Raw genomic sequence first — 115,343 nt, 5'->3', positions numbered from 1 at the left:
TGGTTGGAAAAGGAATAACCTTTGATACCGGAGGACTAAATATAAAAACGGCAGGAATGGTTCATATGAAGTGCGATATGGCAGGAGGTGGCGCCGTTCTTGGAGCGATGCAACTCATAGCCGATTTGCAATTACCTGTAAAAGTTACCGCTATAGTTCCTTGTGCAGAAAATTCGGTCGATGCCAAATCATTTTTACCAAGTGATGTCATACACAGTTACAGTGGGAATTCGATAGAAATCATTGATACAGATGCGGAAGGCCGACTCGTTTTAGCCGATGGATTATCGTATTTAATTAAAAATTTCAAACCAGAATATATCGTAGATATTGCCACTCTAACAGGAAGCAGTGTTGGTACTTTTGGGTATGAATGTGCCGCCTTGTTTACTAATAATGAAGAAATGGCTAAGAAATTGCAAGATTCCGGAGATTCAGTAGGAGAGCGACTTTGGCCTTTACCGCTTTGGGATGTTTACAAACAAGATATTGAAAGTGATATTGCCGATGTAAAAAACTACAGCGGAAAACTAGTAGCCGGAGCAATTAGTGCTGCTAAATTTTTAGAATATTTTACGCAGGAACATACCGCTTGGGCACATCTTGACGTTGCTGGTGTAGCATTTGGAGACGACGAATTTGCAAAAAGCAAACACGCAACCGCTTATGGAGTTCATTTATTAACTAAATTCATTGAAAATTTATAACGTATGGAAAATTCTAAAACCTTCATCTGCATTTCTAATTATTTCAAGGGTTCTGATTTTTTAATTCAATTAAAAAAAATGGGCAACAAAGTCTATCTTGTAACCAGCGAAAAATTAAGAAAAAGTCCATGGCCACATGAATACATTGATGAGATATTTTACATGGAGGGCCAAGATATTGACTGGAATTTAGAACATCTCCTATTAGGTGTTGGCAATTTAATGAAGACAACTAAAATAGATGCTATAGTAGCTCTTGATGATTATGATGTCGAAAAAGCCACTTATCTGAGAGAAAATTTACGAATTGATGGAATGGGCCAAACTACGGGACGTTATTTTAGAGATAAATTAGCGATGCGAATGAGAGCCAAAAGTTGTGGTATTTCTATACCTGCTTTTTGTTCGTTATTTAATGACCCTGATATCAACACTTTTGCAGATACTATTCCCGCGCCATGGGTTTTGAAACCACGTTCTGAGGCTTCGGCAACAGGGATTATAAAAGTGTTTGACAAAGAAAGTTTGTGGATTCATATCAACGAAATGGGGAATAACAGATTCAAATATTTATTGGAACAATTCAAACCAGGCGATGTATATCATTGTGACAGTTTGATTGTAGACAGTAAAGTGATATTCAGTTTAACTTCTAAATATTTGGCTACGCCAATGGAAATTTCGCAAGGTGGCGGTGTTTTTCGTTCGGCAAATATTCCATATGGTTCAGAGGATGACAAAGTAATAAAAAAAGTTAATGAACAAGTGATGAAAGGTTTTGGATTGAAACACGGTGCCTCTCATACTGAATTTATAAAATCTAAAGAGGATGGAAAAATTTATTTTCTGGAAACATCGTCTCGCGTTGGTGGAGCTCATCTCGCCGAAATGGTTGCAGAAGCTTCCAACATTAACTTATGGAAAGAATGGGCGACTATAGAAGATGCATTAGTTAAAGGAACGAAATATGTTTTGCCAAAAGCAAAAAAAGGATATGCCGGTATTGTATTGACTTTGTCTAAATTTCAGCATCCTAATTTATCCTCTTTTACAGATCCTGAAGTTTGTTTCAAAGTTCCATTAGATTATCATGCGGGACTAATTGTAAAATCAGATAAACACGAAAGAATTCTTGAATTATTAGATGATTATGCTGATCAATTAGTAGCTAATTTTACGGCAGTTGTAGAACAAAATAAAGTGGCGAAATTGCATTAGACTGTTAATTTTTTTTCTAAACCAAATCTAAAATTCACAAAAATTTCTAATTTCATGAAAATATATTTTCGCTTTATTTTTATTTCCCTTTTTATTTCTAACGCTGCAAACGCTCAAGGACTTCTTGGAAAATCACAACAAGTTTTTACCAGACAGGATTCATTGCGAGGAAGTATAACCAAAGAAAGAGCTTGGTGGGATGTAAAACAATATCATCTTGACATTAAAGTAAATCCAACGGAGCAAACCATTACTGGTTCCAATACTATAAAATATCAAGTACTGCAGGAATACAATCGCATGCAAATAGATTTACAAAATCCAATGGAAATCTTTAAGGTGATTCAAGACGGAAAAGAATTAAAATATACAAGGGATGGAAATGTATTTATTATAGAATTAGTTGCTCCTCAAAGAACCGGAACAGTAAAAGAACTCACTGTGTTTTATGGAGGTAAACCAAAGATAGCCGTAAATCCGCCATGGGACGGAGGAATTACTTGGAAAAAAGATTCTAATGGTAATCCGTTTATAGCGTCATCTTGTCAAGGATTGGGAGCCAGTGTTTGGTGGCCCAATAAAGATCATATGTATGACGAAGTGGAAAGTATGCTAATCAGCGTAAATGTTCCAAAAAATTTGATGGATGTCTCCAATGGTCGTTTGCAAAGTGTAACCGAGTTGAAAGACGGAACTACAACATATAATTGGCTGGTATCAAATCCCATCAACAATTACGGTGTGAACATCAACATTGGCGATTATGTTTCTTTTTCGGAGAAATACAAAGGGGAAAAAGGAGATTTAGATTGTAATTATTATGTTTTAAGAGATGATTTAGCCAAAGCAAAAATCCAATTCAAAGATGCGCCTCGAATGCTGAAGGCTTTCGAGCATTGGTTTGGACCGTATCCTTTTTATGAAGACAGTTACAAACTCGTTGAAGCACCATATTTAGGGATGGAACATCAAAGTAGTGTAACCTATGGGAATGGTTTCAAAAATGGATATTTAGGAAGAGATTTAAGTGGTACCGGCTGGGGTTTAAAGTTTGACTATATAATTATTCATGAATCTGGACATGAATGGTTTGCCAATAATATCACTTACAAAGATATTGCTGATATGTGGATTCATGAAAGTTTCACAGATTATTCTGAAAGTCTTTTCCTGGAATATTATTACGGAAAAGAGGCCGCTTATACTTACGTTAGGGGTTTGCGAAAAAATATTCAAAACGATAAACCTATAATTGGCTACTATGATGTAAATAATGAAGGTTCAAGCGATATGTATTACAAAGGGGCCAATATGTTGCATACGTTGCGTCAAATTGTAAATGATGATGAAAAATGGAGAACTATTTTAAGAGGATTAAACAGTACTTTTTATCATCAAACGGTTACAACAAAACAAATTGAAGATTATTTGAGTAAATCCACAGAAATGGATCTATCTGCTTTTTTCAATCAATATCTGAGAGATATTAGAATTCCAACTTTAGAATATTTTTTCAAAAACGATAAATTAGGATACCGATGGACAAATTGTGTTCCGGGATTTAATATGCCAATAAAAATAACGGTAAATGGAACTGGAAAATTACTGAAACCAACAACAGGTTGGGATTCGATTTCTGTTAAGAGCGAAAATGCCAAGCTGGAAATAGATGAGAATTTTTATGTAGCGGGTTTTAATATCTCGGAATAATTTTTATAAAATAGAAAAACAAAAAAGACCAATATGTAAATTGGTCTTTTTTATGCGAATAGTTTTTATCTCTCAAACAATCCCAAAGTACCGCCAACCCAATCTTTATCCTTATTGAACTTCACACCAATCATCTCGCCGCGACTCAATCGAACTAGGTTGCAAAGTAGAGTAGGAGATTCATCCTCTTTTTTCCAAACACAAAGCACACGAACTTCGGCTTTTACTTTTCCATCTGGAGATTGTACTATAGGGATGTAGTTTACTTTTTTCTGAAGGATATAAAGTTCTTTTTCAACTATTGCTTCAATATCTTCTTTTTTTACATGGAAAATTACGCCAGTACCTGAGAAAGAAAATAAGGGTTTCAGCACATAATTTTCTAAATCTTCCGGAATTACTTCCAGCTCACTTAATAAAGTAGTTTCAATAAAATATTTTCCTTTTAACAACGGCAAAATAAATTTACTGATTCTGAAAAACCAATTGGGATGTCCTGCCCATTCTACATCAAGATTGTCAGAAAAATTGAAATTTAGTTTTAAATCAGTTCGTAAATCCAATTCATCAAAAATAACTCGATTATAAATTCGTTTTACAAGAATTTCATCTCCTGCTGCATTTTTATAAAAAAGTTGTTTCCCTTTTTTTATCAGTTCAGTAACACAAACTATTGGAATACCAATATCGCTGCTGCAATAATAAAAATCAATTTTTGTGTTTTGCTTCTCCGGTTCAATTTCAAGCAGAATAACATTTTCTTTTGGATGCTTGTTACAAATTACTTCTTCCAGAATATCAAGATATGCTTGTGGTTCAATATCATTTATAAAAGGAGTTAATTCAGCAAGAAAAGGATAATGATTCTTAAATTTCTCATACAAATTAAACTGATAATTGTATAAAGATGGAAAACCTTGTACTTCAATTAGTTTAGGAATAACCGCACCATCTTCTACGCAAATCCCGAAATCGATGGCTAAAAAAGAAGTGTGTTCGTCCTCGTTTGGAACTTTATTATTTAATTCTAATGCTGTGTCAGTAAGTGCTTTAAAGTTTTCTTGTTTAATTAAAGCTATAACCTCATTACATCCTTCAATCAATTGTGCTTTTAACTCATTTGAAATAAAAAATGGAGTTTCGGCTAATCTAAAAGTCGGCAAATAATTAAAATCGGAAGCAATATCGTCTTTAAATTCTTGATATTTTTTGTTTGTAAATTGAGTATTAAATAACTCCCGATATTTTGAAATCATACACTGTAGAATTTACTAATTAGATAACATTTTTTTAGTTTTCATCAAGTCATTTATGGCAATTCGCAGGAAATTTGGAATTAAAGTTTCATTGGTTCTGTATATTTTATCATCGTCCAACAAGTCTTCCAGCATGTTTCTAAACTTCTTTTTGCCTTTCATAGTCTTGATTTTTTCTTTCGCTTCTTTATTTCTCAAATGCGAGACAAAGCTTATTGGATCAGCTTCTGGATGAAACTGCGTGCCTACAAAATAATCCGTGAAACGAACGGCCATAATAGCACGTTCATATTGCACGTGATCTCTAATTTTTTCCAAAGAAATAATTTTGGCTCCTTTTTTAGTAAAAATACTCAGTTTAGGCTGTACAACCTGATAATCGCGAGAATCAATGGCGTAAAAAGGGTCTGACAATCCTTCAAAAAGGGGATCCGTTAATCCTTCTTTTGTTTTGTGAATCGTCATCACGCCAAAAGAGGTGTCATTTCGTTTGGTTACAGTTGCCAATCCAAAATGCAGACAAGCCATCTGAAACGAATGACAAATAAACAAAACATGTTTTTTAATCGCATTTTCGTTATTCCACTTTGTCAAGGAGTCAATAAATTCGTAATACTTTTTATCCCATTCTCCGTCTCCTACCATTGGATTTCCTGGACCGCCAGTGGAAATATAAATATCAAACTTGTTAATTTCAGGTAATTCACACTTTACGCGCACATCAAATATTTCGAAACTTACAACAGGACTAAACCGGTTAATGACATCAATAATACAACGCATTCCCTGATTTGGCATACCATTGTACATATCTAATAAGGCAATCTTTATAATTCTATTGGACATACGTTTATTTTAAAAAATCAATCGGCAAAGGTAATTTTTAATTTACAATCCTTTTGTAAATTCACCAGTAATAAAATCAACCACTCGAGAAAGATTACCTGTTTCTTCAAAAATAGCCAACTGTTTGTCCGCTCCAGTTCCGTTTTTCAAAATCTCATGAACATAATTAATATCGTCTCGACTTCCCAATTCATCGACTACATCATCAATGAAATCAAGGAGTTCCAGAATTAGTATCTTTGTTTCCACCTCTTTTTGCAAACCAAAATCAATCATGTTATTTTCAATTCCGTAACGGGCTGCACGAAATTTATTTTCTTTTATCAGGGCTAGTCTATAAATATTAAAACTAGTATTATTCATGTTAAGTTTATAAAGTTTGGCCACAATTGCTTGAATAATAGCCACAATACATATGGTTTCATCCACTGTTAAACACATATCGCAAATCCTAAATTCAATCGTATTGTAAAAAGGATGCAAACGTAAATCCCACCAAATCTTTTTAGGATTATCTATACAGTTGGTTTTAACTAACGTATCCAAATAATTTTGATACGCAGCAACCGAATCGAAATATTCCGGTAATCCTGTTCTTGGAAATTTATCAAAAACCTTTGTTCTAAAGGATTTATAACCCGTTTTGCGCCCTTCCCAAAAAGGAGAATTCGTAGAAAGCGCAAAAATATGAGGCAAAAAGTAGGTCGCTTGATTCATCAATTGCAATCCAATTTCCCGATTTTCAATTCCTACATGGCAATGCATCCCAAAAATTAAATTGGATCGCGCTGCGTCTTGCAATTCATTCACAATATCGTGGTATCTGGGATCATCAGTGATGGGCTGGTCTTGCCATTTAGAAAACGGATGCGTTCCGGCACCACCAACGATTAAATCTTGTTTATCGGCTAATTCTACAATTTTAGACCTCAAAAATTTAATTTCACACTTAGCTTCAGCAACACTTTTACAAATATTGGTTCCCACTTCGACCACAGATTGGTGCATTTCTGACTTCACCTGCTCGTTTAATATTATTTTAGCACCATCCACAATTTTAGACAAATGCGACCGCAAATCTCTTGTTTCAGGATCAATAATTTGATATTCTTCTTCGACACCTAGCGTAAAAACTGGTAATTTCTTTGACATAATTATTTTTTTAGTGTTCAGTCGCAGTCGCAGTTTTCAGTCTATTAACTGAATACTGTGACTGAAAACTATTTTGCAGCGTCTTTAATAAACGTACCCCAAGTAAGATTCATTTTTCCAGGTTTTTGTTTTTTCGCGGCAGCGATTGCCATCTTTGAAGCTTCTTCAACAACCCATTCAAAATTTTCAGCACCAACTGATGTTAATTCAGCATCTGGAGCCGGATTTCCAAAATCAATAGCATAAGGGATTCCATCTCTTACAGCAAATTCAACTGTATTAAAATCATAACCCAATCCTTTACAAAGTCTTAAAGTATAGTCTTTTATCGTTGCCAATAATTTTTTATCCGTTGGCGGTCCATCAATTACATAACGCAAATGATGTGGGTTTCTTGGTTCATATTGCATGATTCGGACTGCTTTACATCCCAAACAATACACTCTGAAATATTCCGTGAAAACAATTTCTTCCTGAAGCATCATCACTAATTGTCCTGTTTCCTGATGTTTCTCCCAAAACTCTTCTTTATTTTCTAAACGATAAACATTTTTCCAACCGCCACCTGCATACGGTTTCATGTACGCTGGAAAACCAATATAATCGAAAATTCCCTGCCAATACATCGGGTACTTTAAATTCCTGAAAGATTTTCCGGTTGTATCCGTAGGATGTTCCGCTGAAGGTAGGATTACGGTATTGGGTAATGGAACTCCAAGAGTATCTGCTAACGCATTATTGAAAAATTTATCGTCGGCACTCCACCAGAAAGGATTATTAATAACATTTGTTCCTGTTAAAGCTGCATTTTTTAAATAAGCACGATAAAAAGGAACATCTTGTGAAATTCTATCGATAATTACAGCATATTCACCACCTTGATTTTGAACGACTTTATCAATGGAAACCGCTTCTGCAATAATTCCTTTTTCGTTTTTCGAATTCACTCTGTCTATAAACGCTTGTGGAAATGTATCTTCCATTCCAAATAAAATTCCAATTTTTTTCATCTCTTTCTATTTTAATTACTTGATACCTGATTGTGTTGATTATATTATTTTAAAAAAATTTAATTCTTGATAAATAGTGCGGAAACATTTCTTTCCACATTGGCCAGTCATGATTTTTATCCTGACGAATATCCAGCCAGTGATGGATGTTTCTTTCGCTTAAAACCTTGCTTAATTTTAGATTGGCATCGAAACAAATATCCCAATTAGAAGTTCCTAAAACGATATCCATATTCCACAATTCAGAATCATTAAGACCGTGTAAATAATCTTCCGGACTGTTATAAAATACATCGTCGTTATGAAAACCATCCATGAAACTCTTAATGTTAAAAGCGCCGCTCATAGAAAACAGATGACTCACATATCCAGGATGACGAAAAGCAAAATTAGCCGCATGATATCCACCAAAGCTGCAACCCGCCATAATCACTTTGCCGGAAGCAGTACTGTTTTTTACTTTTTCGACAATTTCATGACAAATCATTTTGTCATATTTAACGTGATTTTCTATACGATGGACAGGATGGATATTTTTATTGTAAAAACTGTCTTTATCAATGCTGTCAGGACAAAAAACCTGAATTAAACCTTGCTCAATATACCATTTGGCCGATTCAATCAATCCCATGTCCTTATTTTCATGATAACTTCCCATAGAGGTAGGAAAAAGAATTACAGGAAATCCCGCATGTCCAAAAACCAACATTTCGATATCTCTATTTAGATTGGGGGAATACCATTTGAAATATTCTTCCTTCATAGCTTTATTTTTAACAATTATAATGAAAAAAAACGAGCAAAAAAAGATATTTGATTAAGCTTAACTAATAATTATCACAAAAAGCAATAAAGATTATTAACTAGGAATGAAATTGTGATTTTTATATTAATTAGCCCATATTTTTTAAATTATAATCAAAAACAAATGGTTTTTAATACATCAACTTTTTTTAATTTAACGATGGAAGCGGCTAGAAACCGAGTATTTACTCGAAAAATTCATCAATCAATTACCAATATATGGTACAAAGTTTTTAAATAGTTGGTTGTTTTAAAGAATTATGAATCAGCATTTACCTCAAATAACTGTACTTGACTTTTTAATCTTTCTACAAGCATAGTCATCATTCTTTTGTTTAGGCTGGAAGAATTTTTAATGTATTGAGCGTATTCATTCGAAGTAAATAAACCGATAATCATTCCCTTCAAGGCATTTCTGAATTTGATGTCTTTTTGGATTGCGTTTTCGATCATCGACAATTTTTTTTCAGTAGTTTGCGAATAAAAATCAGTTTTATTCTTGTCGATATAATTGATGAACGACGCTACAAACAAATCGTTTTGTAATTTTAAAATAGGTCGAAGAACTTCATTTTGAAAGGATTCATCAGATGAAGATTGAGAGGTAACAGTACCGATAGTTTGTCCTCTGAATTGTTTTAAAAAAGTATCGCGTTGGTCCATTTTTTTCTTTAAAATTATGAAAAAAAGAAATAGAAACCACTTGATTTTATGTTATGAAAAGAATATTTTTCGTTTTGATTTCATAAAATGGAAAAAAAGCCATTTTATATTTTATTTTTTTCGAAAATAGGTAAATATCCCATAAGCGGAAACTAATGTCCAAGAGCCTTCCAAAATAATGAAAGGTAAATAACTTAGCAAAACGGATGCAAAACAAGCTATTCCGGCGCCTATAAAATTCAAAAAAAGATATGTAAGACTTTCTTTTTTTATGGTGTCATTTAAGTTTAAAAAGTAGGCAACCAAAAGAATGGTCACCCCTACAAATCCAATCCAATCTGTTACTGACATTATATTATTTTTTTTGTTTTTAATTTTGGCAATTCATTATCAGCAACGAAACTACCTTCTGAAGGCAATTCAAAAATTTCTAAATCAAAATATGGAACTGATGCGATAATGTGGTCAAAAACATCGGCCATTATATATTCGTAATTTTCAAATCCTTTGTCCTTAGAAAAAGCATAAACTTCGAGTGGAACTCCATGTGAAGTCGATTGCAACTGGCGGCAAAGCATCAGCATATCTTGATTCAGTTCTGGATAATTAAAAAGATATTCCGTAATATATTTTCGAAACAAACCCAAATTTGTCAAATTTCTACCATTAATCGCCAACGATTTATCTATTTGATTAGTTGAATTATAGTCATCAATTTCAGCTTTTCGAGTGTCTATATAATCACTGATTAGATTGATTCTTTTCAAATCATTTAATTCGGTTTCTTCTAGAAATCGGATGCTGCTCGTTTTTATAAGAATGTGTCTTTTGATCCTTCGCCCATCGGAATTGAGCATACCGCGCCAGTTTTGGAAAGAATCAGAACTTAAACTGTAGGTTGGAATAGTGGTCGTGGTATTGTCAAAATTTCGAACCTTTACCGTGGCTAGATTTATCTCGATTACATCACCATCGGCGCCAAATTTATCCATTGTAATCCAATCCCCAATACGAACCATATCGTTAATGGATACTTGAACGCTGGAAACAAACCCTAAAATAGTATCTCTGAAAATTAAAATAATTACCGCCGAAACAGCTCCTAAAATAGTTAAAAGTTCTTTTTGATCAATATCAAATAATTTCGAAATAATCACGGTAATCCCAACCACCCATAGGATAATCATTATCACCTGAATAAAACTGTCAATAGGTTTGTCGCTATATCTTGGTTTTAGTTTTAAATAATCTCGTAAAGCATTAAAAATGGTGCGAATAATCCAAAGCACCAATATGACGATATAGATTCCCACCAATTTCCCAAAAACACCTTCCCAATATTCATAGCGATCTAAAATTATGGGTACTGATTTGTAAATAAATAGCAATGGAATCAAGTGGGCAATGTATTTGGCTGTTTTATTGGTAACCAATAAATCATCAAATTTGGTTTTAGTTTTTTGGGCTATAAAAACCATAACCGTTACCAAAATAAGTCTGAATACTACATAAATAGTAAATGCCAGTAAGCATAATACAGCAATATTTATAATCAAACTCAGATAAGAAGCTATACTGCTCCCTAATCCCCATTTCCTAAATATTGGATATAAAAAAGTGAATAGTTTCTCTATAAATTTATACATTTTTCAGGTATTTTTTGTCCACATAGAAAGTACCCAAAGGAATTAAAGAGGCAATTAAAATTATTCCAAAGTTTTTAAGATCCCATTTTTGAGATTTTTTCAGTAAAATGGCCAATACAATATAGCCAATAAATAGGATTCCATGACTCATCCCAATAGGGTAAAGCAATGTTTTATAGAGTACTGGATTTGTAGGCTTGATGAAAAGCATATTCGAAAATAAAACCAGGTATGATATTCCTTCCAGAATTGCTGTAATCTTGAAAATCTTGAGCATTTACTATATTTTGATTGATAATTGACAAAAATAAGTATTATCATTGATTTTTAATCTATTGATTCCTAAAGTAATTTACTTTTGTATTCTTAAACTTTGATAATGAGCAAGCGCGATTTAAAAAAATATCTGGCAGAACTGAATAAAGAACAACTCGAAGAACAAATTATCGAATTGTACGAAAAATTTAGCGCTGTAAAAGTGTATTATAATTTTGTTTTCAATCCAAAGGAAGAAACACTATTGCAGGAATGCAAACTGAAAATCTCACATGAATATTATCCTGCAAAAAAACCAGGAAGACGCAGCAAACCAAAAATGAGACGTTCCGTTGCTCAAAAATATATTAAGCATTTTATCCTTTTGGGAGTCGATCCGTTTATAATTGCCGATGTAATGCTCTACAATATTGAAATTGCCCAAACCTTCTCCTCTGAGAATGTTATAAAACAAGAATTGTTTTTCAAAAGTATGTTCAATTCCTTTGAACAGGCGGTGATTTTTTTGATTGCCAATGGAATTTTAAACGATTTTAAAACAAGAATAATAGCCATTCACAATCAAACAATTAAACAAAAATGGCATATCGAACCAGAATTTAATGCAGTAGTGGAGCGATTTGAGTATTAAAGTCTGTACTGTTAAAATTTTAACACGAATTACAAATTTTCACAAATTAATTCGTGCTAATTTGTGCTAGAAAATAGTTGCAGAACATAAAGCTAAATGTTGTAAAGCACATATTTTTAGCTGTTTTGCTGGTCAATAAATTTTAAAATTTTACCACATACAACTATAGACTTTTAATTTTTCAATAAAACTCCTTTTTTGCCACTTTTCTATGTCTCTAGGTGGTAAAATAGCATAGAATTTCTTTTTTTGATTATTAAGCTGCTGCATAATTCTATTTTATTTAATCACTCCTCTTTATTTTTAATTAAAATTGACAATAAAACTGTTTTTTAGGCGTATTTTTGCAAAAATCCAACAATAAGCAATGTCGCAAAACACTTTAGAAATCGAAATCGAAGACAAAAAAGAACTCTATGCCTACCAAAAAGGAGACATAGATGCCATCTTTGAACGTATCGATAATGGACCTCGTCAACATCATTTGTTATATCAACTACCCACTGGTGGCGGAAAGACAGTAGTTTTTTCGGAAATCGTGCGTCGCTATTTGTCTAAACACGACAAAAAAGTAGTGGTTTTAACACACCGAATTGAACTTTGCAAACAAACTTCAAAAATGTTGAAGGGTTTTGATGTAAAAAACAAAATCATCAACAGCAAAGTAAAAGAACTTCCAGACCAAAACGATTATTCTTGTTTTGTGGCCATGGTAGAGACTTTGAAAAACCGTATCAATGATGAAAAACTACATTTGGATAATATTGGTTTAGTAATTATTGATGAGGCGCATTACAATTCCTTCCGTAAATTATTAAGCTCTTTTAAAAATGCTTTTATATTAGGAGTTACAGCAACACCTTTGAGTTCGAATATTAAGTTGCCAATGCATGAAAGTTATGATGAATTAATTGTAGGAGATACCATTAGTTCATTGATTGATAAAGGCTTTTTGGCAAAAGCAATCACCTATAGTTATGACGTGGGATTGACCTCGTTGAAAGTAGGTATAAATGGAGATTACACCGTAAAATCATCGGATGATTTATACACAAATATGGCCATGCAAGAAAAATTATTGCATGCCTACACCGAGAAATCTTTGGGAAAGAAAACCTTGATTTTCAACAATGGTATCAATACCTCTTTGTATGTTTATGAAACTTTTAGAGAAGCAGGTTACGAAATCCGCCATTTGGACAACACCAGCAATAACGAGGAACGAAAAGATATTTTACATTGGTTCAAGCACACACCGGATGCCATTTTAACCTCCGTTGGAATCCTTACCACAGGTTTTGATGAACCTACAGTAGAGACCATTATTTTGAATCGCGCGACAAAATCTTTGACACTTTACTATCAAATGATTGGTCGGGGTTCTAGAAAACTGCCTAATAAAGATGTATTTAATGTGATCGATTTAGGGAATAATGCAGCCCGATTTGGGTTGTGGAGTGAACCGGTAAACTGGCAACATATTTTTAAATCACCGGAGTTTTATCTGGAAAATTTACGTGATGATACGGAAATCGAATTGTATTTCAAATATTCCATGCCGCCGGAATTACGCGCTAAATTCAGCAAAACCGAAGTGGTAACTTTTGATGTTGATGAGGAACACAAGCAAATCATTGCATTAAATTTACGTTCAAAAGAAGTACTCGATAAATCGTTGGAGCAACACGCTGCCATGTGTGTTGACAATTCAGAGACTTTACAGGAAGCTAAAGCATTAGGAAAACTGTTAGAAGACGATATCGATTGTCGTATCAAACGCTATTCAAAATGTTTGAGTCAATGCAGTAAAAATTACCGCGAGTGGCTTGTTGACGATTACAAATTGAAACTAATATTGTTAACCGGGAAAAAATATCGTGAAAAGATAATGAATGAACCGGACGAAGATTAATACTGCCGCTCAGGTTTAATTATCAATAACGTCAGTTCGAGTGTTTTTTGTGTGGCGAAGCAAAACAAAAAATGTATCGAGAACCGTTTTCAGGAGCTAATCCCGCTTTACACTGCAATCTTTTTCTTCTCGCAAGGGCGAGAAAAAAAAGGATTTCCCTTTCAATCGGGGCTAAAAATTACCGTTACACAACAACTATTTTTTATAAAAATATAAAATTCAAAAAAATGCCAAAACAATTCTCTGATTTAGGAATTTCAGCACCCATATTAAAAGCGATTACCGAATTGAAAATTGTTGTACCAACAGAAATTCAACAAAAAACAATTCCGTTACTTTTATCCAATACTACAGATTTGGTTGGACTTGCTAAAACAGGTACAGGAAAAACGGCTGCTTTTGGATTGCCTATTTTACAATTAATTGACACTGATTTACCGGTAGTACAAGCTGTTATTTTGGTTCCAACGCGTGAATTAGGACATCAGATTTTTAGAAACTTAGAAGATTTTTCAAAATATTTACCTCAAGTTTCTATTGCAGCAACTTGTGGAGGAATTCCAATAAAGCCACAAATAGAACGCTTGGCAACGCCTACGCACATCGTTGTGGCAACACCGGGACGTTTAATAGATTTGATTCAGCGCAAAGCCATAAACCTGAAAGAAACCAAATTCCTCGTGCTTGATGAAGCCGATGAAATGGTGACTATCTTGAAAGAGAGTTTAGATGAAATTGTTGCCGAATTGCCTAAGGAACACAAAACATTATTGTTTTCGGCAACCATGCCGGGAACTATAAAACAGCTAATCCAGAATTATTTAAATAAAAATGTAGTAGAAGTTAGTGCCAACATGGAAACGGTAGGAAATCAAGGAATTGACCATGAATATATTGTGGTGGATCCCATTGAAAAACTGGATGTTTTGATGCATTTCTTAAATTCGAAAGAAGGCGAACGCGGAATCATTTTTTGTAAAACCAAAGCTGCGGTCAATAAATTAGCTAAAAACCTAGCCATCAACCGCTTTTCATCAGGAGCCTTGCACGGAAGTTTATCTCAGGGAATCCGCGACCGAATCATGGAACAATTCCGTGAAGGACATATTAATATTTTAGTGGCAACTGACCTTGCTGCAAGAGGAATTGACGTAAAGGAAATCTCGTATGTGGTCAATTACCATTTACCTGATGTTTATGAAGCTTACGTACACCGTAGCGGAAGAACCGCAAGGGCAGGAGCAAAGGGCCTTTCTCTAACGGTACTGCAAGAAGAAGAAGTAAAGGAAATCGCCGATTTTGAAAAAGAACTTGGAATTAAATTCATCGAATTTAAAAAACCAAGTGCGCTAAGCATTGAAGAAAACAACGCCCTTTTATGGGCCAAACAAATATTCAAAACCAAACCCAACCACGAGGTTGATGCGGAATTGAAAACCAAAATAAAAACCGTTTTTCATCATTTGACCAAAGATGAATTGATAGAAAAACTGTTGGCTAATTATTTGCTACAAAACAAAAACGAACCAGCAGAAAAACCGGTGAAAAGACAAAAAATGAAATAGTAATTTTTCTATTTTATAATTGAAAAACCATTGCAATGCTTGATAAAGCGATGCAATGGTTTTTTTGTTTTCATGTGGTAAAAGGAATTCTTACATTTAGAAAACTGAATAAAATGAAAGAAAAAGATTAAATTTTTATTAAAGAAACACCAAAAAGATGTATATATTTGATGGTTTATACAAGTTGGGCGTCACTTTAACGAAAAATACCGATTATAGTAAATGAAAAAAATAATAGATGGGAAAATAAATCCTACTGAATACGATAATGCATCGTGTAAAATTTTATGGATTTTAAAAGAAGCAAACGTTTCTGCAGAAGACAAAGAAAAGGAATTAAATATATGTGAAGGATTTGATAATGATTGGCATAAAAAAAATGCTTTATCTGTCCCAACATTTCGAAAAATGATTTATGCTACATTTGGTATTTTAAATCCAAATATCGAATGGGCAAATATACCATATGCAAATCAAGAAGCTTATAAAGTAGTAAAACAAATTGCATATATCAACATAAACAAGTTTCCTGCGGATTCTTCCTCAAATGATAAGGAAATTAAAGAAGCATATAATGAAGGAAAAGTTGAACTTTTAAAACAAATAGAGTATTTAAATCCCAATATTATTATATTCGGAAACACACTCAAATATTTTGAATATGAAGATTTATCCAAAATAAATTGGGATATTTCAAAAACCGAAAAAAAATATGCCGATAAAAACACTAATAATACAGCATTTTATATAATTTCTCCTGATAAATTATGTATTAACGCATATCATCCTTCATATCCCAAAATAGCTGACAAAACTTATTGGAATGAAATCAAAAACACATTTATCTTTTGGAAATCAAATAAATAACATAAAAAATGAAAGTATTAAAAATTACAATTGTTAGTTTACTAATTACATTATGCTCTTGTTCCAAAATGGACACTAATACTGGAAGTGGTAAAGTTAAAATGATTAAGGAATTTAACAATTGGATTGTTGACAAAACAACATCAGAACCTAATTTGGATGAAAAAATTGAATTAAAATTAGATTCAATCACTTCTCAGGTGAAAAAAGTTTCATTATATCCAGATGAATTAGAAATGGAAGTTATTAAAACAACAAATATTGACGTAAATAAAGTTGTTAATGAATGTTGGATACTACGACCATCAGGTCATTCACTGGAGCGTTTAAGTGAAAAAGAAAAAACTACAGTATTCACTAAATTTAAAACTGACAACATAAGTTTTAGAGTATTATCTTTAAGATTTAGAAATAGAATAAATGATAATCAAATTCAATTTGAATACTTGAATGTATTATTTGACCAAGATGGAGATTACTCACTCCTTGCGGACCATACAAATGTCAATGATGTTTCAGTCAATGCTGAATCAAGTGCAACTTATGTAATTGAAGGTATTGTTAAAGATATTTTAAAGGAAATGGATAGCGAACCTGTTATTGAAAAATCTAAAACTGATAACAATAAAACTCTTTATATGACAAAAGAAGAGTTTGCTAATATTATGCCATCGGGAAGAAAAGATTTTATGGAGCATAATCTTGAATGGATAGAAAAAACACACAAAGAAGATTTCGAGAATATTAAAAATGATCAGTCTTTAAGTTCAACAGATAAAGCAGAATCTCTTAAAGAAATTGAAACCGAATATGCTAAAAGAATTGAAGATGTAAAAAGAGACGGAGAATGCAGATTTAAGTAAAAAAGAAAAAAAAAGCGAACGCCCAATCGCCGTTTTGATAAAGTGTGTGATTTAGTGGGATTAGCATTTCGCATCATATTCTCGTTCATCCGTAAAATTAGTGGTTACGAAGCACAAACCATCTCAAAGCGATCTAACGTTGTGTGCAATAGTAGAACCAAAAATCAGAATATCAAATTATTAATGAAAAAGTTCCCGTTAAAGAAAGAAGTTTTAGAGTCTTTAAATAGATTTAAATCAATGGATACGAAAACAGCAACAATTGATGAACTTGAAAAAGAATTTATGAAACTTGTTACTAATTTTTCATTTGTACTCATTTCGTTCCCAAAAGGTATAAAGTCACACAGAATTAGAATCAACGAGGGACAAAAAGATTTTTCACAATTAAGTGAGCTATGGTATCCACCAAAAAAAGCAATAAGAAAAATTGGTAGATGTAATGATGTAGAAGAACAAATATTATATTTAGCAGGTGGCGGACATACAGCTTTAAAAGAAACTAACCCACCTGTTGGCTCATTAATAACTTGCATAGAATGTGAAACTATTAAAAAAATAGAATTGATAGATATAGGTGCTATAAAATATATTGATAGAGAACAATACTTGAAGCAATATTCAACTATACATAAAAATATATTAGAAAATCATTATCAAGACAACGAACTATTTGATTTAGACAATATGTTAAAAGAATTTATTATTGAAGAGTTTACGCGCAAAGTTGTTGAAAATAATGAACATTTGTACAAAAAGTCAATTGCAATTTCAAAATTCTTTTTTAAGGCACCAGGTGTTAATGGTATCCTTTATCCCAGTATCAAATCAGATTTGAAAGAACTTAACTATGCCATTCCTGCCGTCGATGCAGATAAATATTTTAAACCTATTAGAGTTGATGTCTTTAAAATGGTGTATGTTGAAGAACTAGAAAAAATTGGACTCACTTTAACTAAAGGAAGTTATGATGAATTGAATTTTGAAAAACCAATTAAATATAGCGCCGCTAAACCAATAGAAAATTGGGCGAAACTTAACTAGAGAAACAAAGAACTACTGCACACAATTGCAGTTTCACAATATACAAGACTTGAGACTTATCGTTTTGCAATGATGTTCACGTTGAGCCGAAATTACTCGGATCGTAGAATAGCTCGTATATATCAACGCGAAAATTGCGGAATTGCATTCCCGATAGCTCGGCTACAGACCCCACTGGCGCTCGTTTGTCCACGTTCTCTGGTGCTCGTCTGCGACGAGTGCCTACTTAAATTGAAAGACAAATCGTAGCGTTTGCAACGCGGATAGCTAAAACCGGAGTGCTTTTAAACAAGTATTCTAGAATTCCTTAAATTCAATATTTGATAAAAAATGTCTGAGAAATACAAGGTTATCGATAGTAACGTACCAACTTTTATTACTATAACAGTTGTAGACTGGGTGGATTTATTTGTACGACCTAATTATTGTGCTATTTTGGATGAATCCCTAAATTATTGCATCAAGGAAAAAGGATTGAGTGTGCATGCTTATGTATATATGACAAGTCATATTCATTTAATTGTAACAGCATTTGATGGAGAGTTACAAAATGTTATCCGGGATTTTAAAAAATTCACATCAAAAAAACTGATAGAAGCCATCAAAGAACATCCTGAGAGCAGGCGAGAATGGCTTTTACGGAAATTTAGTTATGAAGCTCAAAAATCAGGAAGAGCTAAAAATTATAAAGTATGGCAAGATGGTTTTCATCCGGTTATATTGGATACTTTAGAAAAAATAGAGCAACGTGTAAATTACATACATTATAATCCCGTTGAAGCAGAAATCGTTTTTCATGAAAGAGATTATGTAAACAGTAGTTATAGGAATTATGAAGAAGACAATACTGTTTTTTATACTGTAAATGCTGCACCTTTGTGGTAATCTGTTTGTAATAGCCGCGTTGCAAACGCTTTATTTAGTTCACACGAGTAAGTCGGTACTCGTCGCAGACGAGCACCAGAGGAGAGATTAATGATCGTGCTATTAATTTTTTATTTGTATTTTAGTTCTGCTGCGACATCCCAACTGGCGCTCGTTTGTCCACGTTCTCTGGTGCTCGTCTGCGACGAGTGCATACTTAAATTGAAAGACAAATCGTAGCGTTTGCAACGCGGATAGCTAAAACCGGAGTGCTTTTAAACAAGTATTCTAGGATTTCCTAAAAAAACCAGATCGCGTGGATATATCAACGCGAAAATAGCATAGAAAACCAAAGGTGATTTCAATGCAAAAAACAAAATATATTTAAAATTCAAGTTTAAAAGTTTCACTTTGGTACAACTTTTGTATCTTTGTGTAATGAGTAAGAAACGAACAATAATTTTTTATAAAGATTACTTTGAAGAATTCTTTATAAAGCAACGTGAAAAAGTCAAGGCAAAAATTATTTGGACGTTAGAATTAATAGAAGAATTAGAGCGAATTCCAGAAACGTATCTTAAACATATTGAAAATACTGACGGACTTTTTGAGATAAGAATTCAGCAACGAAGCGATATTTTCAGAATCTTTTGTTTTTTTGATGAGGGTCAATTAATAATCCTAACAAATGGATTTCAAAAAAAGACGCAAAAGACACCGAAGAATGAAATTGAAAAAGCAATTAAAATAAAAAAGGAGTATGAAAACGAAAAATAATAATATCAAAACACTCGACCAATTTAAAGCTAAACATTACGGAGAAATAGGAACGGAAAAACGTGATGAACTTGATGCAGGCTTTAAAAACTTTAAAATTGGTGCAATGATTCATGATGCAAGACTTCAAAAAGGTTTAACTCAGGAAGAGCTTGCGGATAAAGTTGGAACTACAAAGTCTTATATTTCGAAAATTGAGAATAATGTAAAAGAAGCTAGATTTTCAACTTTACAAAAAATCGTTGAATTAGGTTTAGGTGGGCATTTGGAATTATCCATTAAACTATAGCAAATAAAGAGCGCCACTTGCTCCCAAAATGCTACATTTCCCGAAAAATATAAATAAATATTACAATCATTATGATGACTAAAGCTAAATCGATTCGTGCTTTTATTGGTGCCAAAGACTATGAAGTGTCTAGAAAGTTTTATAGTGAATTGGGTTTTGAAGAAACTATTTTGAGTCCAAATTTATCAGTATTCAAAATGGATGGATTGGCCTTTTATTTACAAGATGCATTTGTAAAAGATTGGATAGATAACACGATGCTTTTCTTAGAAGTGGAAGATGTCGATCAATTTTGGAAAAGCCTTCTGGAACTAAATTTGACCACCAAATACAAAGCAGTAAAACTGGTTCCAATCACGGAAAATGACTGGGGAAAAGAATGTTTTATACACGACCCATCTGGAATTCTATGGCATATTGGTGAATTTTATAGTTAAAGAAAAGAGACGATTCTATTTAAATATCAATAGTAAAGTAATACTACCATAGTTTTTTACTATTTGGAAATTAAATAGTCTCCCAATATATGAAGTATCTTTATCGTATATTTTTTTATTAAAACTATAAATAATAGCTTATGAATATTGTAATCATTGGAGGCGGTTTTGCAGGAATCAATCTAGCCAAAGAACTTTTAAATCAAAAAGGGATTCAGGTAACACTCGTTGATAAAAACAATTATAATTTCTTTCCGCCGCTTATTTATCAGGTTGCGACCGCTTTTCTGGAACCCTCCAGCATCAGTTATCCTTTTCGTAAATTCTTTGCAGGCAAAAAAAATCTACAATTTCGCCTTGGAGAACTGCTAAAAGTGGTGCCATTGGAAAACAAAATTATACTGAATAACGGAGAGTTAAGTTACGATCAATTGGTTTTTGCCACTGGAGCTGAAACGAGTTATTTTGGAATGGAAAACGTACAGAAAAATGCCATTCCAATGAAAACCTTGAATGATGCCATTGAAATGCGCAATATCATATTAAAAAATCTGGAGAAAGCTGCTATTTGCAAAGACATTCGAAAACGCCGCAAACTTTTAACGATTGTCGTTGCCGGCGGTGGGCCTACAGGAGTGGAACTTTCAGGTATGTTTGCCGAAATGAGAAAAAGCATATTCCATAAAGAATACCCGGAACTTGGGACTTCGGCTAGTAATATCTATTTGGTTGATGGCGCAGACGCTATTTTGGCTCCAATGAGTAAAGCCTCACAAGACGACACATTCAAAGCCCTGACCGAATTAGGAGTTGTTATAAAATTAAATACTCGCGTGGTTGACTATGTTGATGATACCGTGTATTTTTCAAATGGAGAAACCATTCAAACTAAAAATTTGATTTGGGCTGCAGGTGTTTCTGCCAAAGCATTTGAAGGAATTCCTATGGAAAGTTATGGTCGTGGAAAAAGAATGGCAACCGATGCTTTTAATAAAGTAAACGCTACCCAAAACATTTACGCCATTGGTGACACTTGCCTTCAACTTACCGATAAACATTTTCCGGAAGGACATCCACAAGTCGCCCAAGTAGCCATTCAACAAGGGATTAATTTGGCTGACAATTTTAAATTAATGGTTAAAAATAAACCGCTACTTCCTTTTAAATATAATGACAAAGGTTCTATGGCAATTATTGGAAAAAACAAGGCTGTAGTTGATCTGCCAAAACCTAAATTGCATTTCAATGGGTTTTTTGCTTGGTTGATTTGGCTGTTTATCCACCTAATTTCATTGATTTCTTATCGCAATAGAGTAAAAACATTTTACAACTGGATGATTGCCTATTTTTCAAGCAACCAATCGCTAAGAATGATTATCCGACCGGGAAAAAACTAAAAAACTAATTAATGAACTAGTGCAATTCCCTCATCGTGAGAAGTGGGAATTGCTTTTTTTATGGTTCGTCTTCCAATAAGCAAAATCACTAATGCCAAAAGTGTGGTAACAGTCATGATGACAACCATTGGAACTGCAGAATTTTTGACAAAAACACCAACTGCAAACGATGCCAAAGCGCCTAATCCCAACTGAATAGCGCCCATCAAAGCAGAGGCGCTTCCTGCATTTCTTGAAAAAGGAGCAAGCGTAAGTCCCGCCGTATTTGGATTAGATATTCCTAAACAGGCCAAGAATAAAAACAACATAGTAATCGTTCCGTACAAGCCTAATAAACCATTCATTGAAAGTATAAGAAACAAAATTACAATAACGGATTGTGTAATTAAAGCGCCAAAAATCATTTGCTCACTTTTAAATCTATTCAACAATACCGAATTTAGCTGACTGGCACTGATAAAACTCAAAGACATAAAAGCAAATATCCAACCGTAAACTTTTGCCTCTACTTTGAAAATATCCATAAATAAAATAGGGGAGGCCGCCACATAAGTAAATAATCCGGAGAAAGCTACAGCTCCTGTAAAAGCATAGGTATAAAACTGAGGTTCTTTTACAATATTTATAAAATTTGTAATAATAGGTTTTGGTTTTAATGAAATCGAAGTGTCCGGTTTATAAGTATTTGGCAAACCAATTTGTGCTGCCAAAAGAATCAAAATTCCCAAACACATTAATATAAAAAAGACGGTATGCCAACCATAATCAGCCGTAACATAACCACCAATTGTTGGCGCTAACATTGGCGAAAGCCCAACCACCAGCATCAATAGGGAGAATACTTTTGGAATATCTTTCACAGGAAATAAATCTCGAACCATTGACACAGAAGCCACAGTCGCAGCACAACTTCCCACAGCCTGAATGAAACGTAAACCAATAAAAGTATCGATATCTTTAACAAAAACACAACCTAAAGAAGCTAAAATATAAACCAACAAGCCTATAAATAAAGGTTTTTTTCTTCCAAAACGATCCAATAACGGTCCATAAAGCAATTGACCCGCAGAAATTCCTATAAAATAACTCGACAAAGTCATAGAAACATTGGCAACCGAAGTATTCAAATCTTTAGCAATTCCAGCAAAACCTGGCAAATACATATCGATCGAAAACGGACCAAGTGCGGTTAAAGAGCCCAGAATTACAATTAATTGGATATATTTTGTTCTTGTTATAGTAGTATTTGTAATCAAAACAGCTTTTTTAAATTTTTTGCAAAGGTAAATTAATTAAGGATGCCAATTAAACTTAAAAGCGGTACCCTTAAATAAATTATAAATACCAAATTTCTATTAATTTTTGAACAATAAAACTGCGCCAGACACAAAAAGCAGTGCTAAAATAAATTTTTTCAGAAACTCCTCATTTAATTTTGAGTACACTATTTTTCCCAATACTAATGCTACTATAAAAAAAGGCAAAACATACATTGAATTATACAATTCAGTAGTTGTTAAAACTCCTTCAAATACTAAAACGGATATTCGCATCACGGAAACTAATCCCAAAATTCCAAACATTGTAGCGCGAAAAGTTTTTATATCAGCCGTTTCATTTTTGATAACCATTACATATAAAGGACCGCCGGTCGAGAAAACACCCGAAAAGAATCCTCCCAAAATCCCAAAAAGTGATTTCATTTTGAATCCGAGTTGCTTTTCATTTTTATTAATTAAACTGTTTAAAACAAATAAAACAATAAATAAACCAAGTGCTTTTTTTAGGATTTGAGGTTGCCCATATAATAAAACTACGGAACCAATAAGTATTCCAATGAATGACGTTATAGCTAATTTTTTCAGTAAGTCTTTGTCCATATTTTTCCATTCCTTGTAAAAATATATGGGTGTTGATAAAAAATAGAAAATTGAGATATAAGTAACCGCTTCAGCAATAGGCATCACAAAAAGCAAAAAAGGCAGTGCAACCAAAGCACCTGCAAAACCGCTAATAGTTTGAATAAAAAATCCTGAGAAAATCCCAATTATAAGCAATACTAACATCATATCCATATGACAAAATTAGTGCAACGGGTAATTATACTAAAATTTTATCAACGGATTTTTTGGCATTTTTCCATTATAAAAAGTAATTTTACGGTAATAAAAACTTTATTTATGGTAGATGTAATAGATTTAAAAATAATTGATAAACTTAAAATCAATTCAAGGGCTTCTTTTGTTGAAATTGGTAAACAAATAGGACTTAGTCCATCGTCCGTGAGGGAACGTGTTCAAAAATTAGAGGAGACCGAAGTTATCAAAGGTTATGGAGTTCAACTAAATAACAAAAAGCTTGGTTTTGGTTTAGAAGTCTTTATTATGTTTAAGTTATTTAGCGGAAAATTAATTCTATTCTGTGATCAATTAGACCAATTTCCTGAAATCTATGAAGTGTATCGAATTACTGGAACGCATAATATTTTTATGAAAGTAGTATTAATAGACCAATTGCATTTACAGCAGTTTATAGATAGGCTATTGCTGTATGGAGAACCTACAACACATTTAATCTTATCTGATTTAAGAAGTTCTAAGTAAAAGCAGCTTTTATTCGAGTGTTTTTTTAGTAATTTGATTTGGCATTAAATATTCACCTACTCTTTAAAAGTTAGTGTGTTATAAGCAATCACCTTAATAGAGATTTGCGAATATTATTTTTTCCAACTTTGGTAAGAAAATCAGCTTAACACTTTGCCAAATTAAACCAAAAGTGTCTAAATTTCCGTCTCCTTTTTAGTACTTTTATACTTTACGGTGATAAAACACCAGTAGAGACTTAAAAATACAACTAATGGCAAAGACTATAGGCATCAATCCTGCAACGGGAGAAAAAATAAGTGAATACGATCGAATTACTGGTAGTCAAGCACTCGAAATAATAGCGGCATCAAAAAAGGAATTTCATCATTGGAAAGAAAAAACATTTGCCGAACGAGCCACGTTAATGTATGCACTAGCCGATGTTCTTGACGAAAACAAGGAAGAATACGCGCAACTGGCGACCAGGGAAATGGGTAAAGTAATTGGTCAAGCTCGCAAAGAGGTTGAAAAATGTGCTTGGATCTGCCGCTATTACGCAGAACATGCAAATACATTGTTAGCCAATGAAACTGTTAAAACGGAGGCTACAAAAAGTTATGTTACTTTTCAGCCCATTGGGGTAATTCTAGCGGTAATGCCGTGGAACTTTCCTTTCTATCAGGCGATTCGGTTTGCTATTCCGGCATTAATGGCAGGTAATACCGGAGTTTTAAAACACGCTACAAATGTTCAAGGATGTGCTTTTGCTATTGAAGAGGCGTTCATCAAGGCAGGATTTCCTAAAGGCGTATTTATGAATTTGAATGTGGATGCCAAAGAGGTAAAAATACTGATTGAAGACAAAAATATTGCCGCCATTACGCTTACAGGAAGCGATGCTGCTGGTCGTTCGATTGCATCAATCGCAGGACAAAACTTAAAGAAAACAGTGATGGAATTGGGTGGTAGTGATGCCTATATTATTTTGGATGATGTGGATTTGGAAGAAGCAACTGATTTGGCTACTTTGGGAAGATTGCAAAACAATGGACAAACTTGTATTGCAGCCAAAAGATTTATTGTTCATGATGCAATCTATGATGCGTTTTTGGCTTTATTCACAAAAAAAATGAAAGCAGCCAAAATGGGCGATCCAACCAGCGAAGATTCCTATTATGGGCCAATGGCAAGGTTAGATTTAAGAGATGAATTGCACGCACAAGTAGAGAAAACTATAAAACAAGGGGGACGTTTAGTTCTTGGAGGAGTCATTCCCGAGGGAAAGGGCGCCTATTATCCTGCAAGCATACTTGTTGATTTGAAACCAGGAATGGAAGCATTTGATAACGAACTTTTTGGTCCTGTAGCCTCAGTGATACGTGCAAAAGATGACAATCACGCAATTGAATTGGCAAATAATTCGCAATTTGGTTTAGGTTCTGGAGTATTCACAAAAAATAGAGAACGCGGAGAAAAATTAGCTTTACGGCTGGAAGCAGGAAGCAGTTTTGTAAATAAATTGGTGGTTTCTGATCCAAGATTACCTTTTGGAGGAATTAAAAACAGTGGATACGGACGAGAACTCGCTGCTTACGGAATTCGGGAATTTGTCAATACAAAAACAATTTGGATTGATTAATATACAGAAGTTTCAGAAATACAATATTCTGTGATCGAAGCTTATAAATAACATCGTAAGAAAACAATTGAATTAAAAATAATTTTAAAAAAACCATAATTATGGCAACTACAACAGTAAAAGCATATGGTGCAACGGCATCAACAGCAGATTTAAAACCTTTGGATATAGAAAGAAGAGCTGTAGGAAAGGACGATGTAAAAATTGATATTACCTTTTGCGGTGTGTGTCATAGTGACATTCATACAGTAAGAAACGAATGGAATGGCTCAACTTATCCAGTAGTGCCGGGACATGAGATTATTGGTCGAGTAGTGGAGGTTGGAAATGGTGTCAAGACTCATAAAGTAGGGGACTTAGTAGGAGTAGGTTGTATGGTAGACTCTTGCCAAACATGTTCCTCTTGCAAGCAAGATTTAGAACAATTTTGCGAAAATGGAGCAACCTTTACTTATAACAGTCCAGACAAACATATTGCCGACAAACAGACTTATGGAGGTTATTCAACTTCAGTAATTGTTGATGAAAAATTCGTATTACGTATCCCAGAAAATTTAGACGAAGCAGCAGCTGCACCTTTATTATGTGCTGGAATTACAACCTGGTCGCCTTTAAGTCATTGGAAAGTGAAAAAAGGAGATAAAGTGGGCGTGATAGGTTTAGGAGGATTAGGTCATATGGGCGTTAAATTTGCCAATGCATTAGGTGCTCATGTAGTTATGATTACAACATCACCAAGTAAAGGGAAAGATGCTAAACGTCTAGGTGCTCATGAAGTTTTAGTATCTAAAGATGAAGAAGAGATGAAAAAACACCAAAACAGTTTCGATTTCATTTTAAATACCATTCCTGTAGGTCATGAAATGGATCCATATTTGGGATTACTTAAAATTGATGCAACAATGGTATTAGTTGGTGCTGTAGAACCTTTAAAACCATTTCACGGAGGAAATATAATTATGGGACGCAAGCGTATTGCAGGTTCTCTAATTGGCGGTATTAAAGAAACACAAGAAATGTTAGATTTTTGTGGAAAACATAATATTACTAGTGACATCGAGCTTATCAATATACAAGATATAAATGCAGCTTATGATCGTGTTATAAGTAACGATGTTAAATATAGATTTGTAATTGATATGAAATCACTTAAATAAAAATAGTTTTTTTATATAGTTTTAAAAAAAAGCAGCATCTAAAGTAATTTTAGATGCTGCTTTTTTGTTGAAGTAGACCAATAAGTTAATTAGTAGTTTAAATTATGTGTCAATACTCTTAAATTAGCTCATCTAGAACTAAATACAATTGTGAACTATAATTTATATTATGTAAAATAGACTTTTCTTATATCTATGAAGAACTTACAGTTTTACGTCTTTTACGACCGTTCTTTTTATAATTAGAAGACAAACTTATATTATTATAGAAATCATTAATATTCCTTTCCTTATCGTTTCGTTGTAAATATTTAATTTGTTATTTTTACAAACAATACTTTATCTATTTTTAGAACTATGAATTCAATTGCTGAGCACATCGCTGATTTCTTAAAGGAATATCCACCATTTAATCATTTGACTTTTCAAGAATTATCTGAAATTGCTACAAGTATTCGTGTTGTAAATTTAGAAAAACATAAAACATTATTCCAAATTAATGATGTTTTACATGACAGCTTTTATGTTGTAGCTTCTGGAGTTATCAATTTATCCGTGATAGCTGATGCCGAAGAAACATTACTAAACAAATGTCATGAAGGAGATATTTTTGGCTTACGTCCATTTTTTGCCAAAAACAATTACATGATGACAGCCAAAGCTAGAGAAGAAAGTATCGTTTATGCTATTCCTATTGCCACTTTCCGCCCTTTTGTTGCCAATAATTCAGAAGTTTTGAATTTTTTGCTCGAGAGTTTTGCAACAAATACGCCTAATCCCAAAGATAAAGAAAATTTAAGAGGAAAGCTTATTTCAGATAATGTTTACTATTCTGATCAACAATCTGAAATGCAATATTTTCAATCTCTGAACTATAATAATTCTCCAATAAAAACAACAGTAAGTACTACGGTCAAAGAAATTGCTCAACTCATGACCGAGACGCTAATGAATAATGCCATTGTTTGCGAGAATACTTTCCCTATTGGTATCGTTACCGACAGCGATATGCGTTCAAAAATTGCAACCGGTCGATTCCCTGTAACTGCATCAGTAGACCAAATAATGTCTTCACCAGTGATAACGGTTCAAGAGAATGTGTCCCTAGCGGAAGCTCAATTGCTTATGCTAAAACATAACATGACTCATTTGTGTGTGACTCAGGATGGTACAAACAAATCTGCTGTAAAAGGAATTATTTCCGAAAGAGATTTGGTTATTGCGCAAGCAAGTAATCCAGGTGTTTTAATAAAAGAAATTAAACGTTCCCAAACTTCAAAAGATTTAAAGCAAATACGAGAACGTTTGTCTGATATTATTCAAAATTCGATTCATAAAAATATCCCGCTTTCTCATATTAGTAATATTGCCAGCGAAATTAACATGGCTATTATTAAACGTTCAGTAGAACTCTCGATTTTAGATTTAGGTTCCCCTCCTGCTCGTTTTGCTTGGTTAAGTATAGGAAGTCAAGGAAGAAAAGAACAATTACTATTGACGGATCAAGATAGTATTTTAATTTTTGAGGATGTTTCACCGGATAAATATAGAGACGTAAAAGACTATTTCTTAAAATTGGGAAGAAAAACTACAGCAACACTAGAAAAAGTAGGATACGAACTTTGTCCAAACGGTCATATGGGAAGCAATATGCTTTGGTGTAAATCATTGACAGACTGGACTAAACAATACAACAGCTGGATGAATACTCCAGGTGAAAACAGCAATGATTTAAGTAGTATTTTCTTTGATTATGAAATTGCCTTTGGAGAACAAAAAATTGAAGAATCAATAACTACGACTGTTTTTAAAAACGCTAAAAATAACACTTTATTCTTTGATTTTTTAGGAAATGACGCCTTAAGAAAAAACTCTCCTTTGAGTTTTTTCAAAAATTTCAATGTCGAAGAAGAAGGACCAAACAAAAATAAATTTGATATAAAAACGCGTGCTTTGATGCCATTAATTGATGGAGCTCGTTTATTTGTATTGAATTATGACATAAAAGGAATTAACAACACTTACCTTAGATTCAAACAATTAGCGATAACTGATGCAAAACATGCAGAGATTTATCTTAATTGTGCCGAAGCTTTTTTAATTTTGTCGAAAATTAGAACATTAGAAGGTTTGAAAAATGATGATTCAGGACAATTTATAAATTTGAATGAATTATCAAAAATTGATAAGGATAAATTAAAAGCTGCGTTGGCACCAATGAAAGAATTGGAAGAATTGATTAAAAGTAAATTTCAACTCACCCAATTTTCTTAATATGTTAGACTGGCTTAAAAATATAAATAAAGAACATCCTGAATTCTGGAAAGAATACCTTTCTAAATTTGATAAGAAATCAAAACGATTTGTCATTTTGTCAACTGAAACTTCTGGTTTAAATTCTGTAAAAGATGTCATATTATCAATTGGTTCTTTTGCCGTAATTGATAATAGTGTAATTATTGGAGATAATTTTGAGGCGGTTCTGTTACAATACAAATTTCTTCATGAACATGGACTTTCAAACGAGTTTATCGTAGAAAGTAAAATGAAAAAATTGGGGGAACTTGAGGCTATAAAATTGTTTGTCGATTATATTGGCAATGCAGTACTGGTAGGACATCACATTGATTTTGACGTAGAAATGATTAATGCGGCACTGGAAAGGTTAGATTGCGGCCGTCTAAAAAACGAAGCTTTGGATATTGATGTAATGTACCGTAAACTCGAAGACATTAATAATAAACAATTCTCATTAGACGAATTAAGCGGCATATATAATCTACCAAAAAGTGATCGAAATTCTTCCTCAGAAGATGCTTATAGAATTGCTTTATTATTCTTAAAATTAAAATCTAGATTGGGTATTAAATAAAATAATTATTTGAAAATCAAATTGTAATTCCCATCCAAAAACGCCCGTGATGAGAAATCGAAACGGGCCTTGAAAGTTTAGTCAATTCGTCCCTTATAAATGGAATTCCATTCCTTTTAATGATTTTAGTTTCCGAATCTAAATTTATAATTTGATTCAAATAGTCTTTTTCGGTTACTGCAATGGTATAAATACAATCAACTGAAATTTTAGTTTGCGTGTAATAGGTGTTTCCATTACAAGAAACGATACCCAGATTTTCACTTTCGTAAAAACAATCTAATTGAATAGGAAAATATCCACGAATACCGGTCTGGCGATTGTAGATTTTATACGCGGCTTCTTTCCTTGTCCATAAATTCCAAACCATAATTTCTGGATTTTTGGAATTAGAAATAAGCAATTGTTCTTTTTTGGTAAAAATTTTATCCAAAAATCCTTTCCGTTGCCAATTGCTTTCTTTTCGGGCTAAAGCCAAATCTACAATGTCATTTCCTATCACTTAATTACTATTTTTAATCTGAAATATATTCATTAGAATTAAATTCTATTTAGAATCGACTTGTAATTACCGCTAGTTAGAGAAGATGCCACTAAGAATCACTTTCTTTTTCTAACAATTTATTCTCAATAATTTCCATTGCGGCTTTTACATTAATCATTCGTTCCATTGACTCATTGTCAATTATTATATTATATTTTTCTTCTATATCTAAAATTACATCAACAAGGTTAGCAGAATTTATTTTTAAATCATTAATGAAATCCGTACTTTCCGTAAGAGATTTAAAGGCTTCTTCATCTTGTATATAAGGCTTAACAATTACTTTTAATTGCTCAATTATTTCTTCTTTTTCCATAGTTATTTTAATATTTCTGCTACTAAAGTATATTATAATTTTTAATTATTTCAACCTTGTTTTCTTTCTCCTCTTCTTTCTTACTTAGTTCTTCGACTCCATCTTTAAATTTCTTAAAAATTACGCACCCATTGACATCGCCAAAACCAAAACTAGCTTTTGCGATTACATTTAATTCTTTTTCAACTAGTTGTTTCGGAATTCTGGACTCATCAATAATAGCTGTAATTTCAGGATTTGTATCTTCACAATTAATATTTGGAAAAACAAATCCATGATGCAATTGCAGCACCGAAGCCACACTTTCAATACTTCCAGCGCCACTCAAGCAATGTCCTACCATTGATTTCAAAGAGTTGATATAAGGAAAGTCCAATCCTTTTCTTCCTAAAGCTTCACTCCAATTTTGAATTTCTAAACTATCTTTGGATGTTGCGGTCAAATGTCCGTTAATAGCATCAATTTCTGTTGGATCAATTCCTGCATTTTCAACAGCATCTTTAATGCATTTCTGAACCGCAACTGGGTTTGGTGCTGTCATTGTTCCTAATCCGCGTTGTCCACCAGAATTTACATTTCCTCCCAAAACTTCTGCATAAATTTTTGCACCTCGAGCTAAAGCCGTTTCTAAATCTTCTAAAACCAAAGCTCCTGCTCCACTTCCCGGAACAAACCCCGAAGCGCTTGCACTCATAGGTCTTGAACCTTCTTCTGGTGAATCATTATGTTTAAAAGTGCAAACACGCATCGCATCAAATCCACCCCAAATATAAGGTCCGGAATCGCTAGTGCTTCCTGCTAAAATACGTTTGGCCTGACCTAATATAATACGTTCATAAGCCATCAATATACTTTCGGTTCCTGTCGTACAAGCGGAAGAATTGGTAGTTACTTGGTTTCCCAAACCTAATTTTCCACCTAAATACGCACTCACGCCACTATTCATGGTTTGAGCCACGGCAGTACTTCCCAAACGTCTAGTTTGAAAATCATCAATTTTATAAATGCTTTCCCGAAATTTATCGATTCCAGATGTTCCTGTTCCAAAAATAGTTCCGCTTTCCCAATCAGGGTTTTCATTGATTTCCAATGTTAATCCTGCGTCTTTCCAGGCATCAATTCCCGCAATTACGCCATATAAAATACCACTTGAGTTAAAATTTCGAAGTTCTAATTCGGAGAAATATTGCAATGCTAATTCAGAAGAAACGGCAGGCTTTCCAGAAATCTGACACGAAAATTGCAATCTTTCTAATTCCGCATCGTGCTTAATTCCTGAAATTCCATTTTTTATAGCATTTGTAAACGCATCGAGTCCTACTCCATTTGGAGCAACCACGCCTAATCCTGTTATTACAACTCTTTTTTGCATACAAAGAATATTTTTTAAACCATTAAGGCATTAAGAATTTTAAGTTACTTCACTCTTTGAAACTATCATTCCTGCAATTGTTCCTACTGAAACTATTTCCTCTTTTTCATTAATCATTTTTACTTTACATTTTAATTTTCCAAATCTAAAATATATTTTTTCCGAAATTACGGTTACTTTTTCTTTAGGAAAAACAGGCTTTAAAAATTCCATTTCACTTGACGTTAAAGCAATTGAAGTACTTGAACTAAATATATCATCCAATAAAAATATCCCCAGACAAACCAATCCAATTTGGGCCATCACTTCCGTGAGAATTACTCCGGGAGTAACTGGCATATACTTGAAATGTCCTTTATAAAAATCTAGATTTTCATCAAAAGTGTAATTACCTTCTACTCCATTTTCATTGATACGGATTATTTCATCCACGAACAGAAAGGGCTCGGAATAAGGTAATTTGGATATGATTTCTTTATTTTTCATTTAAAACTGCAATAAAACTCTTTGTGCTGAAAACCCAGGTCCAAAACTCAGCATCAATCCCTTTGATCCTTTCTCTGGATTATCATCCATAATTCGTTCCAAAACATACAAAACAGTAGCACTCGACATATTTCCATAGGAACGCAAAACCTCTTTAGTATCGTTTATATTTTTACCTAAATCTGAAAATAAAGCTTCTACCGTTTGAACAATTTTTTTACCACCGGGATGAAAAATCAAATGATCTATATCTTTCATTTCTAGATTATTTTTTTCTAAAAAAGGATGAATAATATCCGGAAAATGGGAAGCTATTTTTTGTGGAACTTCAATGTCTAAAACCATTTGCAATCCTGAATTGGTAAGCTTAAACCCCATCATGTGAATGTTATCGTAAAAATGATACATTTCCTCCGCTAGAATTTCGGGTCCTTCATCGTCTTCATGGGAAGAAAGTAAAACACAAGCCGCTCCATCACCAAAAATTGCCGCACTTACTATATTTGCCATCGAAAAATCGTCTAATTGAAATGTTGCCGTCGGACTTTCTACCGCTATTACAGCAGCTCGTTTCCCAGGATTGGCCTGCAGGAAATTTTTAGCATAAATAATTCCCGAAATTCCCGCTGCACAACCCATTTCAGTTACTGGAAGTCGCACAATATCCTGACGTAATTTCAATTTATTTATTAAGTAAGCGTCCAGTGATGGAATCATAATACCGGTGCAACTTACAGTTATAATGTAATCTAAATCTTCTGGATTCCAATTGGCTTTTTCAAGTGCTTTTTCGAGGACCTTTTCGCCTAAATCAATTACTTCACGAATATAAATATCATTTCTTTCCTCAAAAGAAGTTTTTGTAAAAACCTCGATAGGATCCATGATAGAATACCGTTTGTCTACAGCTGCCCCTTCAAAAATCTTTTTTACTTTTCTTATGAAACGTTCATCTTGACCTTCGAGCCAAGCATCAAGAAATGGAATTATTTCGTCAGTATTCCGTGAATATTTGGGTAATTGTTTGCTTACCGCTTTGATTTTTACACTCATATTTTTGAAATTATCCATTGGTAACGAAAAGCCCATTTCCATTGGATTTTATAGTTTATAAAATTTAATTTTTCTGAAAAACGAACCAATTCCTCCTTTTTAAACCCTCTTAAAATAGAAACTAATCCATCTTCTCTTGACATATCATTCAATCGAAATACGAAACATAATGCCTGAAACAATCGATACGCTATGATATTTCGATGCAAGTCATTAATAACAATCCCCACTTTTGAATTGGTCTTAAAAATAGTTAAAAGCTCAATAATTTCATCTTTTTTAAAATGATGTAACGTCAATGTGCATAGCACTATATCATATTTTAATTCAGCAAAAGGTTTATCAAATATATCCTCGCATTGGTAACTTATATTTGGATAATTTTTGGATAAGTGTCGTGCATGATTGACCGTAAAATTGTTTGCATCAATACCAATTAATTGAAAGTTCAAATTATTTTTTAATCCATAATCGGCCAAGGTTCGCAACATATCACCATTCCCGCAACCCACATCTACTATTGTAATTGGCGTTGATTTAGCAACTGTCCCAATCAATTCCTGAACACCTCGTAAAGTTAGCTGGTTTCCTCCTAAGAGCTGATTGATTTGAGCGATTTTATCCAATGCATCACGTAAGACTTCTCCTTCCATGGCAAAATCGTCCATAGTTTCAGGTCTATCGGTTCTGTTTTTAGTATTTATAACCATTTATGAATTTATATTTATGGGTTTTCCATGAGTTTTTTTAATAATAATTGGTAATACAAATGGAAAATAAACTAATATTCGCAACAGTACCTTCGACATTTTTTGCTTTTGCAAAAGAAGGGCTAGTGATTGTCCCATTTTCAACCTGTTTTTGAAATTAAAATCCCATTCTTGCTTATATTTATTTTCTAACTCCGTTCTGGATTTTATCTCTTTATTACAGAACTTCTCAATTAATTCTGAAACAATTTTAGCACTATGAATAGCCATTGCCATTCCGTTTCCACATAAAGGATGAATTAATCCCGCTGTGTCTCCAATCATTAAAATATGGTTTTCGACTGTATTTTTTTTCTCAAAACAAATTTGGCTAATCGTTAATGGCTTTTCAAAAAGCAGCTTGCACTTTGATAAAATTGCTTTTAAATGTGGATTCTCAGAAACTACTTTTTCTTGATATTCATCAATGTTTTTGTAGTGCTTGAAGGTTTCATAATCAGCTAGATAGCAAATGTTGATTGTGTTATTTTCTACTTTAGACACCCCACAATAACCTCCTTTAAAATTATGCAAACCAACTAAATCATTTGGAAAATTCCCAGCATAATGGGCTTTCACGGCCAGCCAAGGAGATTTTTTCTGAATGAAATTACGATTTAATTTTTGATCGATATTTGACCTTTTACCGAAAGCACCAATTACAATCTCCGATTTTAAAATGGTCTTATCGGAAGTGGTTACGGTAAATTCTTCGGCATCAAAAACTATTGCGTCTACGGTGTCTCGAATTATTTTACAACCATTAGCAATTGCTTTCTTGTATAAATATTCATCGAGTGTATATCGACTAATTCCAAAACCTCCAAGAGGTAAAATACTTTTAATTATTTTTCCGGAAACCGTTGAAAATTCTAGATGAGTAATATGTGTTGGATGTAAACTTGAAATGTCCAAATCAAGCCAATTCAGATAGGGCAATACTTCATTTGAAATATATTCACCGCAAACTTTATGTTTTGGATATTCATTTTTTTCAATCAAAATTACTTGCAATCCATTTTTTGACAAATGTATAGCTGCAGTTAAGCCTGCTAAACCTCCACCGATAATTAGGACTTCTTTGTTTTTCATGAAAAGTAAAAATAATAAATTGTTTGATATAGTTGAGGACTAATTTAATATAAAACTTACATAATTGCTACTTTATTTGTAGCATATAATCAATCGTTTTTGTTATCATTAAATTGATTTTTTTTTAGAATCTGTAAAAGCTAAAATACTGACTTTATATTTTTATCCAAAAAAAAACTGCTTGATTACAAGCAGTTTTAATTCATTTACAATTTTCCTTCTTTTATTTCATCAATAATTTCAGGATTTAATAAAGTTGATGTGTCGCCAAGATTTGAATAATCACCTTCCACAATTTTACGCAGAATTCTACGCATAATTTTTCCAGAACGTGTTTTTGGCAACCCCGAAACAAACTGAATTTTATCCAGTTTTGCAATTGGTCCAATGTGATCGGCTATGTGCTGATTAATTTCTTTGCTAAGATTTTCTTTATTTCGATATTCTCCTGTTTCTTTTAGAATAACAAAACCATACAATGCATTTCCTTTTATATCATGAGGAAAACCGACAATCGCTGATTCTGCAACAGCTGGATGCTCATTGATTGCATCCTCAATAGGCGCTGTTCCCAGATTATGTCCTGAAACAATAACTACATCATCTACTCGGCCTGTAATTCTGTAATAGCCCACTTCATCTCTCAAAGCACCGTCTCCAGTGAAATATTTACCTGGAAATGTAGAGAAATAAGTGTCTTTATATCGTTGATGATCGCCCCAAATGGTGCGGGCAATTCCTGGCCAAGGAAATTTAATGCACAAACTTCCCACCACTTGGTTTCCTTCAATTTCATTGCGCTTTTCGTCCATTAAAACAGGTTGGATTCCCGGTAATGGTAAGGTCGCATATGTTGGTTTTGTTGGCGTTACAAAGGCAATTGGTGAAATCATAATACCACCTGTTTCAGTTTGCCACCAAGTATCAACTACTGGACATCTTTTATTTCCAACATGATCATTATACCAGTGCCAAGCTTCTTCATTAATTGGTTCGCCAACAGATCCAATCACTTTTAAAGACTTGAGCGGATATTTTTGGACATACTCCACACTTTCTTTTGCCAAAGCACGAATAGCGGTTGGTGCAGTATAAAATTGTGTAACCTTATGTTTTTCGATTACCTCCCAAAAACGACTAAAATCAGGATAAGATGGAACGCCTTCAAATATTACAGTTGTTGCTCCGTTCAATAACGGTCCATATAAAATATAAGAATGACCGGTTATCCAACCAATATCAGCGGTACACCAAAAAACATCATTTTCTTCGTAATTGAATACATTTTTGAAAGTATAAGCCGTATAAACCATGTATCCCGCAGTAGTATGTACCATTCCTTTTGGTTTTCCTGTTGAACCAGAAGTATATAGAATGAATAATGGATCTTCTGCATCCATAATTTCGGCAACATTATTATCAGAAGCTTCGTCTAAAAGTGGCTGTAGCCATTGGTCGCGTCCCGCTTTCATGGTAATTTCTGAATGTATTCTTTTGGCGACAAGCACTTTTTCTACTCTAGGGCAGTTGGTCAATGCATCGTCAATTATTCCTTTTAAATCAATAGTTTTATTTCCTCTGTATCCACCATCTGAAGTGATGACCATCTTGCAATCGCTATCATTTATTCTGGTTGCTACCGCCGATGCAGAAAAACCAGCAAAAACAACAGAATGTATGGCACCAATTCTGGCACAAGCCAAAGTAGTAATGGCTAATTCAGGGATCATTGGTAAATAAATACAAACTCGATCGCCTTTCTTTATACCTTGTTCCCGTAGTACGTTTGCCATTTTACAAACGCGTTGATGTAACTCATTATAGGTAATATGTAATGCTTTTTCATTAGGATCATTAGGCTCAAATATAATAGCTGTCTTATCCCCTCTTTTATTAAGATGTCTGTCAATACAATTTTTAGTAATATTCAATTTTGCTTCAGTAAACCATTTTATTTCGGCGTCGGCCATATTGAAATCGACAACTTTATCCCATTGCTGGTACCACGTAAAATTTTCTTCTGCTATTTTTCCCCAAAATTTTCTAGGTTCTCGAACTGATTTGTTATAGTGTTTAAAATACTGTTCTAAATTTTCAATTTTGTAATAGCTCATGTTTTAAATTTTTCATAAAAGTATCAAATCTCCCGCTATTCCTAAAATTATTTAAAATATTAATTTCTATAAAAAAACTACTATCACATAAAAAAAATAGCTTTTTAATGAATATTTGTTGTTTTTTTATTGTTTTAGAGAAAAATGTTTGAAACCAAAAAAGCGAGATAGATTTTTTCTACCCCGCCTTTTGTCTCAACAAAATTTAACAACAAATAATTTAGTAATAATGAGCCGAATTTTCTAAATATACTAACCAAAATAATTTAGACTTTATAACAAAATACTTATTACTAAAACCGCCAATTGCAATATCATTTCAAATTATTTAAAAATCAAAATGGGTAATACAATGATATTTTTCAAAAGCTTTTAGGGATTACTCCACTTAACTTTCAGGCGAACCCGAAGTTAAGTGAATGTAATATGCTTTATATCTTTTGCGTTTTTTAATAAAAGTAACTAATTCAAAATATTTTAAAAACAAGATGATATAATGCAGATCCCAACACACCCTCCTGTGTGGTAATACTTATTTTTTTACTATCCAATTTTTTTCATAGCGGTCATTGATTCTCTCAACCACGCTCCTACTTCTTCAATAGGATGTTGACGAATACTACTATTTACTGCAATAAGCACCGCGTTTTCTGCTCCATTCGATGTAGAAAAAGGTTTTCCAATTACATTAGTTTCGATTGTTTTCATGAAATCAGCCAATAACGGTTTACAGGCATGATCAAATAAATAACATCCGTATTCCGCTGTATCCGAAATAATTCTGTTCATTTCGTATAATTTTTTTCTTGCTACTGTATTAGCAATCAAAGGCAATTCATGCAATGATTCGTAATAAGCTGATTCTTCAATGATGCCCGTTTGTGTCATAGTTTCGAATGCTAACTCTACTCCTGCTTTTACCATGGCAATCATCAATACGCCATTGTCAAAATATTCCTGTTCTGATATATGAGCTGCTGTTGGTGCTGTTTTTTCAAAATTGGTTTCTGCTGTAGCCGCTCTCCAAGTCAATAAATTGATGTCATCATTGGCCCAGTCAATCATCATGTTTTTTGAAAACTCCCCAGAAATAATGTCATCCATATGTTTTTGGAATAACGGACGCATGATGTCTTTTAATTCATCAGCTAATTCGTAAGCCTCAATTTTTGCAGGATTTGAAAGACGGTCCATCATATTTGTAATTCCGCCATGTTTCAAAGCTTCCGTTACTGTTTCCCAACCGTATTGAATTAATTTTGAAGCATAAGCAGGTTCGATTCCTTTTTCAACCATTTTGTCAAAACATAAAATAGAACCGGTTTGTAACATTCCGCAAAGAATAGTTTGCTCTCCCATTAAATCCGATTTTACTTCCGCAACAAATGAAGAGTTTAAAACTCCTGCTTTGTGACCTCCAGTAGCAACCGCATACGCTTTTGCTTGCTCAAAACCTTCTCCATTTGGATTATTTTCGGGGTGAACTGCAATTAAGGTTGGTACTCCAAAACCTCTTTTATATTCTTCACGAACTTCAGAACCAGGGCATTTTGGAGCACACATAATTACAGTAATGTCTTTACGAATTTGCATTCCTTCTTCGACGATATTGAAACCGTGAGAATATGCCAATGTGGAGCCATTTTTCATTAATGGCATAATCGCTGTAACTACAGCTGTATGTTGTTTATCCGGTGTAAGGTTACAAACCAAATCAGCCGTTGGAATTAATTCTTCATAAGTTCCCACCTTGAAACCATTATCAGTAGCGTTCTTGAAAGATGCTCTTTTTTCAGCAATTGCATCAGCACGTAAAGTATAAGAAATATCTAAACCTGAATCTCTCATATTTAATCCTTGGTTCAAACCTTGAGCTCCGCAACCTACAATGACTACTTTTTTTCCTTTTAAAGCTTCGATTCCATTTTTAAATTCAGATTGATCCATGAATTCGCAAACGCCTAATTGTTCTAGTTGTAGTCTAAGTGGTAATGAATTGAAATAATTTGCCATTGTTTATTTTTTAATGATTGTAAAATTTTATACTTAATGCTAATCAAATTGCCATTCCTCCTTCGTCGGAATGACAAACTAAAGTGACTGAACACTGATTACTGTTTTAGTTCTTCTAATAAAGTTGATATTTCCATTTTTTCTTTAGAAACTGATATTCTTCCGGAACGTACAAACTGCATGATTCCGAAAGGTTTTAATTTTTCATATAATTCTTCGATTTCGGTACGTTTTCCGGACTTTGAAATCACGAAAAAGTCTCTTGAAACCGTAACTATTTCAGAGTGACTTTCTTTTATAATATTTTGAATTTGTCTTTCATCGAATAATAAGCTGGAATGTATTTTGAAAAGCGCATTTTCTAAAAAAATGGTTTCTTCATCAACGTGATAAAACGCTTTAATGACTTCGATTTGTTTTTCGATTTGGCCTACAATATTTTGCACCCATTTTTCGGTGGTATCAACCACTATTATAAATCTGGAGACATTTTCAATCTCTGATTCGGATACATTTAGACTCAAAATATTGATATGACGTTTCAGGAATATGCCAGATATTCTGTTTAATAAGCCAACGTTGTTTTCTGAATAAACAGAAATGGTGAATGTTTTATTTTCCATTTTTTTTGTTTAAAGTTTTTTTGTTTAAAGTTTAAAGTTGAGCAACTTTCTTGTTTTACTGCCAGTGTTTTCATACCAACAACTTTTAAACCTTAAACTTTAAACTATTTAAGACAAACGAATGTCTGAAACCGATGCTCCTGTTGGAATCATCGGGAATACGTTGTTCTCTTTTTCTACCATAACTTCAAGGAAATAGGATTCTTTTGAAGCCATCATTTCGGCAACAGCTGCATCTAAATCTTCTCGTTTAGTAACTTTTTTTGCTTTAATGTAATACCCCTCGGCAATAGCGGTAAAGTTTGGATTTATCATTTCAGTAGAAGCATATCTTTTGTCAAAAAACAATTGTTGCCATTGACGCACCATTCCTAAAAACTCGTTGTTGAGTACTACAATTTTCAAAGGAATTTTGGTTTGAAAAATAGTTCCCAATTCCTGAATTGTCATTTGAAAACCACCGTCACCAATAATAGCAACCACTTCACGTTCTGGCATTCCCATTTTGGCACCAATTGCAGCAGGCAAAGCAAATCCCATGGTTCCTAAACCTCCTGAAGTCACATTACTTTTTGTCGAATTGAATTTAGCATACCTACAAGCAAACATTTGATGTTGTCCCACATCCGAAACCATTATCGCGTCACCTTTAGAATGTTTGTTAATCATTTCAATAGTTTCTCCCATCGAAATTCCTTTGTTATTGGTAGGTTTTAATTCCTCATTGATAACAGATTCCAATTCAATTTTATATAATTCTTTGAATTCGTTGTGCCAAGATTCATGAGTTTTACTTTCGATAAGAGGAAGTAAAGCAGTCAGTGATTCTTTTACATCGGCCAAAACTGCAACGGTAGTCTTTACATTTTTGTCTATTTCAGATGGATCAATTTCAAAGTGAATCACTTTGGCTTGTTTGGCATAAGTAGCCAAATTTCCTGTAACACGATCATCGAAACGCATTCCGAGTGCAATCAAAACATCGCATTCATTGGTCAATACATTTGGACCATAATTGCCATGCATACCTAACATTCCTACGTTTAATGGATGATCTGTAGGTAGCGCAGAAAGTCCTAAAATTGTCCAGGCCGCTGGAATTCCTGACTTTTCAACCAACGATTTTAATTGTTCTTCGGCTTCGCCAAGGATAATTCCCTGACCAAAAATAATATATGGTTTTTTGGCATTATTGATTAATTCCGCTGCTTCCTTAACTTTTTCAAGATTTAAAGTCGGTTTTGGATTGTAACTTCTAATGCTGGTACATTTTTTATAGCTGAATTCGATTTCGTCAAACTGAGCATTTTTTGTAATATCAATTAATACCGGACCCGGACGCCCCGATCTCGCAATATAAAAAGCTTTAGCCATGATCTCAGGGATTTCATGCGCTTCGGTAATTTGATAATTCCATTTGGTTACCGGAGTCGAAATTCCAATAATATCTGTTTCCTGAAAAGCATCTGAACCCAATAAATGCTTACCAACCTGACCTGTAATACAAACCATTGGAGTAGAATCAATTTGAGCATCGGCAATTCCAGTAACTAAATTTGTTGCTCCAGGACCTGAAGTAGCTATCGCGACACCCACTTTTCCTGTTGCTCTTGCAAACCCTTGAGCCGCATGCGTTGCCCCTTGCTCGTGACGGACTAAAACGTGATGCAATTGATCTTTAAATTTATATAATTCGTCATAGACCGGCATGATTGCTCCGCCTGGATAACCATAAACCAGGTCTACTCCTTCTTCTAATAAGCATCGAATAACGGCCTCTGCGCCTGATATTTTATTTGTTCCCATGGGTACGTTTATTATTTTTTAATTTGAAATAGCAATTATAAATCTCATTTTAAAAATGCTATGAATTTTTCAAATTTTTTTTTTGATAAATTATTTATCAGTTACGCAACCTGTTGAGGCGCTTGAAACTGATCTTATATACTTTAACAATACTCCTTTATTCACTTTTAATGCTGGTTGAATCCATTCTGACTTTCTGGTTGCGAATTCTTCATCCGATATTTTCAGGTTAATGGTATTGTTTACAGCATCAATTGTAATAATATCTCCATTCTTGACCAGTGCAATTCCACCACCGTCAAAGGCTTCAGGAGTAATATGTCCCACTACAAAACCGTGCGAACCACCAGAAAATCTTCCATCTGTAATAAGAGCCACTGATTTTCCTAGTCCAGCACCCATAATTGCAGAAGTTGGTTTAAGCATTTCTGGCATTCCTGGTCCTCCTTTAGGGCCACAATACCTTATGACGACGACATTTCCGGGTTTTACGTTTCCGTTTCTGACCCCTGTGATGACATCAAATTCATTTTCGAAAACTATCGCTTCACCTTCAAAAAAATCTCCTTCGTTACCGCTCATTTTTGCAACGCAACCTTCTTCAGCAAGATTTCCGTACAATATTTGTATGTTTCCAGTGGCTTTCAAGGCTTTTTGGATTTCATGAATTACGTCTTGTCCATCATTTAAATCAGGAAACGCGGATAAGTTTTCTGCTATTGTTTTTCCTGTAACAGTCAAACAATCTCCATGAAGCAATCCCACTTTTAATAAATATTTCATGACAGCTGGAACACCACCAACTTCATGTAAGTCTTCCATTAAATATTTACCACTTGGTTTCAAATCCGCAAGCAAAGGTGTTTTATCACTAATAGCTTGAAAATCATCTAAAGTAATTTCGATATCAACTGAATGCGCCATCGCAATTAAATGCATTACTGCATTTGTAGAACCTCCAAGAACAGCAACTATAGTAATCGCATTTTCAAATGCTTTACGAGTCATAATATCTTTTGGTTTTATATCTTTTTCCAATAATATTCTGATGGCTTTTCCGGCATCAATACATTCTTGTTTTTTTTCGTCACTCAAAGCAGGATTAGAAGAACTGTAAGGCAAGCTCATTCCTAAAGCTTCAATTGCTGATGACATCGTATTTGCAGTGTACATTCCACCACAAGCACCTGCACCGGGACAAGCATTTTTTATAACACCTTTAAAATCTTCAGGAGTAATCGTATTACTGAATTTTTTTCCTAAAGCTTCAAAAGCCGAAACAATATTCAATTTTTCATTTTTCCAACGCCCTGAGTGAATTGAACCTCCGTAAACCATTATTGAAGGGCGATTTAATCTTCCCATTGCAATTACAGATCCAGGCATATTTTTATCACAACCAGGAATTGCAATTAATCCATCATACCATTGCGCTCCCATTACCGTTTCGATTGAATCGGCAATTACGTCACGCGAAACCAAAGAATAACGCATTCCATCCGTTCCATTCGAAATACCGTCACTAACCCCTATTGTATTAAAAATCAGCCCGACTAAATCGGCATCCCAAACTCCTTTTTTGACCTCTTTGGCTAAATCATTTAAATGCATATTACAAGTATTTCCATCATAACCCATACTTACAATTCCAACTTGTGCTTTCTTCAAATCGTCTTCAGTTAAACCAATTCCGTATAGCATCGCTTGTGCTGCAGGCTGCGTTTCGTCTTGAGTTATGGTCTTGCTATATTTATTTAATTCCATTATTTGTTAATTTGTGTATGTATTTTTGTTAGAACTGAGAAATTACGTTTCTCTTAAACAATTGTTGATTGTCCTATTTTGATATTATCAATTTTAAAGTATAAGTCATCTTTATTTAAAATAAAATTTGAAATAAAATCTCCAACTTCATTGGTTCCAAATTTTGAATCCGAGTTTAAATCAACTGTTACTGCACTATATTCGATAGCGATTTCTACCGCTTCATGTACTTTTTTAGCTTCTTTATGAAGTCCAAAATGTTCTAATAATAGTGCCGCTGATAATATGGAAGCAATAGGATTAGCTGTATTTTTTCCAGCAGCTTGCGGGTAAGAACCATGAATAGGTTCGAAAAGTGCGTTTGTTTTCCCGAAAGATGCAGAAGCTAATAATCCTATAGATCCTGTAATTACACTCGCTTCATCAGATAAGATATCCCCAAATAAATTCTCGGTTAAAATCACATCAAATTGTCTTGGATTAAGAATAATTTGCATCGCGGCATTATCAACAAAAAGAAAATCTAAAGCTACATCTGGATACCCTTCACTTACTTTTTTGACTACTTTTCGCCATAATCTAGAAGTTTCAAGCACATTGGCTTTATCGACCATAGTTACTTTTTTTCGTCTGTTTTGAGCGCTTTTAAATGCTAAATGAGTAATTCTGGTAATTTCTTCCTCTGAATATTCGCATAAATCAGAGGCTACAGTTTCGGTCTCGTTCAATTTTTTTTCACCAAAATATACACCACCAGTTAGCTCTCTAAAAATAATAAAATCAACACCTTCGATTATTTCTTTTTTCAATGGAGAAGAATTCAATAATGCTGAATATGGTTTTATAGGTCTAATATTGGCATAAAGACCCAACTCTTTTCTTAATTTTAATAAACCCTGCTCTGGACGTAACTTTGACTCCGGATTAGTATCGTATTTTAAAGCACCAATGGCACCAAATAAAACGGCATCGGTGTTGCGACAAAGATTCAGGGTTTGTTCTGGAAGTGGATTCCCAGTTTTTTCAAATGCAATAGCTCCAACAAAGGCATCTTCAAAAACAAACTCATGGTCATAAACTAAACCAATTGCATATAATGCTTTCTTTGCCTGTAAGATTACTTCTGGTCCTATTCCATCGCCTGCTAGTACTGCTATTTTTAAGTTCATGGGCTATATTTTTTTAATTGGATGCTACATTTTTTTTAAATTCTGAAACCAGTATTAACTTCTAATTAATTCACTTTGTATTTTACAGACTTCAATAATTTGATGAATATCATCATCCAATACTTCTTTTTTGATATCTGCGAATCTTAAAAACTCTCCATAGACAATATCCAATTGCACTTTTGTAAGTTCATAACCCACCTTTTTTGCTCTGTAAGCCAATGCCGCTCTACCGCTTCTGGCTGTAAGGACTATTGACGACTCATTGACACCAACGTCCAAAGGGTCCATAATTTCATAAGTGGATCTGTTTTTTATAACACCATCCTGATGAATTCCTGAGCTGTGTGCAAAAGCATTAGCCCCTACAATCGCTTTATTAGGTTGCACTATCATTCCCATACTTTCGGAAACCAATCGACTCATTTCGTTCAATTGTTTCGAATCAATATCAGTATATAAATTTAAGTAAGGATGTTGTTTGAAAATCATCACTACCTCCTCAAGTGCTGTATTTCCAGCTCTTTCCCCTATACCATTAATCGTACATTCTATTTGTCTGGCTCCGTTTACTGCACCTGAAATGGAATTGGCAGTAGCCATCCCTAAATCATTATGACAATGACAAGAAAGAATTACATTTTCTATTCCCTTTACGTTTTCTCTTAGATATTTTATTTTTGCTCCGTATTCTTCAGGCAAGCAATAGCCAGTCGTATCAGGAATATTTAGTACCGTAGCACCTGATTTTATTGCTTCTTCGCATACTTTTGCCAAGAAATCATTATCGGTTCTACCTGCATCTTCTGCATAAAATTCTACATCTTCTACATAAGATTTAGCATGTGATACAGCAAATTTTGCTCTGGCAATAACGTCTTCTCTAGTTGTGTTTAATTTGTGTATAATATGAGAATTTGAAGTCCCAATACCAGTATGAATACGGGGTCTTTTGGCATATTTTAAAGCGGCTGCAGCAACATCAATATCATTTTTCACTGCTCTAGTCAAACCACAAACTGTGGCATTTTTTACAATCTTGCTTATTTCTGTAACAGACAAAAAGTCTCCAGGACTAGAAACAGGAAATCCAGCTTCGATAATGTCAACGCCCATCTCGTCTAATCTATTTGCTATAACAAGCTTTTGATTGGTATCCAATTTACATCCTGGGACTTGTTCCCCGTCACGTAAAGTGGTATCAAAAATTTGGACTTTCTCTCTATTCATTTTCATTTATTTAATGTAATTTCACATCTTCATAACAAAAATAGATTTCAACACTTTAAATATAAAATTCATTTTAACCAAATATACTGCTTATAAAGCAATCAATAAGAGCATAATCTCTTTATTTGCAGTGTGTTACACTTCTTTATTTTACAATGGCTAACCATCAAAAAGATTTTTTATTTGTATTAATAAAATCCCTTTCAAAGTCTGAAAAGAGACAATTTAAGATTTTTGCAAGTAGACTGGAGACCAGTTCAAATACAAAATTCATCGAATTATTCAACATTTTAGACAAGTCGGAAGTGTATGATGAGAAACTTATTTTGAAAAGTGGTATTATAAAAAAAGTGCAATTATCCAACCTTAAGTCGTATTTATATAAACAAATATTAGTCAGTATCCGGTTGAATATTCCCAGTCAAAATATTCGGTATCAATTGCGGGAACAAATTGATTTTGCCGCTATTTTATACAACAAAGGTTTATACAAGCAAAGTTTAAAAATCTTGGATAAAACAAAAATTTCAGCTTTAGAAAATGACGAAAAACTGATGGCTTACGAAATTGTAGAATTTGAAAAGCTTATTGAATCACAATACATCACCCGAAGTATTCAAGGTCGTGCCGATGAATTAGTTGTTCAAGCCAAAGAGTTAAACTATCGCAATACAATTTCCAGTAAATTATCCAATTTATCCTTGCAATTGTATGGGATAATGCTGAAAACAGGTTATGTAAAAAGTGACGAAGAGTACAAATACATTGATGATTATTTCCACAAACACATTGCCAAATTAGATGAGAAAAAATTTGGTTTTCGAGAGAAATATTGGTTTTACAATGCTAATCTTTGGCGTAGTTTTTTAGTTCAGGACTTTTTAGGAAGTTACAAATATGCGTATAAATGGGTCACTCTTTTTTATGATAATCCAAGTATGATTTATCTAAATCCAGTATTCTTTTTAAAAGGGAATCATTATTTACTGGAGTCTTTATTCATGCTTAAATACAAATCAAAATTCAAAAAATATTTGTTGTTATTAGAAGAAACAATTCACGATCCGAGGTTTCCAATAAATGACAATATTGCTTCGTTATCGTTCTTATATTTGTATAATAATAAACTGAATTATCATATTCTGGAAGGTACTTTTGCTGAAAGTGAATATCTAATTCCAGAAATTTTAAATAAATTAAAATTACATAGTGAGCATCTTGATGAACATCACGAAATGTTGTTTTACTACAAAATAGCTTCTATCTATTTTGGTAACGAAAAATACGTTGAATCGATATTCTATTTAGAGAAAATCATAAACAACAAAAATCTTTCCATGCGGGAAGATTTAATGTGTTTTGCACGATTACTAAGTTTAATTGCTCATTATGAATTGGGCAACGATTATTATTTAGAAAATCAACTGAAAAACACGTATAAATTCTTGCTGAAAATGAACGATTTGCATGAAGTGCAAAAAGAGATCATCAAGTTTTTGAAAAACTTAAACTCTATTTATCCCGGAGATATCAAAAAGGAGTTTATAAAAATGAGGGCACGTTTTGTCGAATTAGAAAAAAACACTTACGAAAAAAGGGCGTTCCTTTATCTCGATATTATTTCATGGTTAGAAAGCAAAATCCAAAACCGAAAAATAAGTGATATTATCAAAGAAAAAGCAAAATTGAGTAATCGATAAACAAAAAAATTATAAACTCTAGCTATCTTTTTTATAGTAACATTCCAAGACTGTTATTAAAATAAGCATCTATTTTTTGTCATTGATTTTATTTTTGGAATTAAAATAAAAACTATCAGAATACTATTTTATTATTACCTTTATAAAAACATTTAAAATCAATAAATATGAATGGATTTTTCAAAACATTAATTGCAGGTTACGGGGCAAAAAAGCTAGGTGGTGGTTGCTTTGGAACAATTATACTATTCATAATTATCTACTGGATATTAGGTCGTTTTTAGGTTGTAAAATTCTAAAAACGACCTAAATAAATTGATATCGATAGTTAGTGTTATAACATTTCTTGCAAAGCCTTTTCAAATCTGCCTTTTGGCAAATATTGATCTTCCAAGGCTTTTGCAAAAGGAATTGGACTATCTAAACTCGCTACATGCTTAAACGGCGCGTCAAGATATTCGAAACAATTTTCCATAATCACCGCCTAAATATTACTCCTTAAACCAAATATACTATGAGTCAACTTTTTTATTAAAAAATATACTATTAGTATATCAAGTTGTTAAATTTTGTAATTTTGAATTAAATAGGTACTTATGCCAAAATTGTATGAATATTTAGGAATTCTTTTTTATTTTTATTCAAATGAACATGAACCAATTCATGTGCATGCAAAAAAAGCGGAATTTGAAAGTAAAGCAGAATTTTACATCGTTAACGGGATTATTTCTGAAATTAAAATTGTTGGTGTAAAAGGAAAAAAACCTCTTATTGGGAATGAACTTAAAAATTTTCAATCTTTCTTAGGACAATATGCTTCTGAAATTGTGGTAAAATGGATTGATTATTTTGTATATCACAAAGAAATTCCATTTGAAAAAATTACAAAAAAAATAAAATGAAAATAGCAGTTAATTATAGCAATCAAAGTGAAACAGAAGCAATAAATGTTGTTGCTGCGACTTATGTTAATGGTTACGTTATTAAAGTAACCTTTACCGATGCGTCAGAAAAAAACGTTGATTTTGAACTCTTTTTATCAAAATCACAACATCCTTCCATTTCAAAATATTTAGATTTAAATAATTTCAAAAACTTCACTATTGTATATGGAAATTTAAATTGGAATGATTATGATATGATTTTCCCCATTTGGGATTTATATGAAGGTAAAATAAGTTAAAAAATTTTCTACTAATAGTACGATGAATAAAAAACACGAATTTCAAAAATTACACTAATTAGTTTGTGTTAATTCATGAAATTCGTAATTAATTTAGGAAACCGATTCCTTACTTAGTAAGCCATAATTTCCAATAATTCCTTTTCAAATCTTCCTTTCGGCAAATATTGATCTTCCAACGCCTTTGTAAAAGGAATTGGACTGTCTAAACTTGCAACACGCTTAACAGGCGCATCAAGATATTCGAAACAGTTTTCCATAATCATCGCCGAAATATCACTGGCCAAACCACCAAACATACTGTCTTCCTGATAAATAATCACTCTTCCTGTTTTCTTTACCGATGCAAAAATAGCTTCGGTATCCAAAGGCTGCAAGGTTCTTAAATCCAATAAATCAGCTGAAATCGCTGGGTTTTTAGCCAAAGTATCTAATGCCCAATGTACTGCTGATCCAAACGAAATAATAGTGATATCGGTTCCTTCTTTCAATAAAGCGGCTTTTCCTAATGGAATAGTATAATACTCTTTTGGCACATCTTGGTAAACACTTCTGTACAATTGCTTGTGCTCAAAGAACATCACAGGATTTGGATCGTTGATGGATGTATTTAATAAACCTTTGGCATCATATGGAAATGCAGGGTAAACCACCTTCAAACCTGGTGTTTTGGTAAACCAAGCTTCATTAGTTTGGGAGTGAAAAGGTCCTGCTTGAGTTCCGCCACCGCAAGGCATACGAACCACAACATCGGCATTTTCCAGCCAACGGTAATGTGATTTGGCCAACAAATTCACAATTGGATTGAATCCGGTCGAAACGAAATCGGCAAACTGCATTTCTACAATGGCTTTGTATCCGTTGATAGACAATCCCATTCCTGCCGAAACTACTGCGCTCTCGCAAATCGGCGTATTGATCACACGTTCTTTACCAAACTGTGCTACAAAACCATCAGTGATTTTGAAAGCACCACCGTATTCAGCGATGTCCTGACCCATAATTACTGAATTTGGGTGTCGTTCCATCGATTCACGCAAACTGTTTGAAATGGCATCAATAAAACGAATATTCTCTTTTTCGGAAGATGGATTAACCGCCTCAAATTGATAGGGTTTATACACATCATTTAATTCTTCGCTGTAAGAAGCTTCGATTTCTGGTTCTGCATTGGCAAGAGCCAAACTATCGTCTATTTCCTTTTTGATTTCACTTCTTAAAGCCGAATCGAATTCTTCGGAAAGGATTCCATTTTCAGATAAAAATTTTCTATAATTATCAACAGGATCTTTAATCGCCCATAGGTCCATTAATTCCTGTGGAACATATTTTGTCCCACTCGCTTCTTCGTGTCCACGCATTCTAAAGGTTTTGAATTCCAATAAAACGGGACGCGGTTTTTCAATCATCGAAGCTTTCAATTCTGATAAAAGATTAAATACTTCAAGAATATTATTTCCGTCTATAATGTGACTTTCTATTCCGTAACCTATCCCTTTATCGGCGAGATTTTCACAACGATATTGCTCATTGGTGGGAGTTGATAAACCGTAACCATTATTTTCGATTACAAACATCACAGGTAATTCCCAAACCGAGGCAATATTCAATGCTTCATGAAAATCCCCTTCACTGGTAGCTCCTTCACCGGTAAATACTGCTGTTATTTTACCATTCTTTTTGAGTTTATTGGCTAAAGCAATTCCGTCAGCCACACCTAATTGCGGACCAAGATGCGAAATCATTCCAATAATCTTGTATTGTTGGGTTCCAAAGTGAAAACTTCGATCACGACCTTTGGTAAAACCATTGGCTTTTCCTTGCCATTGTGAAAAAAGACGGTACAAAGGAATATTTCTCCCTGTAAAAACGCCAAGATTTCTGTGCATTGGCAGTATGTATTCATCAGTATCTAAAACTGCCGTAACTCCAACAGATATAGCCTCTTGACCAATTCCTGAAAACCATTTTGATACTTTTCCTTGGCGAATAAGTATCAACATTTTTTCTTCTATTAATCTTGGTTTTAATATTCTTTTATATAAATCTAATAATTGGTCGTTGCTAAGATTTTTTCTGTCAAAGGTCATTTTCTTTCTTTTTAATGTGGTTCAAAGATAAAAAAATATAACAGTTTTGATTTAATTTGTTATATTTTTTTATTTTAATGATGAATTTTAAAATTTGGAATTAAAATTATTCTTTATCTTTGTATCTGCAAGATTTATACCTTGTAATTTTAAAAAATATTTAAAGTATGCAAAACATTCCTAGTGTTGACTTGCGTGATTTCCTTTCGGACGACCCGAAACGTAAACAAAAATTTGTAAATGAAATCGGAAGTGCATTTGAAGATATTGGCTTCGTAGCACTCAAAGGGCATTTTTTAGACGACCAACTGGTTGATGAATTGTACGGCGAAATTAGAAAATTTTTCGCTTTACCATTAGAAACAAAACACAACTATGAGATTCCTGGAATTGGCGGACAAAGAGGTTATGTTTCTTTTGGAACTGAACATGCCAAAGGCCGAAAAGAGGGAGATTTAAAAGAATTTTGGCATTTTGGACAATATGTATCCAAAGATTCAAAATACGCTTCAGAATACCCTGAAAATGTTGAAGTAAAAGAATTACCTCGTTTTAATGTTGTGGGTAAAGAAGCTTATCAAATGCTAGAAAAAACAGGCGTTTATGTTCTGAGAGCTTTAGCAATTCACCTTGGTTTAGATGAATTTTATTTTGATAATTATGCGAAAGACGGAAATTCAATTCTAAGACCTATTCATTATCCACCTATTACCTCAGAACCTGCTAATGCAATTCGTGCCGCAGCGCATGGCGATATCAATTTGATTACCTTATTGATGGGAGCTCAAGGAAAAGGTTTACAAGTGCAAAACCACGATGGAGAATGGATTGATGCAATCGCTGAGCCGGATGAATTAGTAATTAATGTGGGTGACATGTTATCTCGCCACACGAATAACAAATTGAAATCTACCATTCATCAAGTGGTGAATCCACCAAGAGAATTGTGGGGAACTTCACGTTATTCTATTCCGTTTTTTATGCACCCGGTAAGTGATATGCCATTAAATTGTTTAGAAAACTGCATTGATGCAGAAAACCCTAAACAGTTCGAAGACATTACCGCTGGAGAATATTTATACGAACGTTTAGTAGATTTAGGGCTTATTAAAAAATAATAGCCCCCTAGTCCCCGAAGGGGGAAAATAAAATACAATAGATAAAAATTCCAAATTCCAAAAAGTTGTTTTTTAAAACCGCAATTTTGGGATTTGGGATTTGTTTTTTGGAATTTAAATTAATAAAATATGGACTTGCAAGACCAATTAAAAAACCTTTTTCCAGATCACGAACCATCGCCTGAGGAGACAATTGAAGAAGTGGCACACGAATTATACGTTCAAAAAGAACCGATGATTTGCAAATTCGAAAAACGAAAAGGAAAAGCGACCACTATAATTGAAGGGTATGAAGGTACTGACGAGGATTTTAAAATTTTAGCCAAAGAAATAAAAACAAAATTGAGCGTTGGCGGAACTTTCAAAGACGATTCCATTATCATTCAAGGCGATTATCGCGACAAAATCATGACTATTTTAAAAGCTAAAGGTTTTAAAGTAAAACGTGTTGGTGGCTAGAAAAAGTATTCAGTGCTCAGTAATTAGTATTCAGTTGAGCAACTTGAAACCTTAAACATTAAACAAAAAAACAATGATACAATCATCAGAATTAATACTCAATCCAGACGGAAGCGTTTATCATTTGAATTTAAAACCAGAACACATTGCTCACGACATCATTTTTGTGGGGGATCAAAATCGGGTAGAAAAAATAACTCAATTCTTTGACAGCATTGAATTTTCGACACAAAAAAGAGAATTCAAAACCCAAACCGGAATGTTCAAAGGCAAACGAATTACCGTTATGTCAACAGGAATTGGTCCTGATAATATTGACATCGTTATCAACGAATTAGATGCGTTGGTCAATATCGATTTAAAAACCAGAGAGCCAAAAGATAAATTAACTTCATTAAATATTATCCGTGTCGGAACATCGGGTTCTTTACAAGCCGATATTCCTGTGGATAGTTTTGTAATGTCAAAATTTGGTTTGGGATTAGACAACATGCTTCGCTCCTATTTGATTGATGAAGTATCTAATATCGACATGGAAGATGCTTTTGTAAAACATACCAATTGGGATTTGCGAAAAGGAAAACCATACGTGATTGCTTGTTCCGAAAAATTGGAAAAATTGATAGAAAGCGATAAAATGCACAAAGGAATCACGGCAACAGCCGGCGGTTTTTATGGACCTCAAGGGCGTGTGTTGCGTTTGAATATCCAAGATGAAAATCTAAATTCAAAAATGGATAATTTCACATTTGAAGAGAATCGCATCACTAATCTCGAAATGGAAACTGCAGCTATCTATGGTCTTTCGGCTCTTTTGGGGCACAACGCACTTTCTTTGAATGCCATTATTGCCAATCGCGCTTCGGGAACTTTTAGCGAAGATCCATACAAAGCAGTTGATGAATTGATTGCATATACGTTGAAGAAATTGGCTAATCAATAATAGAACATTCATTTTTATTTGGAGCTATTTCCTGCTCTACACTGTATCCCTGCCAAAAAGCGGGGGATGCCGTTTCGATCAGGGCTAATTCTTCACCATCAACTTTTTTTGTAAATATCATGAATCTTATTTTAGAAACCGAACGCCTTATTCTCAGAGAAATGCTGCCTTCAGATGCTGAAGCTTTATTTGAAATGGACAGTAATCCCAATGTACACAAATATCTTTGGAACAAACCATTGACTTCGATCGATGGAGTATACCAATATATAGAAATGGTTAGGAAACAATATTTGGAAAACAATATTGGAAGATTTGTTGTTATTTTGAAAGAAACCAATGAATTAATTGGTTGGTCCGGATTAAAATACAATACCGAAAGGGTAAATAATAAGATTGATTTTTATGATATTGGTTATCGTCTAAGCGAAAATTTTTGGGGAAAGGGATACGCCAGTGAAGCTAGTTTTGCTTGGTTGGACTATGGTTTCAAAATCTTGAAAATAGAAACGATGATGGCGGCAGCACATACTGAAAATATTGCTTCTAATAGAATTTTGCAAAAAATAGGCATGCAAATGACCGAACAATATCTCGAAGATGGCGTTTCTTGGAATTGGTACGAAATGAAAATATAATGACAAGTTGCGACTTTTTACAAAATGAAAACAAAATGAAAACAATAAAAATAGCCGGAGTTCCAGAACATTTCAATTTACCTTGGCATTTATCCATAGAAAACGGAGATTTCGAAAAAGAAAACATCGATCTACAGTGGACTGATGTTCCCGAAGGAACAGGAAAAATGTGTCAAATGCTTCGTGATGGAGAAACTGATATAGCCGTAATCCTAACTGAAGGAATTGTCAAAGATATCGTTGGTGGAAATCCTAGTAAAATTGTTCAAATTTATGTCGAAAGTCCCTTAATTTGGGGAATTCATGTTTCAGCCAATTCTAATTTCAAAACATTATCCGATTTAGAAAATAAGAAAGTAGCTATTTCCAGATTGGGTTCAGGTTCCCAATTAATGGCGTATGTAAATGCCAATAATGAAGGTTGGAAAACCGATGATCTACAATTTGAAATTGTGAATACTATTGACGGCGCTGTCGAAGCATTGACTAAAGGGAATGCTGATTATTTTATGTGGGAACGTTTTATGACTAAACCTTTAGTTGATAAAGGCATTTTTAGAAGATTAGGAGATTGTCCTACGCCATGGCCTTGCTTTGTAATTGCAGTACGAAACGAAATATTGGAAAATGAACCAGAAATAATTGGTAAAATTTTAGAAATCATCAATATAAAAACCAAAAAATTCAAGAAAATTCCAAACATCGATAAAATTCTGTCGGAGAACTTTCATCAAAAAATTGAAGATATTCAACAATGGCTGACTTTAACGGACTGGTCTCAAAATAAACTATCTGAAAAAATGTTAAACAATGTTCAAAATCAACTTTTTCAACTAAAAATCATAGATAAAAAAGGTACTTTTGATGCAATTGTAAAAGCAGACTAGATTCCTGCTTTTATTGTTACTTATGATAAAAATAAAAAATATTACTTTTCAAGGTATTAAACAAACATTTCAGGTCAAGAAACCCTGGGACGACGTTATTATTTTTGTTTTAAATATTTTAATTGCTATTCCAGTATTTTTAATTGTCCATCAAAATTTTTTCAATCCAAACTGGTTTTTTAATCTTGACAGAATCCTACTGTTTATCGTAATTGTTGTAATTATTCAGTTAATTTTACGATTCTTGAGAACTATAATTCTTATTTGTATTGCTCTTTATTTATTAGTTTTAATTTACGGTCAAGTTTTAGGTAATTATGGTTTTAACAGCGTTTTTGAAGATTACAATTCAATGATGTATTCTATGTCGGAAACCCCTTTTCCCCAAGATATAATTATTGCCAAATTACTGCCTTTTCCTAATAAATCAAAAATTGTTAATGCGATCGAATATCAAAATCCTAAAATAAGGAATTTTGCAGTTATGGCAACTTCTAAGTATTTCAAAAATGTAAAAGGCTATTCGGATTATCGAACACTGATTCAATGTTTTGCCGTTTTTAAAGAAATAAATCGTCGTTGGAACTATGTAAGCGACCCTAAAGATGGCGATTATATTGCGTCGGCTAGTGAATCATTACTCTATTTTTCTGGGGATTGTGATGACCATTCTATTTTGATGGCGGCAAGTGTTAAAGCAATTGGAGGAACACCCAGATTGATTCATACCAAAGGACACATTTATCCAGAAATATTAATTGGTTCCCCAAACGATTTAGAACAAGTAAATTTTCTTATTAAAAATGTTTTATTTGAAAAGGAAAGTTTTGAAAAACAGCTTTATTATCATATTGATGAGCACGGACAAATTTGGCTTAACCTTGATTATACCGCTAATTATCCTGGAGGTCCTTTCCTATCTGAGGAAATTCTTGGTGCTTTAACATTGGAATAAAAAAAAATTGCCAGAATTAACTATTTTTTAAATTTCCAATGATTTCATAGGAATGAAGTCTCGCTGTATGTTCGTAAACAGCCGTTGCAATCATAAGTTCATCTACTTGAGTTTTATCTAGAAAATAGTCCAATTCTTTTTTTACTTTTTCCGGTCCACCAATAAAGGAATAGGCAATCATTTGTTGCAATGCAGCCTCTTCCATGGGATCCATAAAATTATCTGGGCTTACAGGCGGCTTTAATTGTTGTCGGTTTCCCGTAATAATTCCAAGAAATAATCTCTTAAAGGAAGTTGCTAATCGGGCTGCTTCATCATCGGAATCCGCTGCAATAACATTAACACAAGCTATGACATAAGATTCTTTGAGGTCCTCTGAAGGTTGAAAATTATTACGGTAGATTGCTATTGCGGTAAGTAGTTGCGCAGGAGCAAAATGACTCGCAAAAGCATAAGGTAATCCTAAAGAAGCAGCTAAATAAGCACTATCGGTGCTGGAACCTAAAATCCATATTGGAATATCTAATCCTTCTCCCGGTATAGCACGAACACGTCCGTTTTTATTCCCTTCTGACAAATACATTTGTAATTCCTGAACATTAGCAGGAAATTCCATGGCTGCATGGTCATCGCGGCGCAAGGCTGCTGCAGTAAACTGATCTGTTCCTGGGGCGCGACCTAAACCCAAATCAATTCGATGAGGGAAAAGTGTGGCTAGTGTCCCAAATTGTTCGGCAATCATTAAGGGTGCATGATTGGGCAGCATTACTCCCCCCGACCCTACTCTTAAAGTTGAAGTGCCTGATGCAATGTGTCCAATTAAAATAGAAGGTGAGCTACTGGCTATTCCTTGCATATTGTGATGCTCCGCTAACCAAAACCGATTATAACCCCATTTTTCAACATGCTGGGCAAGATCTAAACTATTTTTAAACGTGTCTGATGCGGTCCCGCCTTCTCTAACTATTGCAAGATCAAGAACTGATATTTTTGTTTGGGATATATTTTTTTTGGTCATGAATTACTTTTCTTATTGATTTAGCAAAAGTAAGGATTGTATTATCGGTTTTAGCACAAAGAGATATTAAGACAAAGTTAAAAAGGAACCTTCTACTGAACAAGAAATAAATTCTTGAACTTTAACTTTTTGAAGGGACTTATTTTCTATTTGGTTTTCTTTTTCAATAGTTAAATTTCGTTATCTTAACCAAGTTTAAAAAACTTATTTCAATTTTGTTATGGAAAATTCAAAACTCAAAGCCTTTATACCCCTTTTCTATCTTGTATGGTCCGATGATCTTTTAAGCCAAAAAGAATTCTTGACTTTACAAGAGTTTATACTTTCCCAGAGCTGGCTTTCCGAAAAGGAACAGAATTTACTTCTTGCAAAAGTTGTTACTTCATCGCCGCCATCTAGAGAAGTGGTGGCTAATTGGAAATCTGAAATCGAGACTATTCTTCAGGAAAATCAGTCGGTAAGGTCCATTTTTGGCATTTCAATTTTACTTTCTGAAAATGATAAAATCATCAACAATCTCAGACCTGCTTTTGTAAAACTCGAAAATGATTTAGGGATTTCAGGCGAGGAAGCTATGGGGGAATTCAAAACACTTGGAAAGACCTTTACTGCAGATTATCAAACTAACACTCGGTTTGAAATAGAAAAACTGACTCAAATTCTGGACGGAAAACAAGCCGAAATTATAAAAAAAGTAAAATCTGTCATTAGTCGACCTGAATTTGCCTATGAAACTTCGACAGACACTGTTGTATATCGTGAAAAAGTCTATGAGTGGTGTAAAATCCTCGCAGAAGAAAATTTGGGAAATATGGCCTATCCAAAACAATATGGCGGTGGAGGAAACATAGCAGATTATTTTGCAATAATGGAAACATTGAGTTACCACGATTTAAGCTTAGTGATCAAATTTGGTGTACAATTTGGACTTTGGGGAATGAGCGTTCAATCCCTTGGCACAGAAAAACATTATAATAAGTACTTAAAAGATATTGGCTCGCTTAAACTCCCAGGCTGTTTTGCAATGACCGAAACTAATCACGGTTCGAATGTGAAAGGAATGGAAACAACGGCAACCTATAATCATATAAACAAAACTTTTACGATTCATACACCGCATGAAAAGGCACAAAAAGAATATATTGGTAACGCTGCTGCACACGGACAAATGGCTACAGTTTTTGCTAAATTAATTATTGGCGAAACAGATTATGGGGTTAATGCATTTATCGTTCCGCTTCGTGATACCAACAGTACAATTCTTAAAGGAATTACTATTGGTGATTGCGGACTTAAAATGGGACTGAATGGCGTTGACAATGGAACTATTCGTTTTGACAATGTAGATATTCCAAAAGAAAACATGCTAGACCGCTTTGCCTCGATAAATGAAAAAGGGGAATTTGAAAGTCCAATCCCAAGTGATAATAGACGCTTTTTTACGATGCTAGGAACTTTGGTTGGAGGCAGAATTGGGATTCCAAGATCAGCATTGTCCGCAGCCAAATCTGGCTTAACAATTGCAATTAAATATAGCGACAAGCGCAGACAATTTGGACCTGAAGGTGGCTCAGAAGTTCCCATATTAAATTACCGCATCCATCAACGTAGACTCCTTCCGTTGCTCGCAAAAACATATGCAATCCATTTTGCTTTACAATACGTTACGAAGCGTTTCATTGATAAGAGTGAATCTGAAATGCAGGAAATTGAATCCCTCGCTGCCGGCATGAAAGCCTACTCTACTTGGAATACCACTGCTGTTTTGCAAGAATGTCGTGAGGCTTGTGGCGGCAAAGGTTATTTATCCGAAAATCGTATTGATGCATTAAAAAATGATACCGAAATCTATACCACCTTTGAAGGTGACAATACTGTCTTGATGCAATTAGTTGCCAAAAACCGTTTATCAGAATTCCGAAAATCTTTTGGCAAAATGGATGCTATGGGAATGATCAATTATGTTTATGAAAATGCCAAAACCGCAATTTCTGAAAAGAATCCAATTGCAACGAGGAAAACGGATGATTCGCATTTAATTGATGAAGAATTCCATTTGGAGGCTTTTCAATACAGAGAAAAAACGACTTTGGCGTCTGCAGCAAAGCGAATAAAAAAACTAATTGACAGCGGACTAGATCCTTATGATGCATTTAATATTGTACAGCATCAAATGATTGATGTTGCTCAGGCTTATCTAGAGCGAATTGTATTGCAGCAATTTCAAGATGCCATAAAAACTATTGAAGATAAAAATAGCAAGGAAGTTATGTTGAAATTATATCAACTCTATGCCCTTTCGCAAATTGAAAAAAACAAAGGATGGTATCTCGAGGATGGTTATATGGAAGCGGTAAAAACAAAAGCCATTCGCAAAATGGTCAATCAGCTTTGCTGGGAAATTAGGCCGGATGCTGTTTCTTTGGTACAAGCATTTAACATTCCTGACAGTTGTCTTGCTGCGCCAATTGCATTCTAAGAGCCAAGAAATTAAATTAATCCATCATATTTTTTCATGCTATAAAATCTAAGTGATATAGTAATATTTGGATTTTTTAATCGGTTCAATATATTGATTATCGATCTCCGAAAGAGTACTTTCAATCATTGCAGACATCGCATCTAAGGCTAAATCATTGGGTTGAATACCAAATGGATCTTCTAACTCATCAGCAATTGCTTCAAGAGCCACAAAAGTATAGGCAATAAAAACAACTACAAAAGGCAAAGTCCACAACATACTTTCCCCAAAACCAAAAGGAAGTAAAAAGCAATAAATATATACCGTACGATGTAATAAAATACTGTAAGTATATGGTATGGGAGTGCTGGCAATCCGTTCGCAACCTCCTATAATATCTGATAATTTATTTAAATTTTCGTCAAAAGCAACCTGTGTAATACTGTCTAATTTCCCATCACTTTTTGCTTTACTCACCCATATTGCCAACTCTTTTAAAATAATAATAGGTTTAAAAATAGCTGATTGTAGTTTTTGATTATAAGAATTTGCTAATAATCGTTCCATATCAGCATCAGGATTCGTTTCTCTTAATTGGTGCTTTAAAGCATGAACCAAAGCCGTGAGCATCATTATGAAATGAGTTTGCTGTTTTTGATAATCCGCCCCGTCTACTAGTGTGTGCGACTGACGAGCAAGTGATCGGGTATCATTTAACAGAGCTCCCCAAAGCTTTCTACCTTCCCAAAATCGATCGTAACTGACAGTATTTCTAAATCCCAGAAAAATAGCTAAGGCAATTCCAAAAAGAGTGAAAATTGCCGGGTTGATATAAAGGTGGTATTGGAGTAAATAATCTCTAAAAAAGACAATAGCAGTTGTATATAGGAAAAGTATAAATAAGCGCGGTAATAATTGAGGAAGGACTGAACCGTTCCATTCAAACAGCATTCTAAACCAGTTTGTTTTTTTCTTTATAATCATATCACAAACTTAGTATTTTGTCCCCACTTCCTTGCTAAGTTTAACTTTGATTTATTTAATCTAAAAAGAACTTCTCAATTTCTTGCGAAGCTTTGTGGTACTTAATAAACTATTTAACAAGGCACTTTTTGATGAATTTGAAGAAACTTTCTATAGAGGATTACTAATTTTAAAGAATGATAATAGCGCTGCATATTATAGACATTTCTAATATTCCTACGATAAAATTACCACCACATCGCTGATTACTTCAACAAATTAGTTAACAGTTTTGTTCTCCGGTATTTCCTTAAATTATGATTTTATTGCAAAAGTAAAAATGAAATGCGATTATGCTGCAAAATATTCGGGCAGGTTGATTTTCGGGTTTTCTTCGGAAATTCTAAAGTAGTTTTGCACTCGTAGTCTTTTGTCTTAAATTTGCGCAATTGCCACAAGCGAAAAAACGCTGAAAAATATAAATTTCTACCGTTAAATTATTTAAAAGTAGTGAAAATCATATTCACTATTTTCTATTTATTTCAGCATTAATTGTCTAGGTAAATTTTTTTACTTTATCGGGAATTCAAGAGTTAGTTAAATAAAGGGAAGTGAAAAAAGTGGGAAATAAAGAAACAAGTTGGACTATTTGTCAAGAATGTCAGGGACGCGGCAAAAAAAGTCGAGGGCTTAGCGATAAAGCGCGACGCAACTACCAGATAGCATTCGATCAATTTGAAAAAAAGAAAGGCGAAGGAACGGCTCCAGTTCCTCCTAAGGGCCACCTATATACATGTTTAAACTGCAGCGGATCCGGGCTGCTTCATACTGAAAGTCCCCCTATAGCGGATAAAGAAAATTATCCACACCTTGCTATTATTGGTGGTGGTATCGGCGGAGTGGCTCTGGCTGTAGCTTGTTTGCATCGAGGAATTCCTTTTACACTTTATGAGCGCGATAACAACTTCGATGCTCGATCTCAGGGCTACGGACTCACTTTACAGCAAGCTAGTAAAGCGATCGAGGGATTGGGTATTTTCTCGTTAGAAGATGGAGTAATTTCAACAAGACATGTGGTTCAAACTACGGAAGGAAAAGTGATTGGTGAATGGGGAATCAGAAAGCGGATACAGTCTGATGCGCAACCGTTTCAGAAACGTACCAATGTGCATATCGCACGCCAGTCTTTGCGCTTAGCGCTACTTGAACAACTCGGAGGAGATGATATGGTACAGTGGGGACACCAATTAATAGATTTTAAAGAATTTGAGGGTGAAGGCGTTGAATTAAGATTTCAAGTGAACGGCGAGATGAAAAGCCTCAAAGCGGACCTTGTAGTGGGCGCTGATGGTATTCGTAGTGCCGTGCGAAAGATACTGATTGGTGACGAAGTTACCCCTTTGCGTTACCTCGATTGTATTGTGATATTAGGTATTTGTCCTTTGGCGGCTCTCAAAGGTTTTGAAAGTTCATTGTTAGACTCGGCCACGGTATTTCAAACTGCCAATGGTAATGAGCGAATTTACATCATGCCTTACGATTCAGAGTCGGTGATGTGGCAACTTAGCTTCCCAATGCCTGAAGATGAGGCTAAGGCGTTAAGTGCTCAAGGACCTCAAGCACTCAAGGAGGAAGCGTGTCGCAGAACACAGTGGCACGATCCTATTCCACAGATTGTAGTCGCAACCCTCGAAGCTCAAATTTCGGGATATCCCGTGTATGACCGAGAATTACTCCAGTCAGAATTATTGGACAAAGGCGGACAAGTAACTCTGATTGGAGATGCGGCTCACCCAATGAGTCCATTCAAAGGACAAGGGGCGAATCAGGCGCTGCTGGATGCGCTTACTCTGGCTCGGGCAATCTCAAAGGGATGTAGACCTTTATCGCAATGGAGAAAAGTTGGCATCCGAGAAAGTGTATTAAAGGTCTTTGAATCGGAAATGTTAGAACGAAGTGCTACCAAAGTGAAAGATTCAGCCGCTGCCGCACAGTTTCTGCATTCTGAAATTGTGCTTCATGAAGGTGATGAGCCTAGAGGCCGTTCTCTAAAGAAAAAAGACGCGTAACAAGTTTTAAATAGTACCCTTTACAGCCGTTAGAAATACCTTAACTTGCTAGAAGCAATAATTCCGGCTAATTTAGTTTCCAATTTAGAGGAGTAAGGAATATTGAGTTTTTCCTTTTTAGACTAACTAATATTTATGCCTAATTTTTACTAATCCACAGGTTTTAGACTTGATCCTTAAATACTTCATATAAATAAAGTTCTGAAGAAACCAAAAGGCATAAAAAAACTCCATTATGTCTAATGGAGTTTATCTTGTGGGCGATGAGGGGTTCGAACCCCCGACCCCCTCGGTGTAAACGAGGTGCTCTGAACCAGCTGAGCTAATCGCCCTTCTACAATTTAGTAACTTTCGTTTCCGTTATTGCGTGTGCAAATATACACTTAGAATCCGTATCTACAAGCACTTTTTTAAAATAAATTATTAAAATTTCCTTTAAATCTGCTTTAGCGCTCTTTAACAGCATTTTAAATAAAGGATGAAACTAGATGATTTTTTTGTATTGACTTCTTATAGTCTTACATTTGCTCTATAAATAATAAACAATGGCAAGATTCAAAGAAAATGATTTACCAAAATCAAAAATTACGGCTACTTCACTCAATAAAGCAATAATTATATTTAAATATGCTGGAAATCATAAATGGAAATTTTATGTTGGTTTAATTTTTCTACTCTTTACTGGCGCAACAGCTTTAGCTTTCCCCAAATTAATGGGAATGCTTATTGACTGTGTAAAAAACAAGGAAAATTCTCAGGCAAATACAATCGCTTTAGGTTTGATTGCTATACTTTTTTTACAATCTATTTTTTCCTTTTTCAGATTGTATTTATTCGTCAATTTTACGGAACATACATTGGCAAATCTTAGGTTATCGTTGTACAGTAATTTAGTGAAGTTGCCAATGTCGTTCTTTTCGCAAAAAAGGGTTGGGGAATTAAACAGCCGAATCAGTTCAGATATAACGCAAATTCAAGACACCTTAACCTCTACAATTGCGGAGTTTTTGAGACAATTCATTTTAATTATTGGTGGTGTTTTATTATTGGCAAATGAAAGTATCAAATTAACGTTGTTGATGCTATCCGTTGTTCCGCTGGTTGCTGTTGCAGCAGTTATTTTTGGGCGATTTATTAGAAAATATTCAAAAAATGTTCAAGATAAAGTTGCCGAAAGTCAGGTGATTGTTGAAGAAACGATGCAAGGAATTACTATTGTTAAGGCTTTCGCCAATGAATGGTACGAAATTGCGCGCTACAATGGAAAAATTAAAGAGGTGGTTAAAATAGCCATCAAAGGTGGAAAATACAGAGGATACTTCGCTTCATTCATTATTTTTTGCCTTTTTGGAGCTATTGTTGCCGTAGTTTGGTTTGGAGTTCGTTTAAGTATTAGTGGAGAGATGAGTGTGGGACAATTAATCTCATTTGTATTGTATTCTACTTTTGTAGGAGCTTCTTTTGGCGGAATTGCTGAACTTTATGCCCAAATTCAAAAAGCAATTGGTGCAACCGAACGTGTTTTTGAATTATTAGATGAAACTCCTGAAAAAATTAATTCAACTCAAAATGCTACAACCCAAAAGATAAAAGGGAACGTAACTTTCAATAATGTAGCTTTCAGTTATCATTCTAGGAAAGAAATTAAAGTTTTAAAAGATGTTAGTTTTACCGCTAATTATGGTCAAAAAATAGCTATCGTTGGTCCAAGTGGAACAGGGAAATCAACTATTGCTTCGCTGTTATTACGTTTTTACAATATTGATAGCGGAGAAATATTGGTTGACGGAAAAAATATTTACGATTATGACCTGGAAAATCTGAGAGGAAATATGAGTATTGTTCCACAAGATGTAATATTATTTGGAGGAACCATTAAAGAAAATATTGCTTACGGAAAACCAAACGCTACCGAAGAAGAAATTATTGTAGCTGCACAACAAGCAAACGCTTTGAACTTTATTGAAAGTTTTCCAGAAAAATTTGAGACTATTGTAGGTGAAAGAGGAATTAAATTGTCTGGAGGACAAAGACAACGCATTGCAATAGCTCGTGCCCTTCTTAAAAATCCAAGTATCTTGATTCTTGATGAAGCCACATCATCATTAGACAGTGAAAGCGAAAAACTTGTTCAAGAAGCGTTGGAAATTTTGATGGAAGGAAGAACCAGTATCATTATTGCACACCGTTTATCCACCATTCGAAGTGCGGATCAAATTTTAGTGCTCGATAATGGAAAAATCACAGAGCAGGGAACACATCAGGAATTAATTGCTTTAGAAAATGGAATGTATAAAAACTTAAGCAATCTGCAGTTTAGCAATTCTTAATCCTCTCCCCAACCCTCTCCAAAGGAGAGGGAGCTATAAAGATATTTATACAAAAAGCTCCAATTTTGACAATTGGAGCTTTTTTTATGACTGAAATTGGAGAACTATTTCCCTTTTCTTCTTTTTCTTTCTGCTTTAATCATCGATAGTTCACGGCTTGTTTGTCCCGCTACTGAAGTATTTTCTTCGGCACGACGAATCAAGTATGGCATCACATCTTTCACAGGACCAAAAGGCAAATATTTAGCCACATTATAACCATTAGCTGCCAAATTATAACTGATATTATCACTCATCCCATACAATTGACCAAACCAAATTCTATCATCATTGGTTTTAACGCCTTTTTCCTGCATCAATTCCATCAATTTGTACGTACTTAATTCATTATGCGTTCCCGCAAAAACGGACATGGTGTCAATATGGTCAACCATATAGCGCACGGTTTCGTCATAATTTTCATCTGTAGCTTCTTTTGTAGCACATATTGGAGATGGATATCCTTTCTCTCCCGCACGTGCAATTTCTTTTTCCATGTAAGCACCACGAACCAATTTCATCCCAATAAAGAAACCTTCTTTTTTGGCTTGTTCGTGTAGTTTTTTCAAGTAATCCAAACGATCCCAGCGATACATTTGTAACGTATTGAAAACAATTGGCTTTTCTTTATTGTATTTACGCATCATATCAGTAACTAAATCATCAGCTGCATCTTGCATCCAACTTTCTTCACCATCTATAAGTAATGCCACATTTTTTTTATGAGCTTCACTACAAACTAAATCAAAACGTGCCACTACTCTATTCCATTCTGCTTGCTCGTCAACCGTTAACATATGTTTATCCCCTAATTTTTCATACAAAGCAAAACGTCCAAAACCGGTTGGTTTAAAAACAGCAAAAGGAATTGCTTGACGTTCTCTGGCAAATTCAATCGTTTTTAATGTCATTTCAAGAGCAGCATCAAACTGTTCCTCTTCTTCTTTTCCTTCCACAGAATAATCCAGAACAGAGGAAACGCCTTTGGTATACATTTTATCAACCACAGAAAGACAATCATTTTCATTTACTCCTCCGCAAAAATGATCAAAAACGGTAGCGCGAATCAATCCTTCAACCGGAAGATTAGCTTTTAAAGCAAAATTAGTAACCGCAGTTCCTATTCGAACAAGAGGTTGATTGTCAATCATTTTAAAAAGAAAATAAGCTCTATCGAGTTCTGTATCACTTTTTAACGCAAATGCAACTTGAGTATTATCAAATATTTTTTCCATTCCTGTGGTTTTTTGTGCAAATATAGACAGATTTTGAAAAATATTTAAAAAAACGATAGTTAAATAGTGAAATACGCAATCAAAATTATTTTCAACAGCTTAATAAAATATTCATTGAAATTGATTAAATTTCCTATTAATATTTTTAAAATACTATTTTAATATAAATAAGATATGAAAGCTAAATTAGTAACCGACAAATTAAACACTCAAGAGCCTACATCAGACACTAATTATTTTGATTTAATAACATTATTTTTCATCATTGGTTTTCTAATTATTGATTTTTTACCACAATTTAGGAGTATTGAAATTATTGCTCCCCAATATTTATACTTATCAATACTAAATATAAGTATAGGAGTTTTTATATATTATAATCCTGCCATTCTTACTCAAAATTTAATTTCCATCTATAAAAAAAGCCATATAGTTAAAGCCTGCTTGCTGTTTATTGTATTTTCTGGTGTTTCTTTATTCGCAGCTAGAAATCTATCTTTAGGCATAGTCAATCTAATAAGAATCGTCATTGTTTTTTGTACATTAATTAACTTATCAATTTTATTAAATAACCGACTACACCTAATTTACAAAATTACGTTTCTTATTGGTATCAGCATTTTTATTCAATCATTTCAAGCGTTTTACGATTTTGTTCAATTTTCAAAAACAGATTCGATTTTACATGCTTTAGCTAATTTAAAAGGAAACACTGGAAATATCAATATATTTTCGGCCAGTTTAAGTATCAAAATCCCTTTCTTACTCATAGGAATAGTTCATTTTACAAAATGGAAAAAATGGTTTTTGGTTTTTGTATTATTATTGGCGACAGTTCTTATTTTTTTAACAGGATCAAGAGCAGCATTTTTAAGTTTATTCTTTGAAACACTTATATTTATTCTATTGTATCTAAAGATAAATCCACTGAATAAAATAAATATTTTAACTGTTTCCTACATTATTGTTCCCCTTATCATTTCATTTTTTACAGCCAATCTAATTTTCGAAAAAGGAAAAGGAACAGGTCGATATGAATCTGTTTCAAGTAGAGTAACACAAGTTGGTAATGTAAAAGATGCTTCCATACATGAAAGATTATTGTATTGGAACAACGCATTAAAAATGATTAAAAATAAACCCTTACTGGGCATAGGATTAGGGAACTGGCAAATAGAATCCATTCCTTATGAGAGAAAAACAAATAATGATCATACTATTTCAGCCAATACACACAATGATTTTCTTGAAATCACCGCTGAAACAGGTATTTTAAATGGTTTACTTTATTTGTATATATTTATTATTGCTTTCTGTTTAAATTTAAAAATATTTTTTAAATCGGAAAATCGTGAGCTAACAATAATTGCAATACTTTCTACTTTGCTTTTATTATCTTACGGTATCGATGCTACCTTCAATTTTCCCATGTATAGACCAACAATGCAATTATGGTTTTCATTTTTTCTCGCTTTATCAATTATTAATACTTCATCATCCGAAGAGTTCTTAAAAAGTTATTCTGCTACTAGAACTTCTACTTTTATAATAATCATTTCCCTTTTTACTCTTTATTTTTCTTTTAAAACTTTTAAAGCATATCAGTTGGAAAATGATATTAAAGCTAATTTTCAAACCAACAAATTTACTTTAAGGGCTGATGAAATTGCCCATAATTTACCGCAATATCCTAATGTATTTAGTACTAGTGAACCTTTCGCGACCTATGCTGGAAAATATTATATTGAAGAAAAAAATTATAAACAGGCTTCAAAATATTTGAATATTGGCAATAAAATAAATCCATATCTTGGACGAACAGAGCTTTACAAACATCTCATTGCAACAGGAGAGGGTAGAAATGATAGTGCCTATTTTTACGCCAAAAAAGCTTTAGATATTAGACCTCGAAATAGAGATTATTACATTGCTGCAATTAACTCGGGAATGAATTTAAAAGATACTACAGGAATAATTAAAATTCACAATATCTATACACAGTATAACAATTATCCGGAAGTATGGATAAATACTTCCAGTGCGCTAAATCAATCAGGATATAATAATAAAAAACTGATTTCTTTTATTGACAAAGGATTAAAAACATTTCCTGGCGACAGTCTTTTAAGTGAAAGAAAAAAAATATTTGAAAAGAACATTTTTGAAAATCAAGCGATGCTATTTTTTAATAATTTAAAGTACGACAAAGCTTTAGACTCCTATAAAAAAGCGTTAAATAAAGATCCCAATAATGTTTTCCTCATGCAAAATATTGGAATATGCTTTTATAACTTAAAACAATATTTGAATGCCATTTCTTACTTGAAAAAATCATTAATTTCTGCAGATTTAAAAGATGGAAAAGCAGAATATCTTATAGGTATGAGTTACTTTTTGATAAAAAATAAAGAAAATTGCTGTAAATATTTAAATTTAGCGAAAAATAAAAATTATGGCAATGCCCAAGAAATTATGGCACAAGAATGCAAATAATCCAATTATCATTTCTTAAAACCGTTCTCTCGATTATTTATAAAAATGGATTTAAAAGCTAATTAAAACTCCATAAAGCATTATTCAAAAAAATGACATCTTGTGTTTTTTCAAATATTTTTTTTATTAATTGTGATATTTTTGTCTAATTATTGAGCAATTTTTAAATACTATTTAGCAAAAATTGCCTTATTTTGCGCTTTCAATTAATCAACAAAGATGCAAACGATTCAAGCCAATAATTACCCAATCTATTTCAATGAAAAAGGATATGAAGCACTTAACCTTTATCTGAAAGAAAATAAGTATTCCAATATATTTATAATTGTAGATAGTAATACCAACGAATTTTGTTTGCCAAAGTTCTTGCCCTTTTTAGAAACGGAACTCACTATTGAAATAATTGAATTTGAAGCAGGAGAATCAAATAAAAACATTGAAACTTGTGTTCAAATTTGGAATGTCCTTACGGAACTTGGTGCCGACAGAAAAACTCTTGTAATTAATTTAGGTGGTGGCGTTGTAACGGATTTGGGCGGTTTTGTAGCTTCAACATTTAAGCGCGGCGTTGACTTTATTCATATTCCCACTACATTACTTTCTATGGTTGATGCATCCGTAGGTGGCAAAAACGGCGTCGATTTAGGAAATTTAAAAAACCAAATAGGAGTTATAAATGTTCCTCAAATGGTGCTTATCGACACACAATATCTAGATACTTTACCACAAAATGAAATGCGCTCCGGACTTGCCGAAATGCTGAAACATGGATTGATCTACGATAAGGGATATTGGGAGCAATTTTTAGATCTAAAAGCCATAGATTTTGCTGACTTTGATGAATTAATATACCGATCAGTGGAAATAAAAAACGAAATTGTTTTGCAAGATCCAACAGAGAAAAACATTCGAAAATCATTAAATTTTGGGCATACATTGGGTCACGCCATCGAAAGTTATTTTTTGGAAAATGAAAACAAGACCACTTTATTGCATGGAGAAGCGATAGCCGTCGGAATGATATTGGAAAGTTATATCTCTTTGGATAAAAAACTGATCAATCAGGAGGAGTATACCGAAATAAAATCAGCGATAAAGGGCATTTATGAAGATATTCTATTTGATGAAAATGATATAGAACCCATCTTGGAACTCCTTATTCATGACAAAAAAAATGAATATGGAAACATCCAGTTTGCATTAATTGAGGGAATAGGAAAAATAAAAATTAATCAATCAGTTGAAAATGAATTAATTCTTAGAGCCTTCCAAGATTATAAATCATAATTTTATTTTTAATAAAAAGGATTGCTTTACGTATATAATATTTTTTACATTTGCCACGATGAAAAAAAGTCAAAACAAAAGAAATTATAGTTCGAATAAAAACAGAAACAACATGTCTTTTCTAAGAATGTTGAAGCGTTTTTATTCCATTAAAGGGAACTTTAGTTTTGATATTTTCCAATATCTGAAAGCAGATCATGAAAAGCTACAAATTATATATGCTAATATTCGAGTTTGAATTTTAGATTAGTTTATTTTTACATTAAATTCAATCTAAAACATTAAAAACCAAATGAATACAAAATATTCTGACTTAATAAATCAAACTTATTATTTCCCCCAAGACGAGTTTACATTAAACAAAGATAATCTTCTGTTTCACAATATCGATTTGATGAAACTTGTTGAAAAATACGGTACGCCATTAAAATTTACCTATTTACCTCAAATTTCCAATAATATTAACAAAGCCAAAAGCTGGTTTCGTAAATCAATGGAGAAAAATAAGTACGAGGCAAAATATTATTATTGCTATTGTACAAAAAGCTCTCATTTTGAATTTATAATGAATGAAGCTTTCAAAAATAATATTCACATTGAAACTTCTTCTGCTTTTGATATTAATATTGTTGAAAATCTATTGGCAAACGGTAAAATCAACAAAAGCACCTACATAATATGCAATGGTTTCAAAAGAGATCAGTATGTGGAAAACATTGCTCGATTAGTCAATAATGGGCATAAAAATGCCATTCCAATTATTGATAATTTTGAAGAGCTTGATTTGCTTCAAGGGCAAATTAAAGGGAAATTCAAAATAGGAATCCGTATTGCCGCTGAAGAAGAACCTAAATTTGAGTTTTATACTTCTCGTTTAGGAATTGGATATAAAAACATTGTTCCTTTTTATAAAAAAGAAATCAAAGAAAATAAGAATTTGGAACTTAAAATGTTGCACTTTTTTATCAATACCGGTATCAATGACAATGCTTATTACTGGAATGAACTAGTAAAATGTATCAAAGTGTATGTGGCACTGAAGAAAGAATGTCCTAGCTTAGATGGTTTGAATATTGGTGGAGGTTTTCCTATCAAAAATTCATTGGCATTTGAATATGACTATCAATATATGATTGACGAAATTATCAATCAGATAAAAATCGCTTGTGATGAAGCTGAAGTTGATGTTCCAAATATTTTTACAGAATTTGGTTCTTTTACGGTAGGTGAAAGTGGTGGCGCAATTTATCAGATATTATATCAAAAACAACAAAATGACAGGGAAAAATGGAACATGATTGATTCTTCTTTCATTACCACACTTCCTGACACTTGGGCAATCAATAAGCGTTTTATTATGTTGGCTGTCAATCGCTGGAATGAAACTTACGAACGGGTTTTACTGGGCGGACTGACTTGTGACAGCGATGATTATTACAATTCAGAGCAAAATATGAATGCCATATATTTACCAAAATACAATAAAGAAAAACCATTATATATTGGATTTTTCAACACAGGAGCGTATCAGGAAACTATAGGTGGATACGGCGGATTACATCACTGCTTGATTCCACAACCAAAACATATCTTAATTGATCGTGATGAAAATGGAATTTTGGCAACCGAAGTATTTTCAGAACAACAAACATCACAGGACGTTTTAAAAATTTTAGGTTACGATAGAAAATAAATAATCAAATACACAATTAGTCAATTTAAAAATTATTATATTTGAGTGTAACCATTCAATGAATTGATTTTTAAATCTTTAAATCCAATAAAATGAGTAAAGGACCTATCAGTCAGTTTATTGAAAAGCATTATTTGCATTTCAATTCTGCATCTTTAGTTGATGCTGCCAAGGCATACGAACAACAATTAGCAAATGGTGCCAAAATGATGGTGAGCATGGCTGGTGCGATGAGTACTGCCGAAATTGGAAAGATTTTTTCAGAAATTATTCGTCAGGATAAAGTTCATATTATTTCTTGTACGGGCGCAAATCTTGAAGAAGATATTATGAATCTCGTGGCACATTCTCATTATGAAAGAGTTCCAAATTATAGAGATTTGACTCCACAAGATGAATGGGATTTATTAGAAAGAGGATTAAATCGAGTAACTGATACTTGTATTCCAGAGCATGAAGCATTCCGTCGTTTGCAAAAACATATTTTCAAGATATGGAAAGATGCAGATGATAAAGGAGAAAGATATTTTCCACATGAATTTATGTACAAAATGTTGCTTTCAGGGGTTCTTGAAGAATATTACGAAATTGATTTAAAAGACAGTTGGATGTATGCAGCTGCTGAGAAGAACTTACCTATTATTGTACCAGGATGGGAAGACAGTACTATGGGAAACATTTTTGCTTCGTATGTAATTAAAGGAGAACTGAAAGCTTCCACAATGAAATCAGGTATTGAATATATGGTTTTCTTATCAGACTGGTATCCGAAAAATAGTTCCAATGGTGTAGGTTTCTTTCAAATTGGCGGTGGAATTGCAGGTGATTTCCCAATCTGCGTGGTTCCAATGTTATACCAAGATATGGAAATGCATGACATTCCTTTCTGGAGTTATTTTTGTCAGATTTCAGATTCAACGACCAGTTATGGTTCGTATTCTGGAGCGGTACCGAATGAAAAAATTACTTGGGGTAAATTAGATATAAAAACGCCAAAGTTTATTATTGAGTCCGATGCTACAATTGTGGCACCTTTAATTTTTGCTTATTTATTAGATTTATAGAATAACTATATGAAAAGAGTAATTGTAGATTACGCAAAACTTACCAATGAAATTTTGAATCTTTTGGTGGAAAGATTTCCTGATGGATATGATGATTCTAACATCATTCGTTTTAGAAATGCTAAAAACGAATTAATTGAAGCTGTAGAAGTTCGTACTGAAGATACTATTTATTTAGTAAAAGTCAGTACAAAACTTGCTGACAGAATTGAAAATTACGATGAAGATGATGAAATTGATAATGTTGTAGAACCAATAAGCGGAATCGAGCTTGATGATGACGATGCAATTGAAGATGATGACGAAGATGAAAATCTTGACAAGCCAGATTCTGATTCAGAAGACGGGGATGATGATGACGATGATAAAGAAGAAAAAGTACTTTCTGACGAATACGACGACGAAGACGAGGATTAATACTATTCTGGCTATAAACATAAAAGGAACTCGTTGAGAGTTCCTTTTTTTATTCCCTTTGATTCAAAATATAAGCCTAAATGACAACATCTATTTTACATGCCTCGCTCAAAGAAAACTTTGGTTTTGAAAAATTCAGACCCAATCAGGAAGATATTATAAACTGTATTCTTAGTGGCCAAGATACATTGGCAATTATGCCAACAGGTGGAGGAAAATCAATCTGTTTTCAACTTCCAGCATTGCTTTTACCGGGAATTACAATCGTAATCTCTCCATTAATTGCTTTAATGAAAGACCAAGTCGATAGTTTAAAAGCGAATGATATTCCCGCCTGTTTTATCAATAGCAGTCAAACTGAAGCGGAACAGCAATTTTATATGGAGAGCTTAAAATCGAATATAATCAAGTTAGTTTATATAGCTCCTGAAAGTTTGTCATATCTCGATGGTATTTTCAATCAACTTACGGTAAGCCTTATTGCCATTGACGAAGCGCATTGTATTTCGGCTTGGGGGCATGACTTTCGTCCTGCATATACCAATTTAGGTTATTTAAAAAAACGCTTCCCTTCTACTCCAATCTTAGCTTTAACTGCCACAGCGGATAAAGCTACACGTAAGGATATTAGTGATCAATTAAATTTAGTAAATCCTAAAATATTCGTAGCCTCATTTGATAGAAAAAATTTAAGTTTAGAAGTCCGTCCCGCTTTAGACAGAGTAAAACAAATTATAGATTTCATCAAAGAAAAGCCAAATGAGTCTGGTATTGTTTATTGCTTAAGTCGAAAAACTACCGAAGAACTTGCCGAAAAATTGCAGAAAATCGGTATCAATGCAAAAGCCTATCATGCAGGTTTAGATAATAAAATCCGCTCCAAAACCCAAGATGAATTTATTAATGATGATTGTCAGGTGGTTTGTGCTACAATAGCTTTTGGGATGGGAATTGATAAATCAAATGTTCGCTGGGTAATTCACTATAATTTACCAAAAAATATTGAAGGATATTATCAGGAAATTGGTCGTGCCGGTCGGGACGGATTACCTTCTGAAACGGTATTGTTCGAAAGTTACGGCGATGTAATTCAACTACAGAAATTTGCCTCTCAAGGCTTGAACGCTGAAGTGCAATTGGCCAAATTAGAAAGAATGAAGCAATATGCTGATGCTTTGAGTTGCCGAAGAAAAATATTGCTTTCTTATTTTGGGGAATTGGTTACCGAAAATTGTGGGAATTGCGATATTTGTAAAAATCCACCTGCGTTCTTCGATGGAACTATAATTGCTCAAAAAGCATTATCCGCGATTATTCGTTTGAAAGAAACCGAACCTCTACCAATAATCATTGACTTTTTACGCGGATCAAAAAACGCCTATATTTTCGAAAAAGAATATCAAAATCTGAAAACGTATGGCGTGGGTAGCGATATCTCTTGGCACGATTGGAATCAATACATTATTCAGCTAATAAATCAAGGGATTTGCGAAATCGCTTTCCACCAACAAAATAAAATCCGACTAACATCCTTAGCCGCTGAAGTTCTATTTGAAGGAGAAAAAGTACAATTGACAACGGTTCAGAAAATCAATATTGATAAATCCGATATTAAAGAAGTTAAAACTAAAGCTGCTGCTAATTCTCTTTTTGAAACACTTAGAAAACTACGTTACGAAATTTCCAAAAAAGAAAATGTTCCTGCCTATGTCATTTTTAGTGATGCGGCTTTACGCCAAATGGAAACCGAAAGACCTATGAGCGATGAGGAATTAATAGCGATTGATGGTGTTGGGAAAGCAAAACTTGAAAAATATGGAGATGCTTTTATAAAAGCTATTATTGATTTTCAGCAATCTAAAAATAGTAAAAAAAAGAAAGAAGCAACCACATATAAAGAAACTCTAATTTTATTCCAAGACGGTCTTTCTGCCGAAGAAATTTCTGTTAAAAGAAAATTAGGTCTTGCAACAATCATTTCTCACTTAGCTAAATTATATGTTGATGGACATCAAATTGATTTAAGTGAATTTGCATCGAAAGGTGAAGTTTCAAAAATTAGAGCAGCACAAATAGAACTGGAATTTCCCACTACCTTAAAGCCTTATTTTGATTTTTTTGAAGAACAAATTTCCTATGATAAAATAAGAATTGGTTTGGCAATAATTGAAAAAGAAAAAAGTATTTTAAATTAACATGATAAACTCGTTCCCTGCTTTTGTAAATTCTTCGACTGAAATTTTAATTTTGGGAACTATGCCTGGAGTCGCATCACTAACCAAGCAAGAATATTATGCACACCCAAGAAATCATTTTTGGAAAATAATCTATACGCTTTTAAGTAATTCAACAATTTCGCCAATTTTCGAAGAAAAAATAGAACTGCTACAAACTAATAAAATTGGAATATGGGACGTACTGGAAAATTGTGAAAGAAAAGGAAGTTTGGACATTCATATTAAAAATCAAAAAGAAAATGATTTTGACGCTTTATTGAGAGAGTTTCCATTAATAAAAAAAATAGTTTTCAACGGAAAAGAAAGTCATAGATTTTTTTTGAAAAAATTTGGACAAATAGAAGGCATTACTTATTATGTAATGCCTTCAACCAGTCCTGCTAATACAATGTCTTTTGAAAATAAATTGAAAATTTGGTCTGCATTTTTAGACTAAATTATAAATATCTTTCTTGAAAAACTTTTTGATGATGTTTTTGATGTCCAATGATAATAAAACCAATCGCACGTACGGAAACCTCCGCATTAGATGCAACTCCTATTCTTCCCAACTGTTCTTCTGAAAAACTTTTAAAAAGTAATAAGGTAGATTGTCTTACCGCAGAAAGCTCCATCAATAAATCCTGAATGCTTCTACCATTAGCATTTGTATTTTCAACATAATCATTCTCTTCAAAACCCTGTAAAGGCGTTTTGTCATTTCGAGAAATTCTCATCGCACGATAACTAAAAACTCTTTCAGCGTCAATTAGGTGCTGAATAATATCTTTAATAGTCCATTTTCCTTCGGCATAACGAAAATCAAATTTGTCCATAGGGATGTTTTGTACAAATCTGATGAAATCATGTAAGCAAATTTCTAACTCTTCTATCAATTCTACATTTTGTAAAGCGTTAATATATGGAGAATAAAATTTGGCATATTCGTTTACTGGCAATTGATTTGAATTCATATTTTTTATTTTTAGGCTGAATTTCGACTTGCATTAGTATTTCCAAAAAGTGAACGTGTAACAATTTTCTCATACACTTTTATTAAATTCTCATCAGGGTTTTTGTCCTTATTAAGTTCATTAATTTTCAATAAAGCATATTGTTGTATTGTCAACAATGGCAATACAATACGCTCTCTTATCGCTATTGAAGCTTTACCATCAGGATAATTTTCCATGAGCTCTTTATGACCCGCTATTTTCAATAATAACCTTTTGCTTTCTAAAAATTCATCATAGATAATCTGCCAAAACTCCCCAAATTCAGGATCTTTTTTCATGTAAGCAGTCAATGGGAAAAATGATTTAGCCAATGACATCATACTGTTTTCAAGCAGCGTTTTAAAAAATAACGAGTTGTCATATAAATCTTGTACTTTATCCCATTGATTGGTTTCTTCAAAATACTTCAACGCAGTTCCCACTCCAAAAAAACCAGGCACGTTCTGTTTTAGCTGACTCCAAGATCCTACAAAAGGAATTGCACGCAAATCAGCAAAATCTAAACTTTCAGATTTACTTCGTTTTGAAGGTCGGCTTCCTATATTTGTTTTAGCATAATATTTTAAAGTACTCATTTGTTCCAAATATGGAATAAATTTAGGGTGATTCTTGAAACTTAAATATTTCTCATAGCCTAAACCAGCTAATTTATCTAAAATATCTTTTTCATTAATTGTCAATTCATTTTGACCTTTATTAAAAACCTGATTCGTAACACCGGCGCTTAATAAATTCTCGAGGTTATATCTACACGAATCCAAAGTTCCAAAATTTGAACTTATCGTTTGTCCTTGAACGGTAATTTGAATCTCGTTATTTTCTATATTAGGACCTAGTGAAGCATAAAATTTATGCGTTTTTCCGCCTCCACGAGCTGGAGGGCCGCCACGTCCATCGAAGAATATAGCTTTTACACCATATTTTCTCGAAATTTCAGTCAGCTCTTCTTTGGCTTTGTAAATACTCCAATTAGCCATTAAATACCCACCATCTTTTGTACCATCAGAAAAACCAAGCATGATTGTTTGCTTCATCGATCTATTTGCCAAATGCTCCGAGTAAGCAGGATTAGTATACAATTTCTCCATTATGGCATGTGCATTTTGCAAATCATCAACTGATTCAAAAAGCGGAATAATATCAACCGATGGATTTTCCCAATTACTCAATCGGAAAAGCGCCAAAGTTTCCATTACATTAAGTGCGCTTTCATTATTACTAATTATATAGCGATTAGCACCGTATTCACCATTTTGCTCCTGTATCGTTTTTATCGCTTGAATAGATTCGATAGTAGATTTAGTAATTTCATTTTCAAATACAGTAGGATCAAGATTAGCTGTTGTATTAGACAACACAACAAACTTTTCTTCTTCCTTTAAATCAAAATAATTTTCAGGAAAAACAGACGAATTGGATTGTAAAAAATATTTTACAACATCTTCAAAAACACTATCGTGAATTTTACTGTTTTGGCGAATGTCTAAAGAAGCAAAATGAAAACCAAACAAATTCACTTTAATAAGAAGCGCATCAACTTCATCTAAGTATAATGATTGATGTTGATCTATTATAATCTGTTTTATTTTATTTAATTGTGCTTTAAATTCATTCAAAGTAAGATAAATTTCACCTCGGGAATAAAAAACAGACCTATAAAGTTTATATTCAAGTTCGGAAACCAAAATATCTACACCTGAGAAAGTTAGTTTTCTTTTTAAATTTCTAATTTCAATATAATAGCATTTTAATATTGAAGTTCTCAAACGCTCCGCGACTTTCAAAGTAATCTCGGTAGTTACAAATGGATTACCATCACGATCACCACCTGGCCAAAATCCAAGTTTAATTAATGGGTTATTAATTGATTTTCCTTCAAAAATATTCTTTTGAAGGTATTGCACCATTTCTCCAGAAGTTTGATAAAATACATTTTCAAGATACCAAATCAAGCTGACCGCTTCATCAAAAGGATTCGGTTTTTCGTTCTTAATAAAAGGAGTTTTGCCTAACTGAGCTAATAATTGCTTAATATCAAACAAGTTATTTTGTCGAATAGCATCCGTTAAATCATTGATAATACCCAAAACTGCTCCAGGATAAAACTGAGTTGGATGCGCAGTTAAAACCGTTCTTACATTGAAGTTTTCTAAAAAATGAATCAACTCATCCTCTTTGTCTTTATCATCTAATTTTTCTTTAATATCTCTCAAAGACCCCCTTCCTTCCATATTGTTTACGACAGGAAAAGCGGCATCTTCAATGGCATCAAATAAAACAATTTGACGCTCGATATATTGAATAAAACGAAACATTAAATCAATTTTTTCTTCTTCAGAAGCGCTATTCAAATATTTTTCCGCAAAAAAATCAAGTATTTCTTTTGGTGTTTCTTGTTTTTTAAAACCGACGTCACAAATGTCTGTAAATAAGGGAAGTAAAACACCTGTATTACCTATAGAATCAAAAGGCAACGTTATAAAAACACTGTTATAAATGTGATATTTTGATAGAACGTCTTGGTTGAAACGTTCAATTTTTGGTAGTGTATACATAATCTAGTTGTAGTTGGTTTAATAGAAAAATTTGTGATAAAAAAAACCCCAAGAATTAACTTGAGGTTATATTTTAAAATATAGCATTCAAGATTAATTACATATTTTTAAAAATAGTATGCATTAACCGCTTCTTATCATTGATACTTTCTTCAAGCGAAATCATAGTCTCCGTTCTGTAAACACCGTCAATATCATCAATCATAAAGATTACATCTTTAGCATGCTTAGTATCTTTAGCTCTAATTTTACAGAAAATGTTGAATTTACCTGTTGTTACAGAGGCTACAGTCACATAAGGAATTTCATTAATTCTTTCTAAAACAAACTTCGTTTGAGATGTATTATTAAGAAAAACACCAACGTAGGCGATAAATGAATACCCTAATTTATCATAATCAAGAACTAAAGAAGATCCCATAATAATTCCTGCATCTTCCATTTTTTTAACTCTGACATGAACAGTTCCCGCAGAAATCAACAATTTTTTTGCAATATCTGTAAATGGAACTCTTGTATTATCTATCAACATATCTAATATCTGGTGATCTACTTCATCTAAACGAAACTTACTCATAATTCTTTAATTTATATTTATAATCACTATAACAAAGTATAAAAATATACATAAAAAACAACAAATCGATACTAAAATTATCTTTTTATCATTCCGTTAACAAATTTTATGTTATTATCTAAATAAAAATCAGCTTTTTGATTTAATTTCGGAATGTCATCAAGATCATCTCTATATAGCGCTCCGTTAGCATCATATTCAAAATGACCAAAATAATTTTCCAAATTGCCTATTTGTGTTATGTAGGCATTAAAACTAATCTGATTTTCAATTAATTCCTCTTTGTATTGTGCTGCAAAATTGGTGATTATTTCATTACCATCATAATTTATCTTGATGTTTTTGTATATAAAATCATAAAAAACCACTTTATTTTGAGGAATATTCAAATATTTGTTAATTCCATTAACAACTATAACGTTTTCGCAAAGTGTCATAAATCCGGAAATTAACGCCATGAAAACATATTTTCGTGTTTCTTCTCTCTGATAATCATTTGGAAAATGCCCTGCTTCAAATAATAAAGTGGGCACTCCTAAATATTGAAAGGTATCTCCAATGCAATTAATGTTAAACGAATCATCAAAACGCCCAATCTGATTTGGTAAATATTCCTGAAGAACTTCATTTATCGCAGCAATTAAGTTAATCGCCTTCAATCTGGAGTCATTTATTTCCCGTTCTTCATTATAAGAAGGGGCCAAAAAAGATAATGTAGCCGGCATCCCAATATCGCTTACGCCAAAGATAGTTCGCTGATCATGAAGATTAAAGCAGTAATGAGGTTGGAATTCTTCAAAAACCGCTCTCAATAACTTACTTTCAGGCTGAGACAGGATTTGAGAATCTCTATTCAAATCTACTTTATTAGCATTTTCCCGAGTATATAACTTCGCTCCATCAGGATTTAACATTGGAATACAGCAAAAAGTAAATGCGTTCAGCATTTTCTTTGCCAGTTCTGAATCACTTTTCAATACGCTTACAAAATCAAAAAGCGCTTTAGTTGTCGTACTTTCATTTCCATGCATTTGTGACCAAAGAAAAATTCTGGTTTTCCCAACGCCAATTTGATACGTATAAATCGGCTTCTTGAGTACCGATTCACCAATAATTTTGAGTTCGTTATTGGTGTTTAATTTGTGTAATAAAGGTTCAATTGAATCTAAAGAAAGGTAACGACCTTGAATAGATTCTTCTTTATATTCTATAAATAACTCTTCTAAATTCATACCCTATTATTTGATTTACAAAAGTAAACATCTTTATATTTACATTTGTAAACACTTTTGTTATGGAATATTTTAGAGATGTAAACATCTTTATTGGTTTTATTAGGCTGATTAGATTGGTTATTATTAACAATTGTTATTTACTTATAAATATGAATGCTAACATTTAATTATCAATAATTTACGATATTTTAATTAAATTAAAACTTTACGTTTTTTATCTAAAAAACATGTATTTACACTTGTAATTTTGGTTATTCTATTTGATTTGATTACATTTGTAAATAGATAGCTTTTAAATATAATTTACAATGGTAAACATAGAGGATTTCATAAAAAGATTAGAAATTATACTAGATTATTACAGTCTGAACGCATCGTCATTTGCCGATAAAATTGGCGTACAGCGTTCTAGTTTGTCTCACCTCCTTTCGGGAAGAAACAAACCAAGCTTAGATTTTATTCTTAAAATTTTAGAGGTTTTTCCAGAAGTGGATTTGTATTGGATTTTAAATGGTAAAGGAACATTTCCAAAAAATACTATTGCTGTTGAAAAAAGAGAAAACCAAGTGGAGGACGTTTCAAAGCAAAATAGCTCCACTACTTCAAAAGAAGAATCAATTCCGGAAAATTTATTTTCGGAAATACAGCATCCAATAAATTTAAATTCATCGGAAACAAAAAAAGTAGAAAATCAAAATTCTATAATAAATTCCACTTCAAGCGAAGTGGAAAAAATTGTATTCTTTTATAAAAATGGAACTTTTAAAGTTTTTAATCCAAATTAAAATAGACTAGAGAAAAAATCAATGAATGAGTAGAAAATACTCTATTTACAGCATGTACCCTTTTTCAGCGTCTTTACCAAGTACTCCGATAAAATGATTTTTCAAAATAATTAAATCAGCTTCTATATTTCCGCTGGGAATTAATGGTTGACCAAAATTGACTTCTTTTTTACCAAAATCAAAAGCTACGGGAATTATTGGAACATTTGCTTTCAAAGCAATATAATAAAATCCAGTTTTAAGTTCAGTTACTTTTTTACGAGTTCCCTCTGGCGCTACTGCAAGTCGAAATGTACTTCTTCGGTTAAAAATTTCTGCGATCGAATCTACTTTATTTAACCCTCCCGCTCTATCTAAGGGTTCGCCTCCCATGTACCTGAAATAAAAACCTAAAGGAAAGCGGAATAATTCTTTTTTACCCACCCAATTCATCTCTAAACCTGTAATTCCTCTGGTAAAAATACCCAAATAAAAATCGTGCGCACTCGTGTGAGGCATTACCATCATTACACATTTCTTGATAGCTGGATCTATTGAGCCTTCAATTTTCCAACCCATAAGTCTGAAAAATATCCATTCGTACAATTGTTTCTTCATTCTTATAATTATTTTAATACAAAATAAATAATTTAAATCTTATTTTTGAGGAAAACTGCCACTTATGATTAAAAAACTTTTCAGTTACCTTATTCCTATAAAAATATATCAGGCAAAATCAGCGGTAAGTAAATCTATTGAAGTTACTTGGGCAAATGGTGAGTTGGTCTTAGATTCGGAAAATGCTAATTATTCCTATGGGAGTTTGCAACGTATTTTACGCATTGGTTTAAAAAAAATCGGTTTTGAAAAGATTGTAGCCATGGATTCAATTTTAATTCTTGGCGTTGCCGGCGGAAGCGTTATAAAAACATTGGTAGATGAAATTAAATTTGAAGGGCAAATCACTGGAGTCGAAATTGACCCTGAAATAATCAAAGTAGCAAATAAATATTTTAAGCTTGAGGAAATTAAGAACCTAGAAATTGTTATTGAAGATGCTTTTGAATTTGTTTTAAAAACCAAAGAAAAATACGATTTGATAATTATAGATATTTTTCAGGATACTACTATGCCAAACTTTTTATTTGAAACGTTTTTCATCAATCGTATCTGTTTTCATTTAAAAAATAAAGGGTTCGTCCTTTTCAACACTATGATTTTGAATGAAAATCAAAATCAAAGAAATAAAAAATATGTGTCTGAATTTTATGCGCATCAATTCAAAATTAAAACTATTCCTAGAATTGAAATTCATAATGAATTGATAGTAATTGAAAAACTGGTGTGATAAAAACTCACCTTGTCATTCCGAATTTCACGAAGTATCTGCTGGAAATGGCTTTTTCCTTTTATAGTTCTGTAAATTATTTTGTATATTAGAGTGGGATTACCCAAATGAAAATTAAATGAAAAAAATTATAAAAAAACTTTTCTTAGGAAATATTTCTAAGGTTCCAAAACCCGAGTTTAATCCTATTCAGAAGCGAATACAAAATATTAAAGCGATTTGGAATAACGACCATCAAGATGATAATGGTATAGAAAAAATGGTGCGTTTGTTTCTTTCCTCCTCTCAATTACTTTTTCCTGGAATATATATCAAATATTTTGCTTTTAAGAAGGGAATCGAATACGAGGATTTAGCGGTGGATTTTTATGTTTTGTTAAAAGTTGTATTTCCTTTAATTATCCTGGTAAACGGTGTAGAAAACAACCACTTCCTTATTGCCCTACTAGTTTATGTACTGCTAGAAACAATATTGTATATTCCCACCTTAATTTTTGCTTCTGATTTGTTTTCTAAACCACGTTCCTATAAAAGATCGATGTTATTACTTTTCTTTAATTATATGGAAATTGTTTTTGCTTATGCCGTACTTTATTCTTGCGACAGTTATTTGAATAAACCTTTCATTAATTGGTTTGACGCCGTCTATTTTAGTATAATAACTTCTTCCTCTATTGGATATGGCGATTTTTATCCGGTAACTACCGAAGGTAAATTCCTAGTCAGCACTCAAGCCTTGTTATTTTTATTTTTTGTCGTCTTATTTTTAAATTTTTTCTCTACCAAAATAAAATCAAAAGGGTATTTTGAGCAGGAAAACGAAAACTAACTTACAACATCAATCTTGCTTTTTGCAAATCTTCTAGTGTGTCAATTCCAATTCCCACATGAGTAGTTTCGACCATTTTGATGCGTTTTCCAAATTCCAAATAACGCAATTGCTCCAGTTTTTCGGATGCCTCCAATGATTTCATAGGTAAACTGTAAAAATCTAATAACGCCTGTTTTCTAAAAGCATAAATGCCAATATGTTGAAAATATCGAACACCCACATTTTTCTCTCTCGGATACGGAATTACTGAACGAGAAAAGTACAATGCAAATCCGTTTTGATCCACCACTACTTTTACATTGTTAGGATTATTGATTTCTTCTTCGTCTTTGATTTCACGCATCAAGGAAGCTAAATCTACCTCTTTTGCCAAATCTTTTCTGAAAATCTCAATCAATTCCAGCAACGGTTCGGTATTAATAAAAGGTTCATCTCCCTGCACATTTACCACAATTTCAACGTCAAGATTTGCAACGGCTTCAGCAATGCGGTCGCTTCCTGATTCGTGTTCTTTGATACTCATAATGGCTTTTCCGCCATTAGAAACAATTTCATCATAAATCAAATCCGAATCAGTCACCACAAAAACATCATCGAACAATTGCGTGTTTATGGCGGCTTCGTACGTTCTTAAAATCACGGTTTTACCTCCTAAATCCTGTATCAGTTTTGCTGGAAATCGTGTAGAAGCGTATCGTGCGGGTATGACTGCTATTATTTTCATTTTGTTTTTTATTTCTGTTGAAACAATTGTTTGTAATTTGGTCTTAGATTACTTTTTCAATATTTGCCAAATTAGTAAACCAATATTTATAAGTCCAATACCAATATTAATACGAGTGAATAATTGGTTTTGCCTATCATTTTTTATATTTTGTTTGGCAATTTTCTTACTGAGTTTGTTGGCTTTTATATTAGATATTGCAAGTTTATTTTCAAGCTCTTCCTTTTGAAGATGATTTTCCTCTTTATTTCTCTCAGTTTTTTCAAGTTCTTTAAAACCGCCTTTTTCCAAAAATAACTTTGTGCTAATATTCGGAATAATTAATGAAGCATCATTTGTCAAAATAAATTCCAAAACAGAATTAGAATGATCTTGCATCTCCTTAAAAATATGTTCTATTTCTTCCTCTGATTTGTTGGGCAATAGATTCTTTGAAATCTCATATGCAGAAGAAGGTTCGCCAAAACCTTTTGATAAACTATACTCTAAAATTTTGTCCTTTATTTCGATATTGTTCATCATTTAATGCACTATTTTTAATGTTGTTTCTCCTAATTTTTAATCAAATATAAGCTTTATTCCCACAAAACCACCCTACATAATCTTCACCGAAGTCATACTCAAAGAACCACCCAATAATTTATCATTAAACAAACTCAGTTCTTCGGTTTTCCCTTTTAATCCCAAAGTATAAATCAAAGGTAAATAATGTTCTGCCGTTGGAATCGCAAGTTGTAACGCTTTGCTTTGTTTTTCAAAATCAATTAGAGGCTGAAAATTCCCGTCTGTTAAATAATCATTTATTGTTGCTTTGGCTTCAATCGCCCAATCGTAACCGTAATTGTCTTTGTCAAAATTACGATAATCAACCAATCCCAAATTATGAACGATGTTCCCGCTGCCAATAATTAGGATTCCTTTGGTACGCAAGGCACTTAATTTTTTAGCCAAATCAAAATGATATTGCGCCGGTTTTGTATAATCAATACTCAACTGAATTACAGGAACATTGGCTTCGGGATATAAATGCTTGATTACACTCCAAGCTCCGTGATCTAAACCCCAATGTTCGTCTAGTTCGACTTCCGTTGGCAACAATAATTCCTTGGTTTCTAAGGCTAATTCCGGACTTCCTTTTGCAGGATATTGAACATCAAACAAGGCTTGTGGAAAACCTCCGAAATCATGAATCGTTCGGGGCATTTCCATAGTGGTTACTTTGGTTCCATTAGTAAACCAATGCGCCGAAATACACAAAATTGCATTCGGTTGTGGTAAAGTTTTGGCTAAGTTCCGAAAACCCGTTACAAACTGATTTTCCTCAATCGCATTCATCGGACTTCCGTGTCCCAGGAATAAAACAGGCATTTTTTCGGTATTCGAAAAAGTGCTTGAAATTTTATGTAAATCGTTTAAGGTGTTCATGCTGAATAGAATTTGTTTATTCTTGATTATCCGTTCTTTCTATTAAATCCCAAAGATTACCATAAATATCAGAAAAAACAGCGACTTTTCCGTACGGTTCCACAATTGGCTCTTTAATAATTTCAATCTGATTATCCAATAAATTTTGGTAATCTCTTTCAAAATTATCGGTTTCTAAAAATAGAAAAACGCGACCACCAGTTTGATTACCTACTCTAGTTAACTGTTCTACATTTATCGCTTTTGCAAGAAGCAAACTGAACCCCAGCGCGCCTTTTGGTGCAACTAAAACCCAACGCTTTGCACTATCTAAAACGCTATCTTCGATTAAGTCAAAATGCAATTTTTGGGTATAAAAAGCAATTGCTTCATCATAATCAGCAACAACCAAAGCAATATGCGCTATTCTTTGTTTCATTATTTATATAATTTACTCTTCAAAACTTTCGTCCTTAAACCCTATCAAATATAATTTATTCTTGGCTCTGGTCATTGCAGTGTACAACCAGCGAATATAATCTCGATTTATTCCATCTGGCAAATAGGGCTGTTCTATAAAAACCGTATTCCATTGACCACCTTGTGACTTATGACAGGTTATTGCATACGAAAATTTAACTTGAAGTCCATTAAAATATTCGTTTGCTTTTACTTTTTGAAACTGATTGTATTTGGTTTCGCCTTCATAATCCTTCAACACTTCTTGGTATAATCTATTCGATTCTTCGTAAGTGAGCGAAGGTGATTCGCTTTTTATAGTGTCCAATAATAGAACCGTTTCAAACGGAATCTGACTCGGATAATCGATCATTCGTATTTTTACTTTGGCAAACTTAAAACCGTATAATTCTTTGATATTGAAAATTTCCAACACTTCAATAATATCACCGTTGGCAATAAACCCAGCTTCATCAGAATCTTTTAACCAAAAATAATTGTTCTTCACCACCATCAAAAAATCGCCTGTGGAAAGTTCGCTTTCTTTATCTAAGATTTTTGTTCTGATTTGTTCATTATATTGATTCGCTCTTTTATTCGAACGAACAATAAACGCGGTATCTTCGATACTATAATTGCTGTAAGCAGAATTAATCGCATCCTGAATATCGTATCCATCAGTTAGTCGAACGATATCTTTAAATTTCTTGACATTAAACTTGAATTCACTAATAAAAGAATCTTTCAGTAATTCCCGAAGTTCTGTCGCATTATGCAAAATCCCAGAATTTTCTTCCTGTCGCATGACTTCATCAAGTTCGATATGCTCCACTTCTTTGTTGTAATTCATTCCCAAAGTACGAATATCCAATGCGGGACTGATGTCTAAATTTACTGGTGGCAATTGAGCCGTATCTCCCAATAAAATCATCTTACAATTAGTTCCTGAATACACATACGAAATCAAATCATCCAATAAAGAACCGTTTTCGTACAATTTAGAATCGGAATTCGTGTCCGAAATCATCGAAGCTTCATCGACTATAAAAATCGTGTTTTTATGTTTGTTTTGCTGTAAAGTAAATGAAACTCCACCTCCGGAGGATTTCTTTGGAAAATAGATTTTTTTATGAATCGTAAAAGCGGGTTTGTTAGAATAATTGGCAATTACTTTTGCCGCACGACCTGTTGGAGCCAGCAAAACATATTTTTTATTGATGTCCAATAAACTATTGACAATCGTAGAAATCACAGTCGTTTTTCCGGTTCCTGCGTATCCTTTTAATACAAAAATGGTATCATTATTAGGTTCTGTCAAAAAAATGGCTATTTTTTGAAAAAAAATATCCTGTTTGTAGGTGGGTCGAAATGGGAATTTTTTTTGTAAAAGGCTATAAAACAGGGAGGAATTCATGTGCAATTGATTACTGTAAAATGAACTTCAAATATAAGTATGAAATTCGAGGGAAACACATAATTCGACATTAGAATCAAAAAAAATTGTAAGTTTGCGAACTCATTTAATTCTTTCTAAATTCGAATACAGAAATGGATTATAAATCAAAATATGTCAACACAAAATACTAACATAACCGAAAAGGTCTATAAAAAGCTTTCCATTCAAGTTTCCTTGACTGGTCTTTCTTTTTGTTGTTTTGATACGCTGAACGATACCGTTATATCCTTCAATAAAGTAAATTTTAACACTTTTCATAAAGCGACAAAAATTGAAGATTTATTTGCCGATGCTTTTAACAATCATCCGGAATTAAAGGAATCGTATGATGAGATTTTGGTAATTCATAATAACAATCTTTCTACGTTTGTTCCTGAAGCTCTTTTTGATGAGAACTTTCTGGGGAGTTATTTGCAATACAATACTAAGGTTTTCAAAACTGATTTTTATGCTTTTGATGAAATCGCAAATTATCAGATGAATGCGGTTTACATTCCATATGTAAATATCAATAATTTTTTTATTGACCAATTTGGATCTTTCGATTACAAACATGCCAATAGTATTTTGGTATCCAAATTATTGATTGCCTCCAAAAATAAGGATGACAAAAAAATGTTTGTACACATCAATTCCGGGCATTTTGAAATCGTCGTGGTTCAGAACCAAAAGCTATTACTTTTTAATTCTTTCGATTACAATACGCCAGAAGATTTTATTTATTACATATTATTTACTGCCGAACAATTGAATTTGAATCCCGAAAATTTTCCGTTGGAATTAATCGGGAATATTAATACTGAAAGCGACTATTTCAAAATCGCTTACAAATACATTCGCAACGTTTCCCTTATTGACGTAAACGATTTGCGATGGAACAATTATTTTTCTGAGGCCGAAAACAGAAATCATTTTATACTTTTCAACTCATGAGAATCATTTCAGGAAAATACAAAGGAAGAAGAATTTTTCCACCAAAAGGTCTTCCCGTTCGCCCCACTACCGATATGTCTAAAGAAGCATTATTTAATGTTTTGAATAATCATTTCAGTTTTGAAGGATTGAAAATACTGGATTTATTCGCCGGAACAGGAAATATCAGTTTCGAATTTGCTTCACGAGGAAGTACGCCAATCACGTCAGTAGATGGAGATTTTGGATGTGTAAAATTCATCAAGCAAGTGGCAACCGAATATGATTTTAATATTGCTGCCACAAAAAGTGATGTTTTTACTTATTTGGAAAGATGCAAAACGTCTTACGACATTATTTTTGCAGATCCTCCGTATGCTTTGGACCAAGCCACATTTGAAAAAATTGTGTTATTAATTTTCGAAAAAGAATTACTTAACCAAGATGGGATGATGGTAATTGAACATTCTAAATACACCAAACTGGATCACATGATGAACTTCTCATTCAAGAAAAGTTATGGTGGTTCTATTTTCAGTTTCTTCGAAATAGGTAAAGGTGAAGAAGAAGTTGATGAATTCTTGGAAAACGAAAACGAGGAAGAATAGTCCTTACATTATTAATTAGGAAGTTGAAACATTTGACAATTTATCCAATACCATTTGATAAGTTGGTGTTTCAATTTCATATTTGGTACCTTCATTTACAACAAATTCAGTCAAAGAGGCCAGTTCGATTTTACGTCCTCCCATTAAATCCCTGTGCATAGACGAAGTAGCATCATGCGGTGTTTTTTCTAATTTTAGTATGGTTTGCATGATAATATCTGGAGGTAAATTCAGTCCTTTTACTGCAGCAATCATTGTAATTTCATTTAATAAGGAAACATACACTGCTCTACTTGATTGACTTTCTAAAATTTCGCCAATATTTTGATTCAAATAGGAAGTAGCTGAAGCTAATGCCGAAATAAAAATGAATTTTTCCCAAACTGTTTCTTCGATATCATCAACCAGATAGCTTTCGATACCTGCTTTTTTGAAAATCTTTTGCAATTTATTTAATGCAGCAATTGGAGCCGTTCTGGAACCAAAAAAGAGTTTTTCGAACGCTCCTATTTTTTTAATTACTCCTAAAGAAACAATCATCGAAACTATGTAAACACAGCCTTGCAGAACTTCATTATCAGGAAATAAGTCTCTGATACGTTCTGGTGCATCGACACCATTATATAGAGGAAGAATAACCGTGTTCTTATTGATGCATTTTTTTATAGAGAGAAGGCTCTCTTCAATGTCATAGGTTTTGGTGGCGCAAATAAGAAAATCAAGTTTCCCAATTACGTCAGGATCATTAGAAACTACAGTAGGAAAAACGGTTGTTTCATTTTCATCTGTAACAATTTTTAGTCCGTTTTGTGCAATTATTTTTTGAGTTTCGCCTCTAGCAATAAATACGATTTCAATAGAGTCAGATTTAGCATAAGCTTTGGCCAATAATCCGCCAAAGTAGCCACCTACTCCACCCATTCCTAAAATTCCAATTCTTGTTTGCATAGCGAAAAGAGTGTTCGAAACATTACAAAAACAAATCTATAAGTCAACTATTTAACTTACTTTCGCTTTAATTGTTTATTTAATTTTTTTGAATTTTGTCTTGAATCAAATAAAGTTATGATTTCAATTTCATTTGTATCCGAAAGTATTCTGTAATAAAATGTAATTTGTTTCGTAACAACACATTTATAAATTCCATTAAATACATTCGATTGAATACAGCTTTTTGGATGTGTCGAAATTTGACTAATTTTTTCTGAAAGTGCAAATATGAAATTATCTCTTACTTTTACATTCCACTTATCTAATAAATAATCATTGAGTTGTAAAAGTTTAATTTGTGCTTGCTCGGATAAAAAAACTTTCATCAAGAAATCTTTTTTAGAAATTCGGAATATTCAATTCTCAAACCATTATCTAAATCTTGAATTCCTTTTTTGATTTCTGATTGTTCTTCTAATGATAATTCATTCCAAAAATCAGCATTTTCTTTGTTTATAAAATCAGTCACTTTTTGAATAACATCAATATTATCAATATTTAAAATCTTTTTAACTAATTCTATTTTTGAAGATTGAATATCCATAACAATATTTTTTATCAAATTTATAAAAATATTTTGATATTTTAAAAAAAACAGACCTATAAGCCGGATTCTGTATCCACCCGAAGATGAACCCTTATCATTTATCTAGATCCCACATTACTGTGGGACTCAAGCTATCTACCCTTCAACAACGGACGAGAAGCCCTTAAATGCTGATATACTTGATATTTCACCGCATAGAGTTTACCTGGTTTCACTACAGCATTACCTGTACATACTTTCTGTTGCACTTGTCCTAATCTCATCCTTTCAGACAAAACCGACGGGTATTACCCGCTATGCTTCCCTATGGTGTCCGGACTTTCCTCCCTCTCGTGCCAAAAGACGAGACGACGATAAGGCGGTCTGTGCCGCAAAAATAGGGATTTTAGATGGAAGATTGACCATTGATGATTGCAGATTTAAAATATTTTATATTGCTTTTTGAAATTTAAATTGAAATTGATTTGCAGCTATTGTATTGTTCACTTTAACAGCCATTTTACAAAGACTTAAAGATAAATTAGTTATCTTTAAATACTATTTTAAATCCATCTAATTATGAAACCGATCTACCATTATTCGACCGTTTCTGAAGCCTTAAACGAACTTAATGGAAAGGGTTTTGCGTATGATTTTAATCTGCATGAAGAAGATATTAAAAAAAATCCCCATCAATATCAAATCGAACATGTATACCGGTATGAAGGAGATTCTGATCCCGGAGATGAAGCAGTTGTTTATGGAATAAATTCAACATCTGGTCAAAAAGGTGTTTTTGTAGCTGGGTTTTCAGCAAATTCAGATAGTGATGCCGCACGCATTTTAGCGAAGTTATGCATTGACGATAGCGGACAATGTGAAATTTAGGCCTTTTAAACATTTACTAAATCTATAATAAATCTAAAAAAACTATGAAAAACAATTATCATTATGCCTCTGTAGCCGAAGCCTTAGATGAACTGAATGAAAACGGTTTTACATATGATTTTAACCTTCACGAAGATGATATAGAAAAAAATCCTCATAGCTTTGAAATTGTGCACATATACCGTTATGAAGGAAATTCAAATCCTGATGATGAATCAATAGTTTTTGGTATTAAATCAAAATCTGGGAAAAAAGGAGTTTTTGTCGCCGGTTTTGCAGCTAATTCAACTAGTAAAGCTGCCGAAATTCTAATTAAACTCAATATTGCAGGTAGAAATAAGTAAAATGAATCTCTCTGTTTTTACCTACTGAATTTTATTTCGCAGTTCTCAATATTCCTATTGAGTAAAATTAAACTTGAAGTAAATTTAATTAAAAAATGATTTTACTTTCCGAAATAATAATTGAACGCATCCAAAGTAAAGGTCCATTATCTTTTCGAGATTTTATGGAAATGGCTTTGTATTATCCTAATTTGGGATATTATAATTCTAAAAAAGATAAAATTGGAGCGGAAGGCGATTTTTACACTAGTGCAAATCTGACTGCGGCATTTGGAGCTATGATAGGTCGTCAAATGGAAGAAATGTGGCTGAATTTAGAAAAAAAACCTTTTACGATTGTCGAATATGGAGCCGGAACAGGTTTGTTATGTCATGATATTCTCGATTATTTGCGACATAATGCTCCGTTGTACAAAAGCTTGACTTACTGTATCATCGAAAAAAGTCCTTCCATGCGAGAAATACAAAAGAAACATTTGCTTGAAAAAGTAAGTTGGTATAATTCAATTCAAGAAATTCCTGTAATTAATGGCTGTGTTTTGTCAAACGAATTGATTGATAATTTTTCGGTGCATCAAGTAGTAATGCAAGATCAACTCATGGAAGTTTTTGTTGATTATACAGATCATTTTTTAGAAGTTTTGAAACCAGCCAAAAAAGAGCTCACCGATTATTTTATTGAATTAAAGGTACAATTACCAATAGGATTTCGCACAGAAGTCAATCTGGAAGGCAGAAAATGGATGAGAAAAATTTCAAATTCCTTACATAAAGGATATGTGATTACCATAGATTACGGTTCCGCTTCTTCTGAATTATACAATATGCATAGGAGTTGCGGCACCCTATTGTGTTATTATAAACATCATAAAAATGACAATCCTTATCAGTTTATAGGAGCGCAGGACATCACCACACATATCAACTTTTCCGCCTTATCGCTTTGGGGTTCACGATACGGACTTGAATCTTGTGGATTAGTGAATCAGGCGCAATTTTTACTGGATCTTGGCATAAAAGAATATCAAAATACTGTCTTAGCTAACCATCCAAATAATTTAGCAATGGCAATGCAGGAATCAATCATCAATTATAGATTGTTGATTGATATGGGAATGAAATTTAAAGTATTAATACAACAAAAAGGAGTTCCAAATTATCCGCTTTCCGGAATGAAATTTTTAAATTCTTCACGAACCATTTTTAGCTGAAAATTGTATCCATCCTGATTTCGACAAAATTTTTATTTGCCATTTTCTTAGGAGCTATTTCCAGCTATCCATTACAATCTTTTCTTGTCTCGTTCTAAAAAACGAGACAAGAAAAGGATTTCCATTGCTATCTGGGCTAAGGAATTTGGTGATGAAAAGCTAATTTTTTCCAAAGACAAACCTTCCTATTGTTATAAATAGTATAAATAAGAAATACCTTTATATTAAAATTAATCCGTTTGGTATTATTAGTTTTTGATGATAATTTTTTGCCATTTCGAGTGATTTTCTCCTGAAGCCTCGGGAAGAAAATTGTATCGAGAACAAGAAAAATTGTTGTTAAAAACGATTCTCGATACATTTTTTGTTTCATTTCATCATACAAAAAACACTGGAACGGACGTTTTTAATTAGTACACCCAACGGGTTACTATTAGTTTATGGTTTGATACTGCTAATTGTTGTGATTATCTTAGTATGAGGAAAGTAAAAACGATTGCAATAGGATTGAAATCATATATGTAGCTTCCTCCACTACTTAAAAAAGATTTTATTCTAACAAATGATTTTGTAAAAAAGTCACAGACAAAACTTATTTTTTTAATTGGATTGGTATCCAAATTTCCTCTTCCGAAGTTGGGTCATTATTTTTATATTTTTCTCCTAAAATTTCAAAGTGTGGTCTGTTATCCAAAAGGTAATCTGAATTGGGCAACCAATTTGTAAAAATATATTCAAAGGTTTTTGGTGCCATGCTAGCATCTCCTTTATGGGTGAAAACAGCATAAAGTCCGCTTGGCACAGTAACAGTTTCCAGTTCAGCGGGAACGATATCAAAGTCCGTGACTTCAATGGTTGCCCATTTTTCAAATTCCGTCTTGGGATCAAAATTGTTAAAGTACAACGAATCATATATTTGCATGGAATAGAGATTGGTGCCAATATAATTTTGAATTTCTTTGCGCCTCGGCATAAAGTTTTGCCATAATTCCCTCGTTTTATTGTTGGATAAAGACATCGTCATTCTTTGACCCATTAATTTTTTTTCAGGAAGTGTTTCTATTCTTGGATTCATTCAACCTTGTTTTTTTTTAGTAACGTTTCCTATGTTTTTTTTAAACTATCTGGTGATTTAGGTCCCAAATTGGGATTGCAGTTGGAAATTTCAATCAATAATCCTCGTCTTCATCCAGTTCAGATTCCTTTTTAATGGTGGTATCCGTATTAAAAAACTGCGTTACGTCTTTTTTATCTTTTTGATTCTTTTTAATCAAAAACACAATTAAAACAATAATTCCAACCAAAACTAAAGCGATTATAATCCAATTTGTTTCCATTTTCTTTGTTTTTAATAAGTTATAAAATGATTAAATATTAAGGCAATCATCTCCTTGAGATAACCATGATATTTAAATTTAGTTATTAACTGTTTTTCTTTAAATATCGATAAAGTACTTTTCCAAACTTAAAAGTAAGAAAGGCCACAAACAATATTAAAATGACTATCAACAACTGCCAAATAAATAAGCTTGAACTGAAATTATTTATTTCTTTTTGCATAATGTATTTATATTTAACTAAAGGTTCTTAAGTTCAGGTTTGCATGCAAACACAACGATAGCATTGACTACCATTCCTCGTAATCGTTACGTAAGTATATCCGAGTTATCTAGATTATATTTCCTCAATTATAAAAGAGTCATCATCTTCGATTTGATAATAAATATCATTTTCTATTATATCTAATAACTTCTTAATTATGTTTGTTTCTTTTAAATTTTTATTTTCTAATTCAGCATTTTCGTTTTTTATTATTTCTTCTTTTAATCTTAAATAAGCATATGCTTTTAAAAACAAATTATTAAATCTATAAAGATTTGAGTTTTCATCATAAATTAATATTTCACTTCTTATCGGCAAACACAATTCTGAAAGAGATTTTGTAAAATTTGATTCATTTATTGAGTTGTTTTTTATTCGGTTAAAAATTTCCAAATGTGAAAATTCATCTTTATTTAATTCTAAACAATTTTCTAAAATGATTTTTGGAATATTAATTTTTACTCCGTTAATAACTTTTATAGATTTATCAAAATCGGCTTTTAAAGTATCTGATTTTTCTTCTACGAATTTTGATATTGCTTCATCCAAATCATCAAGATTAATAGAAACTTTAGATTTTACGGTTTCATTAATTTTTTTATTGAAGCAAATATTTAAACAGAGTTGATGACAGATTGCAGGTAAACCGCAAGAATATTTTATTATTTTTGCCTTAACATCTTTTGAAAAAATTATATTTAAAAGTTTTTCACCTGTATTTATAATATTTTCTATCTCTTGTGGTTTCATGTACGGAATAAATATCTCCGCTACACGATTATTCATTTCTACGTCATATTCTATAACTTGTCTTGCAGTTCCAACTGCTCCTAATGCAATAATCTTTAAGTTTTCAAACTCCTCTGACATATCCATAAAAACTTTCATTAATTGCGAAGTTTTAATTCTATCCACACCTTTTATTTTATGAAAGTCCTCTAATACCCAACACGAGTTTGACGCACCATAAAATTTTGCTAATCTTTGAGGTGTGAGTTGTGGTGGAAGAATATGTTTTTGAATTTCAGATTTCTGTTTTGTATAATCTCCGAATTTTATGCTTGCTTTAATATCACAATAACTTAAATTCAATTCTGGTGCTATTTTGAAAGTTTTAGTTGAACTTTTTTCTGTATAAACCGACGAAAGTTGGTCAAAACCATCTAATAAAATATTTTCAAAAGTCATTCCTTCCATACATCTTGTTGTGAATGAGTTTTCGTAAATTTGATTTATTTTATTTTTTAATAATGTTGTTTTTCCACACCCCGAATGTCCATACAAAACAATTTGTTTTCCTGGAGTGTTCAATGCGTCAACAAAATGATTATTAATTTTCCCTTCTCTTTCGACAAATGTAAATTTTGCAGATGAAGATGGTGTAAATATTTTTTTTGTTTGATAACCTATTAACTTTTCTTCTTTCATATACATATTTATGCTCTATTTTGGTTTAATTTCCTTAATGATGCAAATCTATTTGCAATTGTTAATGTCAATAAAGTGAAACTTGCGTAATACATTTTATTTTAGTAGATTTTTAATTTTAATTGTACTTCAAATATAAGATTTTATTTACTAAACTTAGTTTATTACTTATTAACAAAAAAGATTAATTTGTAGAAATAAATAAGTTGGTATGATAACCATTCCCTCCTATTTTGAAACTTTATTCGGGAAATGAATAGTTCTCCTTAAAAATGAATCGTCGTTGCGAATGCGCGTGAGGGATTGCGGCGGTATCCTCGTCTCGCTTTTGAGGCGAGAAGAGATTGAGCCAAAAGCCCGACCGGCGTGAAGTTGCGAAGAGGAACGATGAAGCAATCACGCAGGGCAAGCCCAACTAATTAGGATTATTATGTGGCAATCGTAATGCAATATTGTACTAAAAATTATCATAATATTAGCAATTGAGCATCTCAAAAATCAGTAAATTGGCTGATTGATATATTACTTGCTAAAAAAATTATGGATAAGATAAAAATACTTTGGGTTGACGATGAAATTGATTATTTGAAACCACACATATTGTTCTTGGAGAAGAAAAATTACAGTGTTACCACCTGCAATAACGGTCGTGATGCGATTGATATTTTTGAAAACGAGAATTTTGATATCGTTTTTTTGGATGAAAATATGCCTGGAATGAGTGGCCTTGAAACGCTGTCGGAGATGAAGGAAAAAAAGTCCTCGATTCCTATGATTATGATTACCAAAAGTGAGGAGGAATACATCATGGAGGAAGCCATAGGTTCTAAAATTGCCGATTATTTGATTAAACCGGTGAATCCAAATCAGATTTTGTTGAGCTTGAAGAAAAACTTGGATCATTCCCGGTTGATTTCCCAAAAAACGACATTAGATTACCAAAAAGAATTTAGAAAAATTACGATGGAAATGGCTCAAGTCAATTCCTATGAAGACTGGATTGAGATGTACAAGAAATTGATTTTCTGGGAATTGGAACTAGAAAACATCAACGACCAAAGTATGGTTGAAATTTTGGAATCTCAAAAAGCGGAGGCGAATTCGCAATTTGGAAAATTCATAGAACGCAATTACGAAGATTGGTTTGCTCCAAAAGCGGATAAACCAGTGCAATCGCATACTTTATTCAGGGAATTAGTGGTGCCGGAAATCATTAAAAAAGACAAACCCGTTTTATTTGTAGTGATTGATAATTTGCGCTACGATCAATGGAAGACTTTTGAAAGCGTGGTGGCTAATTACTATAAACTCGAAAAAGAAGTGCCATATTATGCCATTCTGCCTACTGCAACGCAATATGCACGAAACGCTATTTTCTCAGGTTTAACGCCACTTGAAATGGAAAAACAGTTTCCGCAGTACTGGAAAAACGACCCAGAAGAAGGCGGAAAAAACTTGTATGAAGCGGAGTTTCTTACGGCGCAATTGAAACGTTTGGGATTGCATATTAAGGAAGATTATTTTAAAATCACGAATCTGGCCGGCGGTAAAAAGCTGGTGGAGAATTTCCGATCGTTAAAAGACAATGATTTGGTTACCATCGTTTATAATTTTGTCGATATGCTTTCGCATGCCAAAACAGAAATGGACGTGGTCAAAGAACTTGCCTCCGATGATAAAGCGTATCGTTCGCTGACTTTGAGTTGGTTTAAGAATTCTCCACTTTTGGAAATCATTCAGCAAGCCCAAAAATTAGGTTTCAAATTGATTTTAACCACGGATCACGGAACTATAAACGTGAAAAATCCATCGAAAGTAGTGGGTGATAAAAATACCAGTTTGAATTTGCGTTACAAAACAGGACGCAGTTTGACTTACGAACACAAAGATGTTTATGCTGTGAAAGAACCAAAAAATATTGGTTTGCCTACCATAAATATGAGTAGTTCTTATATTTTTGCAAAAAATGATTTGTTTTTGGCCTATGTCAATAATTACAATCATTATGTGAGTTATTACAAAAATACGTATCAGCACGGCGGGATTTCGTTGGAAGAAATGATTATTCCTTTCTTAGTTTTTAATCCGAAATAGGAAGTTTCCAGTCTCAGTTTTCAGTTTTCGGCGAGAACCTTAAACTTTAAACTTTTAAACAAATATAAAAGAATGAATATCAATTTTTCATTAGATCAACTCGAAGACGTTGCACAAAAAATCATAGCCGAAAAACCGAATAAAGTGATTCTTTTTCATGGAGAAATGGGCTTTGGAAAAACCACTTTGATCAAACAATTGTGTAAAAGTCTTGGCGTTACTGAGGCTACAAGCAGTCCAACTTTCTCTTTAGTTAATGAATATCAAACTATTGACAATCAAACGGTTTATCATTTTGATTTTTATAGATTGAATAAAGAAACGGAAGCTATGGATATGGGGATTGATGATTATTTATATTCCGGTAATTGGTGTTTTATTGAATGGGCGGAAAATATTCCAAATCTTATTCCCGAAGCACATTCAATCATTACCATTCAGTTACTTGCTGATGGAAACCGCTCATTAGAATTAAGTTAGATTACAACACTATGAATTTAGAAAATACCGTAGAAATTATTCCTTTCACGACAGAATTAAAGGAACATATTAAAACACTAAATTTAGAATGGCTGAGGAAATATTTCAAAGTGGAGCCTAAAGACGAAATTGTACTTTCGAACCCCCAAGTTGAAATTATTGATAAAGGCGGTATGATATTTTATGCCAAATACAATAACCAAATTATAGGTACCGTTTCTTTAATTAAAATAAACGATTACACTTTTGAATTGAGTAAAATGGCAGTTACAGATACGATTCAAGGCTTGGGAATAGGAAAAAAAATGATGGAGCATTGTTTAGCTGTTGCCAAAGAAAAAGACATTCAAAAACTTATTTTATACTCGAACAGAAGTTTACTGCCGGCCATTCATTTATATGAAAAATTTGGTTTTGTAGAAATAGATTTAGAAGATGGAATCTATGAAAGAGCCGATATAAAAATGGAAAGAATAATGGACTAATTTTAGTACTAGTAGATAATTTGCTTATAAAATTAACTATTGCAATCTTTTCTAAAAGTTTTACGTAAATTGTACCTCTAATATAAGAACCTAATGCCAATTACTCATACACCATTTACAAAGCAGCAGCTATTACCTCAGGAAGAAAAATTAGAAATAGCAAGACAAAAAAGTGATCTTTTTATTGGAATTCCAAAAGAAACCAGTTACCAGGAACGCCGCATTTGCCTTACTCCTGATGCCGTAAATTCGCTTACTTATCATGGACACCGTGTTATGATTGAAGCTGGTGCCGGACAAAGTTCCAGTTATTCCGATAAAGAATATTGTGATGCTGGTGCAGAAATCACTAATGACACCAAGAAAGTTTTTAGCTGTCCTATGATATTAAAAGTAGAACCAGCGACTTCTGCCGAAATAGCGATGATGAATCCTGATACCATTCTAATTTCGGCTATCCAATTGAAAACCAGAAAAAAAACCTATTTCGAAGCTTTAACCAAGAAAAAAATCACGGCTCTTGCTTTTGAATATATAAAAGATGAAGACGGAACCTACCCAGCAGTCAAATCATTAAGTGAAATCGCGGGAACTGCATCTATATTAATTGCAGCCGAATTGATGATTACCAATGAATTTGGAAAAGGATTATTATTTGGAAACATTACAGGCGTTCCTCCTACTGATGTTGTTATTTTGGGAGCGGGAACTGTCGGTGAATTTGCAGCGAAAACTGCGATAGGTTTAGGTGCCAGTGTGAAAGTATTTGATAATTCGATTACTAAACTACGTCGATTACAAAACAATTTAAACCAGCGAATTTTTACTTCTACAATTCAACCAAAATCATTGTTAAAGGCGTTGAGACGCTGTGATGTTGCCATTGGAGCCATGCGAGGGAAAGATCGTTGTCCAGTTGTAGTTACCGAAACAATGGTCGAACACATGAAAAATGGTGCCGTAATTGTTGATGTAAGCATTGATACTGGTGGTTGTTTTGAAACTTCAGAAGTTACCTCTCATGAAAAACCTACGTTTATTAAAAACAATGTTTTGCATTATTGTGTGCCCAATATTCCTTCCCGATATTCAAAAACAGCTTCACTTTCCATAAGCAATATTATTACGCCTTATCTAATGCAAATTGCTGAAGATGGCGGTATTGAAAGTGCCCTTCGATGCAATAAAGGTTTGAAAAACGGAGTGTATATGTACCACGGCATTCTAACAAACATTGCTATTGGCGAATGGTTTGACTTACCTAATAACGACATCAATTTAATTGTTTTTTAAGTAAACTTTCTTTTACCTTTGCCAAAAAATTAATCCATGAAATTTGTACATCGTTTTGCTTATTATTTAGTTGGTTTAGTATTAGGACTTTTTTTTGTAGCTGCTATTTTCAGCGGTAGAGACATTCGCTGCAACTATTTTCCAAATGCGAGAGTTTTGAATGATTTAAGAAATAAACCTTTTTATTATTCTGATAAAGCTTCCCAAATATTAGCTGAAAAATGGGTTGACACAACCGACATAAAAAACACATTGAAATTAGGCGACGTTGATTTTGATCAAAGTAATGTTCCAATGGAAAAAGGTAAATTATATGTAATTGATGGAAAAACGATGAAAAACCAACAGATTACACTAAAAATAATCAACTATCCGGAAAAAGCGGTTTTGCAGGATATCGTAAAGAAATAGTTTTCTAGCAATTGATTTAAAACACTATTTTTAGATATTTTTTAAACCAGTAAGATATTGAGAATATTGAACTTTCAAATATTTTTTAATGATTCTTAATCTCTTAATGGTGCATAAAAAATAGAACTTTAGACGTTTCCCGTAGAATTAAAATAAACAGTTAAATTCTACCACCAACTGTATATGAATTTGGGCGTGACCTTTGTAAAAACTTCAGGTCGTGCAGTTTGTTCCCGCTTTTTTTTAGAGGCTGAAACGCCTCTCAAAAAAGAGCTCCACTTCCATCACTCACGCAAACCAGTGTAAAAAAGAATGTATATCTTCAAACAACATCATCAATCTACAGGAATCCAGTCAATTATTTCTATTCCATTTTTTTTTAAATAATCATTGGTCTTGCTAAAATGCTTATTCCCAAACCATTTTCCTTGATTGGCACTCATCGGTGAAGGATGCCCTGATTCTAGAACTAAATGTTTGTTACGGTCGATTTTGAGTCCTTTTTTATGTGCAAAATTACCCCAAAGTAAAAAAACGACATGTTCCTTTTCCTCCAAAATTTTCTGAATTATAGCATCGGTAAAAAGGTTCCATTTTAAATGCTTATGACTGTTTGGAGTATCTTCTCTAACAGTTAACGAGGCGTTCAAAAGTAAAACGCCTTGTTTTGCCCAGTCTTCTAAATTTCCCGAAGTCGGCATGAAAATAGTGTCCAAATCATTGCTGACTTCCCGGAATATATTTCGTAATGAAGGTGGAATTCTAACGCCATCGTTTACCGAAAAACACAAACCATTCGCATCCCCTTTTCCATGATAAGGATCCTGACCAATGATAACTACTTTCAAATCTTTGAAACTACAATAATCAAAAGCAGCAAAAATCAATTCTTTTGGAGGATAACAAATATGACTCTTGTATTCCTCATCCACTACTTTCATTAAAACATGAAAATAAGGTTTCTGGATTTCGTCGGAAACAATAGTTTGCCATTCCGGATTGAGATTGATTTGCATTTTATTCAAATTTACCTAGTTCAGTTTTTAAAACAAATTCTAATTTAGGCAAATAATTTTCGCATATTTGATAAACAATCTCGTAATCTAACATTTCATAATGATGTGAAATAAAATCTCTAAAACGAATGATCTTGTTCCACTCCATGTCTGGATAATTAATTTCCAATAAATTATGTTTTCTAGAGGTGTTTTTTATGTTTTCTCCAATAGCTTGAAGACGGGTGACTATTGCGTCTAATAATGTTTTTCCGTATTCCGTTGAAACAAAATCAAATGGAGTATTAATTTCAGAAAATCTTTTATTACAAATATTGATATGTTCTAAAATAGTCTCTAACGAATATTTATAAACAGCATCATACATAAATTAAATCACTTTTAATAGTGTTAAGAAATCGTTCCGATACATGAGGACCTTTTCTGATAATTTCGACCTTCGTCTTTAATTTGTTTTCTAAATAAGAATATAATCCCATCAAAAGACTATAAGAGGGCTCTTTAAATTCAACAAAAAAATCAACATCACTATCCGAATTCTCCAGTCCTTTAGCATAAGAGCCGAACAAAGCAATGGATACAACTCCATAATTATCTTTCAGGAATTGCTTTTCTGTCTGCAAAGTATTGATTATTTCCTCTTTTTTCATTTAACAAATATAAAAATTAATTGTTTTAGATTAATACAACTTAACAAGTTTGTAACTTTGTATAAAATTTCTACATAATTAAATGATATCCATCACCGAAAAAACGTTACAAGACTTACAATTTCCAACCGTTCTAGAAACCATTTCGGCTATTTGTAATACTGATATTGGTAAACAAAAAGCGCTTGAAATAACCCCTTTTAAAGACAAGGAAACTTTGATGAAGGCGTTAATGCAAACATCTGAATATGTTTCGTCTTTCCAGAATAACAATGCGATTCCCAATCATGGTTTTGATGCCATCACTCATGAAATACGGTTTCTCGCAATTGAAGATAGTTTTCTCGAAGTGGGCAGTTTTAGAAAAATAGCAACCATATCGTCAACCGTAAATTTTTTATTAAGTTATTTTAAAAAATTCGAGGATTATTATCCAAATCTAAACTCGAGAGCTTTACAAGTTGAATTCACCAAAGATATTGTCGCGATGGTGGATGAAATCGTTGATAAATATGGCGAAATAAAAGACAATGCCTCACCTGATTTGTTGAATATTCGTCGAAATATGAATACCGTACGTGGTAAAGTGAATCAGAGTTTTGGAACTGCTTTAACGCAATATAATGCATTAGGATATTTAGATGATATCAAAGAGAGTTTTGTTCAAAACCGCAGGGTTTTAGCGGTTTTAGCTATGTACCGACGTAAAGTAAAAGGATCGATTCTGGGCAGTTCCAAAACAGGAAGCATTGCTTATATCGAACCGGAAGCAACGCTGAACTATTCCAGAGAATTAAGTAATTTAGAATACGAGGAAAAGGAAGAAATCACAAGGATTTTGAAGCAATTAACCAATCAAATCAGACCTTTTTTACCATTACTTATCCAGTACCAGGATTTCTTGAGTGATATTGATGTAATTGCTGCCAAAGCCAAATATGCCAACAGAATAAATGGGATTTTGCCTAAAATTACCGAAGAACGCCGACTTTATTTTAGAGACGCTTACCATCCTATTTTATATTTAAATAACAAACAGAAAAACGAAATTACGCATCCGCAAACCATTGAATTAGGTCAGGAAAACAGAATCATTGTGATTTCTGGTCCTAATGCCGGTGGGAAAACCATATCGTTGAAAACCGTTGGATTGCTGCAATTAATGTTGCAATCCGGAATGTTGATTCCCGTGCACGAACGTAGTGAAACCTTTTTATTTGACCGCATACTTACGGATATTGGCGATAATCAATCTATTGAAAATCATCTAAGTACCTATAGTTACCGATTAAAGAACATGAATTACTTTTTAAAGAAGTGCAATAGAAAAACAATGTTCCTGATTGATGAATTTGGTACCGGTTCTGATCCTGAATTAGGTGGTGCATTAGCCGAAATTTTCTTGGAAGAGTTCTATCATCGGGAAGCTTTTGGGATAATAACGACACATTATTCGAACTTGAAAATTCTGGCTAACGAATTGCCTTTCGCCACAAATGCTAATATGTTATTCGATGAAAAATCATTAGAACCGATGTACAAATTAGCTTTGGGACAAGCAGGAAGTTCTTTTACATTTGAAGTAGCGTTGAAAAATGGAATCCCATTCGGATTAATCAATCGAGCCAAAAAGAAGATTGAAGTTGGAAAAGTACGTTTCGATAAAACGATTGCCACACTTCAAAAAGAACGTTCTAAAATGGAGAAAACTTCGCAAACGCTAAAAGAAGAAGAAACCAAAGCGCGTGAAGAAGGAAAGAAAATGGAAACCATCAATGTAAAAATCAAACAAAAACTGGAAAGCTACCAGGAATTGTATGACAGCAATCAGAAGACGATTTACATTGGCCATAAAATTGAAGATATTGCAGAGAAATATTTTAATAATAAGAGCAAAAAAGATCTAATAGCTGATTTTTTAAAAATCATTGAAATAGAAAATTCAAAGCGCAAGAAAGCGACTCCTAAAGAAGCTAAAGCTATTGTAGCCAAGAAAAAAGAAGTTATCGAGGAAGTAACTGTTCATGTGGAAGAAATTAGAAAAGAAAAGAAAGAAAAGAAACTGAAACCCGTAATTGAAAAGCCCAAGCATATTTTAAAAGTAGGTGACAGAGTACGTATGTTTGATGGAAAAGCAGTGGGAAGTATTGATAATATTGAAAAAAACAAAGCAACAGTTAATTATGGCGTGTTTACCTCAAAAGTGAGTTTGGACGCATTAGAATTGGTGGAAGCGGTGAAAAAGTAGTAAGGGTATTCAGTTTACAGTCGCAGTATTCAGTCTATTCACATATTTTGTCATTTCGACGAAGGAGAAATCTCAGTTAGGTTGAATCGTTTTAAAAATTGAATTATGCTTGATATTCCTAAGAACAAAAAAATAATACTCTTCGATGGCGTCTGTAATCTATGCGACTCGGCAGTACAATTTATAATTAAACACGACAAAAAAGATGTATTTAGGTTTGTGGCGTTGCAATCAGATTTGGGTCAGGAAATCGTCAAACACATTGGAATTGATACTAAAAAAGTAGATAGTATCATTTTATATCAACCGGGAATCGCCTATTATTATAAGTCAGAAGCCGCAGTAGAAATTGCCAAAAGTTTAGGTGGTGTTTTTAACCTAGCAACTTTGTTTACCATTTTACCTACATCATTTAATAATCGAGTTTATAATTACATTGCAAAAAATCGGTATAAATGGTTTGGCAAAAAAGAGAATTGTCTAATACCCACAAAGGAGTTAAAATCTAAGTTTTTAGACTAATATATGTGATTATGACAATTATCATAGATTATATATTGTCGGAATTATAAATTTGATTAACCTTAAAATACAAATTTATGAAAGACACAACACTTTTTTCTTGGGATAACGGATCATTTATAATGATTGTCGTATTTGGTTTGGTAATAATCGGAATTGTTTCCGCTGTACTTCTTATGATGTATTCCGACAAAAAGAAATAGTATCATAAAAAAAGAGGATGCCTTTGCGGACATCCTCTGGATATTTAGTAGAATAATTTCGCTTTTGAAATTATTAACTTCTAATTAATTTTCTGTATTTCAATCGTTTTGGCGTTAAATCACCACCCAAACGTTTCTTTTTGTTTTCTTCGTAATCAGTGAAACCACCTTCGAAATAATATACTTCAGAGTTTCCTTCGAAAGCCAAAATGTGTGTACAAATTCTGTCTAGAAACCATCTGTCGTGAGAAATTACCACCGCACAACCTGCAAAATTCTCCAAACCTTCTTCCAAAGCACGAAGCGTATTGATATCCAAATCATTCGTTGGCTCATCCAGTAACAAAACGTTTCCTTCTTCTTTCAAAGTCATGGCAAGATGCAAACGGTTTCGTTCTCCACCTGAAAGCATCGAAACTTTCTTGTTTTGTTCTCCACCACCAAAATTAAATCGTGACAAATAAGCTCTTGAATTCACTTGCTTTCCGCCCATCATGATCAATTCCTGACCATCAGCAAAGTTTTCCCAAATTGATTTGTCCGGATTAATATTCGAATGCGCTTGATCTACATAAGCAATTTTCACGGTATCCCCAATTAAGAACTCTCCTGAATCTGGTTTTTCTTCACCCATTATCATTTTGAAAATAGTAGATTTACCAGCACCATTTGGTCCAATAATCCCAACAATTCCAGCTTGTGGTAACGTAAAGTTTAAATTATCATATAACAATTTATCTCCAAATGCTTTAGCAACATTTTTGGCTTCAATTACATTAGTTCCCAAACGCGGACCATTTGGAATATAAATCTCCAAATTTTCATCTAATTGTTTTTGGTCTTCGTTCAACAATTTATCGTAGTTCTGCAAACGCGCTTTTTGTTTCGTCTGACGTCCTTTGGCACCTTGACGAACCCAGTCCAACTCGCGTTCTAAATTTTTTCTACGTTTTGAAGCTGTTTTTTCCTCTAAAGCCATACGACCTGATTTTTGCTCCAGCCAAGAAGAATAATTCCCTTTCCAAGGAATTCCTTCGCCTCTATCCAATTCCAAAATCCAACCAGCAACATTATCCAAGAAATATCTATCGTGCGTTACTGCAATTACGGTTCCGGCATATTGTGCTAAATGTTGTTCTAACCAAAGTACACTTTCTGCATCCAAGTGATTCGTAGGCTCATCCAGAAGCAATACATCCGGTTGTTGCAACAACAAGCGACATAAAGCGACACGACGACGCTCCCCACCAGATAAATTCTTAATCGGCGTATCACCTTCTGGAGTTCGCAAAGCATCCATCGCAATTTCCAGTTTAGTGTCAATTTCCCAAGCACCCAATGCATCAATTTTGTCTTGTAAAAGCGCTTGACGATCCATCAATTGCTCCATTTTCTCTGCATTTTCATAGACTTCAGGCAAACCAAAACTATCATTGATCTTATTGAATTCATCTAGAACTGCCATTGTTTCAGCAACTCCTTCTCTTACAATTTCGATAACTGTTTTACTATCATCTAAAATAGGTTCTTGTTCTAAATAACCTACTGTGTAACCTGGTGCAAAAACGACATCACCTTGGTAGTTTTTGTCGACACCGGCAATAATTTTTAACAAAGATGATTTTCCGGAACCATTCAAACCCAAAATTCCAATTTTAGCTCCATAAAAGAAACTCAAATAGATATTTTTAAGTACTGGTTTATCGGCTCCTTGGTAGGTTTTACTCAATTTTGACATTGAGAATATTACTTTTTTATCGTCTGCCATAATTTTTGTTTAAAGTTTTTTTGTTTAAAGTTTAAGGTTACTCCACATACTGAATACTGGGGCTGATTACTTATTAAAGTCTTCCTTTAAGTGAACTAAACACCCAAGCATTAGCTAAAAATCCAACACCTACGGCGGCAAATCCCCATCCTGAAACATCACTGTAGCGGAAAGCTCCTAATCCTATTAAGAGTAATCCCATTAGAATCATTATTAAAGTTGCCCATCCTAAAATGGTGTTTTTATTCATTCCCATAACTGCGGTATTTTGTTTTTTAGAAATGCAAATATCGGCATTTTTTAGCCTTTAATTAAATATTTTATAAAGCATTTCTCTTAATAAATCAGATGAAGACAAGGCATTGGCACCAACACCTTTACTTTTTACATCAATATCTCTTAAAGCACCCACAATTTGGCTTACTTTTTTCATTGGATAATTCTTTAATGCCACATCATATTCCTTCAAAAAAAAAGGATTTACTCCCAGTACTGCCGCCACATTTTTTGGATTTTTATCTTTCAATCCATGGTATTTTAGCAGTTGAATGAAAAAACCAAAGACTAAACTCGTAGTCACGACCATTGGATTACCCTTTGGATTTTGAGCAAAATTTTCGGCAATCGTGTATGCTTTCAGTTGGTTGCGTTCTCCCAATGCTTTTCGCAGTTCAAATACATTAAAATCTTTGCTAAAACCTATATTTTCTTCGATATGTTTTGGAGTAATGGTACTGTTTACTGGTAAAATAATTTGTAGTTTTTCAAGTTCATTGTTTATTTTACTCAAATCAGTCCCCAAAAATTCCACTAACATAGCGGTTGCTTTGGGCTCAATTGCATATTTTTTACCCGCTAAAACGCGTTTAATCCAATCACCAACTTGGTTTTCATAGAGTTTTTTACTTTCGAACACCACGCCTGCTTTAGCCAAAAGTTTGGTTAACTTTTTTCTCCTATCTAAAGTTTTGTATTTGTAGCAAAAAACTAAAACTGTTGTTGACATTGGGTTTTCGGCATAACTTTCCAATTTGTCAATGGTACGAATTAAATCTTGCGCTTCTTTTACAATCACCACCTGACGCTCCGCCATCATAGGATAACGTTTGGCTGTCGATATAATATCTTCTATAGAAACATCGCGGCCATATAAAACCGTTTGATTAAACCCTTTTTCCTCTTCGGTCAACACTTTTTCTTCAATATAATCAGATAATTTGTCAATATAATAGGGCTCTTCTCCCATCAAAAAATAGATAGGTTTGATATTTCCTCCTTTAATATCGTTTACAATTTTTAATACTTCGTCCATTTTCTTTTTTGTTTAAAGTTTAAAGTTTAAAATTTGTTGAATCGTATGAAACTTTAAACCTTAAACTTTAAACTAAATAACTATTTTTGCTTAATGCAGCAATTAAATTTTCCTACTTATACTTTCCGTTTCAAAAATAGCGAAAATAAAGTCTCTATTTTTGATGAAATCAGGAAAAAATTTATCATTCTCACACCCGAAGAATGGGTTCGTCAGCATGTTGTTCAATTTTTATTGGAAGAAAAAAAATATCCAAAATCATTAATAAACGTAGAAAAAGTTTTAATGGTCAACGGATTACGAAAACGATATGATGTTGTTGTATTCAATTCCGATGGTTCAATTTTTGTTTTAATCGAATGCAAAGCCCCCGCGATAAAAATTGCTCAAGCTACTTTTGACCAAATTGCCCGTTACAATATGACATTGAAGTCCCAATTTTTGATGTTGACCAATGGTCTGAATCATTACTTTTGTCAAATGGATTTTGACAATGAAAAATATCAGTTTCTACAAGAATTACCTGATTACACATTAAATAATTTAAAAACTGAACCGTCAGAATGAAAATAGCTGTTGTCATACTCAATTGGAACGGAGTACAATTATTAGAACAATTTTTACCTTCAGTAGTAAAATATTCTCCCGAAGCCACTATTTATTTGGCCGATAATGATTCAACTGATGATTCAATTTCATTTGTGATGGCCAATTTTCCATTGGTTAAAATTGTAAAAAATGATACGAATTTAGGTTTCGCCGGCGGATACAACGAAGCATTAAAATACATTGTTGCCGATATTTACGCTTTGGTAAATTCGGATATTGAAGTTACTGAAAATTGGTTACAACCCGTCATTAACACTTTCGATAAAGAGCCTCAAACTGCTATTATTCAGCCTAAAATATTAGATTACAAAAACAAAGAATATTTTGAATATGCTGGTGCTGCCGGAGGATTTGTTGATAAATACGGTTATGCATATTGTCGAGGTCGCATTTTTGAAACTTTAGAAAAAGACAATAAACAATACGACGACAATAGGGAAATATTTTGGGCATCTGGAGCTTGTTTTTTTATTCGAAGTACCGTTTTTAAAGAATTAAAAGGCTTTGACGCTGATTTTTTTGCACATCAGGAAGAAATAGATTTATGTTGGCGGGCTTTCAATAAAAGCTACAAAATAAAATATATTTCGGGGTCAGTGGTTTTTCACGTTGGCGGCGCAACTTTACAACAGGGAAACCCCAAAAAAACGTATCTGAATTTTAGAAACTCATTGTTTATGTTGACTAAAAATTTGCCAAAAGGTAAATTGTATTGGATTTTATTCTGCCGAATGATTCTTGATGCCATTGCCGGAATACAATTTCTTTTGCAAGGAAAATTCAATCACTTTTTGGCAGTAATAAAGGCTCATGGTTCCCTTTATAGTAATTTTGCTGTTCATTATAAAAAAAGAGAAAAATTTCAATCAGAAAAATACTATCACCAAAAAAGCATCGTTTATTTGTACTTTATCAAAAAAGTCAAATTTTTTAGTGATATAATTAACATTAAAATAAATATTAAAAACTAAGTTTGTAATTCACGTCTAATTAAATTAACATTTATGAAAAAAATTGTAATAGCTTTATCCGTATTAGCACTTTTATCTTCTTGTGTTTCTAAAAAGAAATACACTGATTTAGAAGCCAGAAACAAAGAAACTCAAGATTTATTGAATACTGCAACCGTAAAACTTAATTCTTGTTTAGAAGAAAAAGCGGGTTTAACTGCGACTGTTGCTGGTTTAAAAGACCAAAATCAAGGATTAATAAGCACTTCTAAAGACATGACAGTATTGTCTACAAAAGGAGCTGAAAACATTGAAAAAGCTTTAGAATCTATCAAAGAGAAAGATTTGAAAATAAGCAGAATGCAAGATGCTTTAACTAAAAAAGACAGTGTTACTCTAGCTTTAGTAACCAGTTTAAAAAGCTCAGTAGGAATTTCTGATCCAGATATTGAAATAAATGTTGAAAAAGGAGTTGTTTTTATCTCAATTGCTGACAAATTATTGTTCAAAACCGGAAGTTATGATGTAACCGACAAAGCTAAAGGTGTTTTGGCTAAAGTGGCCAAAGTGGTAAACGACAAACCTGATTTTGAATGCATGGTTGAAGGACATACGGATAATGTACCTTACAAAGGAAGCGGAATATTACTTGACAACTGGGATTTAAGTGTAAAACGTTCTACCTCAATAATTCGTGTATTAACGAATCAACTAGGTGTTAAACCAGAACAATTAATTGCAGCAGGAAGAAGTTCTTACATTCCGTTGGTAGATAATAATTCTGCGGAAAACAGAGCGCGTAACAGAAGAACTCGTATTGTTGTATTGCCAAAAATCGATCAATTTTATGATATGATTGAAAAAGAAATGAAAAAACAGAAACAATAATAAGATTTCAATCTACTGTTTAACCAAAAACGTCCCAAGAAATTGGGACGTTTTTGTATTTTAAATGAACATTAAAAGCCAATGCTGGAATTCTTTTTTGAAAATAAAACTGAATTATAAAATATCTAAACTTCCTTTTCCTTCTCTAACTACAATAGGTTCATCACCAGATAGATCAATGATTGTTGAACCTACATTATCACCGTATCCGCCATCTATAACTACATCTACAAGGTTTTGCCATTTTTCAAAAATGAGCTCCGGATCAGTGGTATATTCGATGACATCATCCTCATCGTGAATGGAAGTGGAAACAATTGGATTTCCCAGCAATTTAACTATTTCAAGCGCAATGGAATTATCAGGAACCCTGATTCCGACCGTAGTTTTCTTTTTGAATTCTTTAGGCAAATTGTTATTGCCAGGCAAAATAAAAGTGTATGGACCAGGTAAAGCTCTTTTTAATATTTTAAAAGTTGACGTGTCTATTTGTCTCACATAATCTGATATATTACTCAAATCGTGACAAATAAAAGAGAAATTCGCTTTGTCTAGTTTAACGCCTTTTATCTTGGCAATACGTTCTAATGCTTTGGTATTGGTAATATCACAACCCAATCCATAAACCGTATCTGTTGGATAAATAACCAAACCACCCTCTTTTAAAACCTTTACTACTTTGGCAATAGCCGCTTCGTTCGGTTTATCAGGGTATATTTTTATAAATTGAGCCATTTTATTTCGTTTAAAGTTTAATTGATTAAAGTTTAAAGTTCGCCATCTTGGCACCTATAAACTTTAAAAATATTTATCCTATTATATCCAGTTTTGCAAATCGCAATAATAATTTCTTAATTCCGCCTACTTCAAATTTGATTTCGGCTTTTTTATCAGCACCCGATCCATCCAGATTTAATACTTCTCCTTTTCCAAAACGTTCGTGCATCACGATATTTCCGGCAACTAATTTATTATCAAACAAATTAGCGGTCCCCGATGCGTTATTACTGGAAACGGGTTTCAATTTTCGAACGTTGATATCTGATTTTGGTTCATTATTCGTAGCGTATTTTGGTGGAGTTCCATTCGCTGGTTTGGCCAAACGTAATTTGGATTTATCAACATCACCAAAAATATCACTGTCAATCATTGGTTTGTAGCGATAATTATTTTCTGCAGGTGTTAAATATTCTAAGTATTGACTGTCGATTTCTTCGATAAATCTTGAAGGTTCACTATCAGTCAATTTTCCCCAGCGGTAACGCGATTGCGCATAAGTTAAATATGCCTGATGTTCGGCTCTGGTCAAAGCTACATAAAACAAACGACGCTCTTCTTCGAGTTCACTTCTGGTGCTCATACTCATCGCACTCGGAAATAAATCTTCCTCCATTCCCACCACAAAAACCTGAGGAAATTCCAATCCTTTGGCTAAATGTATCGTCATCAAAGCCACACGATCTTCGTCACTCGTATCTTTATCTAAATCGGTCGCCAAAGCAACATCTTCCATAAATTCAGACAAAGCGCCTCTTGCACCATCAATTTCTTTTTGACCTTCGGTAAAATCCTTGATACCGTTTAATAATTCCTCAATATTTTGAATTTTTGCCATTCCCTCAGGAGTAGCATCTTTCTTTAATTCCTGTACTAATCCTGTTTTTTTGGAAACATGATCGGTAATATAAAAAGCATCTTGATTTTCGTTTATTACCTGAAAACTCTGAATCATTGTCACAAAATCTTGCAACTTCTGTTTCGTTCCCGAGTTTAATTTTAAATCAATTTTATCGATATTCTGCATTACTTCCCATATAGAACGCTTGTAATGATTGGCCGCAATAGTTAATTTTTCAATTGTTGTATCTCCAATTCCACGAGCCGGATAGTTAATCACTCGAACCAAAGCTTCTTCATCTTTTGGATTGATAACTAATCGCAAATAACACAATACATCTTTGATTTCTTTTCTTTGGTAAAAGGACAAACCACCGTAAATTCGGTACGGAATATCTCGTTTTCTCAAGGCATCTTCCATAGCACGCGATTGTGCATTCGTACGATACAAAATGGCAAATTGACCATTCATCATCTGATGTTGCATCTTTTGTTCGAAAATTGTACTGGCAACAAAACGTCCTTCTTCGGCATCAGTCATACTACGATGCACTTTTATTTTTGGACCAAAATCATTGGCAGTCCAAACTATTTTATCAAGTTTTACTTTATTTTTTTCAATGATGGTATTGGCCGCTTCAACTATATTTTTTGTCGAACGGTAATTTTGTTCTAATCTAAAGGTTTTTACACCTTCATAATCTTTCTGAAAATTCAGAATGTTATTTATATTGGCACCTCGAAACGCATAAATACTTTGCGCATCATCCCCTACCACACATATATTTTGAAATTTATCTGATAAAGCCCGCACAATCAAATATTGCGAATGATTTGTATCTTGGTACTCATCCACTAAAATATAGCGAAAACGGTTTTGGTATTTCGCTAAAACTTCCGGAAAACGAGTTAATAGTTCATTGGTTTTTAAAAGTAAATCATCAAAGTCCATAGCTCCAGATTTGAAACAACGGTCTACATAATTTTGATAAATTTCCCCCAAACGCGGCTTTTTAGCCATCGCATCTGCCTCCTGTAATTCAGGATTATTGAAGTAGGCTTTTACGGTGATTAAACTATTTTTATAACTGGAAATTCTGCTTAAAACCTGCTTTGGTTTGTACACATCGCGGTCCAATTGCATTTCTTTGATAATTCCAGAAATACAACGAAGAGAATCCTGTGAATCGTAAATGGTAAAATTTGAAGGATAGCCTAAATGCTCCGCTTCCGAACGTAGAATTCGGGCAAAAACCGAGTGAAAAGTTCCCATCCAAAGATTTTTGGCTTCGCTTGAACCAACAATATCTGATATACGCTTTTTCATTTCGCGCGCAGCCTTGTTGGTGAACGTCAGTGACAATATACTAAACGAGTCTACTCCCTGACTCATCAAATAAGCAATTCTAATAGTCAACACACGCGTTTTTCCAGAACCGGCACCCGCAATGATGATCATTGGACCGTCTTTTTGCAATACCGGTTCGCGTTGGGCTTCGTTTAGTTGATCAATATATTTGTGCATGTAATTTTATCTAATAATATTATGCAAAAATAGCGATTTAGAATGAGGTTTTAGGTACCAAAAAACAACAATTGGTCAATTCATTTCAAATGATGCTTTATTCAAAATTTTCACGTATATTTTTTCCAAAACACATCGTAAGCAAACCTAATTAGCGTACCCACAACAACAACCAAAAAGAAAATCCGAATAAAACTATTTCCTTTATTGATGGCTAATTTAGCACCAATCCACCCGCCAAAAGCATTGCTGGCAGCCATTGGCAAAGCAATAGCCCAAATAATTTTCCCTTTCAAAATAAATAGGCAAATGGAACCAAAATTGGTCGCCAGATTCACCATTTTAGCATTTGCGGAAGCGTGTAAAAAATCAAAACCCATTAAAGCAATGAACGCTACCACTAGAAAACTACCCGTTCCAGGTCCGATAAATCCGTCATAAAAACCAACTACAAAACTGATTCCGATGGCATGGAAGATTTGAGTTTTATGAGAGAGATTTTTTTCTATATGTTGTCCAAAATTCTTCTTAGCATACGTATAAATCACTAAAAAAGATAGAACAACCAATAATAACGGTTTCATGAAGTCATTACTGACATAAGTTAGCAAAGTAGA

General features: G+C 33.2%; 113 protein-coding genes, 1 tRNA gene and 1 other RNA gene (2 of these 115 running past the window's edge). 57 read left to right on the top strand and 58 right to left on the bottom strand.

Annotation, left to right across the window (positions count from 1 at the left end):
• The 3 genes in view from H4V97_RS02380 to H4V97_RS02370 are tightly spaced (at most 54 nt apart) and all read left to right on the top strand, a layout consistent with a single transcriptional unit that may run on beyond the window.
• On the top strand, nucleotides 1–707 hold the end of the coding sequence (locus H4V97_RS02380) for a leucyl aminopeptidase family protein (RefSeq protein WP_209548792.1). Its footprint begins 727 nt before the window's first position; the window shows 707 of its 1,434 coding nt (coding positions 728–1,434); the start codon falls outside the window, past its left edge; it ends in the stop codon at nucleotides 705–707.
• Nucleotides 708–710: 3 nt separating this feature from the next.
• The gene (locus H4V97_RS02375) at nucleotides 711–1,925 is read left to right on the top strand and encodes an acetyl-CoA carboxylase biotin carboxylase subunit family protein (RefSeq protein WP_209548791.1); all 1,215 of its coding nucleotides are present in this window, start codon (nucleotides 711–713) and stop codon (nucleotides 1,923–1,925) included.
• Between the two features lie 54 nt (nucleotides 1,926–1,979).
• On the top strand, nucleotides 1,980–3,635 hold the full coding sequence (locus H4V97_RS02370) for a M1 family metallopeptidase (protein ID WP_209548790.1): 1,656 nt from the start codon (nucleotides 1,980–1,982) through the stop codon (nucleotides 3,633–3,635).
• Between the two features lie 65 nt (nucleotides 3,636–3,700).
• Here the strand turns inward: H4V97_RS02370 and H4V97_RS02365 are convergent, their stop codons facing one another.
• The 9 genes from H4V97_RS02365 to H4V97_RS02325 all read right to left on the bottom strand — a co-directional run bounded on the left by H4V97_RS02365 (nucleotide 3,701) and on the right by H4V97_RS02325 (nucleotide 11,289).
• Nucleotides 3,701–4,891 carry a hypothetical protein gene (locus H4V97_RS02365; RefSeq protein WP_209548789.1) on the bottom strand — a complete coding sequence of 397 codons (1,191 nt, stop codon included), beginning with the start codon at nucleotides 4,889–4,891 and terminating at the stop codon, nucleotides 3,701–3,703.
• A 15-nt stretch (nucleotides 4,892–4,906) separates the two neighbouring features.
• The gene (locus H4V97_RS02360) at nucleotides 4,907–5,737 is read right to left on the bottom strand and encodes a type 1 glutamine amidotransferase (RefSeq protein ID WP_209548788.1); all 831 of its coding nucleotides are present in this window, start codon (nucleotides 5,735–5,737) and stop codon (nucleotides 4,907–4,909) included.
• A gap of 42 nt (nucleotides 5,738–5,779) precedes the next feature.
• Nucleotides 5,780–6,889 (bottom strand): carboxylate-amine ligase, encoded by a 1,110-nt coding sequence (locus H4V97_RS02355; protein WP_209548787.1) that lies wholly within the window; start codon nucleotides 6,887–6,889, stop codon nucleotides 5,780–5,782.
• A gap of 68 nt (nucleotides 6,890–6,957) precedes the next feature.
• A complete protein-coding gene (locus tag H4V97_RS02350; protein ID WP_209548786.1) occupies nucleotides 6,958–7,899 on the bottom strand; it encodes a RimK family alpha-L-glutamate ligase in 942 nt (313 codons plus the stop codon).
• Nucleotides 7,900–7,948: 49 nt separating this feature from the next.
• The gene (locus tag H4V97_RS02345; protein WP_209548785.1) at nucleotides 7,949–8,662 is read right to left on the bottom strand and encodes an esterase family protein; all 714 of its coding nucleotides are present in this window, start codon (nucleotides 8,660–8,662) and stop codon (nucleotides 7,949–7,951) included.
• 299 nt (nucleotides 8,663–8,961) lie between these two features.
• Entirely contained in the window at nucleotides 8,962–9,366 is a 405-nt protein-coding gene (locus H4V97_RS02340) for a glyoxalase (protein ID WP_196850793.1), read from the bottom strand.
• A 111-nt stretch (nucleotides 9,367–9,477) separates the two neighbouring features.
• Entirely contained in the window at nucleotides 9,478–9,717 is a 240-nt protein-coding gene (locus tag H4V97_RS02335) for a CBU_0592 family membrane protein (RefSeq protein WP_209548784.1), read from the bottom strand.
• Complete coding sequence (locus tag H4V97_RS02330) at nucleotides 9,717–11,012, bottom strand: mechanosensitive ion channel family protein (RefSeq protein ID WP_209548783.1); 1,296 nt, start codon at nucleotides 11,010–11,012, stop codon at nucleotides 9,717–9,719. The genes H4V97_RS02335 and H4V97_RS02330 overlap by 1 nt, the downstream gene beginning before the upstream one ends.
• Entirely contained in the window at nucleotides 11,005–11,289 is a 285-nt protein-coding gene (locus tag H4V97_RS02325) for a DUF3817 domain-containing protein (protein WP_196850790.1), read from the bottom strand. The genes H4V97_RS02330 and H4V97_RS02325 overlap by 8 nt, the downstream gene beginning before the upstream one ends.
• A gap of 102 nt (nucleotides 11,290–11,391) precedes the next feature.
• On the opposite strand from H4V97_RS02325, the gene H4V97_RS02320 reads away from it, so the two are divergent.
• The 11 genes from H4V97_RS02320 to H4V97_RS02270 all read left to right on the top strand — a co-directional run bounded on the left by H4V97_RS02320 (nucleotide 11,392) and on the right by H4V97_RS02270 (nucleotide 21,934).
• A complete protein-coding gene (locus H4V97_RS02320; protein ID WP_209548782.1) occupies nucleotides 11,392–11,919 on the top strand; it encodes a DUF6155 family protein in 528 nt (175 codons plus the stop codon).
• Nucleotides 11,920–12,286: 367 nt separating this feature from the next.
• The gene (locus H4V97_RS02315) at nucleotides 12,287–13,831 is read left to right on the top strand and encodes a DEAD/DEAH box helicase (RefSeq protein WP_196850788.1); all 1,545 of its coding nucleotides are present in this window, start codon (nucleotides 12,287–12,289) and stop codon (nucleotides 13,829–13,831) included.
• A 227-nt stretch (nucleotides 13,832–14,058) separates the two neighbouring features.
• Nucleotides 14,059–15,396 carry a DEAD/DEAH box helicase gene (locus H4V97_RS02310; protein ID WP_196850787.1) on the top strand — a complete coding sequence of 446 codons (1,338 nt, stop codon included), beginning with the start codon at nucleotides 14,059–14,061 and terminating at the stop codon, nucleotides 15,394–15,396.
• A gap of 222 nt (nucleotides 15,397–15,618) precedes the next feature.
• Nucleotides 15,619–16,263: a hypothetical protein gene (locus tag H4V97_RS02305; protein WP_196850786.1), complete on the top strand. Its 645-nt coding sequence runs from the start codon at nucleotides 15,619–15,621 to the stop codon at nucleotides 16,261–16,263.
• Between the two features lie 8 nt (nucleotides 16,264–16,271).
• A complete protein-coding gene (locus tag H4V97_RS02300; protein ID WP_196850785.1) occupies nucleotides 16,272–17,126 on the top strand; it encodes a hypothetical protein in 855 nt (284 codons plus the stop codon).
• 183 nt (nucleotides 17,127–17,309) lie between these two features.
• Nucleotides 17,310–18,170 (top strand): RES domain-containing protein, encoded by an 861-nt coding sequence (locus tag H4V97_RS02295; RefSeq protein ID WP_209548781.1) that lies wholly within the window; start codon nucleotides 17,310–17,312, stop codon nucleotides 18,168–18,170.
• Between the two features lie 330 nt (nucleotides 18,171–18,500).
• Nucleotides 18,501–19,055, top strand: a complete 555-nt coding sequence (locus H4V97_RS02290) for an REP-associated tyrosine transposase (protein ID WP_196850783.1) — start codon at nucleotides 18,501–18,503, stop codon at nucleotides 19,053–19,055.
• Between the two features lie 417 nt (nucleotides 19,056–19,472).
• Nucleotides 19,473–19,811, top strand: a complete 339-nt coding sequence (locus H4V97_RS02285) for a type II toxin-antitoxin system RelE/ParE family toxin (protein WP_196850782.1) — start codon at nucleotides 19,473–19,475, stop codon at nucleotides 19,809–19,811.
• On the top strand, nucleotides 19,795–20,100 hold the full coding sequence (locus H4V97_RS02280; protein WP_196850781.1) for a helix-turn-helix domain-containing protein: 306 nt from the start codon (nucleotides 19,795–19,797) through the stop codon (nucleotides 20,098–20,100). Before H4V97_RS02285 ends, H4V97_RS02280 begins: the two co-directional genes overlap by 17 nt.
• 71 nt (nucleotides 20,101–20,171) lie before the next feature.
• Nucleotides 20,172–20,537 carry a glyoxalase gene (locus H4V97_RS02275; protein WP_196850780.1) on the top strand — a complete coding sequence of 122 codons (366 nt, stop codon included), beginning with the start codon at nucleotides 20,172–20,174 and terminating at the stop codon, nucleotides 20,535–20,537.
• A 140-nt stretch (nucleotides 20,538–20,677) separates the two neighbouring features.
• Complete coding sequence (locus H4V97_RS02270) at nucleotides 20,678–21,934, top strand: NAD(P)/FAD-dependent oxidoreductase (protein ID WP_196850779.1); 1,257 nt, start codon at nucleotides 20,678–20,680, stop codon at nucleotides 21,932–21,934.
• Between the two features lie 8 nt (nucleotides 21,935–21,942).
• On the opposite strand, the gene H4V97_RS02265 is transcribed toward H4V97_RS02270, so the two are convergent.
• Together H4V97_RS02265 and H4V97_RS02260 are read right to left on the bottom strand one after the other, a co-directional pair.
• Nucleotides 21,943–23,172: a multidrug effflux MFS transporter gene (locus H4V97_RS02265; RefSeq protein WP_196850842.1), complete on the bottom strand. Its 1,230-nt coding sequence runs from the start codon at nucleotides 23,170–23,172 to the stop codon at nucleotides 21,943–21,945.
• A gap of 117 nt (nucleotides 23,173–23,289) precedes the next feature.
• A complete protein-coding gene (locus H4V97_RS02260; RefSeq protein ID WP_196850778.1) occupies nucleotides 23,290–24,009 on the bottom strand; it encodes a sulfite exporter TauE/SafE family protein in 720 nt (239 codons plus the stop codon).
• A 105-nt stretch (nucleotides 24,010–24,114) separates the two neighbouring features.
• Between H4V97_RS02260 and H4V97_RS02255 the strand changes: the two genes are divergently transcribed.
• The 5 genes from H4V97_RS02255 (at nucleotide 24,115) to H4V97_RS02235 (ending at nucleotide 30,187) form a co-directional block, all read left to right on the top strand.
• Nucleotides 24,115–24,537, top strand: coding sequence for an Lrp/AsnC family transcriptional regulator (locus tag H4V97_RS02255; protein ID WP_196850777.1), 423 nt, complete (start codon nucleotides 24,115–24,117; stop codon nucleotides 24,535–24,537).
• A 253-nt stretch (nucleotides 24,538–24,790) separates the two neighbouring features.
• Entirely contained in the window at nucleotides 24,791–26,158 is a 1,368-nt protein-coding gene (locus H4V97_RS02250; protein ID WP_196850776.1) for an NAD-dependent succinate-semialdehyde dehydrogenase, read from the top strand.
• A 101-nt stretch (nucleotides 26,159–26,259) separates the two neighbouring features.
• The gene (locus tag H4V97_RS02245) at nucleotides 26,260–27,315 is read left to right on the top strand and encodes an NAD(P)-dependent alcohol dehydrogenase (RefSeq protein ID WP_209548780.1); all 1,056 of its coding nucleotides are present in this window, start codon (nucleotides 26,260–26,262) and stop codon (nucleotides 27,313–27,315) included.
• 357 nt (nucleotides 27,316–27,672) lie between these two features.
• Nucleotides 27,673–29,589 carry a DUF294 nucleotidyltransferase-like domain-containing protein gene (locus H4V97_RS02240; RefSeq protein WP_209548779.1) on the top strand — a complete coding sequence of 639 codons (1,917 nt, stop codon included), beginning with the start codon at nucleotides 27,673–27,675 and terminating at the stop codon, nucleotides 29,587–29,589.
• Between the two features lies 1 nt (nucleotide 29,590).
• Nucleotides 29,591–30,187: a PolC-type DNA polymerase III gene (locus tag H4V97_RS02235; RefSeq protein ID WP_196850773.1), complete on the top strand. Its 597-nt coding sequence runs from the start codon at nucleotides 29,591–29,593 to the stop codon at nucleotides 30,185–30,187.
• A gap of 16 nt (nucleotides 30,188–30,203) precedes the next feature.
• On the opposite strand, the gene H4V97_RS02230 is transcribed toward H4V97_RS02235, so the two are convergent.
• The 14 genes from H4V97_RS02230 to H4V97_RS02165 form a co-directional block, all read right to left on the bottom strand.
• Nucleotides 30,204–30,689, bottom strand: a complete 486-nt coding sequence (locus tag H4V97_RS02230; protein WP_196850772.1) for a 4'-phosphopantetheinyl transferase superfamily protein — start codon at nucleotides 30,687–30,689, stop codon at nucleotides 30,204–30,206.
• A gap of 91 nt (nucleotides 30,690–30,780) precedes the next feature.
• The gene (locus tag H4V97_RS02225) at nucleotides 30,781–31,047 is read right to left on the bottom strand and encodes an acyl carrier protein (protein WP_196850771.1); all 267 of its coding nucleotides are present in this window, start codon (nucleotides 31,045–31,047) and stop codon (nucleotides 30,781–30,783) included.
• Nucleotides 31,048–31,069: 22 nt separating this feature from the next.
• Nucleotides 31,070–32,419, bottom strand: coding sequence for a beta-ketoacyl-[acyl-carrier-protein] synthase family protein (locus H4V97_RS02220; protein WP_196850770.1), 1,350 nt, complete (start codon nucleotides 32,417–32,419; stop codon nucleotides 31,070–31,072).
• Between the two features lie 39 nt (nucleotides 32,420–32,458).
• Nucleotides 32,459–32,905, bottom strand: a complete 447-nt coding sequence (locus tag H4V97_RS02215) for a 3-hydroxyacyl-ACP dehydratase FabZ family protein (RefSeq protein ID WP_196850769.1) — start codon at nucleotides 32,903–32,905, stop codon at nucleotides 32,459–32,461.
• Nucleotides 32,906–33,958, bottom strand: a complete 1,053-nt coding sequence (locus H4V97_RS02210) for a type III polyketide synthase (RefSeq protein WP_196850841.1) — start codon at nucleotides 33,956–33,958, stop codon at nucleotides 32,906–32,908.
• Nucleotides 33,955–34,668, bottom strand: coding sequence for a methyltransferase domain-containing protein (locus H4V97_RS02205; RefSeq protein ID WP_196850768.1), 714 nt, complete (start codon nucleotides 34,666–34,668; stop codon nucleotides 33,955–33,957). The genes H4V97_RS02210 and H4V97_RS02205 overlap by 4 nt, the downstream gene beginning before the upstream one ends.
• Nucleotides 34,669–35,799, bottom strand: a complete 1,131-nt coding sequence (locus H4V97_RS02200) for an NAD(P)/FAD-dependent oxidoreductase (protein WP_196850767.1) — start codon at nucleotides 35,797–35,799, stop codon at nucleotides 34,669–34,671.
• Nucleotides 35,800–36,005: 206 nt separating this feature from the next.
• Nucleotides 36,006–37,913 (bottom strand): acetate--CoA ligase, encoded by a 1,908-nt coding sequence (gene acs, locus H4V97_RS02195; protein WP_196850766.1) that lies wholly within the window; start codon nucleotides 37,911–37,913, stop codon nucleotides 36,006–36,008.
• A gap of 543 nt (nucleotides 37,914–38,456) precedes the next feature.
• Nucleotides 38,457–39,926, bottom strand: a complete 1,470-nt coding sequence (gene ilvC / locus H4V97_RS02190) for a ketol-acid reductoisomerase (RefSeq protein WP_209548778.1) — start codon at nucleotides 39,924–39,926, stop codon at nucleotides 38,457–38,459.
• A 98-nt stretch (nucleotides 39,927–40,024) separates the two neighbouring features.
• On the bottom strand, nucleotides 40,025–40,549 hold the full coding sequence (gene ilvN / locus H4V97_RS02185) for an acetolactate synthase small subunit (protein ID WP_209548777.1): 525 nt from the start codon (nucleotides 40,547–40,549) through the stop codon (nucleotides 40,025–40,027).
• Nucleotides 40,550–40,657: 108 nt separating this feature from the next.
• Nucleotides 40,658–42,355: a biosynthetic-type acetolactate synthase large subunit gene (gene ilvB / locus H4V97_RS02180; RefSeq protein ID WP_196850763.1), complete on the bottom strand. Its 1,698-nt coding sequence runs from the start codon at nucleotides 42,353–42,355 to the stop codon at nucleotides 40,658–40,660.
• 90 nt (nucleotides 42,356–42,445) lie between these two features.
• Nucleotides 42,446–44,119, bottom strand: coding sequence for a dihydroxy-acid dehydratase (gene ilvD / locus H4V97_RS02175; protein WP_196850762.1), 1,674 nt, complete (start codon nucleotides 44,117–44,119; stop codon nucleotides 42,446–42,448).
• A 53-nt stretch (nucleotides 44,120–44,172) separates the two neighbouring features.
• Nucleotides 44,173–45,288, bottom strand: a complete 1,116-nt coding sequence (leuB, locus tag H4V97_RS02170) for a 3-isopropylmalate dehydrogenase (protein WP_196850761.1) — start codon at nucleotides 45,286–45,288, stop codon at nucleotides 44,173–44,175.
• Nucleotides 45,289–45,342: 54 nt separating this feature from the next.
• Complete coding sequence (locus H4V97_RS02165; RefSeq protein ID WP_196850760.1) at nucleotides 45,343–46,518, bottom strand: 2-isopropylmalate synthase; 1,176 nt, start codon at nucleotides 46,516–46,518, stop codon at nucleotides 45,343–45,345.
• Between the two features lie 155 nt (nucleotides 46,519–46,673).
• On the opposite strand from H4V97_RS02165, the gene H4V97_RS02160 reads away from it, so the two are divergent.
• Entirely contained in the window at nucleotides 46,674–48,218 is a 1,545-nt protein-coding gene (locus H4V97_RS02160; protein WP_196850759.1) for a hypothetical protein, read from the top strand.
• 334 nt (nucleotides 48,219–48,552) lie between these two features.
• On the opposite strand, the gene H4V97_RS02155 is transcribed toward H4V97_RS02160, so the two are convergent.
• A complete protein-coding gene (locus H4V97_RS02155) occupies nucleotides 48,553–48,693 on the bottom strand; it encodes a hypothetical protein (RefSeq protein WP_209548776.1) in 141 nt (46 codons plus the stop codon).
• Between the two features lie 121 nt (nucleotides 48,694–48,814).
• On the opposite strand from H4V97_RS02155, the gene H4V97_RS02150 reads away from it, so the two are divergent.
• Complete coding sequence (locus H4V97_RS02150; protein WP_209548775.1) at nucleotides 48,815–49,120, top strand: DUF4160 domain-containing protein; 306 nt, start codon at nucleotides 48,815–48,817, stop codon at nucleotides 49,118–49,120.
• The gene (locus tag H4V97_RS02145; RefSeq protein WP_196850757.1) at nucleotides 49,117–49,401 is read left to right on the top strand and encodes a DUF2442 domain-containing protein; all 285 of its coding nucleotides are present in this window, start codon (nucleotides 49,117–49,119) and stop codon (nucleotides 49,399–49,401) included. Before H4V97_RS02150 ends, H4V97_RS02145 begins: the two co-directional genes overlap by 4 nt.
• A gap of 113 nt (nucleotides 49,402–49,514) precedes the next feature.
• Here the strand turns inward: H4V97_RS02145 and H4V97_RS02140 are convergent, their stop codons facing one another.
• The gene (locus H4V97_RS02140) at nucleotides 49,515–51,491 is read right to left on the bottom strand and encodes a thiamine pyrophosphate-dependent enzyme (protein ID WP_209548774.1); all 1,977 of its coding nucleotides are present in this window, start codon (nucleotides 51,489–51,491) and stop codon (nucleotides 49,515–49,517) included.
• Nucleotides 51,492–51,658: 167 nt separating this feature from the next.
• Between H4V97_RS02140 and H4V97_RS02135 the strand changes: the two genes are divergently transcribed.
• The 3 genes from H4V97_RS02135 (at nucleotide 51,659) to H4V97_RS02125 (ending at nucleotide 54,011) form a co-directional block, all read left to right on the top strand.
• Nucleotides 51,659–52,609, top strand: coding sequence for an isopenicillin N synthase family dioxygenase (locus H4V97_RS02135; RefSeq protein ID WP_209548773.1), 951 nt, complete (start codon nucleotides 51,659–51,661; stop codon nucleotides 52,607–52,609).
• A 129-nt stretch (nucleotides 52,610–52,738) separates the two neighbouring features.
• Nucleotides 52,739–53,068, top strand: coding sequence for a translation initiation factor (locus H4V97_RS02130; protein ID WP_196850754.1), 330 nt, complete (start codon nucleotides 52,739–52,741; stop codon nucleotides 53,066–53,068).
• 73 nt (nucleotides 53,069–53,141) lie between these two features.
• Nucleotides 53,142–54,011 carry a nucleoside phosphorylase gene (locus H4V97_RS02125; RefSeq protein WP_196850753.1) on the top strand — a complete coding sequence of 290 codons (870 nt, stop codon included), beginning with the start codon at nucleotides 53,142–53,144 and terminating at the stop codon, nucleotides 54,009–54,011.
• Here H4V97_RS02125 and H4V97_RS15925 read toward each other — a convergent pair.
• Nucleotides 54,001–54,132 carry a hypothetical protein gene (locus tag H4V97_RS15925; protein ID WP_255549321.1) on the bottom strand — a complete coding sequence of 44 codons (132 nt, stop codon included), beginning with the start codon at nucleotides 54,130–54,132 and terminating at the stop codon, nucleotides 54,001–54,003. The genes H4V97_RS02125 and H4V97_RS15925 overlap by 11 nt on opposite strands.
• Between H4V97_RS15925 and H4V97_RS02120 the strand changes: the two genes are divergently transcribed.
• From H4V97_RS02120 to H4V97_RS02110, 3 genes are read left to right on the top strand one after another with little or no spacing between them, the layout of a single operon-like run.
• Complete coding sequence (locus H4V97_RS02120) at nucleotides 54,131–54,649, top strand: GNAT family N-acetyltransferase (RefSeq protein WP_196850752.1); 519 nt, start codon at nucleotides 54,131–54,133, stop codon at nucleotides 54,647–54,649. The two genes, H4V97_RS15925 and H4V97_RS02120, sit on opposite strands and share 2 nt — an antisense overlap.
• Before the next feature lie 35 nt (nucleotides 54,650–54,684).
• Nucleotides 54,685–55,536, top strand: a complete 852-nt coding sequence (locus tag H4V97_RS02115; RefSeq protein ID WP_209548772.1) for a substrate-binding domain-containing protein — start codon at nucleotides 54,685–54,687, stop codon at nucleotides 55,534–55,536.
• A gap of 22 nt (nucleotides 55,537–55,558) precedes the next feature.
• Complete coding sequence (locus H4V97_RS02110) at nucleotides 55,559–56,491, top strand: transglutaminase (protein ID WP_196850750.1); 933 nt, start codon at nucleotides 55,559–55,561, stop codon at nucleotides 56,489–56,491.
• Nucleotides 56,492–56,507: 16 nt separating this feature from the next.
• Here the strand turns inward: H4V97_RS02110 and H4V97_RS02105 are convergent, their stop codons facing one another.
• Nucleotides 56,508–57,509 (bottom strand): LLM class flavin-dependent oxidoreductase, encoded by a 1,002-nt coding sequence (locus H4V97_RS02105; protein WP_196850749.1) that lies wholly within the window; start codon nucleotides 57,507–57,509, stop codon nucleotides 56,508–56,510.
• A 220-nt stretch (nucleotides 57,510–57,729) separates the two neighbouring features.
• Here H4V97_RS02105 and H4V97_RS02100 point away from each other — a divergent pair, with 220 nt between their 5' ends.
• Nucleotides 57,730–59,988, top strand: a complete 2,259-nt coding sequence (locus tag H4V97_RS02100; protein ID WP_196850748.1) for an acyl-CoA dehydrogenase — start codon at nucleotides 57,730–57,732, stop codon at nucleotides 59,986–59,988.
• 48 nt (nucleotides 59,989–60,036) lie between these two features.
• Here the strand turns inward: H4V97_RS02100 and H4V97_RS02095 are convergent, their stop codons facing one another.
• Nucleotides 60,037–60,954, bottom strand: coding sequence for a bestrophin family protein (locus H4V97_RS02095; RefSeq protein WP_196850747.1), 918 nt, complete (start codon nucleotides 60,952–60,954; stop codon nucleotides 60,037–60,039).
• Nucleotides 60,955–61,544: 590 nt separating this feature from the next.
• On the opposite strand from H4V97_RS02095, the gene H4V97_RS02090 reads away from it, so the two are divergent.
• The gene (locus tag H4V97_RS02090) at nucleotides 61,545–63,002 is read left to right on the top strand and encodes an FAD-dependent oxidoreductase (protein WP_196850746.1); all 1,458 of its coding nucleotides are present in this window, start codon (nucleotides 61,545–61,547) and stop codon (nucleotides 63,000–63,002) included.
• 257 nt (nucleotides 63,003–63,259) lie between these two features.
• On the opposite strand, the gene H4V97_RS02085 is transcribed toward H4V97_RS02090, so the two are convergent.
• A tRNA-Val gene (locus H4V97_RS02085) sits at nucleotides 63,260–63,334 on the bottom strand.
• Between the two features lie 213 nt (nucleotides 63,335–63,547).
• Between H4V97_RS02085 and H4V97_RS02080 the strand changes: the two genes are divergently transcribed.
• Nucleotides 63,548–65,332, top strand: coding sequence for an ABC transporter ATP-binding protein (locus tag H4V97_RS02080; RefSeq protein ID WP_196850745.1), 1,785 nt, complete (start codon nucleotides 63,548–63,550; stop codon nucleotides 65,330–65,332).
• Nucleotides 65,333–65,436: 104 nt separating this feature from the next.
• Here H4V97_RS02080 and H4V97_RS02075 read toward each other — a convergent pair whose 3' ends face one another.
• Entirely contained in the window at nucleotides 65,437–66,606 is a 1,170-nt protein-coding gene (locus tag H4V97_RS02075) for a proline dehydrogenase family protein (protein ID WP_196850744.1), read from the bottom strand.
• Between the two features lie 174 nt (nucleotides 66,607–66,780).
• On the opposite strand from H4V97_RS02075, the gene H4V97_RS02070 reads away from it, so the two are divergent.
• The 7 genes from H4V97_RS02070 to H4V97_RS02040 all read left to right on the top strand — a co-directional run bounded on the left by H4V97_RS02070 (nucleotide 66,781) and on the right by H4V97_RS02040 (nucleotide 76,233).
• Nucleotides 66,781–69,099 carry an O-antigen ligase family protein gene (locus H4V97_RS02070; protein WP_209548771.1) on the top strand — a complete coding sequence of 773 codons (2,319 nt, stop codon included), beginning with the start codon at nucleotides 66,781–66,783 and terminating at the stop codon, nucleotides 69,097–69,099.
• Between the two features lie 219 nt (nucleotides 69,100–69,318).
• The gene (gene aroB / locus H4V97_RS02065; RefSeq protein ID WP_209548770.1) at nucleotides 69,319–70,386 is read left to right on the top strand and encodes a 3-dehydroquinate synthase; all 1,068 of its coding nucleotides are present in this window, start codon (nucleotides 69,319–69,321) and stop codon (nucleotides 70,384–70,386) included.
• Between the two features lie 292 nt (nucleotides 70,387–70,678).
• Nucleotides 70,679–72,079 (top strand): arginine decarboxylase, encoded by a 1,401-nt coding sequence (locus H4V97_RS02060; protein ID WP_209548769.1) that lies wholly within the window; start codon nucleotides 70,679–70,681, stop codon nucleotides 72,077–72,079.
• A gap of 92 nt (nucleotides 72,080–72,171) precedes the next feature.
• Complete coding sequence (locus H4V97_RS02055) at nucleotides 72,172–73,143, top strand: deoxyhypusine synthase family protein (RefSeq protein ID WP_209548768.1); 972 nt, start codon at nucleotides 72,172–72,174, stop codon at nucleotides 73,141–73,143.
• A 9-nt stretch (nucleotides 73,144–73,152) separates the two neighbouring features.
• A complete protein-coding gene (locus H4V97_RS02050) occupies nucleotides 73,153–73,560 on the top strand; it encodes a DNA primase (RefSeq protein ID WP_196850739.1) in 408 nt (135 codons plus the stop codon).
• An 80-nt stretch (nucleotides 73,561–73,640) separates the two neighbouring features.
• On the top strand, nucleotides 73,641–75,755 hold the full coding sequence (gene recQ / locus H4V97_RS02045) for a DNA helicase RecQ (protein WP_209548767.1): 2,115 nt from the start codon (nucleotides 73,641–73,643) through the stop codon (nucleotides 75,753–75,755).
• Nucleotide 75,756: 1 nt separating this feature from the next.
• Nucleotides 75,757–76,233, top strand: a complete 477-nt coding sequence (locus tag H4V97_RS02040) for a DNA-deoxyinosine glycosylase (protein ID WP_209548766.1) — start codon at nucleotides 75,757–75,759, stop codon at nucleotides 76,231–76,233.
• A gap of 1 nt (nucleotide 76,234) precedes the next feature.
• Here H4V97_RS02040 and H4V97_RS02035 read toward each other — a convergent pair whose 3' ends face one another.
• The 4 genes from H4V97_RS02035 to H4V97_RS02020 all read right to left on the bottom strand — a co-directional run bounded on the left by H4V97_RS02035 (nucleotide 76,235) and on the right by H4V97_RS02020 (nucleotide 81,156).
• Nucleotides 76,235–76,750 carry a DinB family protein gene (locus H4V97_RS02035; protein ID WP_209548765.1) on the bottom strand — a complete coding sequence of 172 codons (516 nt, stop codon included), beginning with the start codon at nucleotides 76,748–76,750 and terminating at the stop codon, nucleotides 76,235–76,237.
• An 11-nt stretch (nucleotides 76,751–76,761) separates the two neighbouring features.
• Complete coding sequence (locus tag H4V97_RS02030) at nucleotides 76,762–79,347, bottom strand: phosphoenolpyruvate carboxylase (protein ID WP_209548764.1); 2,586 nt, start codon at nucleotides 79,345–79,347, stop codon at nucleotides 76,762–76,764.
• Nucleotides 79,348–79,444: 97 nt separating this feature from the next.
• Complete coding sequence (locus H4V97_RS02025) at nucleotides 79,445–79,924, bottom strand: Lrp/AsnC family transcriptional regulator (protein ID WP_066082003.1); 480 nt, start codon at nucleotides 79,922–79,924, stop codon at nucleotides 79,445–79,447.
• A gap of 77 nt (nucleotides 79,925–80,001) precedes the next feature.
• Nucleotides 80,002–81,156 (bottom strand): M14 metallopeptidase family protein, encoded by a 1,155-nt coding sequence (locus tag H4V97_RS02020; RefSeq protein WP_196850734.1) that lies wholly within the window; start codon nucleotides 81,154–81,156, stop codon nucleotides 80,002–80,004.
• 311 nt (nucleotides 81,157–81,467) lie between these two features.
• Here H4V97_RS02020 and H4V97_RS02015 point away from each other — a divergent pair, with 311 nt between their 5' ends.
• Nucleotides 81,468–81,944, top strand: a complete 477-nt coding sequence (locus tag H4V97_RS02015; protein ID WP_196850733.1) for a helix-turn-helix domain-containing protein — start codon at nucleotides 81,468–81,470, stop codon at nucleotides 81,942–81,944.
• A gap of 45 nt (nucleotides 81,945–81,989) precedes the next feature.
• On the opposite strand, the gene H4V97_RS02010 is transcribed toward H4V97_RS02015, so the two are convergent.
• On the bottom strand, nucleotides 81,990–82,541 hold the full coding sequence (locus H4V97_RS02010; protein ID WP_196850732.1) for a 1-acyl-sn-glycerol-3-phosphate acyltransferase: 552 nt from the start codon (nucleotides 82,539–82,541) through the stop codon (nucleotides 81,990–81,992).
• Between the two features lie 64 nt (nucleotides 82,542–82,605).
• On the opposite strand from H4V97_RS02010, the gene H4V97_RS02005 reads away from it, so the two are divergent.
• Nucleotides 82,606–83,271, top strand: a complete 666-nt coding sequence (locus H4V97_RS02005) for a spermidine synthase (RefSeq protein WP_196850731.1) — start codon at nucleotides 82,606–82,608, stop codon at nucleotides 83,269–83,271.
• 118 nt (nucleotides 83,272–83,389) lie between these two features.
• On the top strand, nucleotides 83,390–84,100 hold the full coding sequence (locus H4V97_RS02000; RefSeq protein ID WP_196850730.1) for a potassium channel family protein: 711 nt from the start codon (nucleotides 83,390–83,392) through the stop codon (nucleotides 84,098–84,100).
• Nucleotide 84,101: 1 nt separating this feature from the next.
• Here the strand turns inward: H4V97_RS02000 and kdsB are convergent, their stop codons facing one another.
• From kdsB to H4V97_RS01975, 5 genes are all read right to left on the bottom strand, one after another.
• Complete coding sequence (gene kdsB / locus H4V97_RS01995; RefSeq protein WP_196850729.1) at nucleotides 84,102–84,827, bottom strand: 3-deoxy-manno-octulosonate cytidylyltransferase; 726 nt, start codon at nucleotides 84,825–84,827, stop codon at nucleotides 84,102–84,104.
• A 48-nt stretch (nucleotides 84,828–84,875) separates the two neighbouring features.
• Nucleotides 84,876–85,349, bottom strand: coding sequence for a hypothetical protein (locus H4V97_RS01990; protein ID WP_196850728.1), 474 nt, complete (start codon nucleotides 85,347–85,349; stop codon nucleotides 84,876–84,878).
• Between the two features lie 72 nt (nucleotides 85,350–85,421).
• The gene (gene ygiD, locus H4V97_RS01985) at nucleotides 85,422–86,252 is read right to left on the bottom strand and encodes a 4,5-DOPA dioxygenase extradiol (RefSeq protein WP_196850727.1); all 831 of its coding nucleotides are present in this window, start codon (nucleotides 86,250–86,252) and stop codon (nucleotides 85,422–85,424) included.
• A gap of 16 nt (nucleotides 86,253–86,268) precedes the next feature.
• Entirely contained in the window at nucleotides 86,269–86,670 is a 402-nt protein-coding gene (locus H4V97_RS01980; protein ID WP_196850726.1) for a VOC family protein, read from the bottom strand.
• Between the two features lie 12 nt (nucleotides 86,671–86,682).
• On the bottom strand, nucleotides 86,683–88,104 hold the full coding sequence (locus H4V97_RS01975) for an ATP-dependent RecD-like DNA helicase (protein ID WP_196850725.1): 1,422 nt from the start codon (nucleotides 88,102–88,104) through the stop codon (nucleotides 86,683–86,685).
• Nucleotides 88,105–88,257: 153 nt separating this feature from the next.
• Between H4V97_RS01975 and H4V97_RS01970 the strand changes: the two genes are divergently transcribed.
• The gene (locus H4V97_RS01970) at nucleotides 88,258–89,079 is read left to right on the top strand and encodes a DUF3822 family protein (RefSeq protein WP_196850724.1); all 822 of its coding nucleotides are present in this window, start codon (nucleotides 88,258–88,260) and stop codon (nucleotides 89,077–89,079) included.
• On the top strand, nucleotides 89,076–89,666 hold the full coding sequence (locus H4V97_RS01965) for an RsmD family RNA methyltransferase (RefSeq protein WP_196850723.1): 591 nt from the start codon (nucleotides 89,076–89,078) through the stop codon (nucleotides 89,664–89,666). Before H4V97_RS01970 ends, H4V97_RS01965 begins: the two co-directional genes overlap by 4 nt.
• Before the next feature lie 15 nt (nucleotides 89,667–89,681).
• Here H4V97_RS01965 and H4V97_RS01960 read toward each other — a convergent pair whose 3' ends face one another.
• From H4V97_RS01960 to rnpB, 4 genes are all read right to left on the bottom strand, one after another.
• Nucleotides 89,682–90,614 carry a ketopantoate reductase family protein gene (locus H4V97_RS01960; protein ID WP_196850722.1) on the bottom strand — a complete coding sequence of 311 codons (933 nt, stop codon included), beginning with the start codon at nucleotides 90,612–90,614 and terminating at the stop codon, nucleotides 89,682–89,684.
• A 56-nt stretch (nucleotides 90,615–90,670) separates the two neighbouring features.
• Entirely contained in the window at nucleotides 90,671–90,982 is a 312-nt protein-coding gene (locus tag H4V97_RS01955) for a type II toxin-antitoxin system RelE/ParE family toxin (RefSeq protein ID WP_196850721.1), read from the bottom strand.
• Nucleotides 90,982–91,200 (bottom strand): hypothetical protein, encoded by a 219-nt coding sequence (locus H4V97_RS01950; protein ID WP_196850720.1) that lies wholly within the window; start codon nucleotides 91,198–91,200, stop codon nucleotides 90,982–90,984. The genes H4V97_RS01955 and H4V97_RS01950 overlap by 1 nt, the downstream gene beginning before the upstream one ends.
• Before the next feature lie 43 nt (nucleotides 91,201–91,243).
• Nucleotides 91,244–91,573: RNase P RNA component class A (gene rnpB / locus H4V97_RS01945), an RNA gene on the bottom strand.
• Between the two features lie 188 nt (nucleotides 91,574–91,761).
• Between rnpB and H4V97_RS01940 the strand changes: the two genes are divergently transcribed.
• The 3 genes from H4V97_RS01940 (at nucleotide 91,762) to H4V97_RS01930 (ending at nucleotide 93,625) form a co-directional block, all read left to right on the top strand.
• The gene (locus H4V97_RS01940; RefSeq protein WP_196850719.1) at nucleotides 91,762–92,070 is read left to right on the top strand and encodes a hypothetical protein; all 309 of its coding nucleotides are present in this window, start codon (nucleotides 91,762–91,764) and stop codon (nucleotides 92,068–92,070) included.
• Nucleotides 92,071–92,114: 44 nt separating this feature from the next.
• Entirely contained in the window at nucleotides 92,115–92,414 is a 300-nt protein-coding gene (locus tag H4V97_RS01935; protein ID WP_196850718.1) for a hypothetical protein, read from the top strand.
• 95 nt (nucleotides 92,415–92,509) lie between these two features.
• Nucleotides 92,510–93,625, top strand: a complete 1,116-nt coding sequence (locus H4V97_RS01930; protein ID WP_196850717.1) for a class I SAM-dependent methyltransferase — start codon at nucleotides 92,510–92,512, stop codon at nucleotides 93,623–93,625.
• A gap of 592 nt (nucleotides 93,626–94,217) precedes the next feature.
• On the opposite strand, the gene H4V97_RS01925 is transcribed toward H4V97_RS01930, so the two are convergent.
• The 3 genes from H4V97_RS01925 to H4V97_RS01915 form a co-directional block, all read right to left on the bottom strand.
• Nucleotides 94,218–94,700, bottom strand: a complete 483-nt coding sequence (locus tag H4V97_RS01925; protein ID WP_196850716.1) for a GyrI-like domain-containing protein — start codon at nucleotides 94,698–94,700, stop codon at nucleotides 94,218–94,220.
• 94 nt (nucleotides 94,701–94,794) lie between these two features.
• Nucleotides 94,795–94,962 (bottom strand): FeoB-associated Cys-rich membrane protein, encoded by a 168-nt coding sequence (locus tag H4V97_RS01920; protein WP_196850715.1) that lies wholly within the window; start codon nucleotides 94,960–94,962, stop codon nucleotides 94,795–94,797.
• Between the two features lie 337 nt (nucleotides 94,963–95,299).
• On the bottom strand, nucleotides 95,300–96,655 hold the full coding sequence (locus H4V97_RS01915; protein WP_209548763.1) for a hypothetical protein: 1,356 nt from the start codon (nucleotides 96,653–96,655) through the stop codon (nucleotides 95,300–95,302).
• Nucleotides 96,656–97,195: 540 nt separating this feature from the next.
• On the opposite strand from H4V97_RS01915, the gene H4V97_RS01910 reads away from it, so the two are divergent.
• The 5 genes from H4V97_RS01910 (at nucleotide 97,196) to H4V97_RS01890 (ending at nucleotide 101,418) form a co-directional block, all read left to right on the top strand.
• Complete coding sequence (locus H4V97_RS01910; RefSeq protein WP_196851382.1) at nucleotides 97,196–98,749, top strand: bifunctional response regulator/alkaline phosphatase family protein; 1,554 nt, start codon at nucleotides 97,196–97,198, stop codon at nucleotides 98,747–98,749.
• Nucleotides 98,750–98,821: 72 nt separating this feature from the next.
• Nucleotides 98,822–99,229, top strand: a complete 408-nt coding sequence (tsaE, locus tag H4V97_RS01905) for a tRNA (adenosine(37)-N6)-threonylcarbamoyltransferase complex ATPase subunit type 1 TsaE (protein ID WP_196851381.1) — start codon at nucleotides 98,822–98,824, stop codon at nucleotides 99,227–99,229.
• An 11-nt stretch (nucleotides 99,230–99,240) separates the two neighbouring features.
• Nucleotides 99,241–99,714 (top strand): GNAT family N-acetyltransferase, encoded by a 474-nt coding sequence (locus tag H4V97_RS01900; protein WP_196851380.1) that lies wholly within the window; start codon nucleotides 99,241–99,243, stop codon nucleotides 99,712–99,714.
• A gap of 93 nt (nucleotides 99,715–99,807) precedes the next feature.
• Complete coding sequence (locus H4V97_RS01895) at nucleotides 99,808–101,007, top strand: alanine dehydrogenase (protein ID WP_196851379.1); 1,200 nt, start codon at nucleotides 99,808–99,810, stop codon at nucleotides 101,005–101,007.
• Nucleotides 101,008–101,043: 36 nt separating this feature from the next.
• Nucleotides 101,044–101,418, top strand: coding sequence for a DUF4258 domain-containing protein (locus H4V97_RS01890; protein WP_196851378.1), 375 nt, complete (start codon nucleotides 101,044–101,046; stop codon nucleotides 101,416–101,418).
• Between the two features lie 335 nt (nucleotides 101,419–101,753).
• On the opposite strand, the gene ung is transcribed toward H4V97_RS01890, so the two are convergent.
• The 3 genes from ung to H4V97_RS01875 are packed head-to-tail and all read right to left on the bottom strand — an operon-like array spanning nucleotide 101,754 to nucleotide 103,084.
• Nucleotides 101,754–102,434, bottom strand: a complete 681-nt coding sequence (gene ung / locus H4V97_RS01885; protein WP_209548762.1) for a uracil-DNA glycosylase — start codon at nucleotides 102,432–102,434, stop codon at nucleotides 101,754–101,756.
• Between the two features lies 1 nt (nucleotide 102,435).
• The gene (locus tag H4V97_RS01880) at nucleotides 102,436–102,801 is read right to left on the bottom strand and encodes a DUF86 domain-containing protein (RefSeq protein WP_196851376.1); all 366 of its coding nucleotides are present in this window, start codon (nucleotides 102,799–102,801) and stop codon (nucleotides 102,436–102,438) included.
• Nucleotides 102,794–103,084: a nucleotidyltransferase family protein gene (locus H4V97_RS01875; protein WP_209548761.1), complete on the bottom strand. Its 291-nt coding sequence runs from the start codon at nucleotides 103,082–103,084 to the stop codon at nucleotides 102,794–102,796. The genes H4V97_RS01880 and H4V97_RS01875 overlap by 8 nt, the downstream gene beginning before the upstream one ends.
• Before the next feature lie 82 nt (nucleotides 103,085–103,166).
• Here H4V97_RS01875 and H4V97_RS01870 point away from each other — a divergent pair, with 82 nt between their 5' ends.
• The 3 genes from H4V97_RS01870 to H4V97_RS15920 all read left to right on the top strand — a co-directional run bounded on the left by H4V97_RS01870 (nucleotide 103,167) and on the right by H4V97_RS15920 (nucleotide 106,057).
• Nucleotides 103,167–105,332 carry an endonuclease MutS2 gene (locus H4V97_RS01870; protein ID WP_196851374.1) on the top strand — a complete coding sequence of 722 codons (2,166 nt, stop codon included), beginning with the start codon at nucleotides 103,167–103,169 and terminating at the stop codon, nucleotides 105,330–105,332.
• A gap of 105 nt (nucleotides 105,333–105,437) precedes the next feature.
• Nucleotides 105,438–105,854 (top strand): thiol-disulfide oxidoreductase DCC family protein, encoded by a 417-nt coding sequence (locus tag H4V97_RS01865; RefSeq protein WP_196851373.1) that lies wholly within the window; start codon nucleotides 105,438–105,440, stop codon nucleotides 105,852–105,854.
• 77 nt (nucleotides 105,855–105,931) lie between these two features.
• Nucleotides 105,932–106,057, top strand: coding sequence for a hypothetical protein (locus H4V97_RS15920; protein WP_255549346.1), 126 nt, complete (start codon nucleotides 105,932–105,934; stop codon nucleotides 106,055–106,057).
• 73 nt (nucleotides 106,058–106,130) lie between these two features.
• On the opposite strand, the gene ettA is transcribed toward H4V97_RS15920, so the two are convergent.
• The 3 genes from ettA to holA all read right to left on the bottom strand — a co-directional run bounded on the left by ettA (nucleotide 106,131) and on the right by holA (nucleotide 109,137).
• The gene (gene ettA, locus H4V97_RS01860; protein WP_196851372.1) at nucleotides 106,131–107,825 is read right to left on the bottom strand and encodes an energy-dependent translational throttle protein EttA; all 1,695 of its coding nucleotides are present in this window, start codon (nucleotides 107,823–107,825) and stop codon (nucleotides 106,131–106,133) included.
• 73 nt (nucleotides 107,826–107,898) lie between these two features.
• Nucleotides 107,899–108,081: a CAL67264 family membrane protein gene (locus H4V97_RS01855; protein WP_196851371.1), complete on the bottom strand. Its 183-nt coding sequence runs from the start codon at nucleotides 108,079–108,081 to the stop codon at nucleotides 107,899–107,901.
• A gap of 51 nt (nucleotides 108,082–108,132) precedes the next feature.
• Nucleotides 108,133–109,137: a DNA polymerase III subunit delta gene (gene holA / locus H4V97_RS01850; protein ID WP_196851370.1), complete on the bottom strand. Its 1,005-nt coding sequence runs from the start codon at nucleotides 109,135–109,137 to the stop codon at nucleotides 108,133–108,135.
• 93 nt (nucleotides 109,138–109,230) lie between these two features.
• Between holA and H4V97_RS01845 the strand changes: the two genes are divergently transcribed.
• The 3 genes from H4V97_RS01845 to H4V97_RS01835 are packed head-to-tail and all read left to right on the top strand — an operon-like array spanning nucleotide 109,231 to nucleotide 111,584.
• Nucleotides 109,231–109,704 (top strand): type I restriction enzyme HsdR N-terminal domain-containing protein, encoded by a 474-nt coding sequence (locus H4V97_RS01845; RefSeq protein WP_196851369.1) that lies wholly within the window; start codon nucleotides 109,231–109,233, stop codon nucleotides 109,702–109,704.
• Nucleotides 109,701–110,717, top strand: a complete 1,017-nt coding sequence (locus H4V97_RS01840) for a glycosyltransferase family 2 protein (protein WP_196851368.1) — start codon at nucleotides 109,701–109,703, stop codon at nucleotides 110,715–110,717. Before H4V97_RS01845 ends, H4V97_RS01840 begins: the two co-directional genes overlap by 4 nt.
• A 33-nt stretch (nucleotides 110,718–110,750) precedes the next feature.
• Nucleotides 110,751–111,584, top strand: coding sequence for a flagellar motor protein MotB (locus tag H4V97_RS01835; protein ID WP_196851367.1), 834 nt, complete (start codon nucleotides 110,751–110,753; stop codon nucleotides 111,582–111,584).
• A 114-nt stretch (nucleotides 111,585–111,698) separates the two neighbouring features.
• Here H4V97_RS01835 and H4V97_RS01830 read toward each other — a convergent pair whose 3' ends face one another.
• The 3 genes from H4V97_RS01830 to H4V97_RS01820 form a co-directional block, all read right to left on the bottom strand.
• On the bottom strand, nucleotides 111,699–112,319 hold the full coding sequence (locus tag H4V97_RS01830; protein WP_196851366.1) for an L-threonylcarbamoyladenylate synthase: 621 nt from the start codon (nucleotides 112,317–112,319) through the stop codon (nucleotides 111,699–111,701).
• A gap of 73 nt (nucleotides 112,320–112,392) precedes the next feature.
• Complete coding sequence (locus H4V97_RS01825; RefSeq protein WP_196851365.1) at nucleotides 112,393–114,726, bottom strand: ATP-dependent helicase; 2,334 nt, start codon at nucleotides 114,724–114,726, stop codon at nucleotides 112,393–112,395.
• A gap of 110 nt (nucleotides 114,727–114,836) precedes the next feature.
• Nucleotides 114,837–115,343, bottom strand: the 3' portion of a protein-coding gene (locus tag H4V97_RS01820; protein ID WP_196851364.1) for a sulfite exporter TauE/SafE family protein. The gene runs 270 nt beyond the window's last position; the window shows 507 of its 777 coding nt (coding positions 271–777); its start codon lies beyond the right edge, outside the window — the gene reads right to left on this strand; its stop codon occupies nucleotides 114,837–114,839.

The sequence above is a fragment of the Flavobacterium sp. CG_23.5 genome (genome assembly GCF_017875765.1).
In the GTDB taxonomy this organism is placed as follows: Bacteria; Bacteroidota; Bacteroidia; order Flavobacteriales; family Flavobacteriaceae; genus Flavobacterium.
This window is presented reverse-complemented; position numbering and strand designations above follow the sequence as displayed.

Coding starts and splice junctions, on each gene's coding strand:
- H4V97_RS02280 (WP_196850781.1), top strand. CDS start 19,795: ATGAAAACGAAAAATAATAATATCAAAACACTCGACCAATTTAAAGCT.
- H4V97_RS01835 (WP_196851367.1), top strand. CDS start 110,751: ATGAAAAAAATTGTAATAGCTTTATCCGTATTAGCACTTTTATCTTCT.
- H4V97_RS01855 (WP_196851371.1), bottom strand. CDS start 108,081: ATGGGAATGAATAAAAACACCATTTTAGGATGGGCAACTTTAATAATG.
- H4V97_RS02350 (WP_209548786.1), bottom strand. CDS start 7,899: ATGAAAAAAATTGGAATTTTATTTGGAATGGAAGATACATTTCCACAA.
- H4V97_RS01845 (WP_196851369.1), top strand. CDS start 109,231: ATGCAGCAATTAAATTTTCCTACTTATACTTTCCGTTTCAAAAATAGC.
- H4V97_RS02375 (WP_209548791.1), top strand. CDS start 711: ATGGAAAATTCTAAAACCTTCATCTGCATTTCTAATTATTTCAAGGGT.
- H4V97_RS02080 (WP_196850745.1), top strand. CDS start 63,548: ATGGCAAGATTCAAAGAAAATGATTTACCAAAATCAAAAATTACGGCT.
- H4V97_RS01970 (WP_196850724.1), top strand. CDS start 88,258: ATGTCAACACAAAATACTAACATAACCGAAAAGGTCTATAAAAAGCTT.
- leuB (WP_196850761.1), bottom strand. CDS start 45,288: ATGAACTTAAAAATAGCAGTACTAGCAGGCGATGGAATAGGACCAGAA.
- H4V97_RS02325 (WP_196850790.1), bottom strand. CDS start 11,289: ATGCTCAAGATTTTCAAGATTACAGCAATTCTGGAAGGAATATCATAC.
- H4V97_RS15925 (WP_255549321.1), bottom strand. CDS start 54,132: ATGATATTTACAAAAAAAGTTGATGGTGAAGAATTAGCCCTGATCGAA.
- H4V97_RS01990 (WP_196850728.1), bottom strand. CDS start 85,349: ATGATGAACAATATCGAAATAAAGGACAAAATTTTAGAGTATAGTTTA.
- H4V97_RS02015 (WP_196850733.1), top strand. CDS start 81,468: ATGGTAAACATAGAGGATTTCATAAAAAGATTAGAAATTATACTAGAT.
- H4V97_RS02370 (WP_209548790.1), top strand. CDS start 1,980: ATGAAAATATATTTTCGCTTTATTTTTATTTCCCTTTTTATTTCTAAC.
- H4V97_RS02135 (WP_209548773.1), top strand. CDS start 51,659: ATGCAAAACATTCCTAGTGTTGACTTGCGTGATTTCCTTTCGGACGAC.
- ygiD (WP_196850727.1), bottom strand. CDS start 86,252: ATGAACACCTTAAACGATTTACATAAAATTTCAAGCACTTTTTCGAAT.
- ettA (WP_196851372.1), bottom strand. CDS start 107,825: ATGGCAGACGATAAAAAAGTAATATTCTCAATGTCAAAATTGAGTAAA.
- H4V97_RS01910 (WP_196851382.1), top strand. CDS start 97,196: ATGGATAAGATAAAAATACTTTGGGTTGACGATGAAATTGATTATTTG.
- H4V97_RS01930 (WP_196850717.1), top strand. CDS start 92,510: ATGATTTTACTTTCCGAAATAATAATTGAACGCATCCAAAGTAAAGGT.
- H4V97_RS02365 (WP_209548789.1), bottom strand. CDS start 4,891: ATGATTTCAAAATATCGGGAGTTATTTAATACTCAATTTACAAACAAA.
- H4V97_RS01935 (WP_196850718.1), top strand. CDS start 92,115: ATGAAAAACAATTATCATTATGCCTCTGTAGCCGAAGCCTTAGATGAA.
- H4V97_RS02310 (WP_196850787.1), top strand. CDS start 14,059: ATGCCAAAACAATTCTCTGATTTAGGAATTTCAGCACCCATATTAAAA.
- H4V97_RS02055 (WP_209548768.1), top strand. CDS start 72,172: ATGAGTAAAGGACCTATCAGTCAGTTTATTGAAAAGCATTATTTGCAT.
- H4V97_RS02360 (WP_209548788.1), bottom strand. CDS start 5,737: ATGTCCAATAGAATTATAAAGATTGCCTTATTAGATATGTACAATGGT.
- H4V97_RS01830 (WP_196851366.1), bottom strand. CDS start 112,319: ATGGCTCAATTTATAAAAATATACCCTGATAAACCGAACGAAGCGGCT.
- H4V97_RS02270 (WP_196850779.1), top strand. CDS start 20,678: ATGAATATTGTAATCATTGGAGGCGGTTTTGCAGGAATCAATCTAGCC.
- recQ (WP_209548767.1), top strand. CDS start 73,641: ATGACAACATCTATTTTACATGCCTCGCTCAAAGAAAACTTTGGTTTT.
- H4V97_RS02110 (WP_196850750.1), top strand. CDS start 55,559: ATGATAAAAATAAAAAATATTACTTTTCAAGGTATTAAACAAACATTT.
- H4V97_RS02010 (WP_196850732.1), bottom strand. CDS start 82,541: ATGAAGAAACAATTGTACGAATGGATATTTTTCAGACTTATGGGTTGG.
- H4V97_RS01825 (WP_196851365.1), bottom strand. CDS start 114,726: ATGCACAAATATATTGATCAACTAAACGAAGCCCAACGCGAACCGGTA.
- H4V97_RS01880 (WP_196851376.1), bottom strand. CDS start 102,801: ATGTATGATGCTGTTTATAAATATTCGTTAGAGACTATTTTAGAACAT.
- H4V97_RS02320 (WP_209548782.1), top strand. CDS start 11,392: ATGAGCAAGCGCGATTTAAAAAAATATCTGGCAGAACTGAATAAAGAA.
- H4V97_RS02105 (WP_196850749.1), bottom strand. CDS start 57,509: ATGACCAAAAAAAATATATCCCAAACAAAAATATCAGTTCTTGATCTT.
- H4V97_RS02140 (WP_209548774.1), bottom strand. CDS start 51,491: ATGACCTTTGACAGAAAAAATCTTAGCAACGACCAATTATTAGATTTA.
- H4V97_RS02040 (WP_209548766.1), top strand. CDS start 75,757: ATGATAAACTCGTTCCCTGCTTTTGTAAATTCTTCGACTGAAATTTTA.
- H4V97_RS02060 (WP_209548769.1), top strand. CDS start 70,679: ATGAATACAAAATATTCTGACTTAATAAATCAAACTTATTATTTCCCC.
- H4V97_RS02245 (WP_209548780.1), top strand. CDS start 26,260: ATGGCAACTACAACAGTAAAAGCATATGGTGCAACGGCATCAACAGCA.
- H4V97_RS02330 (WP_209548783.1), bottom strand. CDS start 11,012: ATGTATAAATTTATAGAGAAACTATTCACTTTTTTATATCCAATATTT.
- H4V97_RS01870 (WP_196851374.1), top strand. CDS start 103,167: ATGATATCCATCACCGAAAAAACGTTACAAGACTTACAATTTCCAACC.
- H4V97_RS02155 (WP_209548776.1), bottom strand. CDS start 48,693: ATGGAAAATTGTTTCGAATATCTTGACGCGCCGTTTAAGCATGTAGCG.
- H4V97_RS02070 (WP_209548771.1), top strand. CDS start 66,781: ATGAAAGCTAAATTAGTAACCGACAAATTAAACACTCAAGAGCCTACA.
- tsaE (WP_196851381.1), top strand. CDS start 98,822: ATGAATATCAATTTTTCATTAGATCAACTCGAAGACGTTGCACAAAAA.
- H4V97_RS02050 (WP_196850739.1), top strand. CDS start 73,153: ATGAAAAGAGTAATTGTAGATTACGCAAAACTTACCAATGAAATTTTG.
- H4V97_RS02295 (WP_209548781.1), top strand. CDS start 17,310: ATGAAAAAGTTCCCGTTAAAGAAAGAAGTTTTAGAGTCTTTAAATAGA.
- ilvB (WP_196850763.1), bottom strand. CDS start 42,355: ATGGGAACAAATAAAATATCAGGCGCAGAGGCCGTTATTCGATGCTTA.
- H4V97_RS02145 (WP_196850757.1), top strand. CDS start 49,117: ATGAAAATAGCAGTTAATTATAGCAATCAAAGTGAAACAGAAGCAATA.
- H4V97_RS02290 (WP_196850783.1), top strand. CDS start 18,501: ATGTCTGAGAAATACAAGGTTATCGATAGTAACGTACCAACTTTTATT.
- H4V97_RS02130 (WP_196850754.1), top strand. CDS start 52,739: ATGGACTTGCAAGACCAATTAAAAAACCTTTTTCCAGATCACGAACCA.
- H4V97_RS01955 (WP_196850721.1), bottom strand. CDS start 90,982: ATGAAAGTTTTTTTATCCGAGCAAGCACAAATTAAACTTTTACAACTC.
- aroB (WP_209548770.1), top strand. CDS start 69,319: ATGCAAACGATTCAAGCCAATAATTACCCAATCTATTTCAATGAAAAA.
- H4V97_RS02075 (WP_196850744.1), bottom strand. CDS start 66,606: ATGGAAAAAATATTTGATAATACTCAAGTTGCATTTGCGTTAAAAAGT.
- holA (WP_196851370.1), bottom strand. CDS start 109,137: ATGGACGAAGTATTAAAAATTGTAAACGATATTAAAGGAGGAAATATC.
- ilvN (WP_209548777.1), bottom strand. CDS start 40,549: ATGGAAAATAAAACATTCACCATTTCTGTTTATTCAGAAAACAACGTT.
- H4V97_RS02165 (WP_196850760.1), bottom strand. CDS start 46,518: ATGAATAGAGAGAAAGTCCAAATTTTTGATACCACTTTACGTGACGGG.
- H4V97_RS01940 (WP_196850719.1), top strand. CDS start 91,762: ATGAAACCGATCTACCATTATTCGACCGTTTCTGAAGCCTTAAACGAA.
- H4V97_RS02285 (WP_196850782.1), top strand. CDS start 19,473: ATGAGTAAGAAACGAACAATAATTTTTTATAAAGATTACTTTGAAGAA.
- H4V97_RS02030 (WP_209548764.1), bottom strand. CDS start 79,347: ATGTATACACTACCAAAAATTGAACGTTTCAACCAAGACGTTCTATCA.
- H4V97_RS02120 (WP_196850752.1), top strand. CDS start 54,131: ATGAATCTTATTTTAGAAACCGAACGCCTTATTCTCAGAGAAATGCTG.
- H4V97_RS02095 (WP_196850747.1), bottom strand. CDS start 60,954: ATGATTATAAAGAAAAAAACAAACTGGTTTAGAATGCTGTTTGAATGG.
- H4V97_RS01950 (WP_196850720.1), bottom strand. CDS start 91,200: ATGGATATTCAATCTTCAAAAATAGAATTAGTTAAAAAGATTTTAAAT.
- H4V97_RS02255 (WP_196850777.1), top strand. CDS start 24,115: ATGGTAGATGTAATAGATTTAAAAATAATTGATAAACTTAAAATCAAT.
- H4V97_RS02240 (WP_209548779.1), top strand. CDS start 27,673: ATGAATTCAATTGCTGAGCACATCGCTGATTTCTTAAAGGAATATCCA.
- H4V97_RS02260 (WP_196850778.1), bottom strand. CDS start 24,009: ATGGATATGATGTTAGTATTGCTTATAATTGGGATTTTCTCAGGATTT.
- H4V97_RS01890 (WP_196851378.1), top strand. CDS start 101,044: ATGAAATTTGTACATCGTTTTGCTTATTATTTAGTTGGTTTAGTATTA.
- H4V97_RS01895 (WP_196851379.1), top strand. CDS start 99,808: ATGCCAATTACTCATACACCATTTACAAAGCAGCAGCTATTACCTCAG.
- H4V97_RS02125 (WP_196850753.1), top strand. CDS start 53,142: ATGATACAATCATCAGAATTAATACTCAATCCAGACGGAAGCGTTTAT.
- H4V97_RS02250 (WP_196850776.1), top strand. CDS start 24,791: ATGGCAAAGACTATAGGCATCAATCCTGCAACGGGAGAAAAAATAAGT.
- H4V97_RS02200 (WP_196850767.1), bottom strand. CDS start 35,799: ATGAAAAACAAAGAAGTCCTAATTATCGGTGGAGGTTTAGCAGGCTTA.
- H4V97_RS01975 (WP_196850725.1), bottom strand. CDS start 88,104: ATGAATTCCTCCCTGTTTTATAGCCTTTTACAAAAAAAATTCCCATTT.
- H4V97_RS02340 (WP_196850793.1), bottom strand. CDS start 9,366: ATGGACCAACGCGATACTTTTTTAAAACAATTCAGAGGACAAACTATC.
- H4V97_RS01920 (WP_196850715.1), bottom strand. CDS start 94,962: ATGGAAACAAATTGGATTATAATCGCTTTAGTTTTGGTTGGAATTATT.
- H4V97_RS02100 (WP_196850748.1), top strand. CDS start 57,730: ATGGAAAATTCAAAACTCAAAGCCTTTATACCCCTTTTCTATCTTGTA.
- H4V97_RS02220 (WP_196850770.1), bottom strand. CDS start 32,419: ATGCAAAAAAGAGTTGTAATAACAGGATTAGGCGTGGTTGCTCCAAAT.
- H4V97_RS02000 (WP_196850730.1), top strand. CDS start 83,390: ATGAAAAAAATTATAAAAAAACTTTTCTTAGGAAATATTTCTAAGGTT.
- H4V97_RS02025 (WP_066082003.1), bottom strand. CDS start 79,924: ATGAGTAAGTTTCGTTTAGATGAAGTAGATCACCAGATATTAGATATG.
- H4V97_RS01900 (WP_196851380.1), top strand. CDS start 99,241: ATGAATTTAGAAAATACCGTAGAAATTATTCCTTTCACGACAGAATTA.
- H4V97_RS01875 (WP_209548761.1), bottom strand. CDS start 103,084: ATGAAAAAAGAGGAAATAATCAATACTTTGCAGACAGAAAAGCAATTC.
- H4V97_RS02160 (WP_196850759.1), top strand. CDS start 46,674: ATGGCTAACCATCAAAAAGATTTTTTATTTGTATTAATAAAATCCCTT.
- H4V97_RS02035 (WP_209548765.1), bottom strand. CDS start 76,750: ATGAATTCAAATCAATTGCCAGTAAACGAATATGCCAAATTTTATTCT.
- H4V97_RS01915 (WP_209548763.1), bottom strand. CDS start 96,655: ATGAAAGAAGAAAAGTTAATAGGTTATCAAACAAAAAAAATATTTACA.
- H4V97_RS02275 (WP_196850780.1), top strand. CDS start 20,172: ATGATGACTAAAGCTAAATCGATTCGTGCTTTTATTGGTGCCAAAGAC.
- ung (WP_209548762.1), bottom strand. CDS start 102,434: ATGCAAATCAATCTCAATCCGGAATGGCAAACTATTGTTTCCGACGAA.
- H4V97_RS01965 (WP_196850723.1), top strand. CDS start 89,076: ATGAGAATCATTTCAGGAAAATACAAAGGAAGAAGAATTTTTCCACCA.
- H4V97_RS01925 (WP_196850716.1), bottom strand. CDS start 94,700: ATGAATCCAAGAATAGAAACACTTCCTGAAAAAAAATTAATGGGTCAA.
- kdsB (WP_196850729.1), bottom strand. CDS start 84,827: ATGAAAATAATAGCAGTCATACCCGCACGATACGCTTCTACACGATTT.
- H4V97_RS02355 (WP_209548787.1), bottom strand. CDS start 6,889: ATGTCAAAGAAATTACCAGTTTTTACGCTAGGTGTCGAAGAAGAATAT.
- acs (WP_196850766.1), bottom strand. CDS start 37,913: ATGAGCTATTACAAAATTGAAAATTTAGAACAGTATTTTAAACACTAT.
- ilvC (WP_209548778.1), bottom strand. CDS start 39,926: ATGGCAAATTATTTCAATTCATTACCACTTAGACTACAACTAGAACAA.
- H4V97_RS02345 (WP_209548785.1), bottom strand. CDS start 8,662: ATGAAGGAAGAATATTTCAAATGGTATTCCCCCAATCTAAATAGAGAT.
- H4V97_RS02235 (WP_196850773.1), top strand. CDS start 29,591: ATGTTAGACTGGCTTAAAAATATAAATAAAGAACATCCTGAATTCTGG.
- H4V97_RS02005 (WP_196850731.1), top strand. CDS start 82,606: ATGATTAAAAAACTTTTCAGTTACCTTATTCCTATAAAAATATATCAG.
- H4V97_RS02335 (WP_209548784.1), bottom strand. CDS start 9,717: ATGTCAGTAACAGATTGGATTGGATTTGTAGGGGTGACCATTCTTTTG.
- H4V97_RS01865 (WP_196851373.1), top strand. CDS start 105,438: ATGCTTGATATTCCTAAGAACAAAAAAATAATACTCTTCGATGGCGTC.
- H4V97_RS02150 (WP_209548775.1), top strand. CDS start 48,815: ATGCCAAAATTGTATGAATATTTAGGAATTCTTTTTTATTTTTATTCA.
- H4V97_RS02115 (WP_209548772.1), top strand. CDS start 54,685: ATGAAAACAATAAAAATAGCCGGAGTTCCAGAACATTTCAATTTACCT.
- H4V97_RS01960 (WP_196850722.1), bottom strand. CDS start 90,614: ATGCAAACAAGAATTGGAATTTTAGGAATGGGTGGAGTAGGTGGCTAC.
- H4V97_RS02210 (WP_196850841.1), bottom strand. CDS start 33,958: ATGAGTGTAAAAATCAAAGCGGTAAGCAAACAATTACCCAAATATTCA.
- H4V97_RS02315 (WP_196850788.1), top strand. CDS start 12,287: ATGTCGCAAAACACTTTAGAAATCGAAATCGAAGACAAAAAAGAACTC.
- H4V97_RS02300 (WP_196850785.1), top strand. CDS start 16,272: ATGAAAGTATTAAAAATTACAATTGTTAGTTTACTAATTACATTATGC.
- H4V97_RS02225 (WP_196850771.1), bottom strand. CDS start 31,047: ATGGAAAAAGAAGAAATAATTGAGCAATTAAAAGTAATTGTTAAGCCT.
- H4V97_RS01840 (WP_196851368.1), top strand. CDS start 109,701: ATGAAAATAGCTGTTGTCATACTCAATTGGAACGGAGTACAATTATTA.
- ilvD (WP_196850762.1), bottom strand. CDS start 44,119: ATGGAATTAAATAAATATAGCAAGACCATAACTCAAGACGAAACGCAG.
- H4V97_RS15920 (WP_255549346.1), top strand. CDS start 105,932: ATGAAAGACACAACACTTTTTTCTTGGGATAACGGATCATTTATAATG.
- H4V97_RS02305 (WP_196850786.1), top strand. CDS start 15,619: ATGAAAAAAATAATAGATGGGAAAATAAATCCTACTGAATACGATAAT.
- H4V97_RS01980 (WP_196850726.1), bottom strand. CDS start 86,670: ATGAAACAAAGAATAGCGCATATTGCTTTGGTTGTTGCTGATTATGAT.
- H4V97_RS02205 (WP_196850768.1), bottom strand. CDS start 34,668: ATGGTTATAAATACTAAAAACAGAACCGATAGACCTGAAACTATGGAC.
- H4V97_RS02020 (WP_196850734.1), bottom strand. CDS start 81,156: ATGAATTTAGAAGAGTTATTTATAGAATATAAAGAAGAATCTATTCAA.
- H4V97_RS02215 (WP_196850769.1), bottom strand. CDS start 32,905: ATGAAAAATAAAGAAATCATATCCAAATTACCTTATTCCGAGCCCTTT.